The organism is Streptomyces sp. NPDC093260, from assembly GCF_040683715.1.
In the GTDB taxonomy this organism is placed as follows: domain Bacteria; phylum Actinomycetota; class Actinomycetes; order Streptomycetales; family Streptomycetaceae; genus Streptomyces; species Streptomyces sennicomposti.
In genome coordinates this window covers 8,752-121,178 of the sequence record NZ_JBFBEK010000016.1, presented here as the reverse complement: position 1 = coordinate 121,178, position 112,427 = coordinate 8,752, and the positions used below count along the sequence as shown (strand labels likewise).

Below are 112,427 nucleotides of genomic sequence, written 5' to 3'. Positions count from 1 at the left end.
TCGATGGCGGCCGGGTGCTCGGCGGCGCGCCGCTTGAGTTCGCGGTACTTCTGCCGGCAGCAGTTGGCGACCACCGTGTAGAGCCAGGTGCTGAACCTGCTGCGTCCTTCGAACGTGTCGATCTTCCGGGTGATCTGGAGCAGCACGTCCTGCGCCGCCTCCTCCGCGTCCTCGCGGCAGGGCAGGAAGCGCCCGCAGCGCCGCAGCAGCTCCGGCCGGATCCCCGTGAGGAGTTCCGCCAGCGCCGCGCCGTCACCGGCGGCGGCGCGCCGGGCGAGTTCTTCGGTCGGCGCCTCGTCCGGCACGTGGGTCCTCCTCGGAGTCGATCTCAGGGCAGGCATGATAGTCGTATGCACTCCGTCGACCGGATCGGCCGTTACCGGCTCGAAGGGCGCCTCGGCACCGGCGCCTTCGGCACGGTGTGGCTCGCCCACGACGAGGACCTCGACGCCCCGGTGGCGGTGAAGGTCCTCGCCGAGAACTGGGCGCACCGCCTCGATGTGCGCGAGCGGTTCCTGTCCGAGGCGCGGCTGCTGCGCAAGGCGGGCTCGCCGCGGGTGGTCCAGGTCCACGACATCGGCGAACTGCCCGACGGCAGGCCGTACTTCGTCATGGAGTACGCCGACGCGGGCACCCTCGCCGACCTGCTCGCCGCGGGCCCGCTGCCGGTGGCCGAGGCGCTGCGGCTGACCGCGCTGGCCGCCCGCTCCGCGCACGCGCTGCACGAGGCGGGCATCGTGCACCGGGACGTCAAGCCGAGCAACGTCCTGCTGCGCACCGCGCCCGACGGGACGCGGCGGGTGCTGCTCGCCGACCTGGGGCTCGCCAAGAGCCTCGCGCAGGCCTCGGGACTGACCCTGGCCGCCGGTTCCGAGGGGTACCGGCCACCGGAGCAGGCCGAGCCGGGCGTGGGGATCGACGCGCGGGCCGACGTGTACAGCCTGGGCGCGGTGGGCTACGAACTGGTGACCGGCGCGGTGCCGGCCGCACCGGGCAAGGCCGTACCGCCGGAGCGGCTGCGGCCGGACGTGGACCCGGGCGTGGCGCGGGCGCTGATGCGCGCCCTGGAACCGGACCGCGAGCGGCGCTGGCCGACCGCCGAGGCGCTGGCCGAGGAGCTGGAGAGCTGTGCGGCGGCGGAGCCGGCCGCCCGCCGGCCGCGCGGAGGACGGGTCCGGCACGTGGGACGGCGGCGCGGGCGGTGGGGCCGGGGCGCCGGCCTACCGCGTGGACGACGCGGCCGTGCCGTCGCGCTGGGCGCCGCCGTGGCCGCGGTCGCCGCGGCGGGGGTCGGCCTGGGCGTGGCGCTGTGGCCCGGCATGCCGAAGACGTCCGCCGCGTCCGGTGTCCGGGTCGCCGACGCCACCGGCCGGGTCGCGGTACGGGTGCCGGACGGCTGGGGGCGGCAGCTGCGGGACTCGGGCTGGGACCCGGTGACGCTGGGGCTGCCCGCCGGGCACGAGCCGGGGCTCGCCGTCGCCGACGACCTGACGCACTGGCAGGACCTGGGCGCGGGCGTGGACGGGGTGTTCGTCGGGCTGAGCGAGCACGGTGACGTCACCGCCCGGGTGACCGCCGTCGAGCACTCCGGCTGCCACTACGACGGCGACCGCGCCTACGGCGCCGGGTCGTGGCACGGCCTGGTCCGCGCCTGGAGCGGCTGCCCCGGCGGCGGTCTGCTCACCGAGGCCGCGCTCGTCCCGGCCGGGGCCGCCGGTCAGCCCCAGGTGTACGTGCAGGTCCGCCGGCAGGGTGGCGACGATCCGACCGACCGCGTACTCCGCTCGCTGGAGGTCACCCGGACCCGGTAGGGATGAACACAGGTACGGGTGCGCAGGCCGCGGTCCCCGGCGGGAAGAACTCCCGGGAAGAAAGGTGCGGGAACCGCGAACTTTCCACCCGGACCGCGCATCGGACCTCATGTCGGCGCACGAGGCGCCGGACGCACACGGCACCGTGTGCGACGAACCTCCAGGAGCGTGGATCATGGCGTACACCTCCCCGTCCCGCCGCCGTACGGCCCTGCTCGCCGGCGCGATCGCCGCGCTGGGCCTGCTGACGGGCTGCGGCACCGACCACGGCACGGCGGGCGGACCGCAGAAGGTGCCGGGCACCGCGGCGCCCGCGACAGGCGACACGACGACCGGCGCGGCGGCCGGGAGCACCGCCCCGGGCGGCGGCTCCACCACGGCGGGCCGCACCGCCCCGCCCCCCGGCTCCGCCGCCCCCGCCACCACCGGTCACGCCACCACCTCGGGCACGGGTCCCGCCACGGGTTCCGACAAGAACACCGCCGCGCGGAGCGGCCGCTGCCACACCTCGGAGCTGCGGGCCGCGATCGGCCGGATGGACCCCGGCGCGGGGCAGGAGAACTTCCCGCTGGTCCTCACCAACGTCTCCGGCCGCACCTGCACGGTGCGCGGCTATCCGGGCGCCGCGTTCGTGGACGCCTCCGGCCACCAGCTCGGCCCCGACCCCAAGCGCTCGTCGGGCTCCCCGGCGACGGTCACCCTGAAGCCGGGCGCCAGTGCCTGGGCGGGACTGACCTTCTCCAACCCGGGCGTGAGCGGGGCGCGCACCGCGAAGCCGGCCGCGCTGATCGTCACGCCGCCGGACGAGCGCGACCACCTCACGGTGAAGTGGGCGGCCGGCCAGGTGCCGGTGGGCGGCAACTCCTCGTCCGTGTTCCTGACCGTGCTCAGCCCCGGCACCGCGCCGTGACGCGGCGCTGTCCCCGCACGTCCGCGCGAAGGTGCGACGGCTGTTTGCTTTGATGTGCGGGCACCGTTGACCACGTCCGGAGGACCGAGCCCTGAACACCCCGCTGGCGGAGAGCCTGTCCGTCGTCCTGCTCGTCGCCGTGCTCGCCTGGGCGGTCGTCCGGCCCTTCGGATGGCCGGAGGCCGCCCTGGCGGTGCCCGCCGCCGCGGTCGCCGTCGCCACCGGCGCGATCAGCCCGGACCACGCGCGCGCCGAGGTGGTGCGGCTGGCGCCGGTCGTGGGATTCCTGGCGGCGGTCCTGGTCCTCGCCCACTTCTGCGACGTGGAGGGAGTGTTCCGGGCGTGCGGGGCGTGGATGGCCCGGTGGGCGCGGGGCCGTCCGGTGCGGCTGCTGACGGCGGTGTTCGCGCTGGCGTCGGCGATCACGGCCGCGCTCAGCCTGGACGCCACCGTCGTCCTGCTGACCCCGGTGGTGTTCGCCACCGCCGCCCGCACCGGCGTACGCCCCAAGCCGCATGTCTACGCCTGTACTCATCTGTCCAACACGGCGTCACTCCTGCTGCCGGTCTCCAATCTGACCAACCTGCTGGCGTTCGCGGCGAGCGGGGTGAGCTTCACCCGGTTCGCCGCGCTGATGGCGCTGCCGTGGCTGGTGGCGATCGGCGCGGAGTACGTCGTCTTCCGCCGCTTCTTCGCCCGCGACCTGGCGGCCTCGGCGCCCGCGCCGGGCACCGGCGAGCCGCCCGCGATGCCGGTGTTCGCGCTGGTCACCGTGGGCTGCACCCTCGCCGGTTTCGTCGTGACCTCCACGTTCGGCGTCGAACCGGCGTGGGCGGCGCTGGCCGGGGCGCTGGTGCTGGCCGGGCGGGCTCTGGTGCGCCGCGAGGCCACCGCGCTGAGCGTGGCGCGGGCGGCCTCCCCGGCCTTCCTCGCGTTCGTGCTGGCGCTCGGCGTGGTCGTGCGCGCGGTGGTCGACAACGGGCTCGCGGACGCGCTCGGGCACGTCCTGCCCGGCGGCACCGGACTGCTCGCCCTGCTCGGCACGGCCGCGGTGGCCGCCGTGCTGGCCAATCTGATCAACAATCTGCCGGCGGTGCTGGTCCTGCTGCCGCTGACCGCGCCGGTCGGGCCGGGCGCGGTCCTGGCGGTGCTGCTCGGTGTCAACATCGGACCCAACCTCACCTACGCCGGCTCGCTCGCGACACTGCTGTGGCGGCGGATCGTGCACCAGCACGACCACGGCGTGGACCTGAAGGAGTTCACCCGGCTGGGGCTGCTGGCGGTGCCTGCCGCACTCGTGCCCGCGGTGGTGGCACTGTGGGGAGCGCTGCAGATCGTGTGAGCCGCGCGGTGCGGCCGGGTGAGTCGCGGGGCGCGGCGGGGAAGACCGGAGGCTGAGGGAGGCCGCCGTATGCGTGTGATCGCCTGGCTCGTCGAGGGCACCTGGCCCGCCTGTGTGGACGCCGTGCGCGCCCATGCGCCCGAGGACGCAGAGGTGGTGTTGCTGCACGTCAGCGCAGCGGACGTGCCCGGGGTGGCGCACGGGGCGTTCGCCGGGCTCCTCGGGCGCGGGCACCGCCGGGGGCACGCGCCGGGCGACGGCTGGGAGCGGGACCCGGGCGACCGGCTCGCCGATCTCGGCGACGCCTCCGCGGCCGAGCTGCTGGACGCGGCGGCGGCCCGGCTGGGCCGGCCGTGCACGCGGCTGGAGCGGGCCGGGCGGGTCGAGCGGCAGGTGGTGGAGGCCGCCGACGACGCCGATCTGCTGGTGCTGGCCCGCGACGGCGACCGTGACCGGCTCGGCCCGCACAGTCTCGGACCGGCCGTGCGGTTCGCCGTCGACCACGCGCCCTGCCCGGTACTGCTGGTGTGGCCGGAGGCGGCGCCGGACCTCACGACGCTGCCGCCGCCTCCCCCGCCGCACCCGCACGGGCCGCCCCCGCCTCCCTGAGGCGGCCGCGCCGTCGCCGGATCAGGGCCGGGGGACGCCGTGTGTCGCCCAGTTCGCCACGTCCATCCGGAGGTCGGTGGAGGGCGTGTCGATCGACCAGCGCTGGGTCTCGGTCTTCGCCCGCGTCTTGAGGACGAGAGCGCCCGCGCCGTCGGTGGCCGCCGGGGTCAGCGCCAGGTCCTGGTCGAAGCGCGGGACGAGGGTGCCCTGGAGGGTGAAGTCGTAGCGGATGTTCCGGCCGCCCGGCGCCCCGGCGGCGACACACGGGGCGAGCTGCACGGAGTAGCCGAGGTGCGAGTCGAGGCACAGTCCGGGCGCGGCGCCGCTGCGCAGCAGCCCGTCGGTCTCGTACGCCCACTGTTGACCGGGCTGGGCGGAGCACGCGGCCAGCCCGGTCTCCGCCCCGGTGACGGCCTTCCCGCCGACGATGCCGACGCAGAGCCCGGACGCCGCGTTGTGCAGCCGTCCCCGCAGGGTGGTCTTCCCCGCGGCGCCGGTCCCGGCCCAGGTGGGCGCGGGAGCCGGGGACGCCGTGCCGGAGGGCGCGGCCGAACCGCCGGGGCGGCCTCCGGCGGCGGGGTCGGCGCCGTCGCCCGGGCCGAGGGCCGACCAGACGGCGAGCGGGAGCACGACGAGACCGCTCACGGTCGCCGCGGCGATGGCGAGGTTCCGGTTCCGCACCGCCCGCCGGGCCGTCCGCCGGGCGGACCGGCCACCGGCGGGGGCGCCGGTCGCCGTGCTCGACTCGCGGGCGGGACGGGCGGTCTGAGGCCCGCCCGCCCCGCCTGTGGCCCGGCCGCCGACGGACGCGGCGGACTCGCCGACGGCACGGCCGCCGCCCGCCAGGTTCCCGGCCGGAGCGCGGAAGCGTCCGGGGGCCCGGCCTGCGGCCGGTGCGGATGACCCGTCGGCGGCCCGGTTCCCGGCCGCCGGGGCGGTGCCCGGTACGGCGGACGACGCGCCGGGGCCCCCGGCCCCGCCGAACTCGTCCGTGGGGGCTCCGGGCTGCCTGCCGGCGGCCGGGGAGCGCTTGCCGGCGGCCTGCAGGAGACGCCGGCCGGCGGCGGACGAGAGCAGCCTGTCCAGCGGGGACCGGCCGGGTGCGGTGGACTCGGCCGGGTCGCCGACCGCGGCGGTGCTCGGCGTTCCGCCGGGGCCACCGGTCCCGCGGGCGGAGGGCCCGCCCGCCGCCATGCCGAACGTTCCTCCGGGCCCGGGCCCGGGCGCGTCACCGGCGTCTGTGGCGGCGGGGCGGGCGTCCCCCGCGAATCCGTAGAAGCCGCCGGACCCGGCCGGACCGCCGGCCGTCGGCCCGCCGGCGTCACGGGCGGCGGGGGCGAACCGCCACTCCCCCGCCGTCTCGCGCTGCCCGTCCGGCGTCTGCACCCCGCCGGTCGCGGAGCCCGCCGAGCCGCCGGCCGTCGTGGCGGCGAAGCGGCCGCCCGCGCCCCACGGCGGCGCGCCGGGCGGCGCGGAGGGCGACGAGTCGGGTCGTGGCGGCACGTGGGCGGGAGGGGCCGATCCCGGCGGCGACGCGTCGGGATCGGCACAAGCCGCGCCCGCCGCCGGTGCTCCCGAGGGTGACGGGGCGAAGGCGTCCGGCCCAGCGCCCTCCCCGGACGGGGCGGAGAAGTCGGACGCCTCGCCCACGGCGGGCGAGGTGAAGGCTTCGGGCCCCGCACCCGATCCGGGCGGGGTGAGGGGGTTGGGCATCGCGCCCGATCCGGGCGGCGCGTACGCGTCGGGCACCGCACCCGATTCGGGCGGGGCGAACCCTCCACTCCCCGCACCCGATCCGAGCGGGGCAGAGCCACCGGCCGCCGCACCCATGCCGGCCGGGGTGAAGGCATCGGGCACCGCACCCGATCCGGGCGGCGCGTACGCGTCGGGCACCGCACCCGATCCGGGCGGGGCGAACCCTCCACTCCCCGCACCCGAACCGGGCGGGGCGAAGCCATCGGGCGCCGCACCCGCCCCAGGCGGGCCGAACGCGTCGGACGGCGCACCCGATCCAGGCGGTCGGAACGCCTCGCTCGCCGTGCCCGCCTCACGCGGTGCGAAAGCGCCGGGAGCCCTGTCCGCCTCACGCGGTGCGAAAGCGCCGGGGGGCATGTGCGCCACAACCTGCGTGAACGCCTCGCCGCCGACGACGTCGGCGGCGAGCGGCGGGGCCGCACCAAAGTCATGGCCGTGCCCGTCACCCGGCTCCGCCGCGGCGGCCAGGCGCAGTACCCGGTACTCCCGGGCGCGCCAGCCGAGGACGCCCTCGGCGAGCGCGGTGCCGAGGTCCGAGTTGAACGGCGCCAGCTGCCCGGCGGTGTGCCGGCAGTGCGTGCAGCCGGCCAGGTGCTGCCGCAGATCGGGGTCGACGTCGATGCCACCGCGCCGGTAGGTCACGTCCAGCAGCCGGAAGTACCGCAGGCAGTCCCGTTCGGTGGCCAGTTCGCGGTGGACCTGGAGGCACTCCTCCCGCAGCCGCTCGCGGGCGCGCCCGAGTTCGACGCGTGCACCCGCCTCGTCGAACCCGAGCAGCCGGGCGGGCGCGGCGGGCGGTTCCGCCTCGACCTCGGTGTGCCAGAGCAGGGCGGCGGCCGGCTGCGGCAGTCGCTGGAACGCGCGGGACAGCAGCCGCCGTTCGACCGGCGGCAGCAGCGACGCGGCGACCCCCTCACCGGCGCCGGCACCGGCGGCGGCCCGCAGTTCCGGGTACAGCATCTCCCGCCGGTGGTCCGCGCCCCACTCCCCCGCGATCCGGCGCACCGTGACCAGCAGCCGGGGACGCCACGCGGCGGTCGGCCCGGTCCGGCGCAGCGACTGTCCGAACAGGCGGGTGAAGGCCTGGGTGGTGAGCATGCCCGCGGGGTTCGGCCCGGCGGTGCACAGCCGGGCGTAGGCGAAGGCTGCTTCCCAGTGCCGGTCGAGGAGTTCACCGACGGGGTTGAGGGCGGGCGTCGCTCCGGTCCACTTCCGCAGTTCCTCGCTCAGTTCCTGGTCCGTGCTGCCGAACGGACCGGACGGTTCGGGGAAAAGGGACGGGTCCGGGTTTTTCACGGCTGCTTTCCTCCGTACTCACCGCGGATCAAGTCCGTACCAAGCTGGGGGACTTCGGCCTTTCGGGGCCTCACCTTTCCACAAGTGAACAGGGAGTAACAAGAGATCACGCGGTTTTCCGCATATCCCCCTGGAAATGGATCTGTTGACGAATTGTCAATTACCCGCGACCGATGGATTCCGGACCGCAATTGTCGCCGGGGCCCGGAGTTCGGCTCGGAGAGCGCAGGCCGGGGGCCCGGGGGCCGGGCATGCCGCGGCCCGTACGGCATGCGCGCCGTACGGGCCTCAGGGTGCGGGCGGGTCAGTGGCCGCTGACCTCGTGGGGGCCGTAGGGCCGCTCCAGTTCCTCGATCTCCTTCTCGGTCAGCTCCAGTTCCACCGCGGCCACGGCGTCCGTAAGGTGCCCCGGCCTGGAGGCTCCGATGATCGGCGCCGTGACCGTGCTCTGGTGCAGCAGCCAGGCGAGGGCCACCTGGGCGCGCGGGACGCCGCGTTCCTCGGCGATCCGGGTGACCGCCTCGACGATGGCGCGGTCCCCCTCCGCGTAGAGGGTGCTGCCGAAGGCGTCGGTGTCGCTGCGGTGGGTGGTGGCGCCCCAGTCGCGGGTGAGGCGGCCCCGGGCGAGCGGGCTCCAGGGCAGCACGCCGACGCCCTGGTCCGCGCACAGGGGCAGCATCTCGCGCTCCTCCTCGCGGTAGAGGAGGTTGTAGTGGTTCTGCATGGAGACGAAACGGGTCCAGCCGTTGAGCCGCGCGGTGTACTGCGCCTTGGAGAACTGCCACGCGTACATCGAACTGGCCCCGATGTAGCGGGCCTTGCCCGCCTTCACCACGTCGTGCAGTGCCTCCATGGTCTCCTCGACCGGGGTGTGCGGGTCCCAGCGGTGGATCTGGTACAGGTCGACGTAGTCGGTGCCGAGCCGGCGCAGGCTGTCGTCGATCTCGGTCATGATCGCCTTGCGGGACAGGCCGGCGCCGTTGGGGCCGGGGCGCATCCGGCCGTGCACCTTGGTGGCGAGGACGACGTCCTCGCGGCGGGCGTAGTCGCGCAGCGCGCGGCCGACGATCTCCTCGCTGGTGCCGTCGGAGTAGACGTTGGCCGTGTCGAAGAAGGTGATCCCGGCCTCCAGGGCCTGCCGGATCAGGGGCCGTGAGGCCTCCTCGTCGAGGGTCCACTCGTGCGCGCCCCGGTCGGGCACGCCGTAGGTCATGCAGCCCAGACAGATCCGCGACACGTCCAGGCCCGTCGAACCGAGCTTCACGTACTGCATCGTTGCTGCTCCCGTCTTCGGGTGGTCACCGGCACCTCTTCGGGTTGCCAGAACGAGCCTAGGCCGTCGGCGATCATGTCGGCGGGTCGTACCGGATGGCGGACCGGGGGCCGGGCGGGGTGTCGTCCCGGTCGGCCTGGGCGGGGTCGAGCAGGTCCAGAGCCCGTTCCCAGGCGAAGCCGGGCCTGCCGCCGTCCGGGGCGGGTTCGCCGGGGTGCGGGTCGCCGAAGCGGACGCCCATCGCGCCCAGGCGGGTGAGGCTGTCCTGATAGGCGGGGTGGACGGAGAGCGCGTCGGCCACGCAGGGCAGGACGGCGACCGGGACGCCCAGGCCGTGGGCCTCGCACAGGGTGGCCGCGGCGAGGGTGTCGGCGATGCCGGCCGCCCACTTGTTGATCGTGTTGAAGGTGGCGGGCGCGACGGCCACGGCGTCCGGCGGCGGGAAGGGGCGCGGGTCGGCGGGGGTGCGCCAGGCGGAGCGGACGGGGCGGCCGGTGAGCGCCTCGGCGGCGGCGACGTCGAAGAAGCCGTTCATGGCGGCCGGGGTCGCGATGACGCCGGCCTCCCAGCCCCGCCCGCGCGCGGCGGTGAGGAGCGCGCCGACGCCCTCGGCGACGCCGGCGGCGCAGACGACGACGTAGAGGAAGGGGTTCTCGGCTGGTTCCGGGGCCTGTTCGGTCATCCCGGAACCCTACTGAACCCTCTCCGGGCGCCTCACCACACCGGGAAGGAGCGGCCGTGCTCGGCCGGCGGGCGCAGGCCGAGGATGCGGCGCTCGCTCTCGGCGATCGGCACGTCGTTGATGCTCGCCTCGCGCCGGGTCATCAGGCCGTGCTCGTCGAAGCGCCACAGCTCGTTGCCGTACGAGCGCCACCACCGGCCTTCGATGTCCTGCGACTCGTACTGGAAGCGCACGGCGATGCGGTCGCCGTCGAAGGCCCACAGGTCCTTGCGCAGCGCGTAGTCCAGTTCGCGCTCCCACTTGGCGGTGAGGAAGGCGACGATCTCGGCGCGGCCGGTGAGAAAGGTGTCGCGGTTGCGCCAGACGGAGTCCTCGGAGTAGGCGAGGGCGACCTGGTGCGGGTCGCGGGTGTTCCAGGCGTCCTCGGCGGCCTGGACCTTCTGCGCGGCGGTCTCGCGGGTGAACGGCGGCAGGGGCGGGCGGTCGGCCATGGGGCGCTCCTCGGCGGGCGGTCGGGACCGGGCGGAGAACGCACGTTCTCCGATGGTCCGATAACCTAGAGAACGGTCGTTCTCCAGTCAAGGAAGCCGGTCGAGGAGGTCGTGCGCCGATGGACACCACGGCGGCCCGGGAGCGGGCGCTGGACGCCGCGGAGCGGTTGTTCTACGGGCGCGGCATCCAGGCGGTCGGCATGGACGACGTCCGGGCCGCCTCCGGGGTCTCCCTCAAGCGGCTCTACCAGCTGTTCCCCGCGAAGGAACGGCTGGTCGAGGCCTATCTGGAGCGGCGTGACACCCGCTGGCGCGGGCGGCTCGCGGCGTACGTCGCGGAGCGGGGCGACCCCGAGGAGCGGCTGCTCGCCGTGTTCGACTGGCTGGAGGACTGGTTCGGCGAGGACGGCTTCCGCGGCTGCGCCTGGATCAACGCCCAGGGCGAACTGGGGCCGTCCTCCGCCCGGGTGACCGCGCAGGTGCGGGCGCACCAGCGGGCCTTCCGGGCGTATCTGGCCGGTCTCGTCGCCGACGCGGGGCGGCCCGCCTCGCTGGCGGGCGCGCTGTTCCTGCTGGCCGAGGGCGCGATCGCGGCGGCGGGAACGGCCGGCGGCACGCGGCCCGCCCGGGAGGCGCGCGAGACGGCCCGGCTTCTGCTGGGGGTCGCCGGGACCGGCTGAGCGACGGCGCGCGCCGGGACGGCGCCCGGGGAGGGCCCCAGGGCGCCCCCGGAACCCGCCCGGGTCCCGACAGCACCCGTCCGGGTCCTGGCCGAACCCTGCCGGGGCTGTCCGGGGCGGGCTGGGCCCTGCCCGCCGCTGCCGGAGCCGTCCGGTGCAAGCCGGAACCTGCTCGGGCCCGGCGGGCACCTGCCCGAACTCTGCCGAGGGCCGTCCGGGCCTGACGGGGCCTGGCCGGGGCCATCCGGGCCCGGCCTCAGGGCCGGGCCGGGGCGCCGGCCGGTTCCGCGGCGGGCCGCAGGCTCAGGCCACCGTCCGCGCCAGCTCCGTCAGTGCGTCCTCCGCCGCCGCGAGCGACCGCGCGGCCAGGTGTTCCAGGCCGGCGAGGCGCGGGAGGACGTCCACGCGGGTGAGTTCGGCCGCGACCAGGTGGAGCCGGTCGGGGGCGACGCCGAGGTTGCCGAAGTAGGCCCTGAGGTAGGGCGTCTGGAAGTCGTAGGCCTCGCGCGGGGTGCCGGGGCCGTATCCGCCACCGCGGGCCATGACCGCGACCACCCGGGTCCGGTTCAGCAGGCTCTCTCCCGAGTCCGGGTCGGTGAACGCCCCCGGGAAGGTCACCCGGTCGATCCACGCCTTGAGGGCGGCGGGCACGGAGAAGTTGTACATCGGGACCCCGACCAGCACGGTGTGCGCGGAGCGCAGTTCGGTGATCAGGGGCAGGGTGAGGTCCCACTCCCGCTGTTCGGCCGGGCTCCCGATCAGCGCGGGGACCTTGGCCGGGGACGCGAAGCCCTCGCGCTCCACGCGCCGGCCGAGGGTGGTGTAGGCGGCGGTGAGCGGTGGGACGGGCGTCGTGGCCAGGTCGCGGTGGCGGTACTCGGCCGTGCGGTGCCGCTCGCGCCAGGCGCGGACGAAACGGGAGGTCAGCCGGCGGCTCACCGAGTCGGCGGTCGCGTCGGCGCTGGAATCGATGTGCAGCAGCGTGTCGGGCATCGGAAGGTCACCTCGTTCGGGTCGGATACGTCAGTGGGGTGACGGAGCACGACACGGAAAGGTGACCCCATGGATTCCCTCGCGGACGACGAGGAGCTGGCCCGGCTGTTCGAGCGGCGGCGCGGGCGGTTGCGCGCGGTGGCGTACCGCATGCTGGGCTCGGCGAGCGAGGCGGACGACGCCGTGCAGGAGACGTGGCTGCGGCTGGCGCGGACCGGCGCGGACGGCGTGGACAACCTGGCGGGCTGGCTGACCACGGTCGTCTCCCGCATCTGCCTGGACATGCTGCGCACGAGGACGGCCCGGCGGGAGGACCCGTTCGGGCACGACGCGCCGGAGGCGGCCGGCGGTGGTCCGGGCGCGCCCGAGGAGGAGGCGGTGCTCGCGGACTCGGTGGGCGTGGCGCTGCTGGCCGTCCTGGACACGCTGAGCCCGCTGGAGCGGGTGGCGTTCGTGCTGCACGACGTGTTCGCGGTGCCCTTCGACCAGGTCGCCGCCGTGCTGGACCGTTCGCAGCCGGCCGCGAAGAAGCTGGCCAGCCGGGCCCGGCACAAGGTGCGGGGCGTCCCGTCGGTGTCCGCGGCCGAACTGGAACGGCACCGCGCGGTCGTCGAGCGGTTCCTGGCCGCCGCGCGGGGCGGCGACCTGGGCGCGCTCCTGGACGTGCTCGCCCCGGACGTCGTACGCCGGGCCGACCCCGCCGCGCTGCCCGCCGGGGTGCCGGCGGAGCTGCGGGGCGCGCGGGCTGTGGCGGAGGGCACGGTCGCCCTGCGCGAGCGCGCCCGGTACGCCGCCGCGGCCCTGGTCCGCGGTCGCGTCGGCGCGGTGGTCGCTCCGAACGGCCGCCTCCTGTTCGCCCTGGACATCACCGTCCGGGACGACCGGATCGCCGCCTACGAGGTGATCGCCGACCCGACCCTGCTGCGCCGCCTGCCGCTGTCGGCCCTGGACGTGCCGGCGCCCGAGCGGCACGAGGAGGACGGGGCGCAGGCGCGGGGCCGGGTCGGGTGAGGGCGAGCGGGAGAGGCGGCGCGCGCCACGCCCCGGCGGCCGGCCGCCTGACCCCGAAGGACGGCGGACCGCGCGCCGGGCGGCACGCGCCCCGGAGTCCGCACAGGTCGGGCCGGACGAACCGCGTCCGGACAGGGCGCGCGCCTCGCACCCCGCACGGGCCCGGACGAACCGGTCGGGAGGCACGAGCCCGGACGGGGCACGCGTCCCTGGCAGTGGGCGGGGGACGGACGGGCCGAGGACACGAGCCCGGTCCGGGCACGCGGGTCCGGCGGGCGCGCCGGTCCTCAGTCGGACGGGGCCGTCACCGTGATCGCACCCACGGGGCACGCCTTGGCCGCGACGCGGGCCATCGGGTCGGCGGCGCCGGTCTCGGGGTCGGTCAGCAGGGTGCTGAAGCCCTCGTCGTCCTGCGTGAACACATGCGGTGCGGCCAGTGCGCACTGGCCGGCGCCGATGCAGACGTCCTTGTCGATGTCGATGGGCATGAGAGCAGCCTCTTACCAGGTCACGGGGAGTTCCAGCATCCCCTGGATCGTGTCGCCGGGTTTGAAGGGGATCTCCTGCGGCGGGGCGGCCAGCGCGAGGCCGGGCAGCCGCCGCAGGAGGGCGCCCAGGGCGATCTCCAGCTCGGCGCGGGCGAGGTTCTGGCCCAGGCACTGGTGGATGCCGAAGCCGAAGGAGACGTGGTGGCGGGCCGGGCGGTGGAAGTCCAGCGCGTCCGGCTCGGCGTAGACGTCCTGGTCGCGGTTGATGACGGAGGTGGAGAAGATCACTCCGTCGCCGGCCCGGATCGTCGTGCCGGCCGCCTCGATGTCCTCGGTGGCCATGCGCAGCAGTCCGTCGGCGATGGACAGCAGCCGCATCAGCTCCTCCACCGCGGCCGGCAGCAGCGCCGGGTCCGCGCGCAGCTCGGCCAGCCGCTCGGGGTGCTGGAGGAGGGTGTAGGTGCCCAGCGAGATCATGTTGGCGGTGGTCTCGTGGCCGGCGACGAGCAGGATGATCGCCAGCGCGACCGCCTCGGCGCGGTCCACCTCGCCCTCGGCCATCCGCTGCCGGACCAGGTCGTCCAGCACGCCCTCCCCGGGTTCCTTCTGCTTGCGGTCGACCAGGTCGCCCAGGTATCCCTCCAGTCGCTCGCGCGCGTCGAGCGTGTCGGCGACGTCCGGTCCGCGCAGCAGCCGCCGGGACTGCTCCTCGAAGAACTCGTGGTCGGCGTACGGGACGCCGAGCAGCTCGCAGATCACCATGGACGGCACGGGCAGCGCGAAGGCGCCGACCAGTTCGGCGGGCGGCCCCTGCGCGATCATCGCGTCCAGCAGCTCGTCCACGATGCCCTGGATCCGGGGCCTGAGCGCGGTGGCCCGCTTGAGGGTGAAGCTGGGGACCATCATGCGCCGCTGGGTGCGGTGCTCGGGGTCGTCGACGCCGAGGAGCGCGGTCCGGCGGTTGCGCACCGCCGCGAAGCGGGGCGTGGTCGCCGGGAAGCCGTCCCGGGTGCGGTCGCTGGAGAGCCGCGGATCGGCCAGCAGGTCGCGGGCGAGGGCGTGCCCGGTGACGAGCCAGACCGGGCGGCCGTCGTAGAGGGTGACGCGGGACAGCGGCCGGTCGGTGCGCAGCGGGTCGTAGCCCGTGGGCGGGTGGTAGGGGCAGGTGCGGTCCTGCGGGAACGCGACGGGCTCGGTGGGTCGGGGGGTGGTGGTGGTCGGGTCCGGCATGGAAGACCTCGCAGACGAAGGGTGCGTCGTGCCGATCTTCATTAGATGCCCCAGGCATCTATAGGGCGACGGGAAGTTCGGCCACATCGGAGATCCGCGGGATCTGGCCGACAAGCCTCTCCTCCGCATCGTAAACCGGTTGCCGCGGCGGGGGCTCGCCCAGCGGGATCCGGCCATGTCCACGACCGACCTCCTGCCGCCGCCCCTGTCCGCCGCCCGTCCGGCCGACCGGCGACAGCGGCCCCGCCCCCCGGAGGCCCGGTCCGCCGCGCTCATGACGGCGGCCGCGCCGGTCGCGGGCTGCTCGCCGGGTACGGCGTCGCCGTGCCGGTGGGCGCCGTCGGGGCGCACCCGGTCTCCCTGACCGCGCGGACGTCCCTGCGCACCGGGGTGTTCGCGGCGCCCGGCGTCGTCGCCGCCGACGGCCCCTACGCCTTGCCGGCCGTGCTCGGCGGCCCTGCTCTTGCCGGTGCGCTGCGGCCGGTGCTCGGGCCGCTGCGCTGGGTCTCGGTCCTCGTGCTCGCCGCGCCGGCGGTGCAGGGTGCGGGGTGCGCCCTACGGCGGCACCGGGCGCACCGGCCCGCCGTGCGCGCCGGACCGCCCGCGCCCGGTGCCGGGCGGGCGTGTCTCGGGCTGCTCGGAATCACCCTCCTCGATCCGGCCACCGTGCCCTGGTTCTCGGCGGCGCCCGGGCCGGTGGCGCGGCGGCCCCGCTGGAGCGGGCGCGTTCGTGCCGGCGGCGTTCGGCGCGTCGGCGAGCCGGCAGGTGCTGCCGGCCGCGGGCGGCGCGCTGCTGGGGCGGGCCCTGACCGGCTCCCGGGGACGGCTGGTGACGGCCCTGGCGTCCAGCGGTGTGATCACGCAGTGGTGGTACGGATGGCGCTGTCGCCGGGGTGAGAGTGAAGGGCCACGGGCAGGACCCGCGCGAGGCGGCCCGGCCCGACGGTGGTTCCTCACGGGCCGCTCTGGCGGGATACGGCCGTCCGATGGCCGGTTCGCCCTTCCGGAACCGGCCGGGTGGTAAGGATGGAGGCGTGCCGGCGCCGCCGCGGACGGCGGCGCCCGAGCGGGCACCTGGATGCGAGGAGAGGACGGACGCCATGCCTCTTGAGGGCGAGTACGAGCCCAGCCCCACCGAGTGGGTGCGGGAGCAGGTGGAGTTGTACGAGGGCTCCGGCGGCACGAAGGGCACCACGCTCAAGGACACCGGGCTTCCGGTGATCCTGCTGACCACGCGGGGAGCGCGCAGCGGCAAGCTCCGCAAGACCCCGCTGATGCGGGTGGAGCACGACGGGCGCTACGCGGTGGTGGCCTCGCAGGGCGGCGCGCCCAAGCATCCGTTCTGGTACTTCAACCTCAGGGCCGACCCGCGGGTGGAGTTGCAGGACGGCCCGGTCAAGCGGGACATGACGGCCCGTGAGGTCACCGGGGCGGAGAAGGCCGAGTGGTGGCGGCGGGCGGTCCAGGCGTTCCCTCCGTACGCCGAGTACCAGGAGAAGACCTCGCGGGAGATCCCGGTGTTCGTGCTGGAGCCGGCCGACGGGCAGTGAGGAAGAACCCGGCCGCGCCGCGCATGGAGCGGGGCCGGTCCGGGCACCCGTTCCTCAGGCCCCGCCGCGTTCCCCCGTCGCGGCGGGGCTTTGCCGTGCCTCCTCGGCGGGGCGGTCGGTGACGTCCAGGAAGATCTGGTCCGCGTCCGGGACGGTGTGGGCGATCGAGCGCTTGATGCGTACGGCGACCTGCTCGACGTGCTCGCTGTCCAGGCCGGGAGCCAGGTCGATCCGCGCGGCCACCAGCATGGAGTCGAGCCCCATCTTCATGGTGAACAGCGCCTCCACGCTGTCGATCTCGGGCTGCGCCCGCAGCAGCGCGCCGATCCGGCCGCTCAGTTCCGGGTCCGCGGCCTCGCCGATCAGCTGGTCGCGGGCGTCGCGGCCGAGCCGGTAGGCGACGTAGACCAGGAGCGCGCCGATGGCGAGCGAGGCGGAGGCCTCCCACACGACCTGCCCGGTGACCCAGTGCAGCGCCATGCCGATCATGGCGAGGGTGACGCCGAGCACCGCGGTGCCGTCCTCGGCGACGACCGTGCGCAGCGCCGGGTCGCGCAGTCCGCTGCCGCCGCCCTGCTTGCGCACCTGGTGCAGCGCCCGCAGCAGGGAGACGCCCTCGGCGAGGAGGGCGACGCCGAGGACGACCAGGCCCACCGTGTAGCCGAGGAAGTCCTCGTCGGCGCCGTCGCGCAGGGCCTCGACCCCCTGGAAGAAGGAGAAGCAGCCGCCCATGACGAAGATGCCGACGGCGGCCAGCAGCGACCAGAAGAAACGCTCCTTGCCGTAGCCGAAGGGATGCCGGCGGTCGGCGGGGCGGCGGCTGCGGCGCAGCGCGGCCAGCAGGAAGATCTCGTTGAAGCTGTCGGCGACGGAGTGCGCGGCCTCCGACAGCAGGGCCGGGGAGTGCGCGACCACCCCGCCGACGGCCTTGGCGACGGCGATGACCAGGTTCGCCAGGAGCGCCACCAGCACGGTGACGCGGGTCTTGCGGTCGGCGGCGGGCCCGGTGGCCGCGCCCTTGTCCCGCCCGGTGTTCGGTTCCGTGTCCGGCTCGCGGTCCCGCGCCGCGCCCCCTGCGGCGCCCGGGTCCGGGTCCCGCCGTGGGCCCCGGCCGGTGCCGGGCTCCGGGTCGTGTCCCGTGCCGTGCTCCGTGGTGCTCTCCCTCCCCTGCCGGTCCGTGCGGTGCGTCGAGTGGTCCGTCTCGTGCTCGCTGGGTGTCCCGCTCACGATTCGCCGACTGCCCCCGCTCCGTGCCGCTCACACCGTGCCGTCGGCGGATTTCGGGGAACGCGTCCACAGGACAGCGCTACGGCAGGGAGGACGGGCATGGGTGACGCGGGCGGCAACAGCGCCTACGGCCACAAGGCCTCCAAGCGGTCCAAGAGCCACTTCGCGGACCGGATCACCGCTGACGGCCGGGACGGCTGGCCGGTCGAGGCGGGGCGGTACCGGCTGGTGGTGAGCCGGGCCTGCCCGTGGGCGAGCCGGGCGCTCGTCTCGCGGCGGCTGCTCGGTCTGGAGGACGCCGTGTCGCTGGCCGTCGCCGACCCCGTCCAGGACGACCGCAGCTGGCGCTTCACGCTCGACCCGGACGGCCGGGACCCGGTGCTCGGCATCCGGTACCTGAGCGAGGCCTACGACCGGCGGGAGGCCGACTGTCCGGGCGGGGTGAGCGTGCCCGCGATCGCTGACGTGCCGAGCGGGGCGCTGGTCACCAACGACTACCAGCGGATCACCCTGGACTTCGCCACCGAGTGGAGCGCGCTGCACCGGCCGGGGGCGCCGGACCTGTACCCGCGGGCGCGGCGCGACGAGATCGACGCGGTGATGGCCGAGGTGTACGAGGACGTCAACAACGGCGTGTACCGGGCGGGTTTCGCCGCCGGCCAGGAGGAGTACGAGGTGGCGTGCGCGGGGGTGTTCCGGCGGCTGGAGGCGCTGGCGGAGCGGCTGGCCCGGCAGCGCTACCTCGTCGGCGACACGATCACCGAGGCGGACATCCGGCTGTTCACCACACTGGTCCGTTTCGACGCCGTGTATCACGGACACTTCAAGTGCAACCGCTGGAAGCTGGCGGAGAATCCGGTGCTGTGGGCGTACGCCCGCGATCTGTACCAGACGCCCGGATTCGGCGACACGGTCGACTTCGACCACATCAAGCGGCACTACTACCAGGTGCACACGGGCATCAACCCGACCCGCATCGTGCCCCTCGGGCCCGACCTCGGCGGGTGGCTGACGCCGCATCACCGCGAGGAGCTGGGCGGCCGTCCCTTCGGCGAGGGGACGCCGCCCGGCCCGGTGCCGCACGGTGAGGAGGTCCCGGCGTCGGGCAGGCCCTGACCTCCCCGCGTTGCCGCGGCCCTTCGCCCGATCGACGTACCCGAACAAGGAGACGCAGGTGGCCAAGAAGAAGAAGTTCCCGCTCGCCTACCAGCCGGTCGGCTTCGTGCTGGGCTGGGCCGGCGGCGCCGTGGCCGGGAAGGCGTTCCGCGCGGTGTGGAAGGCGGTACGGCACGAGGACGACGCCCCCGACGCGCTGGACGCGGACCGCCGCTGGGGCGAGATCCTGCTGGCCGCGGCGGTCCAGGGCGCCATCTTCGCGGTGGTGCGCAGCGCGGTGGACCGCGCGGGCGCGAAGGCCATCGAGCGGACGACGGGCGTGTGGCCGACGAAGGACCCCAACGGCCGCGACTGAGTCCTCCGGGTCTCGACGGCCACGCGGGGTCCGCCGGACACGTCCTGGACGACGTGTCCGGCGGACCCCGCGGCCGTTCGACGGGCCGCGCCCGGCCCAGGGTCTTTCGTTCGGATCAGGCCGGATCAGAGGCGGGGTCCGGTGATGAGGGCGCCTCCCACGCCGTTCAGGCAGTGGGGGAGCCGCGCCCGACGACGAAGCCGCGTGGGGGTCCCCTGCTCGAAGAGCTTGGGGAAACGGTGCCAGACCCCGCGAGCCCGGCAGGATCCGAACATGAGGCCCCGGGGGCCGTCGCGACGGCCCAACCGCCCCCGCTCGTGCCGTCCCCGGACCCCGCGGCGGCCGGTCAGCCCTGCTTCGGGGCCGTCTGGCGGGCGGTGCGGAGCGTGAAGGTGTGGCCGGACGGGTCCGAGTAGCCGCGTTCCTCGTACGGGCCGGGGCCGTCCTTGGCCTCCAGGGGGCGGCCGCCGAGTTCCACCACCCGGCGCTCCGCCGCGTCGAGGTCCTCCACCAGGAGGTCCAGGTGGACCTGGAGGGAGTTCTCGGGGCGGGGCCAGCTCGGCGGGGTGACGTTGGCGTCGCGACGGAAGGCGAGGCGCAGTCCGTCGGCGGCCCTGATCTCCACCAGGTTGGCGCTGGTGTCCGTCTCCTCGGCCTCGAGCAGCCCCTTGTAGAAAACGGCGAGTTTCTCCGGCTCGGCGCAGTCGAGGACGACGACGCCCGCGGTGACCAATGGCATGTCTTCTCCGGGAGGGTCCGGCGGCGGTACCCGGTTGTCCCGCCGCCCTCACTTCCGGATGTCCCCGCCCCGGGAAATCAGTCGGCGGGCGCGGGGCCGGCCCTCGCCGGAGGGGCTGAACTCGGCCAAAGACGCGCGCGGCCCGGCGCGACTCGGTCGCAATCCGATGACATATGTCAACCGAACATGCTGAAATTCACTCGATCGAGGGTAACTTGCGGGGCGGGGACGGCAGTTGTGGCATGTGGCCGCCCGTCCCGTCGCCGTAGGGAGCCGGTTGGAGGCGAAGTGTCGTGGCGAACGTTCCCGAGCCGCTCGACCGGCAGCTGAGCGTCCGCCGGGTGCACGGGCACATCGTGCTCGAGTTCCGGGGCGAGATCGACATCGCCGCGGCCGAACGGATCACGCCATTCCTGGACCGGGTGACCGGCCGTCGCGAAGCCCGGGTGGTGATCGACCTGAGCGGGGTGGACTTCTTCGACTGCTCCGGGCTGCGCCTGCTCTACCGCGCCCGCGCCCGGCTCCTGGACCGCGAGGGCGAACTGCGCCTGGTGTGCACGCACCCGCTGACGCTGCGCGTCCTCAAGGTCACCGGCCTGGCCCGGCTGCTGCCTCCGCGGCCGACCCTGGAGGCGGCCCTGGAGCGACCTCAGGCGCGCTCCGGCTGCCGCTGACCTGCCCGGCCGGCCGCTCGTCGGGCGGCGCGTCGAACAGCGCGCTGACCGACTCCCCGTCATGGATGCGCCGTACGGCCTCGGCGAGCGCGGGCGCGATGGACAGCACCCGCAGCTTGCCGCGCCCCGGCCCGGCCTCCCCCGCGCTCCCGTCCTGCCCCGTCCCATCGGCCCCCGGCACCGGCACGGTGTTGGTGCACACGACCTCCAGCACGTCGGGCTGCGCGGTGAGCCGCTCCAGCGCGCCCGCCGCGAACAGCCCGTGGGTGCAGGCGACGCGGATGGAGCGCGGCCCCGACTCGCGCAGCCGGCCGAGCAGTTCCAGGACCGTGCTGCCCTTGGCGATCTCGTCGTCCAGCACGATCACGTCCCGCCCCGCGACCTCCCCGATGACCGAGCTGATGCTCACCCGGTCGTCGGCGTAGCGCTGTTTGGCCCCGGCGGCGACCTGCGCGCCGATCAGGCGGGCGAACGCGGCGGCCTCCTTGGCGTTGCCGAGGTCCGGCGAGACGACGGTGGTCCGGGACAGGTCGTGGCGCCCGAAGTGCGCGGCAAGTTCCCGCAGGGCGTGCAGATGGTCGACGGGCACCGAGAAGAAGCCGTGCACCTGCGGGGAGTGCAGCGTCATCGTCAGTACCCGGCTCGCGCCCGCCGCGACCAGGAGGTCGGCCACCAGCCGGCCGCCCAGCGAGATGCGCGGGGCGTCCTTCTTGTCGGAGCGGGCGTAGGAGTAGTGCGGCATCACGACGGTGATCCGCCCGGCGGAGGCGCCGCGCGCCGCGTCACACATCATCAGCAGCTCCACCAGGTGCTCCTGCACCGGCTTGACCAGCGGCTGGATCAGGAACACGTCCCGTTCGCGGCAGTTGGCCAGCAACTGCACCTCCAGGCAGTCGTTGGCGAACCGGCTGACCCGGGTCGAGCTGAGCGGCACCCCCAGATGGGCGCAGACCTCGGCCGCGAGCCGGGGGTGGGCACTGCCGCTGAACACCGCGATGTCTCGCACGATCCGCTCCTCGCATGATCATTCGGACGGCCCCGGCCCATGCTACTGACCGCACCCCGGCCGCGACCCCGTACGCGCCGCCCGGCCCCGGGCCGCGCCCTTCGGCCCGGGTGCCCGCGCCGGACGGTTGGAGGCCCCAACCGCTCGGTCTGCCAAGGGATTTGGCGGGCATCCGCAGGAAGGATGAAGGAGGCCCTCACATGACGACGTCCAACGAACGACCGCGTCGGCGCGTCCCCGGCTGGGCCAAGGCGCTGGGCGCCCTGGTGCTGGTGCTCGCCGTGCTGTTCGCCGGCATCCGGCTGGCCGTGCTGCCCGGCATCAAGGACCTGTTCGGCACCGAGACGCACGACCGCTCGGGCCCCGCGCTGCTGGAGTCCGTGCGGGACATGAGCCGCTACGAGGCCGCCTCCGGCAACTTCCAGGTGGTCGTGGACCTGGAGAAGGACGCCAAGTACCTGCCGGACGCGATCCGCGGCACCCGCACCCTGTACGTGGGCGCGGGCACCGTGGACGCCTATGTGGACCTCGGCTCCCTCGGCGACAAGGACGTGACGGTGGACGAGGACCGCACGTCGGCCACGCTCCGGCTGCCGCACGCGCGGCTCGGCACCCCCGCCCTGGACGCGGACCACTCCTACGCCGTCTCCAAGCAGCGCGGGCTGCTGGACCGGCTCGGCGACCTGTTCTCGGGGAATCCCAACAGCGAGCAGGCCGTGCAGCGGCTCGCGGTCAAGCACATCGGGGAGGCGGCCCGGGACAGCGGGCTGACCGCGCGGGCCGAGTCCAACACCACGGACATGCTCCAGGGTCTGCTGAAGTCCCTGGGCTTCACCGAGGTGCACATCACCTACGGCGTCTGACCGGCGCACGGGACCCCGTCAGCCGAGGACGCCCGGCAGGGCCAGCGCGCCGAGCAGTGTGACGCCGACCAGCAGCCAGGCCACGTAGTCGCCGACGTGCCCGGACTGGAGGCGCCGCAGCGGCAGGGCCCAGCCGGGCGCGGCGAGCAGCCGCGGCCTGGCGACGGCGACGCCCGCGACGCCGACCGCCAGCGCGGTGGACAGCAGGTCCAGCAGCACCCCGTGCGCGGTCCAGTGCACGGCGGAGAACACGCCCCAGGTGCCGGCCTCGTCGACGCGCTCCCCCACCGCGTGGGCGAAGCCGGGCACCGCGCCGACGGCGAGCGCCGCGGCCAGCAGCACCGCCGGGACCGAGCGCATGGTGGCCGGGACGTGGTCGAGGCGCTGGCGGGTCTCGGGTTCCTCGTCGGAGCCGGAGGTCTTGTCCTCGTCCCCCTCCTCGTCGTCGCACTCCTCGGGACGGGGGCCGAGCCCGAGGAACACGCGGGCGGCGACCCGCAGCACCGCCGCGCCGGTGAGGGCGGAGGCGGCGACGTAGAGGGCGGTGAGCGGGCCGCCCACGGCCTCCTCGCTGACGGCCTTGCCGAGGCCGGTCCCGAAGGGCGGCAGTCCGGCCAGGGCGAGGGCGCCGACGGCGAACATGACGCCGACGCCGCGCAGTTTCCGGGCCCGGCCGTGCAGATAGAACTCGTCGACGCTGCCGTAGCGGTCGAGCAGTATGCCGGCGCAGGCGAACAGGGCGGCCTTCACCCCGGCGTGGGCGAGGACGTACAGGGCGGTGCCCTCGTCGGCCTGCGCCTTGAGGACGCCGACGCCGACGAGGAACAGCCCGGTGTGGGCGATGGTGGAGAAGGCGAGCAGGCGTTTGATGTGGCGCTGGTACCAGCACATGACCGAGCCGACGGCGGCGGTGAGCACGCCGAGCACCACCAGGACCCGGGTGGCGTCGGCGGCGGGGATGCCGCCGGGGCCGGAGAAGACCAGCCCGTACACGCGCCAGACGCCGTAGACGCCGAGTTCGACCATGACGCCGGACAGCAGCATGCACACCGGGGTGGGGGCGACGGCGTGCGCGTCGGGCAGCCAGAACTGGAAGGGCACGGCGGCGGCCTTGACCAGCAGGCCGGTCAGGAACAGCACGAAGCCGGCCAGGGCGAGCGCGTCGGGCCCGTGCCCGGCGACGGCCTGGTCCAGGCCCTGGCCGATCTTCGCCATGGCGAGTTCGCCGGTGCGGGCGTACAGCAGGGCGATGCCCATGAGCATGAAGTAGGCGCCCAGCGAGTTGACGAGGGCGAAGCCGAGGGCGCCCTGCACGGCCTTGGCCTCGTCGATGCGGTAGCCGGTCAGGGCGTAGGCGACGACGCTCATCAGCTCGAAGAAGACGAACGCGTTGAACAGGTCCCCGGCGAGCGCGAAGCCGCACATCCCGCCCTGGAAGAGCAGCATCAGCGCCGGGAAGGAACCGGCGTGGCCGCTCGGCGGCTCGTCGAAGTAGTGCCAGGAGTACGCCAGCGCGGCCAGCGTCAGCAGCGAGACGAGCGCGGCCATGCCGAGGCTCGCGCCGTCCCCGACCAGCACGACGCCGACGCTCTCGCCGCCCTTCGGGGACCAGCCGCCGACCCATGCGGCCAGCGGCGGCGTGGAGTGGAACAGCAGCAGCGCGGCCAGCGCGGCCGTGGTCGCGGCGACCAGGCAGGCGAACGTCTCCGCGACGAGCCGGGGCAGCCACCGGCCGCCCGCGACGAGCAGCGCGGCGCCCAGCAGCGGCACCGCGGGCAGCAGCGGCAGCAGACGGTGCATCAGCCGCGCAGCTCCCTCAGCTCGTCGGGGTCGACGGTGCCGTGCCGTTTGGAGATCTGCACGGTCAGCGCGAGCAGCAGCGCGGTCACGGTCGCGCCGACGACGACGTCGGTGAGGGTGAGCGCCTGGACGACGGGGTCCACCACGGGCCGCGAGCCGGGCGCGATGTCGGAGAAGACGGGCGCGGTGGCGCCGTCGCGGTAGCCGACGGCCAGCAGCAGCACATAGGTCGCCGACTGACACACCGCCAGGCAGCCCACGGCGTGGATCAGGTTGCGGCTGGTGGCCAGCCCGTAGCAGCCGATCAGGAACACATAGGCGGCCACCAGGTACGGAAGGACGTGCATGACGGCGCTCACGGCGTGCTCACTCCCCGCTCTCCTCCTCGATCTCCACGGCCTGGTCCAGGAAGCGGGCGAGCAGCACGACGACGGCGCAGGCTACCTCCATGCCGATGGCCGCGTTCAGCAGCGGGACGACGCCGCCGGAGGACAGCGTGTTGAACGTGCCGAGCGGCAGCAGGGTGTCGGTGAGGAACGCGGTGCCGGCCAGCACCCCGGCGAAGCCGAGGACGAGGTAGGCGGAGGCCGACAGCGCGTCCGCGATCTCGTACGCCTCGACCGGGCGGACGCGTTCCAGGGCGGCGTAGTCGGCGCCCAGGTACATCAGGTGCAGGGAGGTCGCTGCGACCACGCCGCCCTGGAAGCCACCGCCGGGACTGAGCTGGCCGTGGGCGATCACGTACAGGCCGGTGACCAGGGCGACGGGCAGGGTGATGAGCGCGTAGCGGCGCACCGGGGCGGCGACCTCGGCGGGGCGGGGCGGGTCGCGGTGCTCGTCGCGAGCCTGGCGCAGCAGGACGACGCAGCCGAGGACGGCCGCGAACAGGATCGACATCTCGCCCATCGTGTCGAAGGCGCGCTGGTCGAAGTTGACGGAGGCGATGGTGTTGGCGGTGCGCCGGGCGAGGGCGGCGGCCACCGCGCGGTCGCCGTAGGGGTGGCGGGCGCCGCCGAAGGCGGGCAGCCGCAGACAGGCGGCGACGAGCAGGGCGGCCAGCCCCGCCCCGCCGAGGAGCACCAGCCACAGGCGGGCACGCCGGGTCACTGACGGCCGTCCTTCGGTGCGGCCGAGCGGCGGCGGACCTTGCGCACCGTCAGCATGACGAGCAGCGGGGTCAGCACGGAGCCGACGGCGAGCTGGGAGAGGCCGACGTCCGGGGCCTGGAGGACGGTGAAGAGCACGGCCAGGACGGTGCCGAGGACGGCGAGGACCAGGGCCTGGCGGGCGGGGTCGCGGTTGACGACGGCGGCGGTCGCGCAGCCGGCGACGGCCAGCAGGGCCAGGACGATCACCGCGTCAGCCACGGTCCACCTCCGCGAAGCCGCCGGACAGCGCCCGGGAGGCGACGAGGTTGCCGCCGACCAGCAGCGCCCCGACGATCAGGAGCTTCACCATGGCCCGGCCGGGTCCGGTGACCGCGCACAGCACTGCCACGACGACCGTGCCGACGGCCGCGACGGCCCAGGTCGGTCCCCAGGCCCGGGGCGGGTCGTCGGCGAGTTCGTCGGCGAGCAGCCGGGCGAAGACGAGGGTGCCGACCGGGCCGAGCAGGGCCAGCAGCAGCGCGAGATCGACGTAGGAGGTGCGGTCGTAGCCCTGCGCGAGCAGCAGCAGGCCGGGGCAGAGCAGGGCGGTGGACAGGTTCTGCGCGGTGACGCGCCGCCCCAGCGGTCCGGTGGACACGCCCCACAGGCTGGTGACGAGGCCCACGGCCAGGACCGCCGTCGCCGCGAGGAGCCAGCCGTTCACCGGCGGACCACCGCCCGCCGGCCGGCCCGGGCGACGACCGCGCCCACGCCCGCGGCGCCCGCGCCGACCGCCCACTCCAGGGGGTAGACGGTGCTGATCAGCATCAGCCAGAGCACGACAAGGGCGGCCCACCAGAGCGCCACTTCGCCCAGGGCGAGGAGTGCGGAACGCGTCTTCACCCGCCACCTCCGCCGCTCGGTCGTCGTCCTCGTCGCTGTGCGCCGCAGTGCCGTACGGCGTCTGTCGGCATCCAAACACCGGGCCGGCAGCGAGGCGGGCGGCGGCGCGCGGGTCTGGAGCCCGGTTGCCCCGACAGCAGCAACGGAAACCGGTGCGGCGCCGGTGGCCGGGAAGGCGAGGGCACTGCGCGGCGGCGGTATTCCGGCGCGCATCGCGGGTAACCGGCTCGGCAGGCAGGGAAGTTGACGACTGGAGGACCTCATGGACCGCTGGGCGCTCCGCCCGCGCGACCGCACGCGCACGCACACCGCCGCCACCGCTTCCGGGTCTTCTTCGGCCTTCGGCGCCTCTTCGACCGCCGGGTCCGGCGGTCTGCTGCGCGGGTTCCGCTTCACGCGCGGGAGCGGCCCCGGACGCCGCGCGCGTGCGGGGCGCGAGCGAAAGGACCCGACCGCCGGCGGGACCCGGCGGGCGGCCTCGGCGCAGGGCGTCGAGCGGCGGCCCGCGCCCTGGCCGCTGCGGATGCTGGCGATGGTGTGCGCGTTCGTCTTCATGGTGGCGTTCGCCGTCGTCCTGGCCCGGCTGACGCTGGAGCCGTCCCCCGCCTCCGAGTCGCTGACGCACACCAATCTGCGTCCGGGCAGCTCCCTGCGGGCCTATCTGGACGCGCCGGGGCTGCGCGAGGCGGTGAAGCAGATCGGCGGCAACGTGCTGCTCGGGGTGCCGTTCGGGGTGCTGGTGCCGGTGGTGGCGCCGCGGGCGCGCGGGTTGTTCAAGGTGCTGCTGCTGACGGCGGTCGTGATGCTGCTGGTGGAGTTCGCGCAGGGCGCGATGATCACCGGTCGGGCCTTCGACGTCGACGACGTCATCCTCAACACGGCCGGAGCGCTGCTGGGTTACCTGCTCGTGGGCCGCCGGATGGGACGGGCCGTGCACGCCCGCAAGCGGCGCGTGAAGGTGTGAACGAACCGTCAGAACTGGTCCGGACCAAGGTATTGACGACCCCTTACCTCACTCCTTAAATCAAGAGGCGACACTCTTCCCCCCATCCCCCACCACTGACGGCGCGCTCCCGCACGGGCCGCCGTTCGGAAGGGAGAGCCGTGGCACGTCCACGTGTGCTCCGCAGATGTCTCCTCGCCGCACTGTCGGCCGCCGCGCTCGTCGGCTCCGCCGCGGCCGGCACCGCGCAGGCGGACGCCTCCGCCGCCGCGGCCCCCGCCGCCGCGGCGGTGTCGACGTTCTCCGACACCTTCGACGGCCCGGCGGGCGCGGCCGTCGACTCCGGCAAGTGGCAGCTGGAGACCGGCGACAACGTCAACAACCACGAACGGCAGTACTACACCTCGGGCACCAAGAACGCCGCCCTGGACGGCCAGGGCCATCTGGTCATCACCGCCAAACGCGAGAACCCCGCCAACTACCAGTGCTGGTACGGCACCTGCCAGTACACCTCGGCGCGGCTGAACACCTCGGGGAAGTTCTCCGCGCAGTACGGGCACGTCGAGGCGCGGATGAAGATCCCGCGCGGGCAGGGCATGTGGCCGGCGTTCTGGATGCTCGGCACCGACATCGGGCAGGTCGGCTGGCCGAACTCCGGTGAGATCGACGTGATGGAGAACGTCGGTTTCGAGCCCTCCACGGTCCACGGCACCATCCACGGCCCCGGCTACTCCGGCTCGGCCGGCATCGGCGCGCCGTACTCGCTGCCGAACGGCCAGGCGTTCGCCGACGCCTTCCACACCTTCGCCGTCGACTGGGCGCCCGACTCGATCACCTGGTCGGTGGACGGCAACGTCTACCAACGCCGCACGCCCGCCGACCTCGGCGGCAGGACGTGGGTGTTCAACAAGCCGTTCTTCCTCATCCTGAACCTCGCCGTGGGCGGCTACTGGCCGGGCGACCCGGACGGCTCGACCAGCTTCCCGCAGCAGCTGGTGGTGGACTCGGTCTCGGTCACCACGAGCGACACGCCGAGCGGCGGCAAGGCCATCAGGGGGCTGGCCGGCAAGTGCGTGGACGTGGCCGCCGCCGGCACCGCCAACGGCACCGCGGTGCAGCTCTACGACTGCAACGGCACCGCCGCGCAGCAGTGGACGGTCGGCTCCGACGGCACCCTGCGGGCGCTCGGCAAGTGCCTCGACGTCAAGGACAACGGCACCGCGGACGGCTCCCAGGTCCAGCTGTGGGACTGCACCGGCGGACCGAACCAGAAGTGGGCGATCTCCTCGGCCAACGACATCGTCAACCCTCAGGCGAACAAGTGCCTGGACGTGCCGAGCGCCAACTCCGCCAACGGCACCCGGCTGCAGATCTGGACCTGCAACGGCACGGCCGCCCAGAAGTGGACGGTGGGCTGACGCCGAGCCGGGGCGGGCGTCAGCCACGCGGACCGATCCGGACCGGGTCCGCGTCGGTCCGCGTGGGCGTGGCCTAGCGTCGGCTCCAGGTGAACTTGTCGCCGCCGACCCAGCGGACCACGTCCGGGTCGTCCAGGTCGTGGACGCTGATGCCGAACGCGGCGGCGGCCTGGAGGACGTCGGTGACGGTCCGGGCCTCGCCGACGACCTCGCCGTCGATCTCCACGATGCGGAACGGCGGGGTGCCGGGCTGCACCCCGAGCACCATGATCCGCGGCTGCGAAATGTACGGGCTCGCGCTCTCGGTCATGTCATCCAGCCTAGGACGCGCCCGCCCGGAACGCCGGTCCCCGTCACGGCCGCCGCCAGTCGTCGCCGGTCATGTGCGAGCCGGCCATGGGCCCCATCCGGAGCATCCCGCCGTCCACGCTCCAGGACGCCCCGGTGACGTAGGAGGCGTCGGGGCCGGCCAGGAAGGCGATGACGGCGGCGACCTCACGGGCGTCGCCGGGCCGGCCCAGCGGCACTCCGGGACGGTGCACGGCGTGCACGTCGGTGTCCTCCTGGCCGGTCATGGGCGTGGCGATCTCGCCGGGCGCCACGGCGTTCACGGTGATGCCGTGCTCGGCCAGTTCCAGCGCCATCACCTGGGTGAGCAGGCCGAGCCCGCCCTTGGCCGCGCAGTACGGGGCGGCCCCCACCCGCGGCTGGTGCTCGTGCACCGAGGTGACGTTGACGATCCGGCCGCCGTCGCCCTGCGCGATCATCCGCCGGGCCGCCTTCTGCCCCAGCAGGAACGGCCCGGCCAGGTCCACGTCCAGCACCCGGCGCAGATCGTCCAGGCCGAGGTCGAGGTAGGGCGTGGCGGTGCCGGTGCCCGAGCAGTTGACCAGGACGTCGACGCGGCCGCCGAGCGCGTCGGCCAGCTCGTCCAGGGCGTCGGCCGCCCCGGGCAGCCGGGTGAGGTCCATCCGGGTGACCGCCGCTCGGCGTCCCTTGGAACGCACCTCCTCGGCGGTCTCCTCGGCGCCCTTCTCGTCGCTGTGCCAGGTGATGCCGATGTCCAGCCCCGCCTCGGCCAGACGGACGGCGGTGGCGCGGCCGATGCCGGAGTCGGCGCCGGTGACCACGGCCACCGGGGCGACGGCCGGAGTGGGCTCGGACATGGCGGGAACCTCCTGCGGTGCTCTGTGGCTGTGCGCCACGGCGGGTGCTCTGCGGATGCGCGCCACGACGCGTGCTCTGCGACGGCGCGCTGCGGCGGGTGCTCCACAACAAGGACGAGGCACCGCAGTACCCGGGCCCGCACCGGGCAAACCGGCGTCCCCGCCGCAACGCCTCCCGTGGGTGCGGGTCCGGGGGCGCCGGGGAACCCTGGGGGTGGAGGTGGCGATGGACCCCGTCGAGGCACTGGACCGGATCGCGTTCCTGCTGGAGCGGTCCCAGGCGCCGACCTACCGTGTGCGCGCCTTCCGCACGGCGGCCGCGGTGCTGTCCGGGCTGCCCGCCGGCGAGGTGGACGAGCGCGCCTCGGCCGGGACGCTGGAGTCGCTCAAGGGCGTCGGCCCCAAGACCGCGCAGGTGGTACGGGAGGCGCTGGCAGGGGAGGCGCCGGGGTACCTGCGGAAGCTGGAGCAGGAGGCGGAGCAGCCGCTCGTCCGGGGTGGCGAGGCTCTCCGGGCGCTGCTGCGCGGCGACTGCCATCTGCACTCCGACTGGTCCGACGGCGGCAGCCCGATCGAAGAGATGGGCCGGGCCGCGGCGGCGCTCGGGCACGAGTGGGCGGTGCTGACGGACCACTCGCCACGGTTGACCGTGGCCCGCGGGCTGTCCCCCGAACGGCTGCGCGAGCAACTGGACGTGGTGGCGGAGCTGAACGAGACGTGGGCGCCGTTCCGGCTGCTGACCGGCATCGAGTGCGACATCCTCGACGACGGCTCCCTCGACCAGGAGCCCGAGCTGCTGGAGCGGCTGGACGTGGTCGTGGTGTCGGTCCACTCCAAGCTGCGGATGGACGCCCGCTCCATGACCCGCCGCATGGTGGCCGCCGTCCGCGACCCGCACTCCGATGTGCTCGGGCACTGCACCGGGCGGCTGGTGACCGGGCGGGGGCGGCCGGAGTCCCGGTTCGACGCGGACGAGGTGTTCGCCGCGTGCGCCGGGACCGGGACGGCCCTGGAGATCAACAGCCGGCCCGAGCGCCTGGACCCGCCCCGGCCGCTGCTGCGCCGCGCGGTGGAGGCGGGGGTGCTGTTCGCCGTCGACACCGATGCCCACGCGCCGGGCCAGCTGGACTGGCAGGCGTACGGGTGCGCCCGGGCCGAGGAGTGCGGGGTGGTGGCCGAACGGGTGGTGACGACCTGGACGGCCGGCGAACTGCTGGACTGGACGCGGGAGCGGCGGACGCCGGCCCGGGCGGGGCGGGGATGAGCGGGGCGCCGCGGACATGACCCGAGCGGCGTGGGGACGACCTGGGCGGGGCGGGGGCGAGCGGCCTCCCGGAGGCCGGCGTGGTCCCGGGGAGTGGTCGTCGGCCCGGGACGGAGTGGCGGACGGCCGGTGCGGGTACCCGGAGCGGCACCGACAAGCAGTGGGAGGACTCCCGTAATGGACCGTGCCGCCGTGTTCGACGTCGACGGAACGCTCGTCGACACCAACCACCTCCATGTCGTCACCTGGTGGGAGGCCTTCCGGCAGGCGGGCCACCGGGTGCCCATGCACGCCGTCCACCGCGCGGTGGGGCTCGGATCCACCGATCTGATCGCGCACCTGCTCGGCGACGACCGCGACAAGGAGCAGGACGCGGAGCTGAGCGCCGCCCACACCGCGCTGTACGGGCAGTACTTCCAGCGACTGCCCGCGTTCGAGGACGCCGGACGGTTGCTGCGGCGGCTGCACGAGAACGAGTGGGCCGTGGTGCTCGCGACCTCGGCGAGCGGCCCCGAGCTGAGCGCCCTGCGCCGCGCCATCGACGCCGACGACGCCATCACCGCCACGGCCAGCTCCGACGACGTGGCCGAGGGCAAGCCCTCGCCCGAGCCCGTCGAGCACGCCCTGGAACTGGCCGGGGTGGACCCGGGGCGGGCGGTGTTCGTCGGCGACACGGTCTGGGACATGCGGGCCGGCAGCCGGGCCGGGGTGCGCTGTGTGGGCGTGCTGTGCGGCGGCATCCCGCGCGCCGACCTGGAGGAGGCGGGCGCCACGGCGGTGTACCGGGACCCGGCCCACCTGCTGGCCTCCCTGGCGGACGGACCGCTGGCCTGAGGGCTGGGGGAAGGATCCGGGGAGCGGGCCGCAGGACAGGGCCTGGGCACCGGTGAACGCGAGTACTTGAGGCCCGACCGCCCACCTGGTGCTGTGCCCGGGAGGGTCCACCGGCTCGCGGCACCCGGCAGGGCACCTCGCCGCGTCGTCGCCTCACCCGAGTACCTCCGGCACGTGGGCGATGCCCCGCCTTGGGATGCTCCCCCACCGCCTGAACGGCGCGGGAGGTACCCCCGTCACCGGAGGCCGCGAGCTTCCCGGCGAACCCTCCCGGTCACAGCACTGGCCGCGAAACCTGTGCCGGACGAGCGAAAAATGTGACGATGATCCCGCTTGGGGCCCCCGGGTCCCCGGATACCCGGTTCCGATGACGCGCGTACCGGAGAGCCCAGGACCCCCGTCGCCCGAGGACTCGCGGGAGGCGTCCCGCGGCCGGCCGGGCGGCCGGTGGCAGGCGCTCGTCCGGCTGCTCGGCGTCCGCCCGGTGCACGCCGTCCGCACCGAGGCCGCCCGGATCGGGCGGTCCGTCCGGGCGATCGGACGCGGCCCGGGCCGGGAGCGGGACCTGCTGGTGCAGTCGCTGAAGGCGGCCGGCGCGGCCCTGCTGGCCTGGGTCGTGGCGAAGAACCTGATGGGCGACCCGATGGCCCTGATGGCGCCGTGGGTGGCGCTGGTCCTGGTACAGGCCACGGTGTACAGCTCGCTGCGGCGGGCGGCGCAGCAGTGCACGGCGATCTGCGCGGGGACCCTGCTCGCCTCGGGCGCGGAGGCGGTCACCGGCGACACCCTGGGCGCGCTCGCGATCTGCCTGCCGCTGCTGATGCTGCTGGCGAACTGGTCGCGCTTCGGCGACCAGGGAGTCTACGGCGCCACCACGGCGGTGTTCACCCTGGCGGCGGGCAGCGTCTCGGCCGCCTCGGTCGGGCACCGGCTGGGCCAGACCCTGCTGGGCGCGGTGATCGGCGTGACCGTCAACGCACTGGTCCTGCCGCCGATCCATCTGCGAGACGTACGGGAGAACCTGGCGGCGGTGGCGCGGGAGACCGGTGACGTGCTGTGCGCGGTCGCCGGGGAGCTGAGCGACGGGGACTGGGACGCCCGCACCGCCGCCGACTGGTCCCGGCGCTCGGCCCGTCTGGAGCACCGGCTGGAGACGCTGCACTCGGCGCGCCGCTGGAGCCGGGAGAGCCTCCGGCTGATGAACGGCCCGCTGCGCGCCCTGCGCCGGGTCCCCTCCTCCGTACCGCCGGACGCGGAGGACGAGCGCTGGAGCCGGATCACCGGGTACGTCCGGGCGCTCACCCGGACGCTGGCGATCGCGGCCGACCAGGATCGGGCGCCGCAGCCACCGGACCCGGAGGTGCTGGCCACGTACGCGCGGCTGCTGGAGCTGATCGGGCAGGCCTGCCGCGCCGAGGGCGACCGGCTGCTCGGCGGGCCGGCGGACGGGCGGTCGGGGGACGAGGACACCGAGGACGGCGAGCGCACGCGCCGGGAGCTGCACCACCGGCTGGAGGAGGTGCTGCGGGAGCACGCGGGCCGGGAGGCGGCCCGGACCACGGTGCTCGGATCACTGCTGCTCCAGGCGGAGAGCCTGTGGGCGGAGGCCGTGCCGGCCGCCGTGCGGGAGTCTGTGCGGCAAGGCGCGGCGGCGGGGACCGCGTCGCGGGCGCCGGATACGGAGTGACGCGGATCACCCCGTCATCCGGCCGACGCCGGAACACGGAGGGGTGGTTCTCCGTTGAACCATCCGTGGGTGCGGATGGGACAGTGTCCCCGGGCCTCACCTATTGCCCACAGGGACGATCGTTCGGCTGAAGCCCTGTGGAGCGTCTCGCCGAGAGGCGACCGCCATGCGTACCCACACCTCGACCGCCCCGGCCGTGATTCCCCCGTCACGGCCGGGGCTTTCGCCTGTCCGCGGGCCCAGCACGTGCGCGCTGTCCGTGTGTCCGTCCCGGACACGTGCGCGCGCCGTCGGCCGGGGCTTGACTTCGAGAGCGCTCCAATTCGTAGCGTTCCGGTCATGAGCACTTCGGCACAGCACAAGATCGGTTCGGGCTTCGGCGCGACGAGCACCGCCGAGGACGTCCTGCGCGGCGTCGACCTCACCGGAAAGCTCGCCCTGGTCACGGGCGGCTACTCGGGTCTGGGGCTGGAGACCACCCGGGCGCTGGCCAAGGCCGGCGCCCGGGTGGTCGTACCGGCCCGGCGGCCGGACACCGCGCGGGTGGCGCTGGACGGCGTGGACGGCGTGGAGGTGGACGAGCTGGACCTCGGCGACCTGGACAGCGTCCACGCCTTCGCCGAGCGGTTCCTCGCCTCCGGCCGCACCCTCGACATCGTCATCGGCAACGCCGGGATCATGGCGTGCCCCGAGACCCGGGTCGGGCCCGGCTGGGAGGCGCAGTTCGCGACCAACCACCTCGGCCACTTCGCCCTTGTCAACCGGCTGTGGCCGGCCATCGAGCAGGGCGGCGCCCGGGTGGTCTCGGTCTCCTCGCGCGGTCACCAGCTCTCCGGCATCCGCTGGGACGACATCCACTGGCGGCGGGGCTACGACAAGTGGCAGGCCTACGGGCAGGCCAAGACCGCCAACGTCCTGTTCGCCGTCCGCCTCGACGCGCTGGCCCGGGAGCGCGGCGTCCGCGCCTTCGCGTTGCACCCCGGTGGCATCCTCACGCCGCTCCAGCGCCATCTGGCGCAGGACGAGATGGTCGAGCGCGGCTGGATCGACGAGAACGGCACCGTTCTCCACCCCGAGCGGTTCAAGACCCCGCAGCAGGGCGCCGCCACCCAGGTCTGGGCGGCCACCTCCCCGCAGCTGGACGGCCTCGGCGGCCTCTACCTGGAGGACTGCGACGTGGCCGAGCCGGCCGGGGAGAGCGGGCCGGGGCAGATGACCGACGGCGTGAAGCCGTGGGCCGTCGATCCCGCCGGCGCGGCCCGCCTGTGGGACCTGTCGGCGGAGCTGACCGGGGTGAACGCGTTCGCGTAGCGCCCTGAGGACGGGAAGGGCGGCGGCCGGCCGCCCGGGACGCGGAGGGTCGGCCGCCGCCGGACGGGTGGCCGCCTGCCACGAGAACGGCTGGGGGCGACCGCGAGGACCGCCCAGGGACGACCGGCATCCGGGTTGGGGCGCGGGGACCGGGTACTCGGGTCCGCGTCTCAGTCCCCGGCCGAGAGGAGCCCCAGGTGAGCAGCGCTTCGGGCAGCAGGGTCGTCGTCACGGGCGCCACCGGCAACGTCGGTACCAGCGTCGTCCGTCTGCTCTCCGAGGACCCGGAGGTCGCCTCCGTCCGGGGGCTGGCCCGCCGGATCCCGGACTGGTCGCCGCCCAGGACGGAGTGGGCGGCCGTGGACGTGTCCTCCGAGCAGGCGCCTCTTGCCGCCGAGTTCGAGGGCGCGGACGCGGTGATCCACCTCGCCTGGGCGTTCCAGCCGACGCACGATCCGGCGACGACCTGGCGCACCAACGTCCTCGGCTCCATCCGGGTCTACGAGGCGGCGGCCGCCGCCCGGGTGCCGGTGCTGGTGCACGCCTCCTCGGTCGGCGCCTACTCCCCCGGCCCCAAGGACCGGCCGGTCGACGAGTCGTGGCCGACGCACGGGTGGCCCGACGCCGCGTACACCCGGGAGAAGGCGTATCTGGAGCGGACCCTGGACACCTTCGAACGCGACCACCCGGACATCAGGGTGGTGCGGATGCGTCCGGCCTTCCTGTTCAAGGCGGAGTCGGCGAGCGAGCAGCGGCGCATCTTCGGCGGCCGGTTCCTGCCCGGGCCGCTGGCCCGGCCGGAGCTGCTGCCGTTCCTGCCGGACGTCCCCGGGCTGCGGGTCCAGGCCCTGCACACGGACGACGGCGCCCCCGCCTACCAGCTCGCGCTGCACCGCGAGGTGCGCGGGGCGTTCAACCTGGCGGCCGACCCGCCGCTGGACGCGAAGGTGCTGAGCGAGCTTCTGGGGACCCGGCCGGTACGGCTGCCGCGCGTCGCGGCGCGTTCGGCGATCGCCGCCGCCTGGGGGCTGCACCTGCTGCCGGCCTCTCCGCACCTGTTCGACGCGGTGCTCCGCCTCCCCCTGCTGGACTGCGCCCGGGCCCACACGGAGCTGGGCTGGCGGCCTCGGCGTACCGCGATCGAGGTCATCCAGGAGTTCCTGGAGGGGCTGCGGCGCGGTGAGGGCGCGGACACCGCGCCCATGCGGGGCCGCAAGGTCGGCTGAACCCGGCCCGGCCCCGGGTGGCGGCCCCGCCCGACGGGGTCGCCCCCTCCTCCGGGGGCACCGCGGCGGGCATCGCAGGGCGTACGCCAGCCGGACCGGCTCTTTCCCGTCTGTCAGCCGGACGGCTCCTCCGGTACGGGCTGCTCCTCGGACCGGATATCGCCCGAGGAGGGCGCGCCGCTGTCGCGGCCCGTGCCGGCCTCGTCGGTGTCGGGGACGTCCTCGTCGGCGCCGGGCTCGGTGCGCGCGGCCCGTGAGGCCCTGGCCATCGCGGTCCGGTCGGCGGCCTCCCAGGGGTCCTCGCCGCCCTGGGCCTGCTGGTCGGGCATGTCACGCGGGACGGGCGCACCGTTCTCGCCGGGTGCTTCACGGCGGTGGTCGTCGGTCACGGGGAACTCCCTTCGCGTCGTGGGACCCCTGCGCGTCGTGGGGCGACGCGCGGGTACCACCGCGATGACCTGCGAAACCCGCCGCCCAGGAAGGTCGGCGCCCGCCCGCCGGTGGGCTTCGTCAGCCGGGCAGCCGCAGCGCCCGCGACTGCTCCTCCAGCGGGCCGCGTCCGACGTCGTGGCGGCGCTCCGTCGAGGGTCCGGGGATGGCGGACCGGGTGGGGGCGCAGCGAAGCGGGGTCCGTCCGCGTCCCGTGGAACTGGGGCTCGCCCGGGTCGACGGCGCAGTGGTCGGCGACGCAGTCGAAGTGGACGGCGGGGCAGCGGCCGTCGGCCGCGGCCTGCGCGATCAGATCGCGGCAGCGCGACCGGAAGTCCGGCTCGGGGGCGTGCAGCAGGACCGTCAGCGCAGCCGTGGCCGCCGCCGGGCCCACGAGGGAGGCGTCCGGCCAGCCGTGCCGGCGCACGATCGTCTCCGGCGCCTCGGCGTTGTCCCGGTGGCACCGGGCGATCCGCCGTCGCCGCTCCGGGGTGGGCGCGGCGGTGGCCGCCCGCGCCAGTTCGCCTCGGGGTCCCGTACCGGGCCGGTCACGGCGTCGCTCCCGGTAAGCCGCGCCTCACGCCGCCACCGGCAGTTCTCCCTCCGGGCTCGCGTCCTGACGCTCCGTCGGTCACGTCGGTCATTCCGGGCCTCGCCTTCGAGCATCGTGCGGCGGGGCCCGCAGGGTCTCTGACGTGAGCCGGCTTGCTTGCGTCCACGCGCCGTTGATCGCCGTACGGCGTTCGCCCCCGGCACATCCCCCGGCTGATGGGATGTGGGACACGCGCGGCTCGCAACCGACGTTCGACCATCCGTGTGACCGGGGCCGGATCGGCACCCGGACCGCGACCGAACCGGGCCCGGGCGCCGGCCGGCCCGCCGGGCGGGACCACCCGCACGACACCTCCCGCCAGGCGGGTGGTCCCGCACCCTCGGGAACGTCGCCGCAGGCGCGCGGACGCGACCCGCGCGCCCCGATCCGACGCCGGACCGGGCGCGCCGCGCCCGGCGCTCACGCCCGGCGTTCCTCCAGCGCGGTCTGCCAGGCCGGCAACCGGTCCTGCAGGACGGGCTCGGCGCGCCGTCCGCCACGGGTGAAGAAGTCGGCCAGCGGCAGGATCGCCGCGCCCACGGTGACCGCGTCCGGGCCGAGCCTGCCGAGCTCCACGGTCACGTTCTCCGCGGGGTGGCGCAGTGCGTACGCGGTGGCGTGGCGGCGTACGGCGGGCAGGAAGCGGGAGCCGAGCTGCAGACCGGCCCAGCCGCCGATGAGGATGCGCTCGGGCTGGAAGAGGTTGATCAGGTCGGACAGGCCGGCGCCGAGGTACTCGGCGGTCTCCTCCAGGACGGCCAGCGCGACCGGGTCGGGGTCCGTGCCCTCGGGCGGGTAGGCGGCGGCCAGCATGGCGGTCAGCGCCGTCTCCTCGTCGGTGTCGCGAGGAGGGCGGCCGCCCTCCTCGCGCCAGCGGGCCAGCAGCGACTCCGCCCCGGCGTACGCCTCCAGGCAGCCCAGCGCGCCGCACCGGCAGCGCCGGCCCCGCACCCGCACCGTCAGGTGTCCCCACTCGACGGCCCGGCCGTGCTCCACCTCCGGGGTGACCAGGCAGGCGCCGACGCCCGAGCCGAACAGGACGACGACCGCGTTGCCCGCGCCGCGCCCGCCGCCGAACCACATCTCGGCCTGGCCGAGCGTCTTGGCGCCGTTGTCGATGAAGTAGGGGACGCTCTCGGGCAGCCGGGAGTCGGTGCGCAGCAGCGCCTCCAGCGGCACGGCGTTCCAGCCGATGGTCTGCCCGTGCACGACGGCGCCCCGGTCCGGGGTGTGCTCGACGATGCCGGGGACGCCGATGCCTACGCCGAGCAGCCGCTCGGGCGCCAGATGGGCGCAGGCCAGGACCTCGGCGATGCCGTCCCGGATGTGTCCGGTGATCACGTCCACGTCGTAGCGCTGCGGCGTCAGCGGCCGCTCGGCGCGGGCGAGCTCGGTCAGGGCCAGGTCGAACAGCTCGATTCGGACCCGGGTCTCGCCGACGTCCACGCCGATCATGTGGCCGCTGGTGGGGGCCACCCGCAGCAGGGTGCGCGGCCGGCCGCCGTCGGAGTCGACGCTGCCGGCCTCCTCGACCAGCCCGTCGGCGACCAGGTCCGCGACGACGTTGCTGATCGATCCGGAGCTGAGCCCGGTCGCCGGGCCGAGTTCGAAGCGGCTGAGGGGTCCGTCGAAGTACAGCCGCTGGAGTACGGCCGTGCGGTTGGCCCGCCTGAGATCGCGCACCGTGCGCCCGTTCCGCCCCGCCATGTGGCTCCCTTGTCCGAACCCTGCCCGACCTGCAACATACCGCCGCGAGCCACCCCGACGCGACTTATTCGACCCCTTAGTCCACGCAATAAATTAAGACGTGTCCCACTCCTGGGCCCCGTTCCGGCCCAGGATACGGAACCGCCGCGCGCCCGAGGTGACCGGTACGGCCCGAAATTCACTGGCCGCCGCCTCCAGGACCTGCCTACCCTAGCCGTGTAACTAAAAGCATTAGGCAGTTCGCCGTGTTCTTCAGGAGCCCCCGATGAGACCGCTCACCGAGCAGGACATCCGCACCTCGTTCGTCAACTGCTCGAAGGGCGAGGCCAAGCGCCTGGCCGTCCCCCGCGACCTCGGCGAACGTCCCTGGGGCGACCTGGACTTCCTCGGCTGGCGCGATCCGGGCGCGCCCGACCGCAGCCACCTGGTCACCGAGCGTGAGGGCCGGCTCATGGGCGTGGCCCTGCGCTTCCCGTCCGCGCAGCGCGGGTTCCTGCACCGCAGCATGTGCTCGCTGTGCCTGACCACGCACCCGGGCGGCGGGGTCTCCCTGATGACCGCCCGCAAGGCCGGGACCGCGGGCCGCGAGGGCAACTCGGTCGGCCTCTACATGTGCACCGATCTGGCCTGCTCGCTGTACGTGCGGGGCCGGAAGGTCCCGGAGTCCGGGCTGCGCTTCGAGGAGAGCCTGACCACGGCCGAGCAGATCGACCGGCTGCGGGCCAACCTGGCGGCGTTCCTGGACAAGCTGTACGCCTGAGGGCGGCGGCCCCGGACGGTCGCACTCGGCGCCGACCACGTTCGATGCCGCAGGGAACGGGGAACAGCGCAAGGGATGCAAGTCGTACGTGAATGGATGTCGTCCCTTGCGGGGCTGGTGCGGCGGCACCGCGATCCGGTGGTCGTCCAGGCCTTCCGGTCGACGGTGGCGGCGACGGTCGCGTATGTGTTCGCGAAGTGGCTGAGCCCCGAGCCGGCTCCGCTGACCGCCCCCCTGACCGCCCTGCTGGTCGTGCAGGTCACCCTGTTCGCGACCCTCACCACCAGTATCCGCCGGGTCAACGCGGTGGTGGCCGGCGTCATCGTGGCCATCGCCTTCTCGCTGCTGGTGGGGCTGACCTGGTGGAGCCTCGCCCTGGTGATCCTGGCGGGGCTGGCGGTCGGGCACCTGGTGCGGGTGGACGAGTTCGTGGCCGAGGTGGCGATCAGCGCGATGCTCGTGCTGGGCGTCACCACGGTCGGCAGCACCGCCTGGGCGCGGATCGTGGAGACGCTGATCGGCGCGGTGGTCGGCATGGCCTGCAACCTGCTGCTCGCTCCCCCGGTGTGGACCGAGCAGGCGGGCGAGTCGATCGAGGGCCTGGCGCGCCGGATGCGCCAGTTGATGCTGCACATGGGCGACCAGGTGACCGGCGGCACCCCGGTCGAGCAGGCCGCCGAGCGACTTCACGAGGCACGCCGGCTGGACCACGACATCGCCGACGTGGACGCGGCGCTGCGGCAGGCCGAGGACAGCCTGCGGCTGAACCCGAGGGTGCGGGAGGGCCTGCTGCACCGGGTGGTGCTGCGCACCGGCCTGGACACGCTGGAGATCTGCACGGTGGTGCTGCGGGTGCTGGCGCGCAGCCTCACCGATCTGGCCAAGGAGCGCGAGCCCGAGCCGCTGTTCTCGCCGCAGACGGGGCCCGTGGTGCAGCAGTTGCTGTGCGAGATCTCCGACGCGGTGGTCAGCTACGCGGTGCTGGTGACCACCGATGTGAGCATGAGCGCGGAGTCGGCCGAGACCCGGCTCGCCGCCGAGCTGCGGCAGGCGGCGGCCACCCGCGACAAGCTGGCGCAGCTGATGCTGGAGGAGATCCAGCGCGACGCGAGTCAGTGGCAGCTCCAGGGCGCGGTGCTGACCGAGGTGAACCGCATCATCGACGAGATGGACACCGAGCACCGCACCCAGCGACTGCTGGAGGAGCTGGACCGGCACACGCGGGCGCGTCGTGAGCGCAGGTCGCGGCTGACCCGGATCGCGGACCGGCTCGGCGCACCGGTCAAGCGGCGGCGGGGCCGGGACGACGAGCGGTAGCCCTGCGTGCGGAGCGGTGACGGACGGCCCCGGTGGGGCGTCACGACGCGGTGGACCACGGCCCCGGTGGTGTGTCGCGGTGCGGTGGGGCAGCCCCCCGCGCGTTGCGCTGTACGCGACGGCGGTTGCCGGTCTTGCCGTCCCAGAGCGGTGCGGGCCAAGGTGTGGGGCGGACCAGGACAGTCGACGACCTGAGGTGCGGGCATGGACGGTGGGGCAGGAGTGTCGCGCGGCTGGAGCAGGCGCCGGTTCGTGGGGGCGGTGACGGGGATCGCCGCGATCGCGGGCGTCCCGGCGCCGGCGGCCCCGCGGGAGGCGCCCGGCGCACCGCCGGCCCCGCAGCCGAGCGCGGCCGGCCGGGAGCCGGCGCACCGCGGGTCCGGACCGCGGCCCCTGTACCTGGGCACCTACACCTCGGTGGCGGGCGGCGGTGCGGGGATCGGGCTGGCGGCGTACGACCCGGCCTCCGGAGCCGTGACCGGTGGCGGCGCGGTGACCGGCGTGGCCGACCCCTCGTACCTCGCCGTGCATCCCGACGGGCGCACGCTGTACGCGGTGGACGAGCGCCAGGACGGCGCGGTGACCGCCGTACGGCTCGCCGACCGCACCGTGCTGGGGTCCCGGAGCACCGGCGGGGCGGGGCCGTGCCATCTGTCCGTGCATCCCGGCGGGCGCTGGCTGCTGACCGCGAACTACACATCCGGCAGCGTCGCCGTGCATCCGGTCCAGGCGTCCGGCGCGCTCGGCGAGCGCACCGATCTGGTGACGCACTCCAGCCCACCGCCCGGCCCCGGGCAGCAGGGCCCGCACGCCCACCAGATCGTCACCGCACCGGACGGCGGCCATGTCCTGGCCGTCGATCTCGGCACCGACACGGTCTACACCTACCGCCTGGACACCGGTACGGGCCGGCTGACCGAGGCGTCCCGGGCGCGGGCGCGGCCCGGCGCGGGACCGCGCCATCTCGCCTTCCACCCCGGCGGCCGGTACGCCTACCTCGCGAACGAGGTCGACGACACGGTCACGGTGTGCGCCTACGACCCGGCGAGCGGCCGGCTGACCATCGGCCAACCGCAGAGCACCGGGCCGGGCGAGGGCACGAACTATCCGGCGCAGTTCCTGGTCACGGCCGACGGCCGGTTCGCCTATCTGGCCAACCGGGGCCACAACACCCTCGCGCGCTACGCCGTGGAGGCCGCCGGGGCGCGGCTCAGGTTCCTGGACGCGGTGCCCGTGGCCGGCGACTTCCCGCGCCAGATCGCCTTCTCGCCGGACGGCGCGCTGCTGTTCGCGGCGAACCAGAAGTCGGGCACGGTCAGCGTGTTCCGCGTGGACCGCGCCGACGGCGCGCTGCGGCTGGCCGGCGAGCCCTACCCCTCACCGGTCGCCGTCTGTGCGCTGCCGCTGTAGGGCCCGGGCACAGGAGGCGCTGCCCGCCTGGGCGAGCAGGACGTGCATGCGCTCGGCGAGCTGGGAGATGTCGTCGGCCGGGGCGTGGAAGGGCAGCCGCACGTCGCCGTCGGTGCGGGCGCGTTCGACGCGCAGGGTCAGCGCGTGCCGGTCCACGGCGAGCGGCCGTACGCGCACCGCGCCGTGCAGGCTGTCGGGGCCGACCAGGCGGGTGAGCCGTTCGACCGCGTCGGGGTGGGAGTCGGCGAGATGGGTGAGCAGCCGGGCCTCGGCGGTGGCCAGGGGGTCGGGTTCGGCGGCGGCGAAGTCGCCGGGGGCGATCACGACCGCTCCGGGCGGCCGGCGCAGCACCACGCGCAGGGGCTGGAACAGGAGACTGTCGCCGGCCCGGGTGAACCGGCCGGCCAGCCTGAGCCGGGCGCGGACGCGGTCGCGCACGGGGACCGGGGCCACGTCGGCGAACTCCAGCAGGGCGGGGAGTTCGCCGCGGGGGGCGAGCAGCGCGGTGGCGGCCAGGGCGCTGTCCTCGGGGGCGCGCAGGAGCACCCGGCCGTCACCCGTCACGGAGTGCGCGCCGGTGAACTCCTCCGGGGTGCCCTCGGTGGTCACCGCGCAGGACCATGCGACCGCGAGCACCGACCTGGCCCGCTCAGCGGCGCCGGGCACCGCGGCCCATGTGTGGCTGTCACCCATCCGGAACCTCCTCATTAGGTAAGCCTTACCTAAGGTATAGGAGTCCCGCGCGGACGCCAACCACGGGGGTGGGCAGCCGGAAGCAGGACGGCGGCACCCGCACGCACGCCCGGGTGCCCGGGTGCGCGACTGCCTCCGCACCGCGGGCCGCCGCCCGCGCGGGGCGCGGTCCACCGGTCGTGGACGGACATGCCGTGCCGCGGGGCGCGGCTCAGTCCGTCAGCACGCCCAGCAGCGCCCGGGTGCACAGGTCCCGCACCTGCGCGCGGCTCAACCCGGCGTCCCGCAGCCACTCCAGGCAGACCGCGGTGGTGAACGCCAGCCAGCCGCGAACGGCCAGCTTCAGGTCGGGGCGGCGATCGGCGAGCGGGCCGAACTCGGGGTCCTCGGCGAGCGCGGCCATGATCTGCCGTTCCTGTGCGGCCAGCGCCCGCTGGTACACGCGGCGCACGGCCTGGTCGCCGGCCGCGTCGGCACGGTGGAAGGCGCGGTAGCCGTGCGCGTGCGCCTGGACGTACTCCAGATACGCGTCGAGGCCGGCCGCCAACTGGTCGCGCACCGGAACGCCGGGCACCGCCGCGGTCATCCGCAGCATCCGCTCGCTCTCGCGTTCGACGACGGCCGCGAAGAAGTCCCGTTTCGTCGGAAAGTAGTGGTACAGGAGGCCCCGGGAGACGCCGGCGATCTCGGCGACCTGCTCGATCCACACGTCGTCGTACGGGCTCTCCGAGAAGAGCCGCGCCCCGACCGAGAGCAACTGCTCCCTGCGCTCCGCGGTGCTGAGCCGACGGCGTGTGCGCTGCTCCCCCTGGTTCGCGGCCATGTCCGCACTTTACTTGACGCCGGTTCAACAACCGGACCAGACTGAAGCACGCTATTGAACCCACGTACAACACGTGGCCTGACGACGGAGTCACCGCGCACGCGGAGCCGTTCGCCGGCCCGACGAAGACCGGGGAGAGCGCGGCATGGCACAGACGACGACCGGAACGGGAACCGGAGCCGGGCTGCCGAAGGGATTCCGCAGCGCAGAGCAGGGCTGGCCCGAACTGCACCGCATCCCGCACCCGCCGCGCCGCCTCCCCCTCCTCGGCGACGTGCTCGGCGCCGACCGGCGCAGCCCGCTCCAGGACTCGATGCGCTACGCCCGCGCGCTCGGCCCGGTCTACCGCCGCCGGGTGTTCGGCAAGGAGTTCGTGTTCGTCTGGGGCGCGCGGTACGCCGCCGATCTCGCGGACGAGTCACGCTTCGCCAAGCACGTCGGCCTCGGCGTCGCCAACCTCCGGCCGGTCGCCGGGGACGGACTGTTCACCGCGTACAACCACGAGCCCAACTGGCAGCTGGCGCACGACGTCCTGGCCCCCGGCTTCAGCCGCGAGGCGATGGCGGCCTACCACGTGATGATGCTGGACGTCGCCGCCCGGCTCACCGGCCACTGGGACCGCGAACTCGCCGCCGGGCGCACCGTGGACGTGCCCGGCGACATGACCAAACTGACCCTGGAGACGATCGCGCGGACCGGCTTCGGCCACGACTTCGGCTCGTTCGAACGCACCCGCCCGCACCCGTTCGTCACGGCGATGGTCGGCACGCTCACCTACGCGCAGCGGCTGAACACCGTTCCGGCCCCGCTGGCGCCGTATCTGCTGCGCGCCGCGAGCCGCCGCAACGCCGCCGACATCGACCACCTCAACCGCACCGTGGACGAGCTGGTGCGCGCCCGGCGGGCGGGCGACGGAGGCGGCCGGGGCGACCTGCTCGACCGGATGCTGGAGACCGCCCACCCGGAGACCGGCGAGCGGCTGTCCCCGCAGAACGTGCGTCGGCAGGTCATCACCTTTCTGGTCGCCGGGCACGAGACCACCTCCGGCGCGCTCTCCTTCGCCCTGCACTACCTCGCCCAGCACCCACGGATCGCGGAGCGCGCCCGCGCCGAGGTGGACCGGGTCTGGGGCGACACGGACAGGCCCGGCTACGAGCAGGTGGCCAAACTGCGGTACGTGCGCCGTGTGCTGGACGAGTCGCTGCGGTTGTGGCCGACCGCGCCCGCCTTCGCCCGCGAGGCCCGCCAGGACACCGTGCTGGCCGGCGAGCACCCGATGCTGCGGGGCGCGTGGGCCCTGGTGCTCACCCCGATGCTGCACCGCGACCCGGAGGTGTGGGGCGCGGACGCGGAGCGCTTCGACCCCGACCGCTTCGACGCGCAGGCGGTCCGGGCCCGTCCGCCGCACGTCTTCAAGCCGTTCGGCACCGGCGCCCGGGCCTGCATCGGCCGCCAGTTCGCGCTGCACGAGGCGACGCTGGTCCTCGGCCTGCTGCTGCGCCGCTACGACCTGCGCCCCGACCCGGGCTACCGGTTGAGGATCACCGAGCGGCTGACCCTGATGCCCGAGGGCCTGCGGCTGCGCCTGGAGCGGCGCGCCGCGCCCGTCGTACGGGAACCCGCGCCGACGGGCGGCGACGGGGACGACTCAGCCGCGCGCTGTCCAGTGCACCGGGCGGGCGACTGACCGGGGCAGCCGGGTGCCGGCGCTGCCCCGGGCCGCGTTCAGCTGCGGCTGGGTCAGGAAGAACGCGCCGGTCAGATCGGCGTCGGCGAGGTTCGCGTCCCTGAGGTCGGCACCGATGAGATCGGCGCCGCGCAGGTCCGCGCCGGTGAGATCGGCGGCGATCAGCCAGGCGCCGCGCAGACTCGCCCCGCGCAGGTCGGCACCCTTCAGGCGGGCGCCGACCAGATCCGCGCCCCGGCGGTCCTTCTTCTTGCCGCGCACCCCCGCCCGGGCCAGCTCGCTGGTGCGCAGCAGCAGCACGTTGACCGCCTGCCGGTGCGCGCCCACGTCCAGCGCGGTCAGTTCCCCGGGCGGCAGCAGGGTGAGCCGCTCGGTCTCCTCCAGTGCGCCGCGCAGGTCGGCGTGGATCGGCCGGGCGGCGGGAAGGGCCAGCGCCTCGGTCAGGTACCAGAGCAGTTCGTGCAGCTGCCGTACGACGGGGAAGACCTCGAACATCTCACGGGCCTGACCGGCGGGCGCGGTGCGCCAGTCCTGGCCGCCGAAGGTGATCCGGGAGACCTTCTGACCGGCACCGAAGCAGTCGTACACCGTGCAGCCCGGGTAGCCCTCCGCGCGGAGCCGGGTGTGGATGCCGCAGCGGTGGTCCTCCCGGAGGTTCGGGCACGGCTTCCCGGCGGGCTTGTCGCGGGCGAAGTCCGCGGAGGCGGCGAAGGGCAGGGCGACGCAGCACAGCCCGAAGCAGGCGGCGCAGTCGCCGCGCAGTTCGTTCCCGGCGCCCCGGTCGGTCGTCTGTTCCGGCATGGCGGCCACCTTACCGACCTGCGGGGAAGCCCCGGACGGCCCGGTCACCGCGCCTCGTCCACGGCCAGGTCCACGCGCCCCAGGCGGTCCGGGTCGGACAGGATGTAGAGGTGGGTGATCCGGCCGTCGGCGACGGTCACGCCCATGACCGAGGCAGGACCGTCCTGCGGCGCGTTGGCCAGGCCGATCGCGCCGTTGACCAGGACCAGGCGCGCCGTCCCGGCGAACCGGGAGAAGGTGAGCGCCTGTGCGGCCACCGTCCGCGCGCCGTGCACCACCTTGGAGGCGGCGGCCCCCCGGGCGAGGGCGCCGGCGTCCACGCGGAGCACCACGTCGGGATGGAGGACGGCGAGCAGGGCCTCGAAGTCGCCGCCGCGCGAGGCGGCGAGGAAGGCCTCCATCACCTGCCGCTGCCGGCCGAGGTCGGTCTCGGCGGGCGGGGTGGCGTCCCGCACCCGGCGCCGGGCACGGCTGGCGAGCTGCCGGGTCGAGGCGGAGGTGCGCTCCAGGATCGGCGCGATCTCGTCGAACGGCACGGCGAACAGATCGTGCAGCACGAACGCCAGCCGCTCGTCGGGTCCCAGCGTCTCCAGGACGACCAGCAGGGCGATGCCCAGCGAGTCGCCCCGCAGCGCCTCCTCCTCCGGGTCGATCCGGTCGAGCGGCCGGACCAGGGGGTCCGGGACGAAGGTCTGGTCCATCGGCTGCTCGCGACGCGCCCGGCGACTGCGCAGCAGGTCGAGGCAGACCCGGCCGGTCACGGTGGTCAGCCAGCCGCCCAGGTTCTCGACGGCGGCGGCGTCCGCGCGGGTGAGCCTGAGCCAGGCCTCCTGGACGGCGTCCTCCGCCTCGGCCAGCGAGCCGAGCATGCGGTAGGCCAGCGCCCGCAGCCGGCCGCGGTGCTCCTCGAAGCGCCGTGCCATGACGTCCTGATCCCCGCCTGTACCGGTCATCCGCTCCCCGTCCCCCGCACCGTGCCCCCGCCTGTCGGATCATCCTAGGCTCAGGGGCCGGCCGACGAGCGGGTGATTCCGGCGGGCGCCTCACGGTCAGGCCTCGTCCCGGGCGGTCAGGCCTCGTCCCGGGCGAGGGCGAGGAGGCGGTCCAGGACGCGGGGGCCGCCGGCCCGCACTCCGTCGTGCTCGAACTCGTCGGTGACCCAGGTGCGCAGGCCGCGGATCGTGCGGGCGGTGGCCAGCGAGTGGGCGGTGTCGACGTACATGTCGTCGTGGTAGACGGCGGCGGCGACCGGGACCTCGTTGGCGGCGAGCCGGGCGGGGTCGTACAGGGGCCGCCAGTCGGTGCGGGCGGCGAGGAGTCCGGCGGTCTCGCGCAGCGGGCGCAGCGCGGGGTCGCAGTCGAACGTCCAGGGGTGCACGGACTCGCCGGTGAACAGCAGCGGCGTCCCGTCCGCTACGGCCGTGGCCGCGTCGAACTGCGGGAACTCGGCGCGCACCCGTTCGGCCGACCACGCGGTGGGGCGCTCGTCCTGACCGTAGATCGCCTCGTGCACCAGGGCGTACAGCGGGTGCCCGGCGTACGAGAGCAGGCTCTGGACCTGTTCCTGGAAGGCGTCGGACAGCGCCCGGCCCGCCGGGGTGCGGACGAAGGCGTCCTCCAGGAGGAGGTGGAGGCGGTGGCTGCCGTCGCCGACGCCGAGCATGATGCCGAGGGACTGGAAGGCCTCCACGGTCAGCCGGTAGCCGTTCGGGAGCGTCACCTCGTGGCTGAGGAGGTGTTCGGCGATGCGGTGGGCGCGTTCGACGTCCATGGGGTAGCGGGCGTAGTGGGCGGCGACCTTGCGCTCGATGCGCGGGTAGGCGGCCCGGTAGACGTCGTCGGCGTGCGCGTCGAGGCCGGGCAGACCGCCGGTGATCAGTGCGGTGGCCAGTCCCTCGGGGTGGGTGGAGAGGTAGGCGGTGGTGCAGAAGCCGCCGAAACTCTGGCCGAGGACGGTCCAGGGGGTGCCGCCGGTCACCTGCGGGCGGATCGCCTCGCAGTCGCGGACGATCGAGTCGGCGCGGAAGTGGGCGAGGTAGTCGGCCTGTTCGGCGGGGCCGCCGCGCAGCGGGAGCGTCTGCCGGTTCGCGGGGGTGGAGCGGCCGGTGCCGCGCTGGTCGAGGAGGAGCACCCGGTGGTCCTCCAGCGCCCGGCCGAGCCAGGCCTGCTTGCCGACGAAGCGGTTGGCGCCGAAGCCGGGGCCGCCCTGGAGGTAGAGCAGCCACGGCAGGTCCTGGCCGGCCCGGTCGCTCGCGACGGCCTCGCGGGCGTACAGGTCGATCGTCTCCCCGGTCGGGTCGTCGTGGTCGAGCGGCACGGTGAAGAAGCGGTCGGTGAGGACGACGCCTGGCTGGCGGTAGCTGAGGGACAAGGAGGCTCCCGGACGGAGGGTTTCGCGGCCGCGTCCCAGTTCAGCACATGTGCCACGGCCCTCCGGGCGCGGGGTGCGGGCAGTCGGTCCCCGCTCCTGCGCTGCCTGGTTGGCACAGGCGGGGTGGTGGGCGGGTGGGCGGCGGGTGGAGACGCACGGGGCGGTCGGTGAGGCCGGGCGCCGGCGTCCCGGCCGGCGGCCACGTCGAGCCGCTCGCAGGGCGGTTGGCGCAGCGCCCGGGGCCCGGCCCCGGTGAGCGCGCCGGTGCGGCGGCCCCCGGCCCGGGCGCGGACGGCCGGTGGCCGGCGTGCGGGCGGGCCCGGCGGCACGCGGTGCGTCGCCACGCCGGGCGCCGGCATCTGCCGCGGCCCGCCCCGCCTGACTACGCTGCACTCGTCCGAAGATCGACAGCGAGGAGCCGCGATGCGTGTCGCCCTGTTCCTGACCTGTGTCAACGACACGCTCTATCCGGACACCGGGCGCGCCGTGGTGAGACTGCTGACCCGGCTGGGCGTCGAGGTGGACTTCCCCATGGACCAGACGTGCTGCGGACAGGCCCACTACAACACCGGCTACCGGCACGAGGCCGAACCGCTGGCCCGCCGCTTCAGCGAGGTGTTCGCGGGCTACGAGGCGATCGTGACGCCCTCCGGGTCGTGCGCGGCGATGGTGCGGGAGCTGTATCCGCGCCTGGGCGAGCGGGCGCGGGCCGAGGGACGCGGGGACACCCTGGAACGGGTGCTCGCGCCGGTGGTCCCGAGGACGTACGAGCTGACGGAGTTCCTGGTCGACGTGCTGAAGGTGACGGACGTGGGGGCGTACTACCCGCACACGGTGACCTACCACCCGACCTGCCACGGTCTGCGCAGCCTCGGTCTCGGGAACCGGCCCCGGCGGCTGCTGGAGGCGGTGCGGGGCCTGGACCTGGTCGAGCTGCCCGGCGCCGAGGAGTGCTGCGGCTTCGGCGGCACCTTCGCGGTGAAGAACCCGGACGTGTCGGCGGCGATGGGCGCGGACAAGGTGCGCAACGCCGAGTCGACCGGCGCCGAGGTGCTGTGCGCGGCCGACAACTCCTGTCTGATGCACCTCGGCGGCACCATGAGCCGGCTGCGCAGCCGTACGCGGCCGGTGCACATCGCTCAGATCCTGGCGAGCACGGAGGAGGACCCGGCGGCATGAGCACGACCCACCTGGGGATGCCCGGACTTCCGCCGCCCGCGCATCCGGCGTTCCCGCCCTTCCCCGAGGCCGCGCACGACGCCGTACGCGACGAGCGGCTGCGCGGCAACCTGTGGCACGCCACCACCACGATCCGCGCCAAGCGCGCCCACGCGGTCGCGGAGCTGGAGGACTGGCAGCGTCTGCGGGAAGCCGGCAAGCGGATCAAGGACCACACCCTGCGGCACTTGGACCGCTACCTCGTGCAGTTGGAGGAGGCGGTGACCGCGGCCGGCGGCACCGTGCACTGGGCCGTCGACGCCGCCGAGGCCAACCGCATCGTCACCGACCTCGTCAAGGCCACCGGCGAACGCGAAGTCGTCAAGGTCAAGTCCATGGCCACCCAGGAGATCGGTCTCAACGAAGCCCTGGAGGCCGAGGGCATCCGCGCCTACGAGACCGACCTCGCCGAACTCATCGTGCAGTTGGGCAAGGACCGCCCCTCCCACATCCTCGTCCCCGCCATCCACCGCAACCGCGGCGAGATCCGCGACATCTTCCGCTCCCAGATGGCCGCATGGGGCCGTCCCGCCCCCGACGACCTCACCGACACACCCGCCGAACTCGCCGAAGCCGCCCGCCTCCACCTCCGGGAGAAGTTCCTGCGCGCCAAGGTCGGCATCTCCGGCGCCAACTTCATGGTCGCCGAGACCGGCACCCTCGTCGTCGTCGAGTCCGAGGGCAACGGACGCATGTGCCTCACCCTTCCCGACACCCTCATCTCCGTCGTCGGCATCGAGAAGACCGTCCCCACCTGGCGCGACCTGGAAGTCTTCCTCCAGACCCTCCCCCGCTCCTCCACCGCCGAACGCATGAACCCCTACACCTCGATGTGGACCGGCACGACCGACGGCGACGGACCACGCGACTTCCACCTCGTCCTCCTCGACAACGGCCGCACCGACACCCTCGCCGACGAGGTCGGACGCCAGGCCCTGCGCTGCATCCGCTGCTCCGCCTGCCTCAACGTCTGCCCCGTCTACGAACGTGCCGGCGGCCACGCCTACGGCTCCGTCTACCCAGGCCCCATCGGCGCCATCCTCAGCCCCCAACTCCGGGGAACGCACAGTGAGATCGACGCCTCACTCCCTTACGCCTCCTCCCTGTGCGGAGCCTGCTACGACGTCTGCCCCGTCGCCATCGACATCCCGGAAGTCCTCGTCCACCTGCGCGAACGCGTCGTGCAGGGCGGTGAGGTGACGCGTGAGGGCAACAAGGTGGTGCTCAAACCCGCGAAGGGACACCGCGCGGAGCGGGCGGCGATGCGGGCGGCCCGCTGGGCGTTGAGCCACCCGGCGGCGCTGCGCGGCGGCCAGCGGCTGGCCTCGCGCACTCGCCGGCTCCAGCCACGGAGCCTGCCCGGGCCGGGCCGGGCGTGGACGGCGACGCGGGATCTGCCCGAACTGCCCGCCGAGCCGTTCCGGGACTGGTGGCAGCGCACGCACGGCGGCGAGGAGGACGCATGAGCAGCAGGGACCGGATCCTGGGCCGGGTGCGGCGCGCGCTGGCCGGCGCGCCCGAGGACGACACGCCGTACGAGCGGGCGGTTCCCCGGGACTACGACCGGCGGCACGGCGAACGGAGCGCGGCGGAGACGGTGGATCTGCTGGCCGAGAACCTGGTGGACTACCGGGCGGTCGTGCACCGCTGCGACGTGGCGGGGCTGCCCGCGCTGATCGCCCATCTGCTCGGCGAACGCGACTCCACGGGCGTCCTGGTGCCGCCGGGTCTGGACGAGGCGTGGCTGTCGGCGACGGCGGTGGAGCAGGTCGCGGACCGGGCCGACGCCACGCCGCACGAGCTGGACCGGGTGGACAGCGTGGTCACCGGCTGCGCGGTCGCGATCGCCGAGACCGGCACGATCGTCCTGGACGGCTCCCCCGGCCAGGGCCGCCGCCGGATCACGCTGGTGCCCGATCACCACATCTGCGTCGTCCGGGTCCCGGACCAGGTGGTGTCCTCGGTGCCCGAGGCCCTGGAGCGCCTGGTCCCGGCACGGCCGCTGACCTGGATCTCCGGCCCGTCCGCGACCAGCGACATCGAACTGGACCGGGTCGAGGGGGTGCACGGACCGCGCACCCTGGAGGTGGTGCTGGTGAGCGGAGCGTGACCGACGCGGCTAGCGTGAGGGAATGATCCGGTTCGAGCAGGTCACCAAGCGCTACCCGGACGGGACCACGGCCGTGGACGGCCTCAGCTTCGAGGTCGCGGAGGGCGAACTGGTCACCCTGGTGGGGCCGTCCGGCTGCGGCAAGACCACCACGATGATGATGGTCAACCGTCTGGTCGAGCCGACCTCGGGCCGTGTCCTGGTCGGCGGCGAGGACATCGCGGGCCTCGACCCGGTACGGCTGCGCCGCCGTATCGGGTACGTCATCCAGCAGGTCGGCCTCTTTCCGCACCGCACGGTCCTCGACAACACGGCGACGGTGCCGGCGCTGCTCGGCTGGAAGAAGGCGAAGGCGCGGGCACGGGCCGCCGAACTGCTGGACCTGGTGGGGCTGGACCCGAAGATGTACGGGCCGCGCTACCCGCGGCAGTTGTCGGGCGGACAGCGGCAGCGGGTCGGGGTGGCGCGGGCGCTGGCCGCCGACCCCGAGGTGCTGCTGATGGACGAGCCGTTCGGGGCGGTGGACCCGGTGGTGCGCGAGCAGTTGCAGGACGAGTTCCTGCGCATGCAGGCCGCGGTGCGCAAGACAGTGCTGCTGGTCACCCATGACATCGAGGAGGCGGTGCGGCTCGGGGACCGGATCGCCGTGTACGGGCAGGGGCGCATCGAGCAGCTGGACACGCCGGGTGCGGTGCTGGGCAGCCCGGCCACCCCCTATGTCGCCGGATTCGTGGGCGCCGACCGGGGGCTGAAACGGCTGTCGGTGACGGCGATCGAGCGGGGCGACCTGGAGCAGCCGCCGGTCGCCCGCCTGGACGAGCCGGCCGAGCGGGCCGCCGGGCGGCTGCGCGCGGAGGGGGCGCGCTGGGCGGTCGTCCTGGACGCGGCCGGGGATCTGCACGGCTGGGTGGCGCTGGACGCGCTGGCCGCGGGCGGCTCGGTCGGTGATCTGGCCCACCGGATGAACGCCTGGGTGCCGGTGGGCGCGCCGCTCAAGCAGGCGTTCGGGGTGATGCTCCAGCACGACGCGGGCTGGGTGGCCGTGCTGGACGGCGCCCGGTTCTGCGGGGTGCTGACCCCGGCGAAGCTGCACGAGGCGCTGCGCCGTTCGGTGGACGCGGACGCCCTCGGAGTGCCGCGCGGGGAGGTCGGCTTCGACTCGGTGGCCGACGCGTGAGGGCCCGGCGGGCGACGCCCGAGGGGACGCCGACCGGGGCGGCCGTCGTCACTTCAGCAGGCCCTTGTCCTTCAGGTAGGCGCGGGCCACGTCGGCGGGCAGGCGGCGCCAGCTGTCGACCTGCCGGTTCATCGATGCCAGGTCCGCCGTGGTCAGCTCCTTGTTGAGCCGGTCCAGGACGCGGGTCACCCCGGGACCGCCCGCGCGGGCGCGGTTGACGACCGGGACGACGTAGTCGGCGTTCTGGAGGTGCTTGTCGTCGGCGAGGATGACCAGGCCGAAGGCGTCGAGGGTGGCGTCCGTGGTGGTGGTCAGCACCATCTGGTCGCGGCCGCTCTGCACGGCCTGCTTCGCCGGGGTGGTGCCGACGCCCTTGGGGTCGATGCCGGTGATCCGGATGCCGTACGTCTTCTTCAGACCGGGTGCGCAGTACGGGCGGCTCACGCACTCGTCCCCGGCCGCGAGCCGCACCTTCAGGCCGGACGCGCCGAGGTCGCTGAGGGTCTTCAGGCGGTGTTCGCGGGCGTAGGCGGCGCTGACCGCGAAGGCGTTCTGGTCGACGGCCCGGCCGGGGTCGAGGACGGTCAGGCCGCGGGGCGCGGCCAGGCGGCGCAGGGCGCTCATGGTGGCGGCGAGGTCGGGCGACCCGGCCGGGGGCGCGTCGGGGCCGTGCGCCTTGGCGTTCAGCCAGTCGGCGAGGGTTGCCGCGTACTCCGGGACGACGTCGATACGGCCGGACTCCAGGGCGGGTTCGTACAGTTCGCGGTTGGCGACGGTGATCAGCTCGGTGTCGTATCCCGCCTGGTCCAGCAGGAGGGCGTACATCTGGGCGAGCAGGTCGCTCTCGGTGAAGCCGGCCGATCCGATGGTCAGGTGCCGGCTGTCGCCGGGCGGCGCGGTGACCTGCCCGCGCCGCTCCAGGGAGGGGCCGGTGGAACAGGCGGCGAGGAGGAGCGGCGCCAGGAGGGCGAGGACTCCCAGGCCGAGGGCTTTCACGGTGAGTGCTCTCACGGCGACGGTCCTCGCGGCGAGCGCTTCGGAGGCGAGGGCTCCCAGCGGCAGCCGTCGGTCCGGCCGGGATCCCGTCGGCCGTGCCCCGGCCGGGCGTGTCCTCACCGGCCGTCGCCCCTCGCCCGCGCCGGGGCCAGCCGTTCGACGGCGACGAAGACCGCCTCGACGGCCAGGGCGAACGCGGCGACGAGGACGGCGCCGGCCACCACCTGCGGGGTGCTCGCCAGGTTGAAGCCCGCCGTGATGATCCGGCCGAGGCCGCCCCCGCCGGCCAGCGCGGCGATGGTGGCCGTGGCCACGAGCTGGACGGCGGCGATCCGCACCCCGGTGAGCACCATCGGCAGGGCCAGGGGCAGTTCGACGCGGAACAGCAGTTGCCGGCCGGTCATCCCCATGCCGCGCGCCGCCTGGACGATGTCCCCGTCCACCTCGCGCATCCCGACGTAGGCGTTGGTGAGCAGCGGCGGCACGGCGAACAGCACCAGGGCGACGACGGTGGGCCCGTCGCCCCACCGGCCGACGGGGGTGAGGAGCAGCAGCACGAGGACGGCGAAGGTGGGGACGGCCCGGCCGACGTTGGAGATGTTGACGGCGAGGGCGCCGCCCTTGCCGAGGTGGCCGAGGACGAGGGCGACGGGCAGGGCGATCAGGCAGCTGACGGCGAGGCAGACGACGGTGAGGGCGACGTGTTGGAGGAGGCGGTGCGCGACGCCGTCGTCGCCCGCCCAGTGCGCGGGGTCGGTGAGCCAGGCCCATGCGTCGGTCACGGTGCTCATACCCGGCCTCCGGCACGGAGGTTCGTGTGCGCGCCGTCGGAACGGGTGCCGGGCTGTGTGCCGTCCGTGCGGGTGTTCATGTGCGGGCCGTCCGGGTCCAGGGCGTGAGCAGGCGCTGGAGTCCGAGCAGGAGCAGGTCGGCGGCGACGGCGATCACCACGCACAGCACGGAGGCGGTGAGCACCTGCGCCTTGAAGTAGGTGTTCATGCCGGCGTAGATGAGGTTGCCGAGGCCGCCGAACCCGACGATCGCGCCGATGGTCACCAGGGAGACCGCGGAGACGGTGGCGATGCGCAGTCCGGCCATCGCGGCGGGCAGGGCGAGCGGCAGCTCGACGGTGAGGAGCAGCCGGGCCGGCCCGTAGCCCATGCCGAGAGCGGCCTGCCGGGTCTCCTCGGGCACGGCGCGCAGTCCGGCGAGGATGTTGCGGACCAGCAGGGTGAGCGAGTACAGCACGAGCCCGGCGACCACGAGGGTGGCGGAGAGTCCGTACAGGGGCAGGAGCAGGGAGAACATCGCGAGCGAGGGGATGGTGTAGAGGACGGTCGTGACGGCGAGGACGGGTCCGGCGGCGCCCTTCCAGCGACGGGCCAGCACGGCGAGCGGGACGGCGACGGCGAGGCCGATCAGCACGGACAGGCCGGTGAGCTGGAGGTGCTGGAACACCGCGTCCAGGAGGATGTGGCGGCGCGTGCTCAGGTATGCGCCGCAGATCCACTCGTTGCGTGCGAGGCAGTCGTCCGGGGGCCCGGTCACGGGTCCATTCCACCGGCCGCCCGCCGGGTCGGCGCGTTGGGGTGGCCCGTCCGGGGCGGGGTGTCACACCTCGGGGGGTGCGGCCGGGTCGAGGGGGTCGTCCACGATGCCCCGGTCCGCGCGGGCGTCGTCGTGGGCGTCGACCGCGATCTCGCCCGCGGCGGCCGTCAGGGCGTGCAGGGCGGGGACGAGGGCCGCGCGCTCCACGGGGGGCAGCCGCTGCACGAGAGTGCGGATCTCGGCGCGTCGGTGGGTGAGGACCCGGCCGACCAGGTCGTGGCCGGCGGGGGTGAGGCTGAGGACGACCTCGCGCCGGTTGGCGGGGTTGGTCCTGCGGTCCACCAGGTCGAGCGCTTCGAGGCGGCCGACCATGCGCAGGGCGGTGGACGGGTTGACGCCGAGGGTGGTGGCGAGGACGACGAGTTTGACGGGTCCGCAGGTGTCCAGGACGACCAGGGCGCGCAGTTGGGGCAGGGTGAGCGAGTCGTCGGTGCGGGCCAGGGCGCGGGCGGAGATCGCGACGAACAACCGGGAGGCGGTCATCACGGCGATGCTCAGTTCCTCCGCCTCGTGGTCGAGGGCGTGCTGCGCGGGCCGGGCGCGGGAGGGGGCCCGGCCCCGGTGGGTGTGGTGCTCTGCCACGGTGTCCGCCTTCCGCTCCCGCCGCGGCGGTCCGGTGCCGTACTCCGGCCGGGTGTCTCAGGCCGCGCCGGTACGGCCGCGCCGGGTGAGTGCGGCGGCGGTGGCGGCGGCGCCGCCGAGGGCGAGGCCGGCGGCGAGGGCGGCGGGGTGGCGGGCGAGGGCCGCCTGGAAGGAGCGGCTGTGCGAGGAGGCGTCGAAGATGCCGTGGGCGCCGTGGTCGCTGCCCCGCGGTCCCTCGTCCACGGGTTCGAAGAGGTTGCTCTCGCCGGTCGGGGGCCGCAGGTCGGTCTGCTGGGAGTCGAAGCCGGTGCGGGCCAGGTAGCGGTCGAGCAGGGCCGGGGCGAGGCGGTTGGCCCAGACCGTGGCGAGGGTGGTGGCACCGATGTAGTACTGCTTGCGGCGCGGGTGGTCGGCGGCGTGCACGACGCCCCGGGCGGCGACCTCGGGCTGGTAGATCGGCGGGACGGGCTGCGGGTGCTTGGGCAGCCGGGTGGTGACCCAGGAGAACTGCGGGGTGTTGACGGCGGGCATCTGCGCGACGGTGACGTGCACGTTGCTGCCGCGGTGCAGCAGTTCGGTGCGCAGGGAGGAGGTGAAGCCGTTGATGGCGTGTTTGGCGCCGCAGTACACGGACTGCAGGGGCACCGACCGCTCCCCGAGGGCGGAGCCCACCTGCACGATGGTGCCGCGGTCGCGGGGCAGCATCCGGGTGAGCGCGGCCCTGGTGCCGTTCACGAAGCCGAGATACGTCACCTCGGTCGCCCGCCGGTACTCCTCGGGGGTGATCTCCTCGAACGGGGCGAACACCGTGCTGAAGGCGCAGTTGATCCATACGTCGATGGGCCCGAACTCGCGCTCGGCGGCCTCGGCTGCGGCCTCCACCTGCGCGGGATCGGCCACGTCGGCCACGTGCACGAGGGGTCGGCCGCCGAGCGACTCGACCTCCTTGGCGGCGTTGTCCAGGCCGGTGCGACCGCGGGCGACGAGGACGACGTCGGCGCCGCGCCGGGCGTACAGGCGGGCGGTGGCTCGGCCGATGCCGGCGCTGGCGCCGGTGATGACGACGGTCTGGGGCATGACGGACTCCTTACTCGGCGGTGGGCGCGGACGGCGGGGCGAGGCGGGCCGCGCTCTCCAGCAGCAGGGCGTGGACGAAGGCCTGGGGCAGGTTGCCGCGCAGTTGGCGCTGGGCGATGTCGAACTCCTCCGCGTACAGTCCCGACGCCCCGCAGGCGCCGCGGTTGCGTTCGAACCAGCGGTACGCCTCGGTCTCGTTCCCCTGCTGGTGTTCGGCCAGCGCCATGACGAACCCGCACAGCAGGAAGGCGCCTTCGGCCTGTTCGAGGGGCCTCTCGTCGTGGCGGAAGCGGTAGACGAAGTGGTCCTGGGTCAGGTGTGCGCGGCATGCGGCGAGGGTGGCGCGGGCGCGCGGGTCGCGGGCGGGCAGGGCGCCGCGCAGGGCCGGCAGCAGCAGGGCGGCGTCGATTCCGGGATCGTCGGCGGCGCGCTGCCAGTGGCCGTCGGGGTGGACGGCGGTGGCGCACGCCTCGGCGAAGAGGGCGCCGGCCAGGCGCTCACACGTGTCGGCGAGCGGATGCCGAGGCGCCGCCTCGGCCAGGGCGCGCAGTCCGGCGACGCAGGTGAGCCTGCTGTGCGTCCACTGCCTCGGCTCCAGTTCCCAGATCCCGGCGTCGGGTTCGCGCCACCGGTCGGCCACGGTGCGCACCGCGAGGTCGGCGGCCTTCCAGCCCTCGGCGTCGAGCCGGCCGGCCCGTTCGGCGGCGGCGAACAGCAGCAACGACTCGCCGAAGGCGTCGAGTTGGAACTGCTCGGCGACATGGTTGCCGATCCGGCTGGAGCCGCCCGGGTAGCCGGGCAGGCCGAGGTCGCGCTGGTCGGGCACGGCAGTGCCGTGCACGGTGTAGGCGGGGGCGAGGCGGGGGCCGTCGGAGCGCAGCCGTTCGCCGACGAAGTGGACGGCGGAGTCGAGGAGTTCGGGAGCGCCGGCAGCGGCGGCGGCCTGTCCGGCGTAGCTCTGGTCGCGGATCCACACGTACCGGTAGTCGTAGTTGCGACCGGCCTCGGCGCGTTCGGGCAGGCTGGTGGTGGCCGCGGCGACCATGCCGCCGCCGTGGGTCGTGAGGCCACGCAGCACGGCGTAGGCGCGGCGGGCGTCGCGCGGGGCGACGGTCCGCTCCAGCGGGGGTACGCTCGCGCGCCAGGCCCGCTCGGTGGCGGCCCAGGCCTCCTCGGCGCGGGGCGGGGTGTGCGGCAGGGGCGCGTCGGAGCACTCCAGGACCAGGTCGTGGCGTTCGCCGGGCCGCAGGACGAACTCGGCGGTGAGGCCGTCGGCGCCCACGGTCGCCGAGGGCGCGCCCTGCCAGCGCAGCCGGTGGTGGCCCGCGTTGAGGTGCCACAGGCCGTCGTCGTCGCGGTGCGGGGCGGCCGGCGCGGCGCGGCCGTAGTCGGCGTACGGGTCGAGCACGGCGCGGACGTGGGCGGTGCCGTCGACGGCGGTGAGCCGGCGGAGCAGGACCAGGCGGCCGGCCTCGCCGGGGAAGGCGAGGGCCTCGCGGCACTCGACGACGCCGTCGGTGGTGGTCCAGCGGCTGCGCCAGATCAGGGTGCCCTCCTCGTAGTAGCCGCCGGGGACGTACCGGCCGCGCGGGGTGACGGCGTAGCCGCCCCGGCCGCCGATCAGGGCGGCGAAGACGGCGTCGTCGTGCCAGGTGGGCGCGCACAGCCAGGCGACGGCGCCGTCCGGTCCGATGAGGGCGCCGCGCTCCCCGTCGGCCAGCAGCGCGTAGTCGTGCAGTGCGTGCGGCGGGAAGGACGCGGTGCTCATGGGTGTGTGGTCCTGCCGTTCGGTTCGGGGTCCCCGGCGGCGGCGGGGGCGGACCGCTTCCGGGTCCGTCCCCGCCACCGCCGGACCGTGGGTCACTTGCCGTCCCGCGCGCCCGGCCGGTCCTCGCGGTGCCGACCGCCGGGCAGGAACTCCTGCACCTTGGCCTTGAAGCCCTGGCGCACCATGGCGGTGCGGTCGCTGTCGCCCTTGAGGATCGCGGTCGCGGCGGCCTCGATCTGGTCGAGGGTCGCGTGCGGCGGGATGGGCGGCACGGCCGGGTCGGTGACGAAGTCGAGCACACAGGGCCGGTCGCTGCCGAGGGCGGCCTCCCAGGCGCTCTGCACCTCGTCGGGCTTCTCGACGCGGATGCCGTTGAGGCCGAGGGAGCGGGCGAAGTCGGCGTAGGCGACGTCGGGGATGGACTGGGACTCCTCGAACTGCGGGGCGCCGGACATGGCGCGCATCTCCCAGGTGACCTGGTTGAGGTCCTGGTTGTTGAGGACGGCCACGATCAGGCGCGGGTCCTGCCACTCCCGCCAGTACTTGTGGACCGTGATCAGCTCGGCCATGCCGTTCATCTGCATGGCTCCGTCGCCGACCAGTGCGATCGCCGGCCGGTCGCCGTGCGCGAACTTCGCACCGATGACGTACGGCACGCCGGGCCCCATGGTGGCGAGGGTGCCGGACAGGGAGCCGCGCATCGCGCCGCGCAGCTTGAGGTGGCGGGCGTACCAGTTGGCGGCGGAACCGGAGTCGGCGGCGAGGATGACGTTCTCGGGCAGCAGGTCGTTCAGGGCGTGGGCGACGTACTCAGGGTTGATGGGCTCGGCGTCGACGGCGGCGCGCCGCTGCATCACCTCCCACCAGCGGGCCACGTCCTTCTCGACCTTCTTGCGCCAGCTCCTGTTCTTGTGCGCCTTCAGCAGGGGCAGCAGCCGGGTCAGGGTCTCGCGGGCGTCGCCGACGAGGTTGACCTCGAACGGGTAGCGCAGGCCGACCATGTGCGGGTCGATGTCGATCTGCACGGCGCGGGCCTGCCCGAACTCCGGCAGGAACTGCGTGTAGGGGAAGGACGATCCGATGACGAGGAGGGTGTCGCACTCCATCATCAGCTCGTACGACGGCCGGGTGCCGAGCAGGCCGATGGAGCCGGTGACGTAGGGCAGGTCGTCGTCGAGGGCGTCCTTGCCGAGCAGCGCCTTGGCGACGCCGGCGTCGAGGCGTTCGGCGACGCTCATGACCTCGGTGCGGGCCGAGCGCGCGCCCTGTCCGACGAGGATGGCGACCTTCTCGCCCGCGTTGAGGACCTCGGCGGCGCGCGCGAGGTCGTCGTCGCCGGGGACGGGCGCGTAGTGCGGCATGCCCAGGCTGGAGGGAACCATCTTGAAGGCGTGCCCGGGCGGCGAGTAGTCCAGTTCCTGCACGTCGGCGGGGATGATGACGGCGCACACCGAGCGGCGGGCCATGGCGGTGCGCATGGCCCGGTCGAGCACGTTGGGCAGTTGCTCGGGGACGGTGACCATCTCGCAGAAGTCGGAGGCCACGTCCTTGTACAGGCTGAGCAGATCGACTTCCTGCTGGTAGGAGCCGCCCATGGCGCTGCGGTTGGTCTGGCCGACGATCGCGACGACGGGGACGTGGTCGAGCTTGGCGTCGTACAGGCCGTTGAGGAGGTGGATGGCGCCGGGTCCGGAGGTGGCGGCGCACACGCCGACCTTGCCGGAGAACTTGGCGTAGCCGACGGCCTCGAAGGCGGCCATCTCCTCGTGCCGGGCCTGGATGAACCGGGGGTTGTCGTCGGCCCGGCCCCAGGCGGCGAGCAGCCCGTTGATGCCGTCGCCGGGGTAGGCGAAGACGTACTCCACCTCCCAGTCGCGCAGGCGCTCGAGGACGTGGTCGGAGACCTTCATCGACATGTTCGACGACCTTTCGGAAGGATGCTTCTCGTCGGGCGCGGTCAGGGTCGGCGCGACCGTCTCAGGGCCGCGCGGCCGGTGGCGGTCGCGGCCGTCGCGGTGAGGCCGGCGACGGCCGCGGTGGCCGCCCACCGGGCCGTGCGGGAGGGGCGGGCGGGCCGCTCGGCCAGGCGTTCGGGCTGCTCACTGGGCAGGTTCCCGTCGAGGCCGAGGGCAAGCACCTCGGCCAGGTGCAGGGCCCGGCGGCCGGTGCCGCCCTGTTCGATCTGGGTACGGCAGCTGAAGCCGTCGGCGAGGACGAGCGCGTCGGGGGCCGCGGCGCGGACTGCGGGCAGGACGCCCTGTTCGGCGACGGCCATGGACACCTCGTGGTGGCCGCGTTCGAAGCCGAAGTTCCCGGCCAGGCCGCAGCAGCCCTCGTCCAGGACGTCGGCGTCGAGGTGGGCGCGGCGCATGAGTTCTCGGTCGGCGTCGAACTTCATGATCGCGTGCTGGTGGCAGTGGGTCTGCACGGTCGCCTGCCGGGTGACCGTCGGCGGCCGCCAGCCGTCGGGCGCGTGGTGCACCAACTGCTCGGCCAACGTGCGCACTTGATCGGTCAGCCGCTGCACGTCCTGGTCGGCGGGCATGAGTTCGACGGCATCGGCCCGGAACACGGCGGTGCAGGAGGGTTCCAGGCCGATGACCGGGGTGCCCGCCTCCAGGTAGGGCCGCAGGACGTCGAGGGTGCGCCGCAGCACCTTCTTCGCGGTGCCGAGCTGCCCGGTGGAGATCCAGGTCAGTCCGCAGCAGACGGGCTCGGTGGGTACGGCGACCCGGAAACCGGCGTCCTCCAGGACCCGTACGGCCGACTTCGCGATGGAGGGGTGGAAGTAGGTGCTGAACGTGTCGGGCCACAGCAGCACGGTGCGCGGATCGGCCGGATCGGGCCCGGCGGTATCGCCGCCGCAGCGCCCCCGCCACCACTGGAGGAAGGACTCCTCGGCGAAGACCGGCGCCTCCCGCTCCCCCGCCACGCCCGCGAGCAGCTTCCCGGCCCTGCCCAACAGGGGGGCCCGCAGCAGTGAGTTGACCAGTCCGGGCGCGAGACGGGACAGGCGGGCCCACACCGGGAGCCAGCCCAGCGAGTAGTGCGCGGCGGGGCGCAGCCGGCCCTCGTAGTGGTGGGAGAGGAACTCGGCCTTGTAGGTGGCCATGTCGACGTTGACCGGGCAGTCCGACTTGCAGCCCTTGCAGGCCAGGCAGAGATCGAGAGCGTCCTTGACCTCGGTGGAGCGCCAGCCGTCGGTGATCGTGGAGTCCGCGTGCCCGTCGAGCATCTCGAACAGCAGCCTGGCCCGGCCGCGGGTGGAGTGCTCCTCCTCCTTGGTCGCCCGGTAGGACGGGCACATCACGCCGCCCTCGTGGCTGCGGCAGTTGCCGACGCCGACGCAGCGCATCACCGCGCGGGTGAAGGAGTGGTCGTCCTCCGGATACCCGAACTGCGTCTCCAGCGGCGTGGGACGCCAGTCGGCGCCGAGGCGGAGCTGACCGTCGAGCGGGTTGGGGTCGACGACCTTGCCGGGGTTCATCCGATCGTCCGGGTCGAACAGCCGCTTCAGCTCCCCGAACGCGGTCACCAGTCGCGGCCCGAACATCCTCACCAGCAGCTCGCCGCGGGACTGGCCGTCGCCGTGCTCGCCGGACAGGGAGCCGCCGTAGGAGGCGACGAGTTCGGCGGCGCGCTCCATGAATCGCCGGAAGCGGGCGACGCCTTCGGCCGTCTTGAGTTCGAACGGGATCCGGGTGTGGACGCAGCCCTGCCCGAAGTGCCCGTACAGGGACGGGTGGTCGTAGTCGAACTCCTCGAACAGCTGCTTCAGGTCGCGCAGATAGTCGCCGAGGTGTTCGGGCGGGACGGCGGAGTCCTCCCAGCCCTCCCAGGTCTCCCGGTCGTCCGGCGGGCGCGCGGTGACGCCGAGTCCGGCCTCGCGGGCCTTGAGCATCCGCTGTTCGCGCTCGGGGTCGTCGGAGAAGGCGACGTCCGGGTCCTTCTCGCTGCGGCCGATCGCGTGCAGCAGGGCGTGCGCCTGCCCGTCCACGTCCTCCTGGCTGTCCCCGCTGTACTGCACCATCAGCCAGCTGTCGCCCTCGGGCAGCACGGCGAGGGACTCCAGATAGGCGCCCTCCTCGCGCATGAGCTGCGCCATCCGCCCGTCCAGCGCCTCCAGTTGACTTGGTTCGCAGTGCTCCAGCAGCCGGGTCACGTCGTCGCCGGCGGCGCAGATGTCGGGGTAGCCGAGGACCAGGATCGACTGGTACTTCGGCACCGGAACGAGGTCGAGTTCGGCGCGCAGTACGGTCACCAGGGTGCCCTCGCTGCCGACCAGGGCACGGGCCACGTCGAACCCGTTCTCGGGAAGCAGCGAGTCGAGGTTGTAGCCGGAGACGCGACGCGGGATCTTCGGGTAACCGCGGCGGATGTCGGCGAGGTACTCGGTGGCGATGCGCTCCAGGCCCGCGTAGATCTCGGCCCTGCGGCCGCCCTCGGCGGCGATCCTCGCCCGTTCGGCCTCGGAGGTGGGGCCCACCCACATGCGCAGTCCGTCATAGGTGACGATCTCCAGGCGGCGCACGTTGTCGACGGTCTTGCCGTACGCCTGCGCGGAGGCGCCGCAGGAGTTGTTGCCGATCATCCCGCCGAGGGCGCAGTGGCTGTGGGTGGAGGGCTTGGGCCCGAACTGGAGCCGGTGGCCCGACAGGCGCTTGTTCAGCTGGTCCAGGACGATGCCGGGTTCGACCACGCAGGTGCGGGCGTCGGGGTCCACGGCGACCAGGGCGTCGCAGTACTTGGTCCAGTCGATGACCACGGCGGCGTTGGTGCACTGGCCGGCGAGGCTGGTGCCGCCGCCGCGCGAGAGGACCGGCGCGCCGAACCGCGCGCACACCCGCACGGCCTGCGCGCCCGCCTCCACGCTGCGCGGGACGACCACGCCGAGGGGCACCTGACGGTAGTTGGAACCGTCCGTGACGTACGCGCCTCTGCTCCCGGCGTCGAAGCGGACCTCGGCGTCCACGCTCTCGCGCAGCGCCGCCTCCAGGGCGGCCACGTCCACCGCGGGGGCGTCGACGGGACGGGTGCGACTCATCAGGGCGACCGCCTTCCAGGACCGTGCCGGGCGAGGACCGTACGCCCGGCCCGCGCCGGCCGTACGGGGGCGGCGGGCCGGGCCGCCACCGCAGGGCCGGGTACCCGCCCTTGCAGTGTGCAAGGGTGCGATGTGCGGCGCGCGCCGGACGCGCGCCCGGCTCAGGCCGAACGGAGTCCCGGGTGGTGCGCCGGTGCGCCCCGGGCTGCCCCGTGCGGCGCACCGCTGGGTGGCGGTCGCCGGTGCCCGGTGGTGGCGCACCGGGCGGCGTCCGCGCGGACGGCCGTCCGGTGTGTCCCGCCGTCATCCGGCCGGGCGTCTTGGTCCGGTCGGGTGACGGCGGGGGGCGGGGCGGAGCGACCGACGTCGTGTGCCGGCGAGTGATGTGGACCACGTGGTCGGCGGCCCGCGTCCCCACGGGTTCGTGCCTGGTGGCCACGGTCACGCGGCCGTGCCGGTGGGTCCTAGTGACGAGGAGGTCCACGACGCCGGCCGCCCGCTCCCGGTCGGCGGCCGCGGTGGACTCGTCCACGAGGAGCAGTCCGGATTCGAGCAGGAGTGCCCGGGCGAGGGCGATGCGCTGCCGCCGGCCGCCGCAGAGCCGGTCGGCGCGGTGCCGCAGCCGGTGCGCGAGGCCGACCTCGGTCGGCAGTTCCTCGGCGCACGAACGCATCGCGCGGGGCGGGGGTCAGGCGACGGACGCGGCGGCGGGCACCGGATCCCCCAGGCGCTGGCCGGGGACCGGGACGCGGCGGTGCTGCGGGAGGGCGCGGCCGAGGCGCACGCGGACGTCCCGGCTCGACGGACCGCGTCAGGAGTTGTCGTGCTGGCGGCGGATGCGGTCGGCCACGTCGTTCCGCTCGGTCTCCCACCAGGGCCGTACACGATCGGCGGGCGTTGCCGGCGGAGCCTGCTCCGGGTGGCCGGGGCGCTCGGCGGCGGGCGGGGCGGCGCGGATGAGTTCCGCGTCCAGGCGGCGGTCCAGGGCCGCGTTCTGGGCGCGCTCGGCCCGCGCCCACTGCACCAGGATCGCCAGCAGGAAGGGCAGCGCGACCAGTTCGGCGATGCTCAGCATGGCGCCGCCGCCGATCTGCTGGTCGTGGCGTACGTCCGGCGACCACGCGGGGGCGTGGTGCAGATACCAGGCGCCCGCGATCAGTGTGCCGTGCGTCATCACCACGACCCCGGGCACCGCGTCGACGATGCCGTCCAGGAACACCAGCGCGGCCCGCACCGGATGCGTGCACCAGGCGGGCAGCGCCTGCTCGTGGGTGAGGACCGGCACGACGAACAGGCAGCCCGCCGCCAGCAGGTGCAGGTACATCAGCTCGTGCAGCCAGCCCACGCGCAGGGCGGTGGCGAAGTACGGCGTGAAGTAGACGACCAGTTCCGTGGTGAGCACCAGAGCGGTGCTGACCAGTGGGAAGGTCAGCGCCCGCACCGCCTTGCCGGAGACCGCCCGCCGCACCCGGGCCGCCCCGGCCGACGGCAGCGCCTCGACGGCGAGCCGCAGCGGGTCGCCGAGGGCAAGGCCGAGCGGCGCGACGAGGTCGAGCAGGACGTTCTGCACCGCGGCCGGCCAGAACAGCACATGGTCGTAGACGGCCAGCGCCGACATCGTCGCCACCACCAGCGCGCCGAGGCCGAGCACCGCGAAGGCGGCGATCCGGGCCGGCGGCCAGGCCCCGCCCCGGCGGCGCACCCGCAGCACGCCCCAGCCGTACAGCCCGCCGAGGACGAGGACCAGGACGAGCGCCGGCACGTCGGGCTGCCAGGAGGACAGCAGCCGGCCCAGGGTCGGCTGCGCCGGGCTCCCGGCCGACGGGCCGGTCGTCGCCAAGGCGATCACGCGCATTGTTCTCCTTCGGCCCACCGGGGGACGAGTCGGTACAGGTCCCCTGCGGGACGGTAGGGACGGTAGTCCCTCACGGTCCGCGGTCCGGCGGCGGGGTCGCGACGGCGTCGCCGCCCGTGGTGATGCGGGTGACGGCCTCCAGGGTCAGCGCCCGGTCGTGGGGGTCGCCGGTGAGGGCGCGGTGCAGGGTCAGGCCCTCGATCAGGGCGTCGAGCTGGCGGGCCGTGTCGGGGTCGAAGTGCTTCTCCAGGTGGGTGCGGCTGTGCCGCATCCACTCCCGGGTGAGCTCCCGGTAGGCGGGCCGCCGCGCGGCGAGCGTGTACAGCTCCTGGGTGAGCACCAGGTCGCGCGGGTCCCCCTCGGACAGCGCGTGGACGAGGCCGGCCACGGCGGCCCGCGCCTCGTCGGGGCCGGCGGCCGCGCCGAGGCGCGCGTCGAAGACGGCCACGATGTGGTCGGTGAAGCGCCCGAAGGCCTCCCGGAGCAGCTGGTCGATGCCGTCGAAGTGATACGTCATCGAGCCCAGCGGCACTCCGGCTCGGGCGGCGACCTTGCGGTGGGAGACGGCGGCGAGTCCCTCTTCGGCGATCAGGTCGAGGGCGGCGTCGATGATCCGGTCGCGGCGGCGCGGATCGGTCTGTCCGGTGGCCATGGGGTGCTCCGGCGCGGCCTCAGAGGCTGCGGACCGGGCGGGCCGGGTTGCCCACGGCGACCACGTCGGCCGGGACGTCCTTCGTGACCACCGCACCGGCGCCGATCACCGCGTTGTCCCCGATGGTCACACCCGGCAGCACGATGGCGCCGCCGCCGAGCCACACGTTGTTCCCGATGGTGATGGGCCGTGCCGCTTCGAGCTTGTCGCGGCGGGGCCGGGGTTCCAGGGGATGGGTGGGGGTGAGCAGTTGGACGTTGGGGCCGATCTGGCAGTCCTCGCCGATGACGATGGCCGCGACGTCGAGCGCGGTGAGGCTGTGGTTGACGAAGGTGCGCGCGCCGATCGTGATGTTGCTCCCGTAGTCCACGTACAGCGGCGGCCGCACGTGGGCCCCCTCCCCCAGCGCGCCCAGCAGCTCCGCGAGGACCGGGCGGGCGCCGTCGGCGTCCTCGGCGTAGGCGGCCTGGTAGCGGGCGGCCAGCCGCACCGCCCGCTGTTGCCGGCGGGCGATCTCGGGGTCGTCGGCGATGTAGAGATCACCGGCGAGCATGCGCTCCAGGTTGGTCCGGGGGTCGTCTGCGAAGTGGTCGGTGGGCACGCGTACGATCGTACACTCCGGGGTGTACGATCGTACGCTCTTTCTCCCCCTTCCCCCGCTTCCCCGTCTCCGCCCCCTGCCTCCCCCGTCCGTCGTGGCCGCCGGGCCTCAGGTCAGGTGCTTCTCCGAGGCGACGACTACGCCGTAGAGGTCGGCGACGGTGGCGAGCGCACCGTGGTGGATCTGCTCGGCGGTCAGTTCGACGCCGGCTCCCCGCAGCGGCCGGGTCGCGCAGGCGTCGGCGACCACCGTGGGCCGGTTGCCGCGCAGGAACGCGCCCTCCACCGTGAACAGCACGCACATGTGCGTCATGAACCCGACGACGATGACGTCCTTGTGGCCGGCCGCGTCGACGTGGTCGGCCAGATCGGTGCCGACGAACGAGTTGGGGAGCTTCTTGACGACGACCGGCTCACCCTCGGCCGGTGCGACGCTCGGGTGGATGCGGCCGATCTCGGCGTGGATGTCGTACGGGGTGCCGGGGCCGCCGTCGTTGATGACGTGGACGACCTTCGTCCCGGCCTCCCGGGCCCGGCGGAGCAGGGCGGCGGCGTTGTCGAGGGCGGTCTGCCAGCCCTCCAGCTCCATCACGCCGCCGGCGTAGGTGTTCTGGTAGTCGACCAGGATCAGGGTCGAGTCGGCGAGCGCGGCGGGCGTCTCGTCGAAGCCGTTGAGTGCGCGCAGGGTCGTGCCGGCCATGGGTGTGTCCCCCTTCGGATACATGTGAGTACGTGCGTGGGATGCGCATACGTGCGGTGACACACGAGTGGCGCACACGTACGGATACGTGGTGCACACGTGTGTCGGATCGGGCCGCCCGTTCCTCGCGGCGGGCCTCCTCCGAAAACCTACGGGCGGTGACGGCACGTCGGCAATGACGTCTAACATGCAGATCCCGACATCACCGCGACCGGCCCCGCCGCCCTCCCGGCCTCACCGGTCCGCCCGACCCGACGGAGCGTCATGAACACCGAGGGACGACTCGTCGTCATCGTCCTCTTCGAGGGCGTCGACCTGCTCGACGTCACCGGACCGCCCGAGGTGTTCTCCCTGCTGCGGCGCGAGACCGGCGGCACGGTGGGCTACGAAGTCGCCCTGGTCGCCGAGACGCCGGCGCCCGTCACCACCGCCTCGGGCGTCCGCGTCCTGCCCGACGCCACCTTCGACGAGGTGGCCCGCCGCGGCATCGACACCCTGCTGGTGCCCGGCTCGGTGGAGATCGACGGGCGGCGCCGCGTCCGCGCCGTCGCCGACCCGGTGGTGGTGGACCGGGTGCGGGCCCTCGCCGGACGGGCCCGGCGGGTGGCGTCGGTCTGCGTCGGGGCGCACATCCTCGCCGCCGCCGGACTGCTCGACGGCAGGCGCGCCACCACCCACTGGTCCACCGCGCGGCAACTGGCCGAGGAGCATCCGGCGGTAGAGGTCGACGCCGACCCGATCTTCATCCGCGAGGGCGAGGTCTGGACCGGTGCGGGGATCAGCGCCTGTCTCGACCTGTCGCTCGCCCTGGTCGCCGACGACTTCGGCGAGGAGGTCGCGCTGCGGATCGCCCGGCAGCTGGTGATGTACCTGAAACGGCCCGGCGGGCAGAGCCAGTTCAGCGTTCCTCTCGATCCCGTCTCCACGACCCGGCGCGTCGAGGACCTGCGCCACTACGTGGCCGAGCACCTCGGGGAACGGCTCGGCGTCGCGGAACTCGCCGCGTACGCGCATGTCGGCGAGCGGCAGCTGACCCGGATCTTCAAGACCGAACTCGGTACGACGCCGGGCGTCTACGTCGAGTCCGCCCGGGTGGAACGGGCGCGCCACCAGCTGGAGTCCACCGACGACACCCTCGAACGCATAGCGTCGGTCTGCGGGTTCGGCACGACGGACACCCTCGTGCGGGCGTTCCGCCGCAGGCTCGGCACGACGCCGACGGAGTACCGGCGCCGCTTCCGGCCGGTCACGGGCTGACGCGCCGGGTGCGGGCCGACACGGCGGGCACGCGCTGACACGGCGGGCGCGGCGGCGCGCCCGGCGGGCGGACGGCCGCCGTGCCCGTCGTGCCCGGCGCCGTGCCGAGCGCCCGGCCGGAGGCTCAGGTGGAAGCCTGGTCGCTGTCCTTGAACGTGCCCCAGCCGTGCCAGCGCTCGACCTCGATCCAGGCGCTCACCCGAGACCGGACGCGGTCGGGATAGGGGTTGCCGGTGTAGTGGGCGGAGATCCGGTCGATGTCGGCCAGGCCCTCGTCCTCGCGCAGCTCGGCGGCGCGGCCGATCAGGGTGACGTGGGTGTACCAGTCGTCCCCGGCCAGGACGGTGAGGCTCACCCGCGGGTCGCGGCGCAGATGGCGCAGGCGGACCCGCCCCTCGTCCAGGCTGATCAGGACCCGGCCGTCCTGCCACAGGTACCAGGTGGGCGTGGAGACCGGCGCCCCGTCGGAGCGCAGGGTGGCCATCACACAGGGGTTGGGGCGGCGCAGCAGTTCCACGGCGTCGGGCGGCAGCGGCGGCTTGGACATGTCGGTTCCTCCGGTTCTCGGGGTTCTCGTATGGTCCCGATCCTGCCGGACGCGGCCTCTCGGAAGCCTCAGGCCACGCCTGACGGCGTGGCCGCTCCTCAGCGGTTCAGAGGCTGAGCGTGATCGCGGCGCCCACACCTCCCAGCCCGAGCGCCAGCGCTCCCTCTGGCCAGCCGCCCGGGCCCCAGCGGAAGAACCGGTCGACGGCGAACCGGCCGGGGCCGATCAGGGCCACGGCGAGGGCCACCACGGTGATGCAGACGCTGTACTCGACACCCCCGTTCGTGTCCCACAGACCGTGCGCCCCGGTCACGGTCGCCATGGCGTTGATCATCACGCCGATCAAGGCGGCGGCGGCCAGCGGCGTCAGGAGTCCGAGGGCCAGCCCGAGGCCGCCCAGCAGCTCCGACAGTCCCCCGGTCACGGCGAAGAGCTTGCCGGGGCGGTAGCCCAGGGCCGCGAACCCCCGGCCGGTCTCCGTCAGTCCGCCGCCCCCGAAGAGGCCGAACAGTTTCTGCGCGCCGTGCCCGGCCATCAGCACTCCGAAGGTGATCCGGATGAGGAGGAGTCCCCAGTCGGACGCCGACGATCTGGGCGGGGACGCGTCACGCGCCATCGGTTCCGCCGTGCTCGACGGCCGGTACCAGCTGTGCTTCGTAACCATGGAAAGCTCCGGAAAGGTGGACGCCGGAACGGTAAGGGCCCCCAGCTCGGCGAGGACGCCGAGGCACCGGTCGGCGACGGGGGCGCCGCACCGCTTCGTGCGGCGCCTGCCGCCCACTGAGCCCACGCTTGCGCAGCGACGCCGCCCGCGCATCCCGAGCATCCGCCGCCGCGCCCGCCCCACCGCCGGCCCGCTCCCGGCCGCCCCGCCCCCACCGCTCTGCCGCCCCTGAGGCGTCCGCGGCGGCTCTAGGCCCGGGCCGCCCGCGGCCGCTCGCAGGCGGGTGCGCCCGCTGTCCGGGGCGGCCGCGCGGTGGGGAACAGACGGTAGGAGCCTGCCAGGTCCCGTACCTCGACCGAGCAGGTCGCCCCGCCCCCGCGGGCCGCCGGCAGGCAGGCGACGAGCAGGGTCAGGATGTGCTCGGACAGCCGCGCCTTCAGCGCCTCGGAGCGCCCGGGCATGAGGCCGACCTCCACGTGCACGAAGCCGCCCGCCCCGTCGCCGACGTACGTCTCGGCCCGGCGGAAGGCCGTCTTGCACACACCCGTCGAGCCGGAGTCCCGCAGGACCAGCCGGTGCAGTTCCCTCAGCAGGGCAGGCCGGTCGAGGGCGTCGGCCAGCTGCTCGGAACAGTCGATGGTGAGGTGCGGCATGGGGAACCCTTCACGCTTTCTGGTTTCACAAGGCAACCATTTTCCCTCGCGCCGCGGGTCCTCCGGACAACCCCCGCCCTCCGACGCCCCGGCACCGTCCGTAACCAGCGAAACCCGCCCACACCGTGGCGTTAGCATGTTCGAACTCGCGACGATCTCCCCGATCGCCACTCTTCACCGGGAAATCATGCCAAACAACATAAAAATCGACCTGTTCTCCCCATACCGAGCGAACGAGCCGAACAATTGAAAACCAATCCGACACGAATAACAACGCGAATACCGACACAAAGAGACGGTTCCCCCGATCCCGCCTCCGGCCCCGTCTCCACGCCCTGGCGCCGCCCGCAGACGGTGCTGTGGACCGTGGCGGGTGTGGCCACGGTCGCGTTCATCGTCGCGCTGGAATTCGCCGCCCACCATTACGGCATGGCGGGCCCGGTCAGCAATCTGGCCCGTGAGGTGATATTCGCCCCGCGTTCCGGGCCGCTGCTGTACGCCGGTCTGGCGCTGACGATGGTGGTGCTCACCTGGCGGCAGCGGGTCATCGCGCTCGGCGCGGCGATCGGCATCGACCTCGTCTTCCTCCTGGTGCGGTGGATCGCCGGGGCCCCCCTGATCTTCGGCAACGGCGCACTGTGGGTGATCCTGGGCTGCGCGGTGCTCGCGGTGACGCGCCGCGGCGGCCGGGAGCGGACGCTGCTGCTGAAGGGCGTCGGGCTGGGGCTGCTGCTGGTGGCCGGTCACAAGATCGGCGACACCTGGCTGGTCATCACGTCGAAGACGCGCCCCACGGTGCTCGACCAGTACGTGGCGACCGCCGACCACGCCCTCGGCAATCCGTCGTGGCTCGTCGGGCAGTTCGTGGACGCCACCGGAGCGTTCGGCTACTACTTCCTGCACCTGGTCTACGGGCAGCTTCCGCTGGCGGCGGCGATCGTCGGGCTGTACCAGCTGCGGAACGTGGCGGTCGAGCGGCGGTTCCCGCAGCACCACCTGGTGCGCACCTTCCTGGTGATCGGCCTGATCGGGCCGGCCGTCTACATGATCTTCCCGGTCGTCGGGCCGATCTTCGCCTACGGCGCCGACGGCGGGCACTGGGCGACGGCCGACCTGTGGCCCGGCACGCCGTCGCCGGTCGGCACCCCGCACGCGATGCCGTTCGACGGCGTCACCCCGCGCAACTGCATGCCGAGCCTGCACACCGCGTGGGCCACCTCGCTGTTCATCCACACCCGCCAGGGCTCGCGGCTGATGCGCTTCGCGGGCGCGTTCTGGCTGGTCGCCACCCTCACCGCGACGCTGGGCTTCGGCTACCACTACGGCGCCGACCTGGTCGCCGGCGTGGTCTTCGCGGTCACCATCGAGGCGGCGATGCGCGCGTTCGCCCGGGGCTGGGACCGCTCCAGCGTCCAGCTGGTCGCCCACGGCACGGTGGTGTTCACGGCACTGCTGGTGGCGTACCGCTGGCTGCCGACGGAACTGGCCGCCCGTCCCTGGCTGTACGGCCCGCTGCTCATCCTGGCGATGGCCTCGGTGGTGCACAACTACGCGCGGACCACGAAGCTGTGGGGCACGGCCCCGCAGGCCGTGCCGGCGGTGGCGCAGCCCGAACCGCAGCCCGAACTCGCCTGACCCGGGGGCGATCGGGGGCCGTACCGCCTCTGCCGACCGGCGCCGGAGCGCTCTTCGCGGACCGGCGCCACGGCGGAAGTCCTCCCTCGCGCGCCCACCGGAACGGCGATCAGCCGGGGCGCCGGCCCGTGTCCCCTCCGCGGAGGCACCGCGCGGACCGGGACGGGCGTCCTCGTGGCGGACCGGATTCCGGCCCGCCCCCCGCGGCGCCTCCTGCGGTACGTGCTGCAGCACCTGGAGTGCGGCTGGCGGCCCCCGATGGACTCGACATCCGTCTCGGGGCGCGGGCGCCCTCACAGGCCCGTGCCCGGAGGTGTGCGTGAGGTGTAATGGCGGGCGTTCCCGGCCTGTGACGGAGCGGAAACGCCGTCTTTCTACGGTGCTGGTCATGGGGCCGCCCCCCGCTCGAGGAGCGAAGGAGGCGGTCCGGGACGACACGCGTGACACAGCCGTAGGGATGGAGGCCCGGTGGCAGCCGGCTCGGAGAAGGAGAGCGTCCGCACGGTCTGCTCGTACTGCGGGGTCGGCTGCGGGATCGTGCTGGAGGTGGTGCGGGACCCGGCCGACGGCCGGCGGCGGGTGGCGAAGGCCGTCGGGGACAAGGCGCATCCCACCAACCGCGGCCGACTGTGCACGAAGGGCGCGACCAGCGCGGACATGATGGCCGCGCCAGGACGCCTCGACCGGGCGCTGGTCCGCGCCGAGCGCGGCGCCCAGCCCACGCCGGCCGACGTGGACCAGGCCGTCGCGACGGTCGCCGCCCGGCTGCGGGCGATCCTGGACGAGCACGGTCCGGACGCGCTGGCCTTCTACGTGTCCGGGCAGATGTCCCTGGAGGCCCAGTACCTGGCGAACAAGCTGGCCAAGGGCTTCGTGCGGACCCAGCAGATCGAGTCCAACTCGCGGCTGTGCATGGCGTCGGCGGGCTCCGGCTACAAGCTGTCGCTCGGCGCGGACGGGCCGCCCGGCTCCTACCAGGACTTCGACCACGCGGACGTGTTCCTCGTCATCGGCTCCAACATGGCCGACTGCCACCCCATCCTGTTCCTGCGCATGATGGACCGGGTGAAGTCGGCGGGCGCCAGGCTGATCGTCGTGGACCCACGGCGCACCGCCACCGCCGACAAGGCCGACCTCTTCCTGCCGGTCCGGCCCGGCACCGACCTCGCCCTGCTCAACGGGCTGCTGCACCTGCTGGTGGCGAACGGCCACACAGACGAGGAGTTCATCGCCGAGTTCACCGAGGGCTGGGAGGAGATGCCCGCCTTCCTCGCGGACTACCCGCCCTCGAAGGTCGCGGAGATCACCGGTGTCCCGGAGGCCGACATCCGGCGGGCCGCGCGGTGGATCGGCGAGGCCGGCGCGTGGATGAGCTGCTGGACCATGGGCCTGAACCAGTCCACCCACGGCACCTGGAACACCAACGCCCTCATCAACCTTCACCTGGCCACCGGCGCCATCTGCCGCCCCGGCGCCGGACCGTTCTCACTGACCGGCCAGCCCAACGCGATGGGCGGCCGGGAGATGGGCTACATGGGTCCCGGACTGCCCGGCCAGCGCTCCGTGCTGGTCGACGCCGAGCGGGCCTTCGTCGAAGACCTGTGGGGCGTCCCGCAGGGTTCGCTGCGCACCGGGGCCGGGCGGGGCGCCGTCGAGATGTTCGAGCGGATGGCGGCCGGAGACATCAAGGCGTGCTGGATCATCTGCACCAACCCGGTCGCCTCGGTGGCCAACCGCCGGACCGTCATCGCCGGTCTGGAGGCCGCCGAACTCGTGGTGACCCAGGACGTGTTCGCCGAGACGGAGACCAACGCCTACGCGGACGTGGTGCTGCCCGCGACGCTGTGGGCGGAGTCCGACGGCGTCATGGTCAGCTCCGAGCGCAACCTCACCCTCGTCCCGGGCGTCGCCGATCCGCCCGGACAGGCCCTGCCCGACTGGCGGTTGATCGCCGAGGTGGCCTGCGCCATGGGCTTCGCCGACGGTTTCTCCTACACGTGTGCCGAGGAGGTGTTCGAGGAGCTGAGGCAGGCGTGGAACCCGGCGACCGGCTGGGACCTGCGGGGTGTCGACTACGCACGGCTGCGGACCACGCCCGTGCAGTGGCCCGCACCGGCCGCCGACGGCCCGGACCGCAACCCGATCCGCTACCTCAACGACGGCGTCAGCCAGACCCTGCTGGTGCGCGAGGACGGAAGCCGCCCCCGGCTGGCCTTCCCCACCCCGAGCGGACGCGCCCGGTTCTACGCCCGCCCGCATCTGCCGCCCGCCGAACTCCCCGACGAGGACTATCCGTTCGTCCTCAGCACCGGCCGCCTCCAGCACCAGTGGCACACCCTGACCAAGACGGGCAAGGTCGCCAAGCTCAACCGGCTCGACCCGGGTCCCTTCGTGGAGGTCCACCCCGAGGACGCCGAAGCCCTCGGGGTCGCGGAGGGCGACCGCCTGGAGGTCGCCTCCCGTCGCGGGCGCGCCGTCCTGCCCGCCGTGATCAGCGACCGGGTCCGGCCCGGCGTGTGTTTCGCCCCGTTCCACTGGAACGACCTGTTCGGGGAATACCTCAGCATCAACGCCGTCACCAACGACGCCGTCGACCCGGTCTCCTTCCAGCCCGAGTTCAAGGTGTGCGCCGTCGCCCTCACTCCGACGGCCGTCCCCGCCCCGGCGTCCCGCCCGACCACCCAGCCCAAGACCGCACCCGTGCCCTCTGACGCCGCACCCGCACGGCCCGCCGAGGCGGCGACCGCTCCCGACGGTTCCCCCGTCCGGGCCCTCGCCGCCCTGTTCGGCGTGACCGACCTCGCCCCCGCCCCGCTCGCCGAGCCGGAACGCCGCTACCTCGCCGGCTACCTCTCCGGCCTCGCCCTGACCCCGCCCGACGGAAGGGTCCCCGTCCTGCCGCCGGACGCGCCCATCGAGCACGGCCGCGCCCTGTGGGTCGAGGGGGTCCTCGCCGGCATGTTCGCGCGCACGGCCACCGCCGTACCAGCGGGGGCACGGACGGCCGCGCGGACCGCCCCGCCGGAGGCCGCACCGGCCCGCCCCCTGCTCGTCCTGTGGGCCTCCCAGACCGGCACCGCCGAGGAGTTCGCCGCCGGCGCCGCCGCACACCTCGGCCGGACCGGCCGTGCCCCCGAGGTGCTGTCCATGGCCGACGCGACCCCGGACCGCCTCACCGCCGGCACCGACGTCCTCCTCGTCACCAGCACCTTCGGCGACGGCGACGCCCCCGACAGCGGCGCCGGTTTCTGGCAGGCCCTGACCGCCCCGCACGCCCCGCGGCTCGTCGGGGTCCGGTACGCGGTCCTCGCCTTCGGCGACTCCGGCTACGCCGACTTCTGCGGCCACGGCCGCCGGCTCGACGAGCGCCTCGCCGCCCTCGGCGCCACCCGCCTCGTGCCCCGCGCCGACTGCGAGCCCGACTACGCGGAGACGGCCGGACGGTGGCTCGACCAGGTGACCGCCGCCCTGACGACGACCGCCGAGGAGCCGCCCGCCGGCCGACAGACGGACGACCCGGCCGCGCCCGCCCGCACCTCCGCCGCACCGGCCTCCCCCGCCACCGCCCCCGCCCCGCCCGGGTACACCAGGTCGTCCCCCTTCTCCACCCTGCTCGTCGGCAACAGGCTGCTCAGCCTGCCCGGTTCGCAGAAGGAGGTACGGCAGTTCGCCTTCGACACCCGCGACGGCGAACTCGCCTACGACGCCGGTGACGCCCTCGGCGTCTGGCCGGTCAACGGCAACGGGCTGGTCGCCGAATGGCTCGCCCTGACCGGACTCGACCCCGACGAGCCGGTCGACCTGGCCGACGGCCCGCCGCTGCCGCTGGCGGAGGCGCTGCGCACCCGGCTGGACATCTCCCGCGTCACCACGGACCTGCTCAGGTTCGTGACCGAGCGCACCGGCGACCACGGCCTGAAGCGGCTGCTGCGCCCGGACAACAAGGACGCGCTCGCGCAGTGGAGCTGGGGCCGCCAGGCCGCCGACGTCGTCGCCGAGTTCCCCGTCCGCGCCTCCGCGGCCGAGTGGGCGGGCGTTCTCAAGCGCCTCCAGCCCCGGCTGTACTCCATCTCCTCCAGTCCGCTCGCGCGGCCCGGCGAGGTACGTCTCACCGTCTCCGTCGTCCGCTACGCGAGCCGGCTCGGCCGGGACCGCAGGGGCGTCTGCTCGACCTATCTCGCCGACTGCGCGGACGACGGTCCCGTCCAGGTGTTCGTGCAGCGCTCACCGCACTTCCGGCCGCCCGCCGACCCCGCCACGCCCATGATCATGGTGGGGCCGGGGACCGGGGTGGCGCCGTTCATCGGCTTCCTGGAGGACCGGCTGGCCCGCGGTCACACCGGCGCCAACTGGCTCTTCTTCGGCGAGCAGCGCCGGGCCACCGGCTTCTACCACCGCGAGGAGCTGGAGGCGTACCGCGCCTCCGGCCATCTCGCCCGTCTCGACCTGGCCTTCTCCCGTGACCAGCGCAACAAGATCTACGTCCAGGACCGGATGCGCGAGCACGGGTCACGGCTGTGGGAGTGGCTCGAGGACGGCGCCCACTTCTACGTCTGCGGCGACGCCGGGCGCATGGCCAAGGACGTGGACCGGACCCTGCGGGACATCGCCGCCACCCACGGCGGCATGGACCCCGAGGCGGCCGCCGCCTACGTACGACGCCTGTCCGCGGACCGGCGCTACGTCCGCGACGTGTACTGACGGGGCCGCCCGGCCGGGCTCCGGACGCCCTGAAGCGGGACACCGGGGGGGCCGCCGGGAAGCGGAACACCCCGGGGACGGGCCCGTCGGTGGGACCGGCGCCGTCACTGGGACGCGGACACGCCTTCCGCCTCAGCCGGCCGGGGGCTCTCCTGCTGCTCCGCCTTGGGCGCGGGGCGGGTCAGGCGGCGGACGACGGGCTCGGTCCAGCGGGCGGTGAGGGGGCCCATGATGACGAGGATGAGGACGTAGGCGGTGGCCAGAGGGCCGATGCGGGGTTCGGTGCCGACGGCGAGCCCGGCGATGACGATGGAGAACTCGCCGCGGGCGACGAGCGCGCCGCCCGCCCGCCAGCGGCCGGCCCGTCTGATGCCCGCCCGGCGGGCCGCGTACCAGCCCGTGGCGATCTTGGTGCCGGCCGTGACCACAGCCAGGAGGAAGGCGGGCAGCAGGACGGGCGGCATGTCCGCCGGGTTGGTCGAGAGGCCGAAGAACACGAAGAAGACGGCGGCGAACAGGTCCCGCAGCGGGGTGAGCAGGCTGCTGGCGCCCTCGGCGACCTCGCCGGACAGGGCGATGCCCACGAGGAAGGCGCCGACGGCGGCGGAGACCTGGAGCTGCTGGGCGACGCCGGCGACCAGGAGGGTCAGGCCGAGGACGACGAGGAGCAGCAGTTCGGCGTTGTCGGAGGAGACCGCGCGGCTGATGTGGTGGCCGTAGCGCAGGGCGACGAAGAGGACGGCGGCGACCGTGCCGAGGGAGATGAGGAGGGTGAGGCTGCTGCCGGCGAGGCTGAACCCGGCCAGCAGGGCGGTGAGGATCGGCAGGTAGACGGCCATGGCGAGGTCTTCCATGACCAGCACCCCGAGCAGGACGGGGGTCTCGCGGTTGCCGAGGCGTCCCAGGTCGCCCAGGACCTTGGCGATGACGCCGGAGGAGGAGATCCAGGTGACGCCGGCGAGGGCGACGGCGGCGATCGGGCCCCAGCCGAGCAGCAGGGCGGCCACCGCACCGGGGACGGCGTTGAGGGCGAAGTCCACGGCGCCGGACGGGTACTGCGTCTTCAGGCTGGTGACGAGTTCGGAGGCGCTGTACTCCAGACCCAGCAGGAGCAGCAGCAGGATGACACCGATCTCGGCGCCGGTGGCGACGAACGACTCGCTGGCGCGCAGCGGGATGACGCCGCCCTGACCGAAGGCGAGGCCGGCCAGGAGGTAGAGCGGGATGGGCGAGAACCCGACGCGGCCGGCCAGGCGCCCCAGCAGGCCCAGGCCGAGGATGATGGCGCCCAGTTCTATGAGCAAGGCGGTCATGTCGTGCATGGACGGTCTACCCCCCAGTGATCAGTTCGGCGACGCCGTCGACGCCTTCGCGGGTGCCGACGACGACGAGCACGTCACCGGCGGCGAACCGGAAATCGGGCGTCGGCGAGGGAACGGCGTCGGTGCGGCGGAGCACGGCCACGATCGATGCCCCGGTCCGGGTGCGCGCCTGGGTGGCGCCCAGGGTGCGGCCGGCGTACGGCGAGCGTTTGGTGACCTCGATGTGCTCGGTGACCAGGTCGAGTTCGAGCTGATGGCGCAATCGGACGGGGTCGGGTGTGAGCAGTTTCGCGAGCGTGGCCGCCTCGGTGGTGGTCAGCGCTGCGGCGTCGCTGCAACTGTCCTCGTCCTCCGGGTCGTGCAGGGCGAGGACGCGCTGTCCGTCCGTGCGGACGACGATCGACAGACGGCGTCCGGCCTCGGTGTCCAGCTCGTACTTCGTCCCGAGGCCGGGCAGCCGGGTCTGTCGGGTGCGGGCGTAGGACTGCATCACATCTCCAGCGGCGAGAGCAGCGTGTCGGGCGAACGGCGGTGCCAGGGCCGTCCCGTGGTCCCGACCGACAGCGCGGTCGCGGGCGTACGCACCGTCTCCCCGGACGCACGGACCGCCTGCCCGGTCACGCGCCAGCCTAGTTCACCCGGCCTGAAGGCCCGGCGGCAACCCTCGCCCGCCCGTCGCGGACTCTCCCGCACCGCCGACAGCACCGCGCCCCGCCGGGCCAGTGGCCGGCGGGGCGCGGTGCACGGGTGCGATTCGCGGGATCTCAGCAGTTGTCGCCCACGGCGTCCATCTTCCCGCCGAATCCGCGCAGGTAGAAGTCGCCGTAGTCGCCCTTGCGCACCGGGTGGCAGACCTTGCCGGCGGCCCAGTCGATGAAGGCGCCGGTCCGGTTGGCCCGGAAGGAGCCGACGTGATCGGTGAAGTCGCCCGGCAGGTCGCGGTAGCCGCCCGTCCACACATAGCGGGCGCCCGTGTGGTACTGGCCGCGCCACAGGCAGATGGCGTTGCTCGGACACAGGAGCCCGGACTGCGCCTGCGCGTCGGCGGAGGCGCCGAGCGTCGTCGCCGCCAAAGCCGCGCCGACCAGTGCGAGACTCGCCGCTCGTTTCCCCATTCCGTCTCCTTCGGTCCGAAGTGCCGTCCTCTCATTGTCCGTTCCGAAGGGAGAAGCCGGAATACGGTTCACGTGTGCGGGGGTTCACCCACCCGCCGTCAACGCCCGTCCGCTTCCGCCGCGGTGGTGGCCGGTACCGCCGCCGGGGCGTCGGTGCCGCGTGCCGCCGCCCCCGTCACCGGGCCGGCCTTGCCGGCGGCGCCGGGCAGGCCGGTGCGGCGGGCCACGGCGGCGAGGGCCAGCAGGACCAGGCCGCTCACGGCGCCCAGGAGGAGGAAGGGCAGGCGGTGGTTCACCGCGTAGAGCGCGACGCCGAGCAGTGGGCCGAGGACGTTGCCGAGGTCCGATACCAGGCCGAACAGGCCGAACGCCTTGCCGTCGTCGGACGTGGCCGCCTTCAGTTCGACGATCCCGCGCCGGGCGGTGAGGAACAGCGTCGAGTAGCCGAACATGTAGACCATGAAGCTCAGACCGACGGCCACGAAGTGGGCGGTGGCGGCCATGGCGCACAGGCCGACGGCCGTGAAGCCCAGTCCGGTCGCCGCGAGCGTGCGCAGCGGCAGGGTGAACCGGCCCAGCAGCCACATCGCCAGGCCCGAGACGGCCAGTCCGGCGACGAAGACGACGGAGATCACCGTGCGGGCCGAGGAGTCGGCTCCGCTGCTCAGGTACTCCGGCAGGAGGGGTTCCAGCGCCGAGTAGACGAGGAAGGTGAACATGTCGAGCCCGCCGAGCAGGAGGGCCCACACCCACCACCGGGTCGGCGCGGGCCCCGCCGCGGGCGCGTCCGCCCCTGGCGCGGGTTCCGTCTCCTCCTCGGGCTGCGGGGCCTGCTGCCCGGGGATGGCGAGGACCAGCCCGACCGCCGTGGCCGCGGTGATCACGGCGCCGGCGAGGAACAGTCCTGTCAGGCCGACGGGCACGGCCGCTCCGGCGATCAGCGGGCCGAGGAGGAACCCGGCCACCGCGGCCGACCCGAAGTTGCCCATCATCCGGCTGGTGGGGATCTCGTGCTGCCGGCACAGCGCGGTCATCCCGGCGTAGAGGGCCGGGGACACCAGTCCCTCGCCGATCCCCCAGACCACCCGGGCGGTCAGCAGGGTGGCGCTGTCCCGGGCCAGCGCGGTGAGCGCGATGCCGGCCGCGGCGGTCAGCATGGACAGCATCGCGACGCGGTCCGCGCGCCACCGGTCGACCCACCAGCCGCCGACCGGCTGCGCCAGCGCCTTGGCGCCCGCGAACAGGGCGAAGGTCAGCGCGACGACGACCGGCCCGGCCCCCGCCCGGTCCTCCAGGTCCGGCACGAACGGGATCATCACCGTGTACGACGCGTTGACGCTGATGACGGCTGCCAGGAGCAGCGCGATCCGGCGCCGTCCGGGTTTCATGTCAGTCTCCTCTGATGTACGCGGACAGCACCCGGTCCATGTGGGCCAGCGCCGGTTCGAGGTCCGGACGGGGCCCGGGGGCGTAGACCAGGGCCCACAGGTCGGTCCCGGTCAGGGCGTGGCGCTCCTTGAAGCGGTAGTTGTCGCGCCCCCATTCCAGGCGCCGCATGCCCTGCTCGTAGGCCCACTCGGTGCTGCGGTACATGAGCGCCACGTAGGTGCTCAGGTCGTGCAGGGTGGCGTAGGCCACCCCGCCGCACATGAAGGTCACCTCCGTGCCGCGCCGGAAGGCGAAGAAGGCCCCGACGAGCCGGCCGTCCACCTCGGCGGCGACCATCATCGCGCCGGGCACCCGCAGCATGCCGTGCAGCGCGTCCTCGTCGAACAGCGCCGGCCAGTCGTTCTTGTCGCTGGTGTCTACGGTCAGCGGGTACGCGGCGGGCACCAGCGCGTGCGCCTCGGGCCCTTCGACCATGCGGATCGTCAGGCCGCGCTCGTCGGCGCGGCGCAGTCGGCGCTGCACGTCCCGCCTGATCTTGTTGGTGACCCGGAACATGTGCTGCTCGAAGCCGGCGTCGAGGTCGAGGTCGCAGCTGTACGTGCGCTCCAGCAGGATGCGGCCGACCGGCGGCCCAGCCGTCTCCAGCCAGTCGGCGACGCCCTCCTCGGTGAGGTTGGGCACGACGAGCAGTTCGGCGGAGCCCGAGGCGATCCACTCCATGGCGGTGGTGTGCGCGCCCCGGACCAGCGCGGCGGGCACGTGTCCGCGCTTGCCGTACATGGAGTACGGGGAGCCGGCGAAGATCACCGGGTTGCCGAACCGGCCCACCAGGTCGACCTGCCGCTCGTAGCCGTCCCAGAACGGGCACTCGTGCACGGCGTAGAGCGGGAGGACCGAGGCCCCGTCGGGGTGCGCCGGGTCGGTGTGTACGTACGCGTGTCTGGAGCGTTTTTCGACGCCTATGTCCTCCCAGGCGCGCAACCAGCCCGCGGAGTCGTACAGGCAGCTGGCGGCCACCCGCTCCGGCACCTCGTCGGACAGCCGCCAGTCGGCCGTCGTCACCGTGCTCCGGCCGGTTCCTGTGGTGTCCACCCCGCGCACACCTCCTGCTTGGGCCATCGGTCCGGACGGGGGACACGGTAGGCACGGCTTCTCTCACGGCGCTCTCACGGCGGTATCACCGCGCGGGGCCGGTCCACGGACCGGGCGGGGGCCGGTCCCGTCGCCCTCTGCGGTCCGCGACGGCCGGCCGCGGGCCCGTGCACCGGCGCTCACCGGGGGAAGTGACCGGGCGGATAGCGCCGTGAGAACACGGCAAGAGCGGCCCGCCGTAGCGTCCACGGCGGGGTCGGCCCCACGGCGACGTGGGCGGCTCCGCACTGATTCGGGTTCATGCATTTCCGGCGACACGGACCGGGCGGGACCTGGTCCGCTCACAAGGGGAGAGACATGAAGGCGCAGCTGGCGATGTTCGGCAGCAAGCCCGTGGTTCGTCCGGAGCATCGGCGGCTGGAGTGGCCGGTGGTGACGCAGGCGGACAAGGACGCCGTGCTGCGGGCCCTGGACAGCCGCAAGTTCACGGTGGGCGCGAAGAACGAGCAGGAGATCAGCGGCCTGGAGCGGGAGTGGGCCGAGTTCTGCGACACCCGTTACGCGGTGGCCGTCAACAGCGGCACGGTGGCGCTGGAGCTGGCGCTGACCGCCCTCGGCCTCCAGCCCGGCGACGAGGTCATCGTCCCGGCACTCAGCTATGTGGCCACCGCGATGGCGCCGCTGTACCAGCTGGCGATCCCGGTGTTCGTGGACATCGACCCGGTCACGTTCAACATCGACGTGACCCAGATCGAGGCGAAGATCACCTCCCGCACACGGGCGATCGTCCCGGTGCACCTCGGCGGTCTGCCCGCCGACATGGACGAGATCCGGGCGCTGGCCCGCAAGTACGACCTGCTGGTGGTCGAGGACGCCGTGCAGGCGCAGGGCGGCAAGTACCGCGGTGAGACCGCCGGCTCCATGGGCGCCGCCTCGGTGTTCAGCCTCAACGTGGAGAAGAGCGTCCCGACCTGCGGCGAGGGCGGCCTGATCGTCACCGACGACGAGAACGTCGCCGAGCGCTGCCGCAGCCTGCGCATCCTCGGCGAGGACCTCAGCACCGAGGAGCGGCTGTACGTGTCCGCCACCCGCGGCTCGAACCTCAAGCTCAGCTCCGTGCTGGCCGCCTTCACGCGGTCGCAGCTGGCGAGGTTCTGGGAGTACCAGGAGCGCCGCGACAAGAACATCCCGATCTTCCTGTCCCGGCTGGCGGCGCTGCCCGGCATCGTCGTCCCGCCGGTGCCCGAGGACCGCACCCACATGTGGCACATGCTGCGTTTCCGCTTCGACCCGCAGGCGGCGGGCCTGGATGGGGTGACGCCGGGCCGGTTCCGCCAGGCGCTGCGCCGGGCGCTGCTCGCGGAGGGCGTGCCGCTGACGCACTACCAGATCATCCCGCTGCCCGGTCAGCCGGTGTTCCAGGAGCAGAACGCCTACGGCAACGGCTACCCGTGGTCGCTGCCCGGGACCAACCCGCAGCGCTACGACCTGGCCGACTACCCGGTGACCTGCCAGGTCATCGAGGACTCCCTGTGCCTGCGGCGCATGCACCTGAACCCCGAGGCCGGCCCCGCGCTCGACGAGTACGCGGCCGCCTTCGAGCGGGTCTGGGAGAACCTCGACGTCATCGCCCGCTTCGCCCGCGCCCTCGACTACGCGCCGCCGTGGGCCGCCGTCAAGGGCTACGAGCAGAAGGCCGGTGTACCGGCGTGAGCGTCCAGACCGCCGAGCCCGAAACGGGTGAGGACGCGCTCGGGGACGAACTGCGCGGCCGGGCGCTCGCGGTCCGGGAGCATGTGCTCAGGATCGGGGCCGGGGCGAACGGCGCGCACGTGGGCGGCGCCCTGTCGGCGGCCGACATCCTCGTGGCCCTCTACTTCGCCGTCCTGCGGGTGCGCCCGCAGGAGCCGGACTGGGCCGGGCGCGACCACTTCGTCCTCAGCAAGGGGCACGCCGGCGCGGCGCTGTACGCGACGCTCGCCGAGCGGGGCTTCCTGCCCGTGCCGGAGCTGGACACCTACGGGTCCCCCGCCGGGCGGCTGATGGCCCACCCCACCCCGGCGGTGCCGGGTGTGGAGTTCGCGACCGGATCGCTGGGCCACGGTCTGTCGCTGGCCACCGGGCTGGCCCTGGCCGCCCGCCGGGCCGGGCGCCCCAACCGGGTCTTCACCCTGATGGGCGACGGCGAGTTGCAGGAGGGTTCGGTGTGGGAGGCGGCCATGGCGGCCGCGCACCTGAAGCTGGACAACCTCACCGCGGTGGTCGACCGCAACCGCCTCCAGATCAGCGGTCCGACCGAGAACCGGATGGGGCTGGAGCCGCTGGCCGACAAGTGGCGGGCGTTCGGCTGGCAGGTGGCGGAGGTCGACGGGCACGACTTCGCCGAACTGGTCCCGGCCCTGCGGGCCGCACCGGTTCCGGGGCGCCCGACCGTGCTGATCGCCGAGACCGTCAAGGGGCGCGGCGTGCGCCATCTGGAGCACCGCAAGCAGAGCCACTTCGCCAAGCTCGGCGAAGCGGCCTACGAGCGGGCGCTGGCCGCCCTGCGAGCCTCGGCATGAGCGGCGCGCCGAGCGTGGGGAGCCGGCCGCGGCCGGTCGCGGGCGAGCGGCAGGACGGCTCCGACCGGGCCGCCTACCGCGCCACGCTGCTCGAACTGGCGCAGGCCGACCCGCGGATCTGGTGCCTGGACTCGGACATGGGCGGGCTGGAGAAGCAGTTCGAGGCCGTCCTGCCGGAACAGTACGTGGACCTCGGGATCGCCGAGGCCAACCTGATGTCCGTCGGCGCGGCCCTGGCCAGTACCGGCATCCTGCCCTTCGTCAACACGATGGCCGCGTTCGCGTCGGCCCGGGCGCTGGAACAAGTCAAGATCGACATCGCCTACCACCGGCTGCCGGTGCGTATCGTCGCCACCCATTCCGGCCTGTCCGCGGGCCAGTTGGGGCCGACCCACCACGCCCAGCAGGATCTCGCGGCGATGCGGGCACTGCCCCACATGACGGTGATGACGCCCGCGGACGCCGCCGAGACGGTGCGGATGGTCAGGGCGGCGGCGTATCTGCCCGGTCCGGTGTACATCCGGCTCGGGCGCGGCCCGACCGACCCGGTCTACGACGGCGACGCCGGTTTCACCGTCGGTGAGGCGGTGGAACTGCGTGCCGGGAGCGATGTCACGATCGTCGCGGCCGGCTCCCACCCCGTCCTCTTCGCGCTGGCGGCGGCCGACCGGCTCGCCGCTCAGGGCGTCGGGGCGACCGTCCTCAACATGCACACCATCAAACCCCTCGATGTCGCCGCGGTGGTGCGGGCCGCCGAGCGCACCGCCGGCATCGTGACCGTCGAGGACCACTCGCTGATCGGCGGGCTGGGCGGCGCGGTCGCCGAGGCCGTCGCCGAACACCGGCCGACGAGGGTGCTGCGGGTCGGGGTGAGCGACGCGTTCGCCTCCCGGCCGGGCGGCCATCGCGAGCAGCTCACCGCCGGCGGTGTCAGCCCGGACCGCGTGGTCGCCGCCGCCGAGGCGGTCCTGAGCGGCCGTCCCCTTCCACCGGCCGACCCGGCCGGCGAGCACGACCGGACCGTCCACAGTCACACCGTTCACCACAGCCAGACCGTGAAGGAGAGTGCGTCATGACCACCGCCACGACGAGCACCTGCCCGGAGTGCGAGGAGATCGTCCCGACGGCGCCCGACGCACGCGTGACGTCGATCGTCGTGTGCCCGGCCTGCCAGGTCGAGCTGGAGATCATCGGTCTCGACCCGGCCGAGTTCGCGCTCGCCCCGGAGATCGAGGAAGACTTCGGGGAGTGACGGGTGACCACAAGCGTGTCGCAGGACGGCCTCCTGGCCGTCCTGACCACCCGCGTCCGCCTCGAGGAGCGGCTGATCTTCGCCGCCCTCGAGCGACGCGGCGTCCCGTACGCGGCCGTCGACGACCGTACGCTGGTCAGTGATCTCCAGGCGCCGCCGCCGGTGCGCTACCGCGGGGTGCTGAACCGGATCATGTCGCACACCAGGAGCGTCTACGCGACGCGCCTGTTCGAGTCGACGGGGCATCGGGTCTTCAACCCGAGCGGCGTCATCGAGGTCTGCGGCGACAAGATCCTCACCTCGCTGGCCCTGGTGGCCGCCGGGCTGCCGACCCCGCGCACCGTCGTGGCGGTCACCCCCGACGCGGCGCTGGGGGCCATCGAGGAGATCGGCTACCCGGCGGTGGTCAAGCCCGCCGTCGGGTCGTGGGGCCGGCTGATGTCGAAGGTCAACGACCGGGACGCGGCCGAGACCCTCGTCGAGCACAAGCAGGCGCTGCGCTCGCCGTCGCACTCGGTGTTCTACGTCCAGGAACTCATCGACAAGCCCGGCCGCGACATCCGGGTCATCGTGCTCGGCGACCAGGTCGTCGCGGCCGTCTACCGCAGATCCGAGCACTGGATCACCAACACGGCGCGCGGTGCCACCACGGAACCGTGCGAGATCACGCCGGAGCTGGCCAAGCTCGCGCTGCGGGCCGCCGAAGCGGTCGGCGGCGGCATGCTCGCGGTCGACCTGATCGAACGCTCCGACGGCGAGGTGCTGGTCACCGAGGTCAACCACACCATGGAGTTCCACGGTCTGGCCGCCGCCACCGGGCTGGACATCGCCGACCTCCTCGTCAGCCACGTCCTGGAGGCGATGGACCCGTGAGAGCAACGGTGATCGGCGCCGGCGGATACATCGGCGGCGAACTCGTCAGGCTCCTGCTCCAGCACCCGCATCTGGAGCTGGCCCAGGCCACCTCGACCCGCCTGCGGGGCCGTCCGCTGACCGCCGCGCATCCCAACCTGCGCGGCCACAGCGATCTGTCCTTCGTGGCCGAGGAGGACCTGAAGGAGTCCGACGTCGTCTTCCTGGCGGTGCCGCACGGGGCGTCGGCGAAGAACATCGCCGCCTGGTCTGCGCTCGCGCCGATGGTGGTGGACCTGAGCGCCGACTTCCGGCTCCACGACCCCGTCCGGCGCGAGCGCCACTACCCGGGCGCCGCACCGGACGAGGTCTGGCTCTCGCGCTTTCGACCCGGCATCCCCGAACTGCACCGCGAGCAACTGCGCGGGGCGACCCACATCGCGGTGCCGGGCTGCATGGCCAACGCCGCGATCCTCGCCCTGCACCCGCTCGCCGCGGCGGGGCTGGTCGAGGGACCGGCCCTGATCGACGCCCGGACCGGCTCCAGCGGCGGGGGCCGGAGTCCCGACGAGGGCAGTCACCACCCCGAGCGCAGCGGCGCCCTGCGCATGGCCAAGCCGCACGGTCACCGGCACACCGCGGAGATCGAGCAGGCCTGCGAGGTACCGGTGCACATGACGGTGACCGGCATCGAGGCGGTGCGCGGCATCCAGGTGGTCTGCCACATCACCCCGTCGCGGGCCGTCACCGAGCGCGAGGTGTGGGCGCTGTACCGCGCGGCCTACCGGGACGAGCCGTTCGTCCGGCTGGTCAGGGAGCGCTCCGCGCTGCGCAGGATCCCGGACCCGAAGATCCTCAGCGGCACCAACTACTGCGACATCGGCCTGTCGCTGAACGCCGAGGGGGACCACCTGATCGTCGTGGCGGCCATCGACAACCTGGTGAAAGGAGGCGCCGGCAATGCCGTCCAGTGTTTCAACATCGCCGTCGGCCACGACGAGACCGCAGGACTCCGGTTCGCCGGGCTCCACCCGGCCTGAGCGGTTCGTCATCAAGGTCGGCGGTTCGCTCGGCGCGGAGATGACCCGTGCCTGCGCCGACATCGCCGACCTCGTCCGGCAGGGCGCTGAAGTGGTCGTCGTGCACGGCGGCGGCGCGGAGGCCGACCGGCTCGCCGCCGAACTCGGGCGCCCGGTGCGCAGGTTGACCGCGCCCGACGGCCGGCACAGCCGCTACACCGACGCACCCGCGCTGGACGCGCTGGTCATGGCGATGCTCGGCCGGGTGAAACCGGCGCTGGTCACGGAGCTGACCGGGGCCGGGGTCCGCGCGGTCGGCCTGTCCGGGAACGACGGCTCGCTGGTCACCGCGCGCCGGACGCCGCCGGTCAGGGCCGTGGTCGACGGGGTGGAGCGGGTCGTCCGGGACGACTTCTCCGGGCGGATCAAGGACGTCGATCCGGCTCTCCTGCTGACCCTGCTGGGCGGCGGTTACGTACCGGTGGTGTCGCCGCCGGCCAGGGACGCGGCGGGCGGGCTGCTCAACGTCGACGCCGACCGGTTCGCCGCGCGGCTCGCGGCGGCCCTGGCGGCCGACTGGCTGATCATCCTGTCCAATGTGCCCGGGCTGCTGCGCGACCCCGCCGACCCGGACAGCCTCGTCGCCGAGGTGCCCGGTGAGGAGCTGGACACGTATCTCGACGGCACCGGCGGGCGGATGAAGGTGAAGCTGCGCAGCGCGGGCGAGGCCTTCCTGGCCGGGGTCGCGCACGTCGTCCTGGCCGACGGCCGCCTCGACTCCCCGGTGCTCGCCGCCCGGAAGGGCGTCGGCACGACGTTCGTCCGCGGCGCCGCCTAGGGTCTTCCGTCCGGACCAGGAGGCGGGGCCTGGCGCCGTGCCTCGCCAGGCGGAGGAGGGCGGCATGGCGAAGCCATCGCAACCGACGACAACCGGCGAGGTGCGGCACCAGGCCCCGCGAGCCCGGCGTGGTCCGAACGAGAGGCCCTGACCCTCCCCGCCGGCCCTCCTCCCCGCTGTGACCGGCGGGGAGGCCCTTCCCTCGCGCTCTTCGCGCGGGACCCGAGCCCCACGCAAGGAGTTTCGATGAGCACACGTGCCGAGTCGCTGCTGCGACGCATGGTCGACATACCCTCGCCGTCGGGCGAGGAGGCGGAACTGGCCGCCTTCCTGGCCGCGGAGCTGCGGGACTGGGGCTTCGAGACACATGTGGACGAGGTCGGCAACGTCATCGCCGGGCGCGGCCCGGCCGACGGCCCGACGATCATGCTGATCGGCCACATGGACACCGTGCAGCCCCTGTTGGAGGTGCGTCAGGAGGGCAGCCTTCTGCACGGGCGGGGCACGGTGGACGCCAAGGGGCCGTTGGCCGCCATGATCTGCGCGGCCGCGACCGCCGAGGCCGGCCCGGTGCGCCTGGTGGTCGCGGGGGTGGTCGAGGAGGAGACCTTCGGACGGGGTGCGACACACCTCCTCGAGGGACACCGGCCCGACGCCGCCTTCGTCGGGGAGCCCAACGGGTGGTCCGGCGTCGGCATCGGCTACAAGGGGCGGGTCGTGGTGCGCTACGAGGTGCGCCGCCCCGCCGTGCACACGGCCAGCCCCGAGGAGAAGGCGAGCGAGGCGGCCGTCGCCTTCTGGAACGAGGTGGCCGGCTACTGCGCGGCGCACACCTCGGGAACCCGTGCCTTCGACCGGCCCATCCCGACGCTGACCGAGATGAGCGGCACCATCGAGGAGGCGCGGATGACCATCGCCTGCCGCACTCCCCCGGGCTTCGACCTGCCGGCGTTCGAACGCTTCCTGGCCGAGGCCGCCGGCGACGCCGTGCTGAGGATCGACGACCGGACCCCGGCCGTGCGCCTCGACACCCGCGGTGCGGTGGTGCGCGCCCTGTGCTCCGCGATCCGGGCCCAGGGCGCGCGTCCGACGCTGAAGCTCAAGACGGGCACGGCCGACCTCAACATCGTCGAGCCGCACTGGAACGTGCCCATGGCCGTCTACGGCCCGGGCGACTCCGGTCTCGACCACACCGACCGGGAGCACATCGACCTCACCGAGTTCGCCAAGGCCGTCGACGTGCTCCGCCGGGCGCTGGAGACGCTCGCCGCCGAGCTGGTGGAGGCACGGGAGGCGGCGGCGCCGGCCGGGGCGGCGGCCGGTGCGCGCTGACGCATGTCGCACGGGCGGCGGACCGCTCCGTCCGCCGCCCTGTGCCGCCCGCCGCGGTTGCCGCGTCCCCCGCTCCCCGGAAGCGCCACCTCCGGCCGACCGGTCAGGACACGCCCCGCAGGACGGGACTCCGGTACGCCCCCGGGGACGGGACGGCGTCGGCCGGCAGGACCGGGTCGCCCGCGATGATCCTCTGGTGCAGCTCCTGGAGGCGGGCGCAGGGGTCGAGGCCGACATGGCTGATGAGCGCGGCGCGGCCCGCGTGGTAGACCGCGAGGGCGTCGGCGCGGCGGTCGGACAGGTACAGCGCGGTCATCAGATGCCAGCGCAGCTGTTCGCGCAGCGGGTGCTCCTCCACCAAGAGGCTGAGTTCGCCGACGAGTTCGCGGTGGTGGCCGAGGGCGAGCTCCACGTCGAAGCACTCCTCCAGCAGGGTGAGCCGACGTTCCGCCCAGTAGGCCGCGACGGGTTCGAGCATCCGGCTGGCGAGTCCGGCCAGCGGCTCTCCCCGGAACAGCGCGAGAGCGGCCCGGTAGTCGTCGACCGCGCCCCTCGGATCGCCGGCCCGGGCCCGGAAGCGGCCGCGCTCCCTGAGCTGCTCGAAGAGCTGGGTGTCGACGGACCCGTCGGGCAGGCGCAGCAGGTAACCGCCTCGGACGGTCTCGATGAGGTCGGCCCGGGACCCGGCCTGGACGAGCGCCTTGCGCACGCGCCACACACACGTCTGTATCTGTTTGTCGGCGGTGACCGGCGGGGTGTCGCCCCACACCGCGTCGATGAGTCTGCCGACCGGCACGGCCTTGTTGACCTCGGTCAGCAGGACGGCCAGAACGGTGAGTTGACGGCTCTCGGGGAGGGAGACCTCCCGCTTCCCGAAACACACCCGCAACGGCCCCAGAACGCGGAAGAAGACCTCGTGGGCACTGTCGGACGACGATTCGACATACATGGGAATCCTCGGTTCGGGGTTGTCGGTGGCGGGACGGGGTGCCGTCCACGGCGTACCAGCTCCACGGACCTGTCTTGGTGCCTGCGTCCCGGCCGCGGCCCGTCGCGGCCGGGACGTCGATGCCGTTCGGACGCGGTGTCAGGCCTTCTCCGCGCCGTTCTCGGTCTTGAAGATCGACACGTACTTGAGAGGTGTCTCGGCGACGAAGTGGGTGTGCCGGGAGCCTGCGGCGGCGGCGAACACGTCGCCGGCGGTCATGGTGCGGCCCTGGTTGCTGAGGGTGCCCTCGATGACGTAGAGGAACTCGGGGTGGTCGTGCACGTGCGGGTCGGTGCGGTAGCCGGGCTCGGCCTCGACGATGGCGACGTGGTAGCCGTCCGCGCGTGCGGCGATCCTGGCCCGCGCCTTGCCCTGGGTGCCCCAGGGGATCCAGGGGAGCTGGTCGTCGCCGTCCACGCGGGCGATGTCCCAGCCTTCGAGTGAGGGTGAGGGTTCCATTGCGTTCTCCTGGCAGGGTGGCGCGGGTGCCCGCGGGGGATTCGGGCACCCGCGCCGGTCGAGGGGGGTGGGAACGTCAGGCGGTGGCCGCTGTGGCGCGGTCCTCGTCGGAGGCGGCCGCCGGCTCGGCCTCCGGGACGTCGTCGGGCCGCGGCCGGCGCGGGATGCCGAGAGCGCAGACCGCGCCGGCGAGCACGACGCCGACGCCCACCCATACGGCCGGGTGCATGCCGTCGACGAACTCCGCGGGCGAGGTGGTGCTGCCGTGGTTGGCGAAGACGGTGCTGAGCACGGCGATGCCGAGCGCGCCGCCCACCTCGCGGACGGTGGTGTTGGCGCCGGAGGCCTTGCCCGCGTGCTCCTGGCTGACCGAGCCGAGCACCACGGCGGCGGTGGGCGCGAAGACGAAGCCCATGCCGATGCCGGCGACGACCATCGGCGCGACCAGCGACCCGTAGGCGGTGTCGGTGTCGGCGACCAGGTTGATCCAGGCCAGGCCGATCCCCTGGAGGAAGAGGCCGAAGGCCATCAGCCGGCCGCCGCCGAGCTTGCTGGTCAGCACACCCGCGACAGGGGCGACGAACATCGGCATCAGCGTCCAGGCGAGGGTGCGCACGCCCGCCTCGAAGGGGGTGCGCGGCGGGGCGATCTGGAGGTACTGGGCGAGCAGGAAGAGCGAGCCGAAGACGCCGAAGTACATGCTGGCGGAGACGACGTTGGTGAGGGTGAAGGCGCGCACCCGGTAGAAGGACAGCGGCAGCATCGGCTGTGCGGCGCGGCGCTCCCAGAGCAGGAAGAGGACCAGCAGGACGGCTCCCGCGGCGAACGCGGCGAGCACGGAGCCGGAGGTCCAGCCGTCGTCGGAGGCGTGCACGATGCCCCAGACCACGGCGAACAGGGCGGCCGCGGCGAGCAGCATGCCCGGCAGGTCCAGGCCGACGCCCTCCAGCCGGCTCTCGCGCAGGACGAAGCGGATCAGCGGGACGGCCACGATGCCCACCGGCACATTGACCCAGAAGATCCACTTCCAGTCCAGGCCGTCCACCACGGCGCCGCCGACGACCGGTCCCATGGCCACGGCCAGGCCGCTGATGCCGGACCACAGGCCGAGGGCCAGGCCGCGCTTGTTGGCCGGGACGGCCTGCGAGAGCAGGGTCAGGGAGAGCGGCATCACGGCCGCTCCGCCGACGCCCTGGACGGCCCGGGCGGCGATCAGCTCGCCGCTGGTGGTGGCGAGGCCGCAGAAGACGGAGGCGACGGTGAACAGGGTGATGCCGAGGACGAAGACCCGGCGCCGGCCGAAGCGGTCACCGAGGGCGGCGGCGGTGAGCAGCAGGCAGGCGAAGCTGAGCACGTAGGCGTTGACGAACCACTGCAGGTCCTGGGTGGAGGCGTCGAGCTCTTCGGACAGGGTGTGCAGTGCGGTCGAGACGACCAGGTTGTCCAGCGCGACCATGAACATCGGGACGCTGGAGGCCACGATCGACAGCCACAGCGGCGCCGACCGGATATCGGGCTTGGGCATGGGGGGGTCTCCTCGGCGGTTCGCCAGGGGGCGAACGGGAACGGATGGGGGCGGTGGTGCGGGTGCTCAGGAACGGGCCTCGGCGGCCTGCTGCTCGGCGATGCGGCGCTTGGCGTCCGTCCAGGTGATCGGCAGCTCGCCGACCGGGACCTCCCAGAAGGTGAAGACCGACTGGCGCATGGTGGAGCGCAGGCCCTTCACGATCGTGTGGTGCGGCTCCGCCTTGGCGTAGGCGTAGAGCTGCTCCCGGGTCTCCCAGGCGGACAGGGTCCAGAAGGTGCGGCCCAGCGGGTCGGCGATCAGGGAGGCGCCGAGCGCGCCCGGCGCGGTGCGCACCTGCTTCCAGGCCGCGAGCGACCGGAGGAAGAATCTCGGTACGTCCTTGAGCGAACGCACCTCCAGTCGCGAGGCCATCACCAGCGCGGTGGTGACACCGGGCCCCGGCTTGTTCGGGGTGATCCAGCGGAGTGTGGGCATGACTGTGCCCTTCCTGGGAGGGGCCTTCCTGCGGAAGTCGCCTGCGGTCATAATGGATAGTGCCACTATGGATACTGCCGCTATCCACTATAGACAGTAGAGCTATCGAATGAACAGGAGGAGACGCAGCCGATGCGAATCTCCGAACTCAGCCGGAAGAGCGGCGTGTCCGTGACGACGATCAAGTTCTACATCCGGGAGGAGTTGCTGCCCCCGGGCCGGCACACCTCGCCCACCCAGGCCGAGTACGACGAGCACCACCTGCGCCGGCTCCGCCTGATCCGGGCGCTGATCGGGGTGCGCGGCCTGTCCGTGGAGGCCACCCGGCAGGTGCTGGGGGCCCTCTCGGAGGAGCAGTCCCACCCCCATCTCGTCCTCGGTCTGGCCCTCGGTGCGATCCGGCTGTCCGAGGAACCCCCCGAGGAGTCCGAGCTGCCGGCCGCGGTGGACGCGCTCATCAAGGAGCTGGGGTGGCAGGTCCACCAGGACGCGCCCGCCCGCGATCTGCTGGCCGAGACGCTGGCCAGCCTCCAGCAGTTCGGGGTGGCCCTGGACTGGCGTGTCCTGCTCCCCTACGCCCGGCTGGCCGAGGAGACCGCCCGGCTCGACCTCGACCAGCTGGAGGGGGTGACGGACCCGCTCGAACTGGCCGAGCGGGCCGTCGTCCTCACCACCCTGCTGGAGCCGGCCCTGATGGCGCTGCGCAGGCTCGCCCAGGAGCACGAGTCGGCGCAGCGCCACAAGGGGTGAGACGGCCGGGGCGCCGCGGCCGTCCGGCTCAGGCGTCCCGGCCGTCGAGCTCGGCCAGCAGCCGGCGGGCCGCCTCGGCGCCGGAGGAGAAGCCGGCCTCGTGGGAGCCGATCTGGTCCCAGCCGAGCTTGCGGGAGTGGAAGTAGGACCCGCAGAGCTTGACCCGGGTGCCCTCGTTGACGTCGTAGATGTCCTTCTGGAGTTCGCGGACCTGGTTGTCGATGATCGGGTGGGTGTAGGGGAAGCGGGCGATCACCGTCTCGGGGCGGATCTCGCGCGGGTAGTCGAGGGTGACGAAGTAGTCCTGCTCGGCGGTGAAGCCGTGCAGCTTGTTCATGTAGTACGCGACGTACGTGCGGGACGTGCCGTCCGCCGAGACCTTGCCGTAGTTCCACGCCTCCCAGCGGTCGCGGCCGGCGGGCATCACCGAGTCGTCGGTGTGCAGCACCACGTCGGAGGAGTTGTAGCGCACGGTGCCGAGGACGGTGCGCTGCCGCTCGGTGGGGTTGTCCAGCATGGCGAGGGCCTCGTCCGCATGGGCGCCGATGACGGCGTAGTCGAAGCGCTCGCTGCCGGCGGCGGTGGTCACGACGACCCCGTCCGCCTCCTGGCGCACGCCGGTGACCGGCTCGCCGGTGCGGATGTCGGGGCCGATGGCGGCGATCGCCTTGCGGACGTAGGAGATCGAGCCGCCGCCCACCGTGCGCCAGTCCACCCGGCGCCCGCCGAGGCCCCCCTCGTCGTGGCCCATGTAGAAGGCGATCACGGTGGAGGCGGGGATCTCCCAGATCAGCTCGGCGGGCACCGACCACACGGCGGAGCAGAGCAGGATGACGTAGGAGTGCCGGAACTCCTGGCTGTAGCCGCCGCGGTCCAGGTACTCGCCGAGCGGGATGTCGGTGCGGCGGCGCAGGAAGTCGCGGCGGCCCTCGGCGTGGAAGCGGCGGGCCTCGCGCCAGATCGTGAGGAACTCCGGGGAGTCGGCGTAGCGGGCCGTCACCTCCTCCTCGGCGAGGTCGAGTTCCTCGGTGCCGTACTCCAGGCCGGAGTCCAGGTCGAAGAAGTTGAAGCCGCCGAGGTGCTCCACCGCGTCCACGCCCAGCTCGTCGAAGAAGCCGTAGAGGTTGGGGTAGGCGGGGCGGTTGAAGACGACGAAGGCGGTGTCGATGCCGAGGACGCGGCCGTCGTCCTCGATCTCGACGGTGTTCGCGTGCCCGCCGAGCCGGTCCTCCCGCTCGAAGAGGGTGATCCGGGCGCGGTCGCGCAGGTGGTAGGCGGCGGAGATGCCGGAGACGCCCGCTCCGATGACGGCGACGCGGGGAGTGTGCTCGGGTGCCATGGTGGTCCTCACTTGTGAAACGGACGAGTGGTCAGGCGGCGGACGCCTCGCCGGGGTCGGCGAGGTCGGCCAGGTCGATGCGGTGCAGATGGGCCGGGCTGCCGTGCTCGGCGGCGACGGCGAGCACGTATCCCGGGGCGGGACGCAGCAGCCGGAACCACCAGGCGTCGGCCGGCCCGGACGGCCGGCGGGGGTCCCGCACGGCGATCGGCCCGGTGGGCGGGGTGGTGAAGGAGAAGCCGGACAGGTCCCGGGTGACCCCGGTGCCGAGCGCCTTGAGGTACGCCTCCTTGAGCACCCACAGTTCGCTGAACCGGTCGGCGCGGGCGGCGGGCGGCAGTGCGGCCAGTTCGGCGCGCTCGGCCTCCGCCAGGCGCGGCACGAGGTGGGTGAGCGCGTCCGGCGAGGCCGGGGCGCGCTCGACGTCCACCCCGCAGGTCCCCCGGGTGACCAGGCAGGCGATCAGCCCTTCGGTGTGCGAGAGATTGAACCGCAGCCCCTCGCAGGACGGTTCGGGCTCGGGCCGGCCCCAGGGGCCGGGCCGGAAGCGCCAGGTGTGCACCGGCCGCCCGCTGCGCGCGCTGAGCGCGTAGCGGGCCAGCGTCCTGGCGCCCAGGAAGCGGCGGCGCGCTCCCTGGCCGCGCAGGCGCCGCAGCCGGGCGCGTTCCTCCTCGGTGAGCAGCCGTGCCCCGCCGAACGCGCCGGCGAAGGTGTCCACCGCCCGCTCGGGCAGCAGCCAGAGGTCGGCCGGGTCGGGGTTCATCGCCGGCGCCCTCCGATCGCCCGCGGGCGGCGGACGGCTCGCCCGGCCCCGCACAAGGCCGGGCGAGCCGGCGTCCGCCGGTGGTACGGGCCGCGGGTGCACACCCGAAGCGGCCCGTCGAGGTGCCCGCGCCGGACGCCCGGGCCGCACCCCGGGGAATGCGTCCGGGGCGCGGGCCCGGCGGCGCTGCGGGCGAGGGCCTGCGGTTCGCGGCTCACGCCGGTGTCCTCCTCCGGGTCGGTGGCGCGGGTCAGGAGCGGACCGCGTCCTGGTCCAGGACGCGCTCGGCGAGCGGGAACTGCCAGTGCGAGAACAGCCGCTCCTCGTGGTGGAAGTGGCGCAGCACCCGCATCACCTCGTCCACCACGGCCTGGTCGGTGACGGCCTCGTGGGGCCGCAGGTGCCGGCGCAGTCGCTCCAGCTGGAGCAGCAGCACGGCCGCGCTGGGCAGCGGCTCCTCCAGGGCCTCGTGGGAGTGGACGAAGGTGAGCACGCACGCGGCGGCGGCGTGCACCAGGCAGTACTCCTTGGCCAGGTCGAACAGTTCGGCGGACTGGCCGTAGGCCCGGCCGAGTTCGGCGCGCAGCTTCTCGCAGCGCTCGGCGAGCGGGGCGGCGGTGCCGATCAGCTCCTCGGCGGTGTCGGCGGCCCGCACCAGCCAGTCGCGCTGGTCGTCCTCCTTGGCGTCGTGGGCGAGTGCGCGCAGCCGGGCGATGCCGTCCGGCGCGGCCAGCACGGTGTCGTCGCGGCCGCGGCTGAACAGCTCCTGCCGCCAGGGCTCGTAGGGCGGCATGGACCGCTCGATGCCGTACAGCACGGCGGCGTTCTCCACCGCCTCGGCGCGCAGCTTCTCGTCGGCGCTCTGCGCGGTGGCGAGCAGGGGCTGCAGCTGGTGGCCGAGGTTGCGCAGGTTGACGACGGTGTTGCCGTCGGCGAAGTTGGCCACCAGCAGGTCGCGGAGCATCTTCTGGAAGACGCCGTAGTGCGGGTGGGCGCGCAGGAAGAAGCGGGCGCCGAGCACCACGGCCAGCTGGGACATGGTGCGCTCCAGCAGGGTGGGCACGAAGTACTTCACCACCGAGGAGGAGACGCTGACCTGCTGCGGCGTCACCTGGAGGCCGCGCACCGCGCCGAGGCTGACCGCGTCGGCCACCAGCAGGTCGGCGAAGACCTCGGTGAGCTGGCGGCGGCTGTAGGGGATGTCGCTGACGGCCTGGCCGAGGATGATCCGGCCCTCGGTGAAGTCGAGGGTGAGCCGCAGGCCGGTGTCCACCGCGGACAGCGCGATGGAGCTGATCTGCGCCCGGGCGGTCTGGGTGGCCTTCAGGGCGGTCTCCAGGCCCTGGCCCTCGATGCCGAGCCGGGCCTCCTCGGGTACGAAGACGCCCTCCACGCGCAGGCCGCTGATGTCCATGGCGCGCAGGCCGTGCAGCCGCTCGCCGGGCAGTTCCTGGACGCTGCCGACCGGGGCGGTGCGCTTGTCCAGAACGAAGACCGAGAAGCCGCCGGTGCCGCCGCGCTCGCTGGTGCGGGCGAAGACCACCATGCCGTCCGACCAGGTGGCGTTGCCGATCAGCCACTTCTCGCCGGTGAGCAGGTAGCCGCCGTCCACCTTGGTGGCGGTCATGGCGTTGGCCAGCAGGTCGCTGCCGTAGGCGCGCTCGGACAGGCCCCAGGAGAGCCGGTGGCCGTGCTTGACGGCCTCGACGATGCGGCGCTTCTGCTCGTCGGTGCCGGCGATCCACACCGGCATGAAGGCCAGGTTGGTGATGATCAGCGCGGTGGCGGTGGCCGGGTCGCGCCGGGCGACCAGCCGGACCAGGTTGAACTCGGCCTCCACGTCGCCCGCGCGGCCGCCCTGCTCGCCGGGCAGCGCGTACTCGGGCACGCCCCAGCCGCGCAGCATCTGGACGAACTCGTACGGGTAGGACTCCCGCTCGTCCAGCTCCATGATCCGGGTGTAGGGCATCCGGGCGGCCCCGTCGTGCGGGCAGCCGAGGAACTCCTCCAGCCGGACGGCCAGTTCGGTCAGATCGGACTTGGGCATCAGCGGCCTCCTGGAGCGTCGCCGAGGCGGACGGGGGTGGCGGACGGTTCGAGGGACAGCGCGGACTCCGGCATGCCCCAGCCGCGCAGGACCCGCACGAGGTCGTAGGCGGGGGTCTCCCGCCCGTCCGTCCCGGTGACGCGGGCGTACGGCGCCGGACCGGCGGGCTCGGGCGGGCAGCCGAGGAACTCCTCGAACCGGGCGACCAGGGCGGTCAGGTCAGGCTTGCGCATCAGCGGCCTCCGGGAGCGTCGCGGCGAGGCGGACGGGGGTGGCGGTGAAGAGCGACTGCTGCTCGGACAGCGCGGTGAGGACGTCGAGGGCGGGCAGCAGGTGCGGCCCGTACCGGCGCGGGTCGGCGCCCTCTGCGCGGGCCAGCAGATAGGCGAGGGCGGCGCGCAGCCAGCCGGTGGAGCCGGCCTCGGCGCCGTACAGCGGGCGGTCGCGGTTGGCCCACCACAGGTGGACGCAGGCGGCGCCGCCGTGCAGCCAGGCGTAGCGCTCGGCGAGGTCGGCGAGGGCGTTGGGGTCGGCGCCGGGGCGCCGGGCCGCCTCGGCCTGCGGCAGCAGTGCGGTGACGGCCTCGGCGAGGCGGGCGAGCAGGCCCGCGGTGTCCTCGTCCAGGGCCGTGCGGGCGGCCTCGCTCACGGCGGGCAGGCCGCCGAGGACCGGGTCCACGCCGCGGGCGATGAGGTCGAGGCGGGCGGGTTCGTAGGGCGGCAGCTCGGCGTCCAGGGCGAAGATCCGGCGCACCGTCCCGGGGTCGGGGGTGTCGGTGGTGGCGAGCAGGGTGGGCAGCTGGCCGCTGTAGGAGCGCAGGTTGGCGTAGGGGCTGGCGTCGATGACGCGGACGACGGCCGAGTCGCGCTGCAACTTCTGGAACACGCCGTCCCCGGGGGTCTTCTCGCGCAGCACCGAGCGGGTGGCCAGGACGGTGCCGCAGTGCCGCAGCAGGTCCTCGGTGGCCTCGGCGACCAGGTGCTTGACGGCCGGGCCCCAGACGCTGAACGCCTCCGGCGCCACGTGCACGCCGCGGGCGGCGGCCAGCGCCACCGCGTCCGCCGCCAGCAGCGCGGCGGACGCGGTCGCCAGCTCGCGGGCCGCGTACGGCGTCGCGGCCAGCGTCGTACGGCCGAAGCGGCGCTCGGCGGCGAAGCCGAGGGCGAGCCGCAGGGCGGTGTCGGCGATGCCGAGCGAACCCGCCACGCTCATCAGCCGGACCGCCTGCTGCGCCCGGATGGCGACCTCCAGGCCCTCGCCCTCCTTGCCGACCTGCGCGTCCCACGGCACCGGGAGGGCGTCGAAGCGGAGGGTGGCCAGGTCGATGCCGCGCATGCCAATGATCGGCGGGGCGGGCAGCCGGACCAGGTCGTCCTCGTCGAGGGAACCGTCGGTCAGGTCCAGCAGGAAGGAGGTGAAGGCGCCGGGCCCGCGGGGGCCGGTGCGGGCGACGACGTAGACGGCCTGGGCCCGCAGGCCGTTGCCGACCAGCCACTTCTCGCCGTGCAGCAGGCCCGCCCCGTCGAGCCGCACCTGTCCGGCGAGCAGATCGCTGCCGTGGTCCGCCTCGGTGAGGGCGAAGGCGACGGCGCCGCCGTCCCGCAGGATGCGCGCCACCCGCTCCTGCTGCGCGGTGGTGCCGTGCAGTTGCAGACAGGTGGCGGCGATGATGCTGAACATGGTGCCGGGCATGATCCGGACGTCCCGGCGGGCCGCCGCCCGGACCAGGGTGAGGCTGCGGTCGAAGGACTCGAAGGCCCCGCCCCACTGCTGCGGCAGGTAGTTGAGGTGGAAACCGGTCTCCCGCAGCACCTCGTACAGGTGTTCCGGCGCGTCGTTCGCCTCGTCATGGGCCACGGCGGCGGCGTAGCCGGAAGGGTTGGCGGGGTCGGCGGGGTCGCCGAGCAGTTCCTCCAGCTTCTCGGGGGTCAGTGCGGCGCTCATCGGGCGCCCGCCGTGGGTGCGGCGTCGGTGGGGGTCTCCAGCGGGACGGGCCGGTAGTCGGCGGCGCCGGCCGGGATGTGCACGCCGGCCAGGCGCAGTTGCGCCAGCCGGGTGTGGAAGGCGGCGCCGCGCATCAGGTGGTGGGCGACGTCCGCGACCCGTCGGTTGCTGGGGTTCTTCAGATAGCTGCCGGTGGCCCAGTCGTTGAAGGAGCCCATGGCCGGCCCGCACCAGATCTGGTAGTCCTGCGCACGGTCGTCCTGGCCGGTCACCGCCCAGCGCGAGGCCATGCCGAGGTACCAGCGGAAGACCAGGGCCATCCGGCGCTTGGGGCTGCCCTCGGCGCGGGTGAGCTGTTCGGGGTCGCGACGCTGGAAGTAGGCGACGCAGTCCTGCCAGACCTCCTCCAGGGGGCGGCGGAAGATCTGCTGCTCAAGCCGGGCGCGCTCCTCCGCCGGCAGCGCCTCAAGGCCGTCGTGGGCCTGGTAGAGCTGGTAGAGGCGGCGGGCGCGCATCGGGAAGAGGGTGCCCTTCTTGAGCACCTGGAGGTCGACGCCCATCTCGAACATGTCGGCGGCCGGGGCCATCTCGCAGTCGGCGATGCCGGCCTCGGCGAGCATCGCCTTGGCGACGGGCGAGGCGCCCGACTCCAGACAGGACTGGTTGACCGAGCCGGTCACCACGTAGGCCGCGCCCATCGAGAAGGCCGCGGCGACCGCGACCGGGGTGCCGAGGCCGCCGGCCGCGCCGACCCGGACCGGCACCGGATAGCGGTGCTCGCGCTGCACGTGGTCGCGCAGCCGCAGGATGGTCGGAAGCAGCGCGGGCAGCGGGCGGCGGTCGGTGTGGCCGCCCGAGTCGGCCTCCACCGTGATGTCGTCGGCCAGCGGTACGTGGTGGGCGAGGGACGCCTGCTCGGCGGTGATCAGGCCCTGCTCCAGCAGGGCGCTGACGGTGGCGGAGGGAGCCGGCCGCATGAAGCGCTCGGCGGTCTCCGGACGGGAGATCTTGGCGATCAGCCGGTTGTCGGAGACGATCCGCCCGTCCGCGTCGCGGCGCAGCCCGGCCAGGCGGTAGCGCACCACGTGCGGGGTGAGGCCCATGTAGGCCGACGCCTCTACGCAGCGCACGCCGTGCCGCAGGAACAGCTCCACGGCCTCGCGTTCCAGCCGGTCCTCGCTGGGGCTGTGGATCAGGTTGACGGCGTACGGCAGGCCGGGGATCTCGGCGGCGAACCGCAGCAGCGCCTTCTCGATGGTCTCGGGCAGCAGTCCGGCGGCGCCGAAGGATGCCAGGAAGCCCTCCCGGGCCAGGGCGATCACCATGTCGGCGGAGGCGATGCCGCCCGCCATGGCGCCGGCCATGTAGGGCTGGCGCACGCCGTGGGCGGCGGTGAAGGCGGCAGAGCCGAGCCGGTGGGGCGGCAGCGGGGCGGCGGCGGCCAGCAGTTGCGGGCCCTGGCCGGCGGGGGCGGCGGTGCCGCCGGAGACGGCGCCGGGCCCCTGCGGGGTGGCGACGATGAAGCAGGGGGCGTCCAGGTCGGCGAGGACCTGGTACACGCCGGCCGGGTCCGTGCTGGGGTAGCCGTCGCCGTACCAGCGCAGCGGGGTCTGGGGGTGCGTGGTGGACATGGGAAGCGCAGCTCCTCGGCTGTCAGGCGTGGTCGGGGGCGGAGCGGACCTCGATGGCCGCGTCGGTCAGCTCGTAGATGCGCAGACCCGGCTTCCAGAGGTCGGCGTCGGCGATCAGCAGCAGCCGGTCCGCTTCGCGCCGCACCTCCTTGATGTGCACGTCGAAGCGGAGTTCGCCGTCGCCGCGCAGGATCTGGCCGCGGTACTTCCAGCTCATCTCCACGTCGGTGGCCATCGCGAAGCGCGGGTTCTCGATGCCCTCGGCCAGGCCCTGTTCCAGCACGAACAGCCGCATGGCCTGGAGCACGGCCTCCACGCCGAGCGAGCCGGGCATCACCGGGTCACGGTGGAAGTGGCAGTCGAAGTACCACTCGTCGTCGCGCACCTTGCGCAGGCCGTGCAGGTAGCCCGCGCCGTGCCGGCCGCCGTCGGTGACCAGGTCGACGTGGTCCACCAGGTGGAAGTGGCCGCCGGGCAGGTGCAGGTGCCCGCCTGCCGGGTCGGTGAACGCGGGGGCGTCGGCGGGCAGTTCGATACGGCGCACCCGGTCGGCGGCGATCTGCTCCTGCTCGATCCAGGGCGCGACGTAGCTGCCGTTGTCCAGGCCGACCTGGTTGGCGAGGGCGGCCTCGCTGAAGTAGCCGAACAGGGACTCGCCGGTGTAGAAGACCTCGCCGTCGGCGGAGAGTTCGTAGGAGAAGTTCTGCAGGACGGCGCCGGAGACCGCGCTGGTCATCAGCAGCTTGGAGTGGTGGCGGATGGTCTTGCCCCGCAGGTCGATGTCCTTGACCAGGGTGGCGCGGCCGTCCAGGTTGCGGATGGAGAACTGCTGCTGCGGGTCCTTGAGGGTGGCGCCGAGGTAGTAGCCGAGGAAGATGGCCGCCTGCAGCGAGGTCTCCATGTACACGCAGTTGGGCATGTGCGGGTAGGAGTTCTGCCGGTAGTACCAGGCGTCCTCGGGCGAGTCGTACTCGGTGACCATCTCGGAGCCGGGGCCCAGGTCGCCGCGGGTGCCCTTGAGGGACATCACGCGGTCCACGAACTGGAAGTCGCCGTTGGGGATGTAGGGCGCGCGGCTGCTGCGGTAGACCTCGAACTCCGGGCCCATCGCCATGTCCAGCAGGCCCTTGGCGGCGTGCGCCAGGTGCAGTTCGTTGATCATCGCCGGTTCGCCGCTGCGGTTGCGCCGGCCCAGGAAGGCGGGCACTCCCCCGGCCTCCGGGCGGTAGGGCGTGCCGTCCTTCTCACGGACCTGGAGGCCGAGGTTGCGCATCTTGATGACCGGCTTGTCGCCCAGGTAGACCAGGATGTCCGCCATCACGGTCGGCCGCGGCAGCAGCGTGATCTCCATGATCTCGACCTCGTAGCGGATCTCCGAGTGCTCCGGGGTCACCTGGCCGCGCACCTGGACGTCGATCCGCTCGTCGGTGACGGTCTGGAAGCGGGCGTCCGGCAGGGTGAGGTGCATGCCGAGGTACAGCAGGTAGGTCTGGAGCAGCTGCACCGCGCCCTCGGCGACCAGGGAGCCGGCCAGCACCGGGTCGTCGGGAAAGTGGCAGGTGAAGTACCAGGCGTCGGGCTCCAGGCGCTTGACGGCGGTGAGCTTGCCGAGGCCGCGCGGGCCGCCGAGGCGGTCCACCGTCACCTCGTCCACCATCCGCAGCATCGCGTCCGGCAGCCGCAGCCCCGGGTTGAGGCCCTCGTCCTGGGCGTGCTCGGGTCCGAACACCTCCCCGTACCGGCCCTGCGCGAGCAGTTCCAGGTCGGCGCCGGTGAGCAGCGTCTTGTCCGTACGGGCGAGCGGCTTGAAGTAGCCCTGGGTGAGGGCAGCGCGCTCGGCGCGCTCCCGGTCGGTGATGACCACGCCGAGCGGGGTGGCCAGCTCCTCCTTGCTGAAGAACCCGGCGCAGGCGTCGCGCAGTTCGAGGATCAGCTCGCCGTCGGCGTAGCAGTTGTAGCTGAAGAAGAAGAGCGTGGTGTCGCCGTTGTGCACGAACCGGTCGATGGAGATGTCGTAGCGCAGCGTCTGGCCGGCCCGGGGCAGTCCGCCGCGGAAGATGAGGGAGCTGTCCAGCAGGCGGTAGACCCGCTCGCCCTTGTTGCGGAAGTCGATGCCGAGGTAGCTGACCAGCAGCAGGTCGCACTGGCCGGCCTCGACGGTGACGGCGGGCGGAGCGCCCTCGTCCACCAGGTACCAGGCGTCCTTCGGGATGTCGTACTCGGTGGTGATGGTGGCGGGGCCGAACGTGCCGGTCGTCGCGTCCAGCTTCGTCACCCGGGTGACGAAGTGGTACGGCGGTGCGGGCAGGCGCACCCGCTTGGCGTAGGAGTCGATGGGCGCGAACTGCTCGCCGAACACCTTGGCCACGGAGCCGGTGGCGAACTCCAGCAGGGCGTCCTGGTCCCAGATCACCCCTTCCAGCGGGGCGTTGCCCGACGTGCCGGGTCCCTCGGGCGCGGCGGGCGCGGCCGGGGTGGGCGCGGCGGCCGGGGCGGCCTGGGCCGGCGCGGCGGGCGGGAGGGCCGGGGCGGGTCCGGCGGCCGTGGCCGCGGGGGGCCGCGGTGCGGACCCGCCGTGCGGCGGGAGGGCCGGAGCGGCGGTGCTCCGCGCGGGGGCCCGGCCGCCGTCGAGCAGCGCCTCGGCGCGGTTGAGGGTGGCGTTCTGCAGGACGCGCTGGGTCTCCATCACCACGGAGTGGGTGGCGACCATCTGGCGGCGCAGCTCGCGGACCAGGTCGGCGGCGAGCGCGCCGGTACCGGCCGGGTCGGCGGGCGCGGCGGCGCCGTTCGGGAGCGCCGGCGCGGCGGCGCCGTTCGCGGGGGCGGCCGGGCCGGACGCCGCGGCGGGCTGGTCGGTCGGAGCGGGGGCCGCGGGGGCGGGCTGTGCCGGGCTCGCCGGCGCCCACGGCAGGAAGGCGATCGGGTCGCCGTCGAAGACGATGGCCTCGGGGTCCGCGACGGTCGGGTCGGCGGGCATGAGATCGGGTTCCTCCGGTGCGGTGGACGGGACGGGGGCGGAGGCAGGGGGCGGCGCGGAAGCGGCGGCGGGCGCGGCGGGCGGCTCGGCCCCGGTGAGGGGTCCGGGCGCGGCGGCGGTCTCGGACCGGGCGAGGGCCTCGGCCGCGGTCCGCGGCTCCGGGGCGGTGCGCGGGGCTGCGACGGAGCTGGCGACCGGCCGGCGGTCGGTCACCGCGGCGGTCGCCGGGGTGGCGGTGCGCACTCCCTGGGCGATCCGCTCCGGGACCGGGTCGCCGCCGCCCACCCGGAACCGGGCGGTGCGCCGGGCCGGGACGGCTGCCGCGGCCTCCTGCGGTGAGCCGAGCAGCGCGGTGAGGTCCACCGGCAGGCCGTGCCCGACCAGCCGGGCGGCCAGCTGGGCGATCGACTTGGTGGCCGGCACGCCGCGCCGGTCCACGCAGGCCGCGACGTGCGGCTGCTCGCCGAGGGTGTCGCGCACCCAGCGCGAGCAGGTGGCGCCGGGGCCGACCTCGATGAAGTAGCGGTAGCCCCGCTCGTAGGCGGTGCGGACCAGGCGCGGGAAGTCGATCGGGGAGCGCAGGGTGTGCGCGATGCGCCGCGCGATGCGCTCCCGGTCCAGTCCGGGCAGCTCCTGGTAGTCGTAGGCGGACAACAGTTCCAGGCCGTCGAGCGAGCCGGTCGGGTAGTCGTTCAGCCCGGCCAGGCCGTCGAGTTCGGCGTCCACCACCGGGCAGTGCATCACCACGCTGACCGGTGAGCGGGCCGCCGGGCAGCCCAGTTCCTCGATCAGCGCGCGGCACTCGGTGGGATCGCCCGCGATGACCAGCTCGCCGGGCGTGTTGACATGGGTGAGGTACACCCGGTCGTAGCGCTCGATCGCGGCCTGCGCGGTCCGCTCGTCGGTGAGCAGGACGTGCGAGGCCCACAGGTCCTTGTCGGAGGTGTCGGCCGGGATGTCCCGCCACAGCTCGCGCACGGTGCGCCGGGCGCCGACGAGGCGGTCCCGGAAGATCGGCGTGTCGCTGATCAGGTCGTCGCGGCGGCCCTCGGCACTCCAGCCGCCGGTGGCGAAGAGCATGCTGGACTCGCCCAGGCTGTAGCCGAAGCCGCCGTGCGCGGTGACGCCCAGGACCCGGCGCACCAGGTGGGTGTAGAGGATGGCGAAGCTGGTGCCAGTGGCCAGCATGAACGGCACGTCGTCGCCGAGGGCGGACTCCAGCTCCATCAGCTCCCTGCGGCCCGGCGTCACACAGGTGCGCGGGTAGAGCAGGGCGGAGCGCAGCTGCCGGGCGGGCTCCTCGGCCTGTGCCTCGAAGTGCTCCAGCAGGCCCGGGAAGGCGCGGAACAGGTCCTGGCCGAGGCCCGGGTAGGAGTTGAACGCGCCGGGGTAGACCAGCGCGACCTTGCCCTCGGGGCCGATCGGGCGGGCGGTGAAGAAGGAGCCCGCCGGGGTGGCCCACTCGCCGCCGGCGGCGTGCGCGCCGGGGATGTCCCGGGCGGCCAGCTCCAGTTGCCGGCCCAGCTCGGCCGGGTCCCGGCCGACGAGGACCGCGCGCAGCGGCGCGCCGGGCAGTTCCCGGGCGGCCGCGCGGGCCAGCACCCACGGGTCGGCGCCGTCGTCCAGCAGGCCGCGGTGGCGTTCGACGGAGGCCAGCAGCCCGTCCAGGTCCGGGGCGGAGAGGGCCAGCAGGACCGGGCCGCGGGCCCGCTGCCAGTCCCCGTCCACCACGCGCCCGCGGGTGCCGTCGGCGGACAGCACCAGATGGGCGCAGCCGCCCTGCGCGCCCACCATGCTGACGGCGGCGTACCGCCGCGCCCGCCGCGAGTCGCGCAGCCAGGGCCGCGACTTGTCCGGCACGTACAGCGCGGAGTCGGCGAAGCCGGCCGTGAACTCGGGGGCGGGCCGCTGCCATCCGGTGGTGCCGGGCAGGTAGCCGCCGTGCAGGCAGAGCACGGTGCGGATCAGCCCGGCCATCCCGGAGGCGCAGCCGGCGTCCCCCAGCTGCGCCTTGGCGCTGCCGAGCGCGACGACCCGGGTGGGGTCGGCGGGGCCGTCCTCGGCCGGGGCCGCGGTGTCCGCGCGGTACACACGGGCCAGGGCGGTGAGTTCGGCCCGGTCCTCGTCGGCGGTGCCCGCCGCGTGGGCCTCGACGTAGCCGACCTCGGCGGCGGAGATCCCCGCGGCGGTCAGGGCGGCCTCGGCGGTGGCGGCCAGCGTGTCGGCGTCCGTCCGGGGCGCCGCACCGTCGTGGGCCTGGGCCGCGCCGACGGCCAGGGCGTCCAGCCGGGCGTAGACCCGGCGGCCGGCCGCCTCCCCGCTGCGGGTGACGACGACCGCGCCGGCGCCCTCGCCGATCCGCACCCCGCGGGCGCCCTCGGCGAAGGTGAGGCCCGCCTCGGAGACCGCGTCGGGGTGCAGCAGCAGGTGCTCCGCGGAGCCGGTGAGGTCGACGGCGCCGATCAGCACCGCCTCGATCCCCGGGTCCATCAGCAGCAGCCGGGCGGCCTCCAGCGCCTCCGCCGTCCCCGAGCCCTCCGCCGAGACGGTGAAGGAGGGGCCGGTGAGGTTCCACAGCGAGGAGATGCGGCTGGCCATCACGTTGCCGATGTAACTGAGCACCTCGTTGGCCACGATCGGGGGCACCACCGCGTCCCGGCCGACCGCCGCGATCGCGGCGAGCTGCTCCTCGGTCAGCTCCACTCCGGCGGCCTCGAACTGCTCGCGCAGGAAGCCCGACAGCGTGTACCGGGTGAGCCGGGCGTGCGTGTACGGCTCCAGCTCCATCGCCACCACCACCGCGATCCGCCGCGGCTCGGGCGCGCTCGCGCCCTTGGGGACGGCCCGGCTGTAGCCGGCGTCGCGCAGCGCCTCGTCGGCGACCTTGGTGGCCAGCGCGTGCTGGAGGTTGTAGGTGCGCAGGTCGGCGGGCGGGATCTTGTGGTCGACGGGATCGATGTCGACGCCGTCGACGTAGGCGCCGTGCGGCGCGGAGTCGCCCGCGAGACCGGCCCGGTCCAGGGTGCCGCCGTGGGTCTGCTCCAGACCGCGCCAGCGCCGCTCGGGCAGCGGGCCGAACGCGTCGGCGCCCGAGTGGACGGCCTGTTCCAGGGCGTCCACGCCGTCGAGCGGGCCGAAGTGCGCGCCCAGGCCGACGATGTCCAGCGCGGGCGGCTCGGCGGAGGTCTCCTCGAGGGGTTCCCACAGTTCCGCGGCCTCGGGCGCGGAGAGCACGACGTGCGCGTTGGTGCCGCCGAAGCCGAAGGCGGAGACGGCCGCCCGCAGCGGCCCCACTCCCTCCGGCCACGGCCGGCCCTCGCGGACCAGCACCTCCTCCCCCACGCGTCCGTCGGACGAGCGCACCGGCTGTCCTACGCCGATGGTGGGCGGGATGTGGCCGTCGTCCATGGCCAGGATGACCTTGAGCATGCTGCTCAGTCCGGCGACGGTGAGCAGGTGCCCGATGTTGCCCTTGACCGAGCCGATCAGCGGCACCTTGCCGTGCCGGCCGAAGAAGTCGGCCACGGACTCCGCCTCGGTGGCGTCGCCCAGCGGGGTGCCGGTGGCGTGGCACTCCAGGTAGTCGATGGTGGCCGGATCCACGCCGGCCTCGGCGTAGGCGAGTTCGTAGGAGGTCAGCTGGCCGCCGCCCTGCGGGACGAGCAGATGGCGTCCGCTGCCGTCGTTGCTCAGGCCGATGCCGTCGATGACGGCGTGGATGCGGTCGCCGTCGCGCAGGGCGTCGGCGAGCCGCTTCACGGCGACCATTCCGGCACCCTGGCCGGTGAGGATGCCCTCGGACCGGTTGTCGAAGGGCTGGCTGAAGCCGCTCTCCGGGTAGGCGTGCAGATCGCTGAAGGAGAGGTGGATGAGGGTGGGGTCGGGAGCGCAGACGCCGCCGGCCAGCACCAGGTCCACCTGTCCGGCGGCCAGGTGGGCGCAGGCCAGCTTGAGCGCGTAGAGCGCGGAGGAGCAGGCCGCGTCCAGGGCGTAGCGCGGGCCGCCGAGGCCGAGCGCGGCGGCGGTGACGGCCGCCGGGGAGCCGCTGACCCGCAGGTTCTCGCCGCGCAGCAGCTCTGCGTCGACCAGCGGGACGCCCTCGGGGAGTGCGGCCAGCTCGGGCAGCCCGGCCCGGCGCAGTCCCTCCAGCACCGCCTCGCGGGCCAGCGGAACGCTGATCCGGGCCGAGGTGGGGGTGGGGAAGGAGTAGTTGCCGAGGATGAGCGCCGTGCGCTCGAGGGTCTCGGGCCGGGCCTCGTAGCCGCTGTCGCGCAGCGCCTCGCGGGCGGTGTACAGCGACCAGTGGAAGATCCGGTCGAGGGGGGCGAGCTGCTCGGCGTCGAGGCGGTAGCCGGTGGGGTCGAACTCGAAGTCGGTGATGAAGCCGCCACGGCGGCAGTAGATGCGGTGCTGCGGGTCGAGGTCGGCGTCCTGGGGCGTTGCGCCGAAGATCTCGTCTCCGCCCTCCCGGCGGGCGTCCGCCCCGCTGCGCAGGTTCTCCCAGAACTCGGCGGGGGTGCGGGCGCCCGGGAAGAGACAGGACAGGCCGACGATGGCGTACTTGCTCATCAGAGCGAGGTCCCTCCGTAGGTCGGTCGGCCCGGCCGGCGTGCGCGTAGGCGCCGGCCGGGCCGACCGGTCAGGTCGTCAGTCGGATACGGACGGGCGGTCAGCCGCTGACGAACTTGGCCGTGAGCTGGGGCGCGGAGATGACGGACACGTCGTGCAGGCGCGTGAGCACCCGTCCGTCGGGGGCACAGGCCGTGACGGTGAGCCGGGCCTCGGCGCCCGCACCGGCGGTGCCGGGCTCCACCAGGACGACGAAGGGCTCGCCGTCGGGCAGCGGGTGGTGCAGCTCGGCGTGGCCGACGGCCAGCGGGAGTCCGGCGGTGCCCCGGAAGAGCCGCACCCACACCAGGGCGGCCTGCAGCAGCAGGTCGGCGGTGCCGGGGGCGTAGTGCGCGCCGGCGAAGGCGCCGCCCTCGGTGCGGTGCTCGGCGAGCGCGCACTCCAGGACGAGCCGGGACTCCTCCTCGGCGAGCACCCGCCGCACGCCGCGCAGCGCGGGGCCGTGGAAGAGGGTGCCGTCGGTGTAGAGGCCGTCGGCGGGCCGGCCGCCGCCGAGGGCGGGCAGTCCGGCGACGGACGCCTGCGGCGCGGCCGGCGCGGCGTCCAGCACGGCGGCGTAGTGCGGGCGCACCGCGCCGTCCTGGTTCACCGAGCGGATGGCCGCCTGCACGGTGCCGGGGGCCTCGGGCAGCGGGGTGATGACGAGGCGGGCGTTCTCGGGCTGGGTGCCGTCGAAGACGATGCCCTTCTGCACGGAGAAGTCCCGTACCTGGCGGACCTCGCCGCCGGTGGCACGCTCCACCGCGCCGATCGCCCAGCCGAGGGCCGCGGCCGCCGGGAGCACCGGGGCGTCGCCGATGACGTGGTCGGCCACGAGCGGGTCGCGGTCCAGGCCGGCGATCCGCCGTTCGACGGTGACGGTGGCCGACGGGGCGGCCGGGACGCGCTCGGAGAGCGGGGTGGTCGGGCCGAGCACGGTCACCGCGTCGTCCGCGCGCTCGGCGGCGAACTGGTCGGCGAACATCTCGGCGCCGGTGTCCTGCGGGATGAGGACGATGCCGCGCTCCCGGAAGACGGCCTTGATCTCCGGCGACACCATGCCGCTGTCCCAGGCGCCCCAGTTGAGCGAGGTGACCCGGGCGGCGGGGTGGCGCCGCTTCCAGGAGGACGCCCAGGCGTTGAGCGTCTCGTTGGCCATGGCGTAGTCGGACTGGCCGCGGTTGCCGAAGAAGCCGGCGACCGAGGAGAAGAGCACCACGTGCCGCAGCGCGTCCGCGTCCAGGGCGGCCGTCACGGCGCGCAGGCCCGCCAGCTTGGGGGCGAAGACCCGCTCGATCTCGGAGGCCTTCTTCTGCGCGATCAGCTGGTCGGCGAGGACCCCGGCGCCGTGCACGAGGCCGGTGATCCGGCTCCGGTACGGGGCGAGGGCGGCGGCGGTGGCCTCCGGGTCGGTGATGTCCACCGCCAGGTACTCGGCCCGGCTGCCCGCGGCGCGCAGCGCCTCCAGGGTGGCCCGCACCTCGCGGCCGCCGACGACGGCCCGGTAGGCCTGTTCGACGCGCTTCGGGGTGGGCTTCTCGCCGGCGCGCTTGAGGTCGGCGGCGGCCGCGGCCTTGAGCGCGGCGGCCTCCGTCACCCCGCGGGCCCACTCGGGCTCCTCCTCCAGCGGGGTCCGGCCCAGCAGGAGCAGGCCCGGCCGGTGTCGGCGCGCCAGCTCCGTCACGCAGGTCGCGGTGATGCCGCGCCCGCCTCCGGTGACGACCAGCAGGTCCTCGCTGCCCAGCGGCTGCGGCCGCGCGCCGGTGGGCTGCGCGGGCTGTTCGCCGAGGGTGAGGGTGACGCGGCGGGCGCCGTCGTGGCCGACCTGGACGGGGTCGGTGGCCGCGTCGTACACCTCGCCGAGGACCAGCGCGGCGGCGGCGTCGGAGGTGAGGCCGGGGGCCAGGTCCACGGCGCGGGCGAAGACCTCCGGGGCCTCCACGGCCAGCGTCTTGACCAGACCGGCGACACCGCCGAGAGGCGTCAGGTGCTCGTCGACGCCGCCGAGCCCGAAGGAGCCGTCCAGGCGGGTGACGGTGGTGTAGGCGGCGCGGCCGAAGGCGGCGGCGCCGTTCAGCGGCTCCACCAGGTGCTTGGCCACCAGCAGGGTGTGCGCGAGGCGCCGCACTCCCTCGGCCCAGTCCGCCGGGGCCTTGGTGCACAGGTCGAGGACCAGGCTGATGCGCTCGCCGAGGGCCTCCTCGATACGCGAGGCGAGTTCGGTGACCCCCCAGCCGCTGAGCGCGTGGTCCACCGCGTCGTCCACCCGCTGCGGCACGCCGGGCAGCCGCAGCACGTGCACCTTCCAGCCCTGCGTCTGGAGCCGGACGGCGATCTCCTGGGTCAGCTCACCGCCGTCGTCCACGAGCAGCGCGGCCGGGGAAGCGGGGTAGGCGTCCACCAGCTGGTCGGGCACCGGCAGTTCGGCGAGGACGGCCTGCGCCCTGCCGATCCGCCCGCGCTCCGCGGCGGCCTCCGGCTGGGACGCCGGGGCCGGCGGGGCGGCGGGGGCTGCCTGCGGGGCCGGGGCGTCCTGGCCGGCTATGAAGCCGACGATGTCCTGGAGGGTGCGGAGTTCGGCCAACTGCTCCGGGCTCGCCGGAGTACCGGCCGCGAACCGCTCGTGCAGCACACCCATGATCTCGACCCGCTTGATCGAGTCGATACCGAGATCGGCCTCGACATCCATCCCGAGGTCCAGCATCTCCGCCGGATAGCCCGTCTTCTGCGCCACCACGTCCAGCAGCGCGGACGTCACCGTGGCCGCGTCCGGACCGGCGGGAGCAGCCTGAACGGGAGCGGCAGGAGCGGCGACCGGCTCAGCGGCGGCGGCACCCGCCATGAAGGTCACGATGTCCTGGAGCGTACGCAGCTCCGCCAACTGCTCCGGGCTCGCCGGAGTACCGGCCGCGAACCGCTCGTGCAGCACACCCATGATCTCGACCCGCTTGATCGAGTCGATACCGAGATCG

96 protein-coding genes and 2 pseudogenes (1 of these 98 running past the window's edge) are annotated in these 112,427 nt (G+C 74.1%); 39 read left to right on the top strand and 59 right to left on the bottom strand.

Annotated elements, in window-relative coordinates; all coding sequences use genetic code 11:
• Positions 1–305, bottom strand: the 5' portion of a protein-coding gene (locus AB0N63_RS21550; protein WP_365530607.1) for an RNA polymerase sigma factor. The gene continues 247 nt to the left of window position 1, outside the view; 305 of the gene's 552 nt are visible here — the first part of the coding sequence; it begins with the start codon at positions 303–305; its stop codon lies off the left edge, out of view.
• A gap of 45 nt (positions 306–350) precedes the next feature.
• Here AB0N63_RS21550 and AB0N63_RS21545 point away from each other — a divergent pair, with 45 nt between their 5' ends.
• The 4 genes from AB0N63_RS21545 (at position 351) to AB0N63_RS21530 (ending at position 4,672) form a co-directional block, all read left to right on the top strand.
• Positions 351–1,811 (top strand): serine/threonine-protein kinase, encoded by a 1,461-nt coding sequence (locus tag AB0N63_RS21545; RefSeq protein ID WP_365530606.1) that lies wholly within the window; start codon positions 351–353, stop codon positions 1,809–1,811.
• 175 nt (positions 1,812–1,986) lie between these two features.
• On the top strand, positions 1,987–2,721 hold the full coding sequence (locus tag AB0N63_RS21540) for a DUF4232 domain-containing protein (RefSeq protein WP_365530605.1): 735 nt from the start codon (positions 1,987–1,989) through the stop codon (positions 2,719–2,721).
• Between the two features lie 91 nt (positions 2,722–2,812).
• On the top strand, positions 2,813–4,063 hold the full coding sequence (locus AB0N63_RS21535; protein WP_365530659.1) for an SLC13 family permease: 1,251 nt from the start codon (positions 2,813–2,815) through the stop codon (positions 4,061–4,063).
• Positions 4,064–4,132: 69 nt separating this feature from the next.
• Positions 4,133–4,672, top strand: a complete 540-nt coding sequence (locus AB0N63_RS21530) for a universal stress protein (RefSeq protein WP_365530604.1) — start codon at positions 4,133–4,135, stop codon at positions 4,670–4,672.
• Positions 4,673–4,693: 21 nt separating this feature from the next.
• Here AB0N63_RS21530 and AB0N63_RS21525 read toward each other — a convergent pair whose 3' ends face one another.
• The 4 genes from AB0N63_RS21525 to AB0N63_RS21510 form a co-directional block, all read right to left on the bottom strand.
• Positions 4,694–7,723 (bottom strand): ricin-type beta-trefoil lectin domain protein, encoded by a 3,030-nt coding sequence (locus tag AB0N63_RS21525; protein WP_365530603.1) that lies wholly within the window; start codon positions 7,721–7,723, stop codon positions 4,694–4,696.
• A 304-nt stretch (positions 7,724–8,027) separates the two neighbouring features.
• Positions 8,028–8,996, bottom strand: coding sequence for an aldo/keto reductase (locus tag AB0N63_RS21520; RefSeq protein ID WP_365530602.1), 969 nt, complete (start codon positions 8,994–8,996; stop codon positions 8,028–8,030).
• Between the two features lie 73 nt (positions 8,997–9,069).
• Positions 9,070–9,678 (bottom strand): flavoprotein, encoded by a 609-nt coding sequence (locus tag AB0N63_RS21515; protein WP_365530601.1) that lies wholly within the window; start codon positions 9,676–9,678, stop codon positions 9,070–9,072.
• Between the two features lie 32 nt (positions 9,679–9,710).
• Positions 9,711–10,169: a nuclear transport factor 2 family protein gene (locus AB0N63_RS21510; protein ID WP_365530600.1), complete on the bottom strand. Its 459-nt coding sequence runs from the start codon at positions 10,167–10,169 to the stop codon at positions 9,711–9,713.
• Between the two features lie 119 nt (positions 10,170–10,288).
• Between AB0N63_RS21510 and AB0N63_RS21505 the strand changes: the two genes are divergently transcribed.
• The gene (locus AB0N63_RS21505; RefSeq protein ID WP_365530599.1) at positions 10,289–10,849 is read left to right on the top strand and encodes a TetR/AcrR family transcriptional regulator; all 561 of its coding nucleotides are present in this window, start codon (positions 10,289–10,291) and stop codon (positions 10,847–10,849) included.
• A 303-nt stretch (positions 10,850–11,152) separates the two neighbouring features.
• Here the strand turns inward: AB0N63_RS21505 and AB0N63_RS21500 are convergent, their stop codons facing one another.
• The gene (locus AB0N63_RS21500; protein WP_365530598.1) at positions 11,153–11,842 is read right to left on the bottom strand and encodes an NAD(P)H-dependent oxidoreductase; all 690 of its coding nucleotides are present in this window, start codon (positions 11,840–11,842) and stop codon (positions 11,153–11,155) included.
• A 69-nt stretch (positions 11,843–11,911) separates the two neighbouring features.
• On the opposite strand from AB0N63_RS21500, the gene AB0N63_RS21495 reads away from it, so the two are divergent.
• A complete protein-coding gene (locus tag AB0N63_RS21495) occupies positions 11,912–12,853 on the top strand; it encodes a sigma-70 family RNA polymerase sigma factor (RefSeq protein ID WP_365530597.1) in 942 nt (313 codons plus the stop codon).
• A gap of 287 nt (positions 12,854–13,140) precedes the next feature.
• Here AB0N63_RS21495 and AB0N63_RS21490 read toward each other — a convergent pair whose 3' ends face one another.
• Both AB0N63_RS21490 and AB0N63_RS21485 read right to left on the bottom strand, forming a co-directional pair.
• On the bottom strand, positions 13,141–13,341 hold the full coding sequence (locus AB0N63_RS21490) for a ferredoxin (protein WP_019983478.1): 201 nt from the start codon (positions 13,339–13,341) through the stop codon (positions 13,141–13,143).
• 12 nt (positions 13,342–13,353) lie between these two features.
• Entirely contained in the window at positions 13,354–14,571 is a 1,218-nt protein-coding gene (locus tag AB0N63_RS21485) for a cytochrome P450 (protein ID WP_365530596.1), read from the bottom strand.
• 45 nt (positions 14,572–14,616) lie between these two features.
• On the opposite strand from AB0N63_RS21485, the gene AB0N63_RS21480 reads away from it, so the two are divergent.
• Positions 14,617–15,468 (top strand): LysE family transporter, encoded by an 852-nt coding sequence (locus AB0N63_RS21480; protein ID WP_365530595.1) that lies wholly within the window; start codon positions 14,617–14,619, stop codon positions 15,466–15,468.
• Between the two features lie 203 nt (positions 15,469–15,671).
• Positions 15,672–16,121: a nitroreductase family deazaflavin-dependent oxidoreductase gene (locus AB0N63_RS21475; RefSeq protein ID WP_365530594.1), complete on the top strand. Its 450-nt coding sequence runs from the start codon at positions 15,672–15,674 to the stop codon at positions 16,119–16,121.
• Positions 16,122–16,175: 54 nt separating this feature from the next.
• Here AB0N63_RS21475 and AB0N63_RS21470 read toward each other — a convergent pair whose 3' ends face one another.
• Entirely contained in the window at positions 16,176–17,093 is a 918-nt protein-coding gene (locus tag AB0N63_RS21470; RefSeq protein ID WP_365530658.1) for a cation diffusion facilitator family transporter, read from the bottom strand.
• 354 nt (positions 17,094–17,447) lie between these two features.
• Between AB0N63_RS21470 and AB0N63_RS21465 the strand changes: the two genes are divergently transcribed.
• Together AB0N63_RS21465 and AB0N63_RS21460 are read left to right on the top strand one after the other, a co-directional pair.
• Positions 17,448–18,464: a glutathione S-transferase C-terminal domain-containing protein gene (locus tag AB0N63_RS21465; protein WP_365530593.1), complete on the top strand. Its 1,017-nt coding sequence runs from the start codon at positions 17,448–17,450 to the stop codon at positions 18,462–18,464.
• 58 nt (positions 18,465–18,522) lie between these two features.
• On the top strand, positions 18,523–18,819 hold the full coding sequence (locus AB0N63_RS21460; RefSeq protein WP_365530592.1) for a DUF4235 domain-containing protein: 297 nt from the start codon (positions 18,523–18,525) through the stop codon (positions 18,817–18,819).
• A 346-nt stretch (positions 18,820–19,165) separates the two neighbouring features.
• On the opposite strand, the gene AB0N63_RS21455 is transcribed toward AB0N63_RS21460, so the two are convergent.
• Positions 19,166–19,558: a VOC family protein gene (locus AB0N63_RS21455; protein WP_365530591.1), complete on the bottom strand. Its 393-nt coding sequence runs from the start codon at positions 19,556–19,558 to the stop codon at positions 19,166–19,168.
• Positions 19,559–19,851: 293 nt separating this feature from the next.
• On the opposite strand from AB0N63_RS21455, the gene AB0N63_RS21450 reads away from it, so the two are divergent.
• On the top strand, positions 19,852–20,232 hold the full coding sequence (locus AB0N63_RS21450; protein ID WP_019983471.1) for an anti-sigma factor antagonist: 381 nt from the start codon (positions 19,852–19,854) through the stop codon (positions 20,230–20,232).
• A gap of 16 nt (positions 20,233–20,248) precedes the next feature.
• Here AB0N63_RS21450 and prs read toward each other — a convergent pair.
• Positions 20,249–21,238: pseudogene (prs, locus tag AB0N63_RS21445) on the bottom strand (ribose-phosphate diphosphokinase); the annotation flags it as partial.
• 200 nt (positions 21,239–21,438) lie between these two features.
• Here prs and AB0N63_RS21440 point away from each other — a divergent pair.
• The gene (locus AB0N63_RS21440) at positions 21,439–22,101 is read left to right on the top strand and encodes a DUF4230 domain-containing protein (protein WP_365530590.1); all 663 of its coding nucleotides are present in this window, start codon (positions 21,439–21,441) and stop codon (positions 22,099–22,101) included.
• Positions 22,102–22,119: 18 nt separating this feature from the next.
• Here AB0N63_RS21440 and AB0N63_RS21435 read toward each other — a convergent pair whose 3' ends face one another.
• Genes AB0N63_RS21435 through AB0N63_RS21410 form a run of 6 tightly spaced genes read right to left on the bottom strand, consistent with a single transcriptional unit; the run spans position 22,120 to position 25,892 of the window.
• Positions 22,120–23,901 (bottom strand): proton-conducting transporter membrane subunit, encoded by a 1,782-nt coding sequence (locus AB0N63_RS21435; protein WP_365530589.1) that lies wholly within the window; start codon positions 23,899–23,901, stop codon positions 22,120–22,122.
• Entirely contained in the window at positions 23,901–24,248 is a 348-nt protein-coding gene (locus AB0N63_RS21430) for a sodium:proton antiporter (protein WP_027758334.1), read from the bottom strand. The genes AB0N63_RS21435 and AB0N63_RS21430 overlap by 1 nt, the downstream gene beginning before the upstream one ends.
• 19 nt (positions 24,249–24,267) lie before the next feature.
• A complete protein-coding gene (locus AB0N63_RS21425) occupies positions 24,268–25,008 on the bottom strand; it encodes an MnhB domain-containing protein (RefSeq protein ID WP_365530588.1) in 741 nt (246 codons plus the stop codon).
• Positions 25,005–25,268 carry a hydrogenase subunit MbhD domain-containing protein gene (locus tag AB0N63_RS21420; RefSeq protein WP_365530587.1) on the bottom strand — a complete coding sequence of 88 codons (264 nt, stop codon included), beginning with the start codon at positions 25,266–25,268 and terminating at the stop codon, positions 25,005–25,007. The genes AB0N63_RS21425 and AB0N63_RS21420 overlap by 4 nt, the downstream gene beginning before the upstream one ends.
• Complete coding sequence (locus tag AB0N63_RS21415) at positions 25,261–25,713, bottom strand: monovalent cation/H+ antiporter complex subunit F (RefSeq protein WP_365530586.1); 453 nt, start codon at positions 25,711–25,713, stop codon at positions 25,261–25,263. Before AB0N63_RS21415 ends, AB0N63_RS21420 begins: the two co-directional genes overlap by 8 nt.
• Positions 25,710–25,892, bottom strand: coding sequence for a hypothetical protein (locus AB0N63_RS21410; RefSeq protein WP_365530585.1), 183 nt, complete (start codon positions 25,890–25,892; stop codon positions 25,710–25,712). Before AB0N63_RS21410 ends, AB0N63_RS21415 begins: the two co-directional genes overlap by 4 nt.
• 262 nt (positions 25,893–26,154) lie before the next feature.
• Between AB0N63_RS21410 and AB0N63_RS21405 the strand changes: the two genes are divergently transcribed.
• Entirely contained in the window at positions 26,155–26,856 is a 702-nt protein-coding gene (locus tag AB0N63_RS21405; RefSeq protein ID WP_365530584.1) for a VanZ family protein, read from the top strand.
• Between the two features lie 140 nt (positions 26,857–26,996).
• Positions 26,997–28,253 carry a lectin gene (locus AB0N63_RS21400; protein WP_365530583.1) on the top strand — a complete coding sequence of 419 codons (1,257 nt, stop codon included), beginning with the start codon at positions 26,997–26,999 and terminating at the stop codon, positions 28,251–28,253.
• Between the two features lie 73 nt (positions 28,254–28,326).
• On the opposite strand, the gene AB0N63_RS21395 is transcribed toward AB0N63_RS21400, so the two are convergent.
• Positions 28,327–28,563 carry a hypothetical protein gene (locus AB0N63_RS21395; RefSeq protein WP_365530582.1) on the bottom strand — a complete coding sequence of 79 codons (237 nt, stop codon included), beginning with the start codon at positions 28,561–28,563 and terminating at the stop codon, positions 28,327–28,329.
• Between the two features lie 43 nt (positions 28,564–28,606).
• The gene (locus AB0N63_RS21390; RefSeq protein ID WP_365530581.1) at positions 28,607–29,419 is read right to left on the bottom strand and encodes an SDR family oxidoreductase; all 813 of its coding nucleotides are present in this window, start codon (positions 29,417–29,419) and stop codon (positions 28,607–28,609) included.
• Positions 29,420–29,645: 226 nt separating this feature from the next.
• Here AB0N63_RS21390 and AB0N63_RS21385 point away from each other — a divergent pair, with 226 nt between their 5' ends.
• From AB0N63_RS21385 to AB0N63_RS21365, 5 genes are all read left to right on the top strand, one after another.
• Positions 29,646–30,683: a PHP domain-containing protein gene (locus tag AB0N63_RS21385; protein ID WP_365530580.1), complete on the top strand. Its 1,038-nt coding sequence runs from the start codon at positions 29,646–29,648 to the stop codon at positions 30,681–30,683.
• Positions 30,684–30,860: 177 nt separating this feature from the next.
• Complete coding sequence (locus AB0N63_RS21380) at positions 30,861–31,517, top strand: HAD family hydrolase (RefSeq protein WP_365530579.1); 657 nt, start codon at positions 30,861–30,863, stop codon at positions 31,515–31,517.
• 367 nt (positions 31,518–31,884) lie between these two features.
• A complete protein-coding gene (locus tag AB0N63_RS21375) occupies positions 31,885–33,204 on the top strand; it encodes an FUSC family protein (protein ID WP_365530578.1) in 1,320 nt (439 codons plus the stop codon).
• A 339-nt stretch (positions 33,205–33,543) separates the two neighbouring features.
• A complete protein-coding gene (locus AB0N63_RS21370) occupies positions 33,544–34,515 on the top strand; it encodes an SDR family NAD(P)-dependent oxidoreductase (protein WP_365530577.1) in 972 nt (323 codons plus the stop codon).
• Between the two features lie 197 nt (positions 34,516–34,712).
• Positions 34,713–35,741: an SDR family oxidoreductase gene (locus AB0N63_RS21365; protein ID WP_365530576.1), complete on the top strand. Its 1,029-nt coding sequence runs from the start codon at positions 34,713–34,715 to the stop codon at positions 35,739–35,741.
• Between the two features lie 113 nt (positions 35,742–35,854).
• Here AB0N63_RS21365 and AB0N63_RS21360 read toward each other — a convergent pair whose 3' ends face one another.
• Together AB0N63_RS21360 and AB0N63_RS21355 are read right to left on the bottom strand one after the other, a co-directional pair.
• The gene (locus AB0N63_RS21360) at positions 35,855–36,130 is read right to left on the bottom strand and encodes a hypothetical protein (protein ID WP_365530575.1); all 276 of its coding nucleotides are present in this window, start codon (positions 36,128–36,130) and stop codon (positions 35,855–35,857) included.
• A gap of 1,052 nt (positions 36,131–37,182) precedes the next feature.
• Positions 37,183–38,469: an ROK family transcriptional regulator gene (locus AB0N63_RS21355; protein WP_365530574.1), complete on the bottom strand. Its 1,287-nt coding sequence runs from the start codon at positions 38,467–38,469 to the stop codon at positions 37,183–37,185.
• A 265-nt stretch (positions 38,470–38,734) separates the two neighbouring features.
• On the opposite strand from AB0N63_RS21355, the gene AB0N63_RS21350 reads away from it, so the two are divergent.
• The 3 genes from AB0N63_RS21350 (at position 38,735) to AB0N63_RS21340 (ending at position 41,956) form a co-directional block, all read left to right on the top strand.
• On the top strand, positions 38,735–39,229 hold the full coding sequence (locus AB0N63_RS21350) for an FBP domain-containing protein (RefSeq protein WP_365530573.1): 495 nt from the start codon (positions 38,735–38,737) through the stop codon (positions 39,227–39,229).
• 75 nt (positions 39,230–39,304) lie between these two features.
• Positions 39,305–40,546: an aromatic acid exporter family protein gene (locus AB0N63_RS21345; RefSeq protein WP_365530572.1), complete on the top strand. Its 1,242-nt coding sequence runs from the start codon at positions 39,305–39,307 to the stop codon at positions 40,544–40,546.
• Positions 40,547–40,750: 204 nt separating this feature from the next.
• Entirely contained in the window at positions 40,751–41,956 is a 1,206-nt protein-coding gene (locus AB0N63_RS21340; protein WP_365530571.1) for a lactonase family protein, read from the top strand.
• Here AB0N63_RS21340 and AB0N63_RS21335 read toward each other — a convergent pair.
• Together AB0N63_RS21335 and AB0N63_RS21330 are read right to left on the bottom strand one after the other, a co-directional pair.
• Positions 41,924–42,649: a DUF2470 domain-containing protein gene (locus AB0N63_RS21335; protein ID WP_365530570.1), complete on the bottom strand. Its 726-nt coding sequence runs from the start codon at positions 42,647–42,649 to the stop codon at positions 41,924–41,926. The two genes, AB0N63_RS21340 and AB0N63_RS21335, sit on opposite strands and share 33 nt — an antisense overlap.
• A 211-nt stretch (positions 42,650–42,860) precedes the next feature.
• On the bottom strand, positions 42,861–43,472 hold the full coding sequence (locus AB0N63_RS21330) for a TetR/AcrR family transcriptional regulator (protein ID WP_365530569.1): 612 nt from the start codon (positions 43,470–43,472) through the stop codon (positions 42,861–42,863).
• Between the two features lie 145 nt (positions 43,473–43,617).
• Here AB0N63_RS21330 and AB0N63_RS21325 point away from each other — a divergent pair, with 145 nt between their 5' ends.
• Positions 43,618–45,159, top strand: coding sequence for a cytochrome P450 (locus AB0N63_RS21325; protein ID WP_365530568.1), 1,542 nt, complete (start codon positions 43,618–43,620; stop codon positions 45,157–45,159).
• Here the strand turns inward: AB0N63_RS21325 and AB0N63_RS21320 are convergent.
• The 3 genes from AB0N63_RS21320 to AB0N63_RS21310 all read right to left on the bottom strand — a co-directional run bounded on the left by AB0N63_RS21320 (position 45,121) and on the right by AB0N63_RS21310 (position 48,331).
• A complete protein-coding gene (locus AB0N63_RS21320) occupies positions 45,121–45,960 on the bottom strand; it encodes a pentapeptide repeat-containing protein (RefSeq protein WP_365530567.1) in 840 nt (279 codons plus the stop codon). The two genes, AB0N63_RS21325 and AB0N63_RS21320, sit on opposite strands and share 39 nt — an antisense overlap.
• 44 nt (positions 45,961–46,004) lie before the next feature.
• Complete coding sequence (gene sigJ / locus AB0N63_RS21315; protein ID WP_365530566.1) at positions 46,005–46,913, bottom strand: RNA polymerase sigma factor SigJ; 909 nt, start codon at positions 46,911–46,913, stop codon at positions 46,005–46,007.
• A 116-nt stretch (positions 46,914–47,029) separates the two neighbouring features.
• Positions 47,030–48,331: an alpha/beta fold hydrolase gene (locus AB0N63_RS21310; protein WP_365530565.1), complete on the bottom strand. Its 1,302-nt coding sequence runs from the start codon at positions 48,329–48,331 to the stop codon at positions 47,030–47,032.
• 423 nt (positions 48,332–48,754) lie between these two features.
• On the opposite strand from AB0N63_RS21310, the gene AB0N63_RS21305 reads away from it, so the two are divergent.
• Genes AB0N63_RS21305 through AB0N63_RS21290 form a run of 4 tightly spaced genes read left to right on the top strand, consistent with a single transcriptional unit; the run spans position 48,755 to position 52,836 of the window.
• The gene (locus AB0N63_RS21305; RefSeq protein WP_365530564.1) at positions 48,755–49,510 is read left to right on the top strand and encodes a (Fe-S)-binding protein; all 756 of its coding nucleotides are present in this window, start codon (positions 48,755–48,757) and stop codon (positions 49,508–49,510) included.
• A 17-nt stretch (positions 49,511–49,527) separates the two neighbouring features.
• Positions 49,528–51,015, top strand: coding sequence for a LutB/LldF family L-lactate oxidation iron-sulfur protein (locus AB0N63_RS21300; protein WP_365530657.1), 1,488 nt, complete (start codon positions 49,528–49,530; stop codon positions 51,013–51,015).
• Positions 51,012–51,659: an LUD domain-containing protein gene (locus AB0N63_RS21295; RefSeq protein ID WP_365530563.1), complete on the top strand. Its 648-nt coding sequence runs from the start codon at positions 51,012–51,014 to the stop codon at positions 51,657–51,659. The genes AB0N63_RS21300 and AB0N63_RS21295 overlap by 4 nt, the downstream gene beginning before the upstream one ends.
• A gap of 22 nt (positions 51,660–51,681) precedes the next feature.
• Entirely contained in the window at positions 51,682–52,836 is a 1,155-nt protein-coding gene (locus AB0N63_RS21290) for an ATP-binding cassette domain-containing protein (RefSeq protein ID WP_365530562.1), read from the top strand.
• A gap of 48 nt (positions 52,837–52,884) precedes the next feature.
• Here the strand turns inward: AB0N63_RS21290 and AB0N63_RS21285 are convergent, their stop codons facing one another.
• The 13 genes and pseudogenes from AB0N63_RS21285 to AB0N63_RS21225 form a co-directional block, all read right to left on the bottom strand.
• Positions 52,885–53,832, bottom strand: coding sequence for an ABC transporter substrate-binding protein (locus AB0N63_RS21285; protein WP_365530656.1), 948 nt, complete (start codon positions 53,830–53,832; stop codon positions 52,885–52,887).
• A 116-nt stretch (positions 53,833–53,948) separates the two neighbouring features.
• A complete protein-coding gene (locus tag AB0N63_RS21280; protein ID WP_365530561.1) occupies positions 53,949–54,623 on the bottom strand; it encodes an ABC transporter permease subunit in 675 nt (224 codons plus the stop codon).
• A gap of 76 nt (positions 54,624–54,699) precedes the next feature.
• Complete coding sequence (locus AB0N63_RS21275) at positions 54,700–55,380, bottom strand: ABC transporter permease (RefSeq protein ID WP_365530560.1); 681 nt, start codon at positions 55,378–55,380, stop codon at positions 54,700–54,702.
• 63 nt (positions 55,381–55,443) lie between these two features.
• Complete coding sequence (locus AB0N63_RS21270; RefSeq protein ID WP_365530559.1) at positions 55,444–56,022, bottom strand: MarR family winged helix-turn-helix transcriptional regulator; 579 nt, start codon at positions 56,020–56,022, stop codon at positions 55,444–55,446.
• 57 nt (positions 56,023–56,079) lie between these two features.
• Complete coding sequence (locus AB0N63_RS21265; RefSeq protein ID WP_365530558.1) at positions 56,080–57,099, bottom strand: SDR family oxidoreductase; 1,020 nt, start codon at positions 57,097–57,099, stop codon at positions 56,080–56,082.
• A 10-nt stretch (positions 57,100–57,109) separates the two neighbouring features.
• A complete protein-coding gene (locus AB0N63_RS21260; RefSeq protein WP_365530557.1) occupies positions 57,110–58,867 on the bottom strand; it encodes a glycoside hydrolase family 15 protein in 1,758 nt (585 codons plus the stop codon).
• A gap of 92 nt (positions 58,868–58,959) precedes the next feature.
• On the bottom strand, positions 58,960–60,783 hold the full coding sequence (locus AB0N63_RS21255; RefSeq protein WP_365530556.1) for a thiamine pyrophosphate-requiring protein: 1,824 nt from the start codon (positions 60,781–60,783) through the stop codon (positions 58,960–58,962).
• Between the two features lie 41 nt (positions 60,784–60,824).
• Complete coding sequence (locus AB0N63_RS21250; protein WP_365530555.1) at positions 60,825–63,911, bottom strand: FAD-binding and (Fe-S)-binding domain-containing protein; 3,087 nt, start codon at positions 63,909–63,911, stop codon at positions 60,825–60,827.
• A 526-nt stretch (positions 63,912–64,437) separates the two neighbouring features.
• Positions 64,438–64,584 (bottom strand): annotated as a pseudogene (locus AB0N63_RS21245) (ATP-binding cassette domain-containing protein); the annotation flags it as partial.
• Positions 64,585–64,722: 138 nt separating this feature from the next.
• Positions 64,723–65,766, bottom strand: coding sequence for a cytochrome c oxidase assembly protein (locus AB0N63_RS21240; protein ID WP_365530554.1), 1,044 nt, complete (start codon positions 65,764–65,766; stop codon positions 64,723–64,725).
• Between the two features lie 70 nt (positions 65,767–65,836).
• On the bottom strand, positions 65,837–66,418 hold the full coding sequence (locus AB0N63_RS21235) for a TetR family transcriptional regulator (protein WP_365530553.1): 582 nt from the start codon (positions 66,416–66,418) through the stop codon (positions 65,837–65,839).
• A gap of 19 nt (positions 66,419–66,437) precedes the next feature.
• Positions 66,438–67,019: a sugar O-acetyltransferase gene (locus AB0N63_RS21230; RefSeq protein ID WP_365530552.1), complete on the bottom strand. Its 582-nt coding sequence runs from the start codon at positions 67,017–67,019 to the stop codon at positions 66,438–66,440.
• A 108-nt stretch (positions 67,020–67,127) separates the two neighbouring features.
• A complete protein-coding gene (locus AB0N63_RS21225; protein WP_365530551.1) occupies positions 67,128–67,718 on the bottom strand; it encodes a cysteine hydrolase family protein in 591 nt (196 codons plus the stop codon).
• 264 nt (positions 67,719–67,982) lie between these two features.
• On the opposite strand from AB0N63_RS21225, the gene AB0N63_RS21220 reads away from it, so the two are divergent.
• Entirely contained in the window at positions 67,983–68,975 is a 993-nt protein-coding gene (locus AB0N63_RS21220) for a DJ-1/PfpI family protein (protein ID WP_365530550.1), read from the top strand.
• A 124-nt stretch (positions 68,976–69,099) separates the two neighbouring features.
• On the opposite strand, the gene AB0N63_RS21215 is transcribed toward AB0N63_RS21220, so the two are convergent.
• The 3 genes from AB0N63_RS21215 to AB0N63_RS21205 all read right to left on the bottom strand — a co-directional run bounded on the left by AB0N63_RS21215 (position 69,100) and on the right by AB0N63_RS21205 (position 70,839).
• Positions 69,100–69,522, bottom strand: coding sequence for a PPOX class F420-dependent oxidoreductase (locus tag AB0N63_RS21215; protein WP_365530549.1), 423 nt, complete (start codon positions 69,520–69,522; stop codon positions 69,100–69,102).
• A gap of 106 nt (positions 69,523–69,628) precedes the next feature.
• Positions 69,629–70,186 (bottom strand): DoxX family membrane protein, encoded by a 558-nt coding sequence (locus tag AB0N63_RS21210; protein ID WP_365530548.1) that lies wholly within the window; start codon positions 70,184–70,186, stop codon positions 69,629–69,631.
• Between the two features lie 248 nt (positions 70,187–70,434).
• Positions 70,435–70,839 carry a 5-carboxymethyl-2-hydroxymuconate delta isomerase gene (locus tag AB0N63_RS21205; RefSeq protein WP_365530547.1) on the bottom strand — a complete coding sequence of 135 codons (405 nt, stop codon included), beginning with the start codon at positions 70,837–70,839 and terminating at the stop codon, positions 70,435–70,437.
• A 354-nt stretch (positions 70,840–71,193) separates the two neighbouring features.
• Between AB0N63_RS21205 and AB0N63_RS21200 the strand changes: the two genes are divergently transcribed.
• Together AB0N63_RS21200 and AB0N63_RS21195 are read left to right on the top strand one after the other, a co-directional pair.
• The gene (locus AB0N63_RS21200; RefSeq protein WP_365530546.1) at positions 71,194–72,474 is read left to right on the top strand and encodes a phosphatase PAP2 family protein; all 1,281 of its coding nucleotides are present in this window, start codon (positions 71,194–71,196) and stop codon (positions 72,472–72,474) included.
• A 468-nt stretch (positions 72,475–72,942) separates the two neighbouring features.
• Positions 72,943–77,175, top strand: a complete 4,233-nt coding sequence (locus AB0N63_RS21195) for a molybdopterin-dependent oxidoreductase (RefSeq protein ID WP_365530545.1) — start codon at positions 72,943–72,945, stop codon at positions 77,173–77,175.
• Between the two features lie 104 nt (positions 77,176–77,279).
• On the opposite strand, the gene AB0N63_RS21190 is transcribed toward AB0N63_RS21195, so the two are convergent.
• The 5 genes from AB0N63_RS21190 to AB0N63_RS21170 form a co-directional block, all read right to left on the bottom strand.
• A complete protein-coding gene (locus AB0N63_RS21190) occupies positions 77,280–78,497 on the bottom strand; it encodes a cation:proton antiporter (protein ID WP_365530544.1) in 1,218 nt (405 codons plus the stop codon).
• Between the two features lie 7 nt (positions 78,498–78,504).
• A complete protein-coding gene (locus AB0N63_RS21185; protein ID WP_365530543.1) occupies positions 78,505–78,987 on the bottom strand; it encodes a TrkA C-terminal domain-containing protein in 483 nt (160 codons plus the stop codon).
• 274 nt (positions 78,988–79,261) lie between these two features.
• Positions 79,262–79,612: a hypothetical protein gene (locus AB0N63_RS21180; protein ID WP_365530542.1), complete on the bottom strand. Its 351-nt coding sequence runs from the start codon at positions 79,610–79,612 to the stop codon at positions 79,262–79,264.
• 98 nt (positions 79,613–79,710) lie between these two features.
• Entirely contained in the window at positions 79,711–81,000 is a 1,290-nt protein-coding gene (locus AB0N63_RS21175; protein WP_365530541.1) for an MFS transporter, read from the bottom strand.
• 1 nt (position 81,001) lies between these two features.
• Positions 81,002–82,093, bottom strand: coding sequence for a GNAT family N-acetyltransferase (locus AB0N63_RS21170; RefSeq protein WP_365530540.1), 1,092 nt, complete (start codon positions 82,091–82,093; stop codon positions 81,002–81,004).
• Positions 82,094–82,450: 357 nt separating this feature from the next.
• On the opposite strand from AB0N63_RS21170, the gene AB0N63_RS21165 reads away from it, so the two are divergent.
• From AB0N63_RS21165 to AB0N63_RS21130, 8 genes are all read left to right on the top strand, one after another.
• The gene (locus AB0N63_RS21165) at positions 82,451–83,806 is read left to right on the top strand and encodes a DegT/DnrJ/EryC1/StrS family aminotransferase (RefSeq protein WP_365530539.1); all 1,356 of its coding nucleotides are present in this window, start codon (positions 82,451–82,453) and stop codon (positions 83,804–83,806) included.
• Positions 83,803–84,654 carry a transketolase gene (locus tag AB0N63_RS21160; protein ID WP_365530538.1) on the top strand — a complete coding sequence of 284 codons (852 nt, stop codon included), beginning with the start codon at positions 83,803–83,805 and terminating at the stop codon, positions 84,652–84,654. The genes AB0N63_RS21165 and AB0N63_RS21160 overlap by 4 nt, the downstream gene beginning before the upstream one ends.
• A complete protein-coding gene (locus tag AB0N63_RS21155) occupies positions 84,651–85,730 on the top strand; it encodes a transketolase C-terminal domain-containing protein (protein WP_365530537.1) in 1,080 nt (359 codons plus the stop codon). Before AB0N63_RS21160 ends, AB0N63_RS21155 begins: the two co-directional genes overlap by 4 nt.
• Positions 85,727–85,906, top strand: coding sequence for a hypothetical protein (locus AB0N63_RS21150; protein WP_019983408.1), 180 nt, complete (start codon positions 85,727–85,729; stop codon positions 85,904–85,906). Before AB0N63_RS21155 ends, AB0N63_RS21150 begins: the two co-directional genes overlap by 4 nt.
• A 3-nt stretch (positions 85,907–85,909) precedes the next feature.
• On the top strand, positions 85,910–86,779 hold the full coding sequence (gene lysX, locus AB0N63_RS21145) for a lysine biosynthesis protein LysX (RefSeq protein ID WP_365530536.1): 870 nt from the start codon (positions 85,910–85,912) through the stop codon (positions 86,777–86,779).
• The gene (argC, locus tag AB0N63_RS21140; RefSeq protein WP_365530535.1) at positions 86,776–87,798 is read left to right on the top strand and encodes an N-acetyl-gamma-glutamyl-phosphate reductase; all 1,023 of its coding nucleotides are present in this window, start codon (positions 86,776–86,778) and stop codon (positions 87,796–87,798) included. Before lysX ends, argC begins: the two co-directional genes overlap by 4 nt.
• 40 nt (positions 87,799–87,838) lie before the next feature.
• Positions 87,839–88,615 (top strand): [LysW]-aminoadipate kinase, encoded by a 777-nt coding sequence (locus AB0N63_RS21135; RefSeq protein WP_365530534.1) that lies wholly within the window; start codon positions 87,839–87,841, stop codon positions 88,613–88,615.
• A gap of 246 nt (positions 88,616–88,861) precedes the next feature.
• A complete protein-coding gene (locus tag AB0N63_RS21130) occupies positions 88,862–89,947 on the top strand; it encodes a M20/M25/M40 family metallo-hydrolase (RefSeq protein WP_365530533.1) in 1,086 nt (361 codons plus the stop codon).
• A gap of 103 nt (positions 89,948–90,050) precedes the next feature.
• On the opposite strand, the gene AB0N63_RS21125 is transcribed toward AB0N63_RS21130, so the two are convergent.
• From AB0N63_RS21125 to AB0N63_RS21110, 4 genes are all read right to left on the bottom strand, one after another.
• Positions 90,051–90,896 (bottom strand): AfsR/SARP family transcriptional regulator, encoded by an 846-nt coding sequence (locus tag AB0N63_RS21125; RefSeq protein WP_365530532.1) that lies wholly within the window; start codon positions 90,894–90,896, stop codon positions 90,051–90,053.
• A gap of 138 nt (positions 90,897–91,034) precedes the next feature.
• Positions 91,035–91,394 (bottom strand): cupin domain-containing protein, encoded by a 360-nt coding sequence (locus AB0N63_RS21120; RefSeq protein ID WP_365530531.1) that lies wholly within the window; start codon positions 91,392–91,394, stop codon positions 91,035–91,037.
• Positions 91,395–91,470: 76 nt separating this feature from the next.
• Complete coding sequence (locus tag AB0N63_RS21115) at positions 91,471–92,919, bottom strand: MFS transporter (RefSeq protein WP_365530530.1); 1,449 nt, start codon at positions 92,917–92,919, stop codon at positions 91,471–91,473.
• A gap of 66 nt (positions 92,920–92,985) precedes the next feature.
• Positions 92,986–93,396, bottom strand: a complete 411-nt coding sequence (locus AB0N63_RS21110) for a DUF3291 domain-containing protein (RefSeq protein WP_365530529.1) — start codon at positions 93,394–93,396, stop codon at positions 92,986–92,988.
• Between the two features lie 132 nt (positions 93,397–93,528).
• Between AB0N63_RS21110 and AB0N63_RS21105 the strand changes: the two genes are divergently transcribed.
• Entirely contained in the window at positions 93,529–94,146 is a 618-nt protein-coding gene (locus tag AB0N63_RS21105; protein ID WP_365530528.1) for a MerR family transcriptional regulator, read from the top strand.
• Positions 94,147–94,174: 28 nt separating this feature from the next.
• Here the strand turns inward: AB0N63_RS21105 and AB0N63_RS21100 are convergent, their stop codons facing one another.
• The 8 genes from AB0N63_RS21100 to AB0N63_RS21065 all read right to left on the bottom strand — a co-directional run.
• Positions 94,175–95,485, bottom strand: a complete 1,311-nt coding sequence (locus tag AB0N63_RS21100) for an FAD-dependent oxidoreductase (protein WP_365530527.1) — start codon at positions 95,483–95,485, stop codon at positions 94,175–94,177.
• 31 nt (positions 95,486–95,516) lie between these two features.
• On the bottom strand, positions 95,517–96,248 hold the full coding sequence (locus AB0N63_RS21095; RefSeq protein WP_365530526.1) for a 4'-phosphopantetheinyl transferase superfamily protein: 732 nt from the start codon (positions 96,246–96,248) through the stop codon (positions 95,517–95,519).
• A 250-nt stretch (positions 96,249–96,498) separates the two neighbouring features.
• Positions 96,499–98,295: an acyl-CoA dehydrogenase family protein gene (locus AB0N63_RS21090; RefSeq protein ID WP_365530525.1), complete on the bottom strand. Its 1,797-nt coding sequence runs from the start codon at positions 98,293–98,295 to the stop codon at positions 96,499–96,501.
• Positions 98,295–98,528 carry a hypothetical protein gene (locus AB0N63_RS21085; protein ID WP_365530524.1) on the bottom strand — a complete coding sequence of 78 codons (234 nt, stop codon included), beginning with the start codon at positions 98,526–98,528 and terminating at the stop codon, positions 98,295–98,297. The genes AB0N63_RS21090 and AB0N63_RS21085 overlap by 1 nt, the downstream gene beginning before the upstream one ends.
• Positions 98,515–100,239: an acyl-CoA dehydrogenase family protein gene (locus AB0N63_RS21080; RefSeq protein ID WP_365530523.1), complete on the bottom strand. Its 1,725-nt coding sequence runs from the start codon at positions 100,237–100,239 to the stop codon at positions 98,515–98,517. The genes AB0N63_RS21085 and AB0N63_RS21080 overlap by 14 nt, the downstream gene beginning before the upstream one ends.
• Positions 100,236–101,870: a PfaD family polyunsaturated fatty acid/polyketide biosynthesis protein gene (locus tag AB0N63_RS21075; RefSeq protein WP_365530522.1), complete on the bottom strand. Its 1,635-nt coding sequence runs from the start codon at positions 101,868–101,870 to the stop codon at positions 100,236–100,238. The genes AB0N63_RS21080 and AB0N63_RS21075 overlap by 4 nt, the downstream gene beginning before the upstream one ends.
• Positions 101,871–101,892: 22 nt before the next feature.
• The gene (locus AB0N63_RS21070; protein WP_365530521.1) at positions 101,893–109,416 is read right to left on the bottom strand and encodes a beta-ketoacyl synthase N-terminal-like domain-containing protein; all 7,524 of its coding nucleotides are present in this window, start codon (positions 109,414–109,416) and stop codon (positions 101,893–101,895) included.
• Positions 109,417–109,516: 100 nt separating this feature from the next.
• A partial coding sequence (locus AB0N63_RS21065; RefSeq protein ID WP_365530520.1) for an SDR family NAD(P)-dependent oxidoreductase occupies positions 109,517–112,427 on the bottom strand: 2,911 nt, incomplete at its 5' end.

Excerpts from the sequence above, each read along its gene's own strand:
- AB0N63_RS21095 (WP_365530526.1), bottom strand. The coding sequence starts at position 96,248 with ATGAACCCCGACCCGGCCGACCTCTGGCTGCTGCCCGAGCGGGCGGTG.
- AB0N63_RS21075 (WP_365530522.1), bottom strand. The coding sequence starts at position 101,870 with ATGTCCACCACGCACCCCCAGACCCCGCTGCGCTGGTACGGCGACGGC.
- AB0N63_RS21325 (WP_365530568.1), top strand. The coding sequence starts at position 43,618 with ATGGCACAGACGACGACCGGAACGGGAACCGGAGCCGGGCTGCCGAAG.
- AB0N63_RS21210 (WP_365530548.1), bottom strand. The coding sequence starts at position 70,186 with ATGGTTACGAAGCACAGCTGGTACCGGCCGTCGAGCACGGCGGAACCG.
- AB0N63_RS21295 (WP_365530563.1), top strand. The coding sequence starts at position 51,012 with ATGAGCAGCAGGGACCGGATCCTGGGCCGGGTGCGGCGCGCGCTGGCC.
- AB0N63_RS21120 (WP_365530531.1), bottom strand. The coding sequence starts at position 91,394 with ATGGAACCCTCACCCTCACTCGAAGGCTGGGACATCGCCCGCGTGGAC.
- AB0N63_RS21355 (WP_365530574.1), bottom strand. The coding sequence starts at position 38,469 with ATGGCGGGGCGGAACGGGCGCACGGTGCGCGATCTCAGGCGGGCCAAC.
- AB0N63_RS21345 (WP_365530572.1), top strand. The coding sequence starts at position 39,305 with ATGCAAGTCGTACGTGAATGGATGTCGTCCCTTGCGGGGCTGGTGCGG.
- AB0N63_RS21175 (WP_365530541.1), bottom strand. The coding sequence starts at position 81,000 with ATGAAACCCGGACGGCGCCGGATCGCGCTGCTCCTGGCAGCCGTCATC.
- AB0N63_RS21465 (WP_365530593.1), top strand. The coding sequence starts at position 17,448 with ATGGGTGACGCGGGCGGCAACAGCGCCTACGGCCACAAGGCCTCCAAG.
- AB0N63_RS21430 (WP_027758334.1), bottom strand. The coding sequence starts at position 24,248 with ATGCACGTCCTTCCGTACCTGGTGGCCGCCTATGTGTTCCTGATCGGC.
- AB0N63_RS21510 (WP_365530600.1), bottom strand. The coding sequence starts at position 10,169 with ATGGCCGACCGCCCGCCCCTGCCGCCGTTCACCCGCGAGACCGCCGCG.
- AB0N63_RS21475 (WP_365530594.1), top strand. The coding sequence starts at position 15,672 with ATGCCTCTTGAGGGCGAGTACGAGCCCAGCCCCACCGAGTGGGTGCGG.
- AB0N63_RS21190 (WP_365530544.1), bottom strand. The coding sequence starts at position 78,497 with ATGCACGACATGACCGCCTTGCTCATAGAACTGGGCGCCATCATCCTC.
- AB0N63_RS21165 (WP_365530539.1), top strand. The coding sequence starts at position 82,451 with ATGAAGGCGCAGCTGGCGATGTTCGGCAGCAAGCCCGTGGTTCGTCCG.
- AB0N63_RS21540 (WP_365530605.1), top strand. The coding sequence starts at position 1,987 with ATGGCGTACACCTCCCCGTCCCGCCGCCGTACGGCCCTGCTCGCCGGC.
- AB0N63_RS21290 (WP_365530562.1), top strand. The coding sequence starts at position 51,682 with ATGATCCGGTTCGAGCAGGTCACCAAGCGCTACCCGGACGGGACCACG.
- AB0N63_RS21335 (WP_365530570.1), bottom strand. The coding sequence starts at position 42,649 with ATGGGTGACAGCCACACATGGGCCGCGGTGCCCGGCGCCGCTGAGCGG.
- AB0N63_RS21375 (WP_365530578.1), top strand. The coding sequence starts at position 31,885 with ATGACGCGCGTACCGGAGAGCCCAGGACCCCCGTCGCCCGAGGACTCG.
- AB0N63_RS21235 (WP_365530553.1), bottom strand. The coding sequence starts at position 66,418 with ATGGCCACCGGACAGACCGATCCGCGCCGCCGCGACCGGATCATCGAC.
- AB0N63_RS21180 (WP_365530542.1), bottom strand. The coding sequence starts at position 79,612 with ATGGGGAAACGAGCGGCGAGTCTCGCACTGGTCGGCGCGGCTTTGGCG.
- AB0N63_RS21440 (WP_365530590.1), top strand. The coding sequence starts at position 21,439 with ATGACGACGTCCAACGAACGACCGCGTCGGCGCGTCCCCGGCTGGGCC.
- AB0N63_RS21520 (WP_365530602.1), bottom strand. The coding sequence starts at position 8,996 with ATGCAGTACGTGAAGCTCGGTTCGACGGGCCTGGACGTGTCGCGGATC.
- AB0N63_RS21080 (WP_365530523.1), bottom strand. The coding sequence starts at position 100,239 with ATGAGCGCCGCACTGACCCCCGAGAAGCTGGAGGAACTGCTCGGCGAC.
- AB0N63_RS21205 (WP_365530547.1), bottom strand. The coding sequence starts at position 70,839 with ATGCCGCACCTCACCATCGACTGTTCCGAGCAGCTGGCCGACGCCCTC.
- AB0N63_RS21220 (WP_365530550.1), top strand. The coding sequence starts at position 67,983 with ATGAACACCGAGGGACGACTCGTCGTCATCGTCCTCTTCGAGGGCGTC.
- AB0N63_RS21255 (WP_365530556.1), bottom strand. The coding sequence starts at position 60,783 with ATGTCGATGAAGGTCTCCGACCACGTCCTCGAGCGCCTGCGCGACTGG.
- AB0N63_RS21490 (WP_019983478.1), bottom strand. The coding sequence starts at position 13,341 with ATGCCCATCGACATCGACAAGGACGTCTGCATCGGCGCCGGCCAGTGC.
- AB0N63_RS21250 (WP_365530555.1), bottom strand. The coding sequence starts at position 63,911 with ATGAGTCGCACCCGTCCCGTCGACGCCCCCGCGGTGGACGTGGCCGCC.
- AB0N63_RS21500 (WP_365530598.1), bottom strand. The coding sequence starts at position 11,842 with ATGCCCGACACGCTGCTGCACATCGATTCCAGCGCCGACGCGACCGCC.
- AB0N63_RS21305 (WP_365530564.1), top strand. The coding sequence starts at position 48,755 with ATGCGTGTCGCCCTGTTCCTGACCTGTGTCAACGACACGCTCTATCCG.
- AB0N63_RS21515 (WP_365530601.1), bottom strand. The coding sequence starts at position 9,678 with ATGACCGAACAGGCCCCGGAACCAGCCGAGAACCCCTTCCTCTACGTC.
- AB0N63_RS21505 (WP_365530599.1), top strand. The coding sequence starts at position 10,289 with ATGGACACCACGGCGGCCCGGGAGCGGGCGCTGGACGCCGCGGAGCGG.
- AB0N63_RS21480 (WP_365530595.1), top strand. The coding sequence starts at position 14,617 with ATGCCCCAGGCATCTATAGGGCGACGGGAAGTTCGGCCACATCGGAGA.
- AB0N63_RS21150 (WP_019983408.1), top strand. The coding sequence starts at position 85,727 with ATGACCACCGCCACGACGAGCACCTGCCCGGAGTGCGAGGAGATCGTC.
- AB0N63_RS21330 (WP_365530569.1), bottom strand. The coding sequence starts at position 43,472 with ATGGCCGCGAACCAGGGGGAGCAGCGCACACGCCGTCGGCTCAGCACC.
- AB0N63_RS21125 (WP_365530532.1), bottom strand. The coding sequence starts at position 90,896 with ATGTATGTCGAATCGTCGTCCGACAGTGCCCACGAGGTCTTCTTCCGC.
- AB0N63_RS21385 (WP_365530580.1), top strand. The coding sequence starts at position 29,646 with ATGGACCCCGTCGAGGCACTGGACCGGATCGCGTTCCTGCTGGAGCGG.
- AB0N63_RS21280 (WP_365530561.1), bottom strand. The coding sequence starts at position 54,623 with ATGAGCACCGTGACCGACGCATGGGCCTGGCTCACCGACCCCGCGCAC.
- AB0N63_RS21395 (WP_365530582.1), bottom strand. The coding sequence starts at position 28,563 with ATGACCGAGAGCGCGAGCCCGTACATTTCGCAGCCGCGGATCATGGTG.
- AB0N63_RS21435 (WP_365530589.1), bottom strand. The coding sequence starts at position 23,901 with ATGCACCGTCTGCTGCCGCTGCTGCCCGCGGTGCCGCTGCTGGGCGCC.
- AB0N63_RS21265 (WP_365530558.1), bottom strand. The coding sequence starts at position 57,099 with ATGCCCCAGACCGTCGTCATCACCGGCGCCAGCGCCGGCATCGGCCGA.
- AB0N63_RS21130 (WP_365530533.1), top strand. The coding sequence starts at position 88,862 with ATGAGCACACGTGCCGAGTCGCTGCTGCGACGCATGGTCGACATACCC.
- AB0N63_RS21350 (WP_365530573.1), top strand. The coding sequence starts at position 38,735 with ATGAGACCGCTCACCGAGCAGGACATCCGCACCTCGTTCGTCAACTGC.
- AB0N63_RS21215 (WP_365530549.1), bottom strand. The coding sequence starts at position 69,522 with ATGTCCAAGCCGCCGCTGCCGCCCGACGCCGTGGAACTGCTGCGCCGC.
- AB0N63_RS21135 (WP_365530534.1), top strand. The coding sequence starts at position 87,839 with ATGACCCGTGCCTGCGCCGACATCGCCGACCTCGTCCGGCAGGGCGCT.
- AB0N63_RS21100 (WP_365530527.1), bottom strand. The coding sequence starts at position 95,485 with ATGGCACCCGAGCACACTCCCCGCGTCGCCGTCATCGGAGCGGGCGTC.
- AB0N63_RS21370 (WP_365530577.1), top strand. The coding sequence starts at position 33,544 with ATGAGCACTTCGGCACAGCACAAGATCGGTTCGGGCTTCGGCGCGACG.
- AB0N63_RS21115 (WP_365530530.1), bottom strand. The coding sequence starts at position 92,919 with ATGCCCAAGCCCGATATCCGGTCGGCGCCGCTGTGGCTGTCGATCGTG.
- AB0N63_RS21070 (WP_365530521.1), bottom strand. The coding sequence starts at position 109,416 with ATGAGCAAGTACGCCATCGTCGGCCTGTCCTGTCTCTTCCCGGGCGCC.
- AB0N63_RS21155 (WP_365530537.1), top strand. The coding sequence starts at position 84,651 with ATGAGCGGCGCGCCGAGCGTGGGGAGCCGGCCGCGGCCGGTCGCGGGC.
- AB0N63_RS21110 (WP_365530529.1), bottom strand. The coding sequence starts at position 93,396 with ATGCCCACACTCCGCTGGATCACCCCGAACAAGCCGGGGCCCGGTGTC.
- AB0N63_RS21495 (WP_365530597.1), top strand. The coding sequence starts at position 11,912 with ATGGATTCCCTCGCGGACGACGAGGAGCTGGCCCGGCTGTTCGAGCGG.
- AB0N63_RS21405 (WP_365530584.1), top strand. The coding sequence starts at position 26,155 with ATGGACCGCTGGGCGCTCCGCCCGCGCGACCGCACGCGCACGCACACC.
- AB0N63_RS21455 (WP_365530591.1), bottom strand. The coding sequence starts at position 19,558 with ATGCCATTGGTCACCGCGGGCGTCGTCGTCCTCGACTGCGCCGAGCCG.
- AB0N63_RS21390 (WP_365530581.1), bottom strand. The coding sequence starts at position 29,419 with ATGTCCGAGCCCACTCCGGCCGTCGCCCCGGTGGCCGTGGTCACCGGC.
- AB0N63_RS21320 (WP_365530567.1), bottom strand. The coding sequence starts at position 45,960 with ATGCCGGAACAGACGACCGACCGGGGCGCCGGGAACGAACTGCGCGGC.
- sigJ (WP_365530566.1), bottom strand. The coding sequence starts at position 46,913 with ATGACCGGTACAGGCGGGGATCAGGACGTCATGGCACGGCGCTTCGAG.
- AB0N63_RS21340 (WP_365530571.1), top strand. The coding sequence starts at position 40,751 with ATGGACGGTGGGGCAGGAGTGTCGCGCGGCTGGAGCAGGCGCCGGTTC.
- AB0N63_RS21485 (WP_365530596.1), bottom strand. The coding sequence starts at position 14,571 with ATGCCGGACCCGACCACCACCACCCCCCGACCCACCGAGCCCGTCGCG.
- AB0N63_RS21185 (WP_365530543.1), bottom strand. The coding sequence starts at position 78,987 with ATGCAGTCCTACGCCCGCACCCGACAGACCCGGCTGCCCGGCCTCGGG.
- AB0N63_RS21300 (WP_365530657.1), top strand. The coding sequence starts at position 49,528 with ATGCCCGGACTTCCGCCGCCCGCGCATCCGGCGTTCCCGCCCTTCCCC.
- AB0N63_RS21240 (WP_365530554.1), bottom strand. The coding sequence starts at position 65,766 with ATGCGCGTGATCGCCTTGGCGACGACCGGCCCGTCGGCCGGGAGCCCG.
- AB0N63_RS21380 (WP_365530579.1), top strand. The coding sequence starts at position 30,861 with ATGGACCGTGCCGCCGTGTTCGACGTCGACGGAACGCTCGTCGACACC.
- AB0N63_RS21085 (WP_365530524.1), bottom strand. The coding sequence starts at position 98,528 with ATGCGCAAGCCTGACCTGACCGCCCTGGTCGCCCGGTTCGAGGAGTTC.
- AB0N63_RS21545 (WP_365530606.1), top strand. The coding sequence starts at position 351 with ATGCACTCCGTCGACCGGATCGGCCGTTACCGGCTCGAAGGGCGCCTC.
- AB0N63_RS21225 (WP_365530551.1), bottom strand. The coding sequence starts at position 67,718 with ATGGCCGGCACGACCCTGCGCGCACTCAACGGCTTCGACGAGACGCCC.
- AB0N63_RS21260 (WP_365530557.1), bottom strand. The coding sequence starts at position 58,867 with ATGAGCACCGCGTCCTTCCCGCCGCACGCACTGCACGACTACGCGCTG.
- AB0N63_RS21530 (WP_365530604.1), top strand. The coding sequence starts at position 4,133 with ATGCGTGTGATCGCCTGGCTCGTCGAGGGCACCTGGCCCGCCTGTGTG.
- AB0N63_RS21105 (WP_365530528.1), top strand. The coding sequence starts at position 93,529 with ATGCGAATCTCCGAACTCAGCCGGAAGAGCGGCGTGTCCGTGACGACG.
- AB0N63_RS21090 (WP_365530525.1), bottom strand. The coding sequence starts at position 98,295 with ATGCCCAAGTCCGATCTGACCGAACTGGCCGTCCGGCTGGAGGAGTTC.